Below are 115343 nucleotides of genomic sequence, written 5' to 3' on the forward strand. Positions count from 1 at the left end.
CAGTTTACCAGCGATTTATTGCAGGCAAATCGGGTGCTAGGCGAAATTACACCTTCTTCGAGGGCAATCAATGCCTGCACCAGCTTAAAAATAGAGCCGGGCGGGTTTTGGTCGGCCATGATAGGACGATTGAACATGGTTTTATCCTTGTCCTGCAACAAGGCCATGTAATTTTTGCCGTAGTCCTTGCCTGTAAATAAGTTCGGGTCGTAGAAAGGGGCTGAAACGTATGCTAAAATCTCGCCGGTAGATGGCTCTATGGCCACTATACTTCCCTTGGCTCCATTCATCAGTTTTTCACCGTAGGCCTGCAGGTCCAGGTCTATGGTGCTTACCAGGTTCTGGCCGGCAACAGATAAGGTGTCGTAGGCTCCATCTTTAAAGGGCCCTTTTTCCACGCCGCGCACATTTACCATTTTATACTTCACGCCGCGCTTGCCCATCAGGTAATTCTCATACTCCAGCTCTATGCCGCTCTTGCCAATATAGTCGCCGGGGCGATAGCCTTTGTAGGTGCTGTCTTCCAGTTGTTTTGGGCTGATTTCGGCAATATAGCCAAGTGCGTGCGCTAAACTCTGGTGCGGATAACCCCGTGCTGTACGCGCATTAATATAGAAGCCCGGGAAATCAATTAGGTTATCCTGGATATGGGCAAGATCCTGGGTAGTTAGTTTTTGGTAAAATATAGACGGCTGCACATAAGAGAAACCGCGTGCTTTCTTAAGGCGTTCGCGAACATCCTCTAAAGGCAGCTCCAGAAGGCTGCTTAAGCGTAATGTATCCAGTTGCTTCACCTCCTTAGGCACCACCATTAAGTCGTAAACAGGCGTGTTTTGCACCAGCAACTGGCCGTTACGGTCGTAAATAAGGCCCCGGAAAGGATACTGGATAATAGTTTTGATGGCGTTGGTTTCGGCAGCCTGCTTGTAGCTGCTGTCTACTACCTGGATATAGAAAAGGCGAAGCGCATACACGATGCCCACCAATAAGAAAATGCCCTGAATTACGTATTTTCTGTTTTCTAAGTATTTCATTTAAACTCTACTCGTTCTCTTGGGTGAGAAGAACAGCAACTGCAGTATAAGTATAACTACGCCGGTAAACAAAGCGCTTACAACTATCTTTAAGAGCGTAAACAAGGCATCGTCAAAACTTATTCTTTCCAGAAAAAACACCGCTGCATGGTGCACCAGTATCAGCGTAGAAGTATAAGTCAGGAACCAGCCTTTGCCCATTACATGGATATTTACCGAGTCGCTGATGTCGTAACCATCGCGGGGCGTAAGAAGGTTCAAAAGGTGAGGGCGCAGAAACGCTAACAATACGCTGGCAGCCGCATGTATGCCCATGGTGTCGTAAAACACATCTACCGTAAAGCCTACCAAAAAACCTAGGAAAAGGAGCAGCACTCTGTTTATGTTAATAGGCAGAAAGAGCAGAAAAGCCACGTAAATATAGCAAAAGCCTGTACTGTAAAGCACCAGGTTATCCATCAGCAAAATCTGAAGTGCCACAAACAGTATAAACTGCACTATGTTGTTTATGCCAATGCTACTCTTCATTTGGAAGTATGCCTGCGTTTTGTTCCAATTCTTCTCGCTCTTCTTGCTGCGTATTCTCTACCACGTACACATAAGAAAGCTGCGCAAAATCAACGGATAGTTTAACTCTGATAGTATAAAAGCTCTTGTCGGCTTCTTTGGCAACTGAACTGATGGTACCGATCATGATGCCTTCCGGAAAAACAGTATTGTATCCGCTTGTTACAATAGTATCGCCCTGGGCTGGTTTTACGTGCAGCGGTATGTAATCCAGTAACGCTGTGCGGTAGTCGCCGCCGGTCCACTTAATGGTGCCAAAGGTGTTGTTCTTTTGTATTTTAGCCGATATCAGCATTTGGGAGTGCAGCAGCGACGTAGCCGTTGCATACTTTCTGGATACAGTTTTGATACGGCCCACAACGCCATTACTCGCGATAACACCCATTCCAGGCTGAACGCCATCATCTGTGCCGATAGCAAGTGTAAGCGTATTGTTTGTGCGCCGTACAGAGTTGTTTATTACGCGGCCGGCATGCAAAATATAAGGGTGCTGCTGTAGTGTATCTGTAACAGCAACAAAGGTGGTATCTAATGTTCTGGTGCTGTCTATCAAAGCTGCTCTGCGGTATTGCAGTACTTGCTGGCGCAGCAAAGCATTCTCCCGGGCCAACGTACTGTTCACGTTCGTTAGCCTGAAATAATCGGTTATGCCGCTCTGGAATTCAAGTACCTCCCCAACATACTTGTTTGCTGAGTTAAAAAATGCCGCGCCCTGATACGTGTTATAGCGCACGATCATGAAAATGCACAGCACCTCCAGCAATACAAATATCAGGAATGCACGGAACCGGTATATAAAAGCAAAAAGATTCCGCATTTAGCCCTCTTAGGTTAGCAGGACGTTCTTGAAACCCTCGATGTTCTTGATGGCTGCACCTGTGCCGCGTACAACAGCTCTAAGCGGATCTTCGGCAATGTGTATCGGAAGCTTAGTTTTGGCAGCCAGGCGCTTGTCAAAGCCACGCAGCATGGCTCCGCCACCTGTCAGGTGAATACCGTTGTCATAAATATCGGCAGAAAGCTCTGGTGGCGCTATCTCTAGTGCTTTCAGAACGGCCTCTTCTATTTTAGATACAGACTTATCAAGCGCAATGGCGATTTCCTGGTAAGTAACTTTAATTACTTTCGGGATACCGGTCATCAGGTCGCGGCCACGGATCTCGTAGTCAGCAGGAGGGTTCTCGATTTCTGTAAGCGCTGCACCTACCTCAATTTTGATCTTCTCGGCAGAGCGCTCACCGATCAGCAGGTTGTGCTGGCGGCGCATGTAGTCCAGTATGTCTTTTGTGAAAACGTCGCCGGCAATGCGGATAGACTGATCGCAAACGATACCAGAAAGCGCGATAACGGCAATCTCTGTAGTACCACCCCCGATGTCCACGATCATAGAACCGATTGGCTGCTCTACGTCAATACCGATACCGATGGCAGCTGCCATTGGCTCCTGTATCATCCATACTTCCTTTGCGCCGGCATGCTGCGCGGAGTCGCGTACGGCACGTTTCTCAACCTCAGTAATGCCAGAAGGAATACAGATTACCATGCGGTGCGAAGGCTGAAATAAACGTCGGCCCGTATCGATCATTTTGATCATACCACGAATCATCTCTTCAGCAGCATGGAAGTCGGCAATTACACCGTCTTTCAGCGGGCGAATGGTTTTGATATTTTCATGGGTCTTTTCGTGCATTTGCATGGCGTTGCGGCCGATGGCAAGCACTCTGCCCGTGGTACGGTCTACTGCAATAATCGAGGGTTCGTCTACTACAATTTTATCGTTATGGATGATCAGAGTATTGGCTGTACCCAAATCGATCGCTATATCACTTGTTAAAAAATTGAAAAGTCCCATTCTATATATGTGCGGGCGTGCGGTAGCCCTTGTTATATTTCAAATATACTATAATTGTTGGGTATAATCCCGCCGCAAAATTAGTGAATTTCAACAGAATTAATAATGTACTGCTATGGTAGATACGGCTTTTTATCATTTTGACTTTATAAAAAGCTTCTGTTACTGTTATTCAGGCTTATAACGGCAGCTTTTACTTAAAATTGAGTCCTAAAAAAGAATTCTGGAAAGCAAATTAAAATCTGTTTTATACTTTAAAAGCAGGTGCTCTTGCCGTTTTGGCGGTGTCTTGATAAAATTAAAGGGGATATTGGCGGATGCCAAGTATAAACTGTAGCCCTGTTGATGCCGGTCGGGAGGGCTGGAAGAGTTCAAATTTTTATACTTGCCAAGTATAAAAGCGGCGGCAGTACAAAAAAGGTCTGGCTATACTTTAGCCAGACCTTTTTTGCAATGGATAAGTATGAGCTGTTAATGCTTAAAGTGGCGCACCCCTGTCATCACCATAGCCATGCCATGTGCATCGCAGTAGTCAATAGAGTCCTGGTCTTTGATAGAGCCACCTGGCTGCACTACTGCTTTTATACCTGCTTTGTCGGCAATCTCCACACAATCCGGAAACGGGAAAAACGCATCAGAGGCCATCACAGTTTTGCTCAGGTCAAACCCGAAGCTGGTAGCTTTCTCGATGGCCTGGCGCAGGGCATCTACACGGGAAGTTTGCCCTACACCGCTGGAGAACATCATTTTATCTGTAGCCAGCACAATGGTATTGGACTTGGTGTGTTTGCAAACTTTGGCCGCGAATACAAGCGCTTTTTTCTCTTCGGCAGATGGCTCGCGCTTAGTGGCAGTCTTAAAGTCTGCTTCCGTTTCGGTGGCCAGGTCTTTATCCTGCTCAATTACACCGTTGAGTAAAATTTTAAACAGTTTGTTCGGTAGCTCTACCTGGTTCTGCTTCAGCAAAATGCGGTTTTTCTTTGTCTTAAGCAGCGCTAGTGCATCGGCATCAAAAGCGGGAGCGATCAATACTTCAAAGAAAAGCTTGTTCAACTCTTCTGCCGCAGCCATATCTATACTTCTGTTGGCGATGATCACACCGCCAAAGGCAGATACAGGGTCAGAGGACAAAGCATTGAGGTAAGCTTCCTTTATGCTTTCGCCGGTAGCGCAACCGCAGGCATTGGTATGCTTAAGTATGGCTACAACCGGTTCTTCAAACTCAGCGGCGAGGGCAACAGCAGCGTCCACGTCTACCAGGTTGTTATAAGATAGCTGCTTGCCATTTAGTTGCTCAAAAAGCTCGTCCAGCTTACCATAGAAGGTGCCTTTTTGGTGTGGGTTTTCGCCGTAGCGTAGTGGGGTAGCCTCACGTATACTTTGCTTAAAAGGTTGCTCCTCGTTACCGGCGTTCAGGTAGTTGAAAATGTGGGTATCGTAGTGTGATGACACATCAAATGCCTTGGCTGCAAAACGCTTACGGTCTTCCAGGTCAGTAGCGCCGTTCTTCTCCTGCAGCAACGCCACCACATCATCATACTGCTCACGCGACGACACGATCAAGACATCTTTAAAATTCTTGGCTGCCGCACGGATAAGTGAAATGCCACCGATGTCGATCTTCTCGATAATATCTGCTTCAGATGCACCCGATGCTACCGTTTCCTCGAAAGGGTATAGATCCACTATAACCAGGTCAATTGGCGGAATCTCAAATTTCTCACGCTCTGAAATATCGCTGTCGTTATCGCGGCGGTGCAGGATGCCGCCAAACACTTTCGGATGAAGCGTTTTCACGCGGCCTCCGAAGATAGACGGATAATCGGTTAGGTCTTCTACGGCTACTACTGCAGCACCTTGCTCTTCCAGGAATGCCTGCGTTCCGCCTGTAGAGTATATCGTTACGTTGTGCTTTTTCAGGAGCTCTACTAATGGCTCCAGGCGGTCTTTGTAGTAAACCGAAATAAGCGCTGATTTAATTTGGACTGGTTGCATAGTTTGCGGGTATGGGTTGTTGGTTGATTTCTATAGTTCGTCTTTGTCGAGTAGTAGCTGCTCTACAACTAACGGCAGGTGCTTGTGTTCCAGCTGGAGTACACGTGCCGCCAATTCCTCAGGGGTATCCTCAGGGTGCACCGGGCAATACTCCTGAAGTATAAACTCACCTTTGTCGTACTCTTCGTTAACATAGTGTATGCTTATGCCCGACTGTGCCTCACCGGCTTGCACCACGGCTGTATGCACGTTTAGGCCATGCATGCCTTTGCCGCCATATTTTGGCAGCAGGGCAGGGTGTATGTTGATGATCTTGTTCGGGAAGGCGTGCAGCAGGTTCTCCGGCACCAGCCACAGAAAGCCAGCCAGTACAATCAGGTCGGGGTTAAAGCGCTTTACCTGCTCCAGCACTTTATCAGAGTTGTAAAACGCATCTCTGGAAAACAAAAGAGCCGGGACGTGGTAGGTCTCGGCTCGTGTAAGGGCATAGGCTTTCGGGTTGTTTGAGAACAGGGCGGCCACACGTATTTGTGGGTGGTGCTCAAAGTGCTCGAGCAGGCGCTGCGCATTGCTCCCCGATCCCGAAGCGAAAATGACTATATTCTTCTTATCTGGTCGTTCCAAAAGTATAAGCTTGCTGTGAAGCTGCAAATATAGCCAGTTTGGTTTTAGTTGCCAGTAAGTGCAAGTATAAATGTGTGGGAGAGGAGTTGATAACGGTGTAGTGCTATAATATGGGCAAGGCGCAGCCGAAGCCTATATTATGCACCTTGTTATGCCACGTTTATTATATGGCTTATTCTTATTATTTCAATTAACTTTTTTAATACTTTTTTTGAAATTATTCTAAAATTTAATTCTATAATAACAAATCTTACAAATACGATTCCTAATAATGCAGGAAGAATAAGTCCAATAGGATTTTCTACTTCTCTTTGTGAAAGTGTCAATACAATGGAAAGGATTGGAAGCAACACCAAAATTGAGGACAGTATTTTGTATGTTATATGAATTCTTATTTTGATTGAACCCACTTTCTCTTGAAAATCACCACTTAGAACACAAAAAGCTCCATACTTTGCAGATGAGATTACCTTAAAACTATTCTCATTGACCATCCCAATAAAAGCCCTATCCGTCGACTCTAGAACAAGTAAGTCGGTATGCTTTGTATTTTGTTTAAGATGATTAAAGGCTATAGTATAACCGTCAGGTAATTCAACTTTGTAAACGCGTGAAGGAAATAAATTCATATGACTTAAAATGATGCATAACTAGTGTATAAACGGAACTCTATTCCGTTTATACACCCAAATCCGGCGGCTAAACGAAATAAGCTTTATGTTAAATATAGGGATTAGGATTAATACAAGTATAAACTACAGAAGAAAACTTTTTAAGCATTCTTCCCACTCTTCGCCTTCAACGACCAGGTAAACCGAAACTCTGCTACTTTGTCTCCTGCCTCATCCACACCTATACTTGTAGCCACTATTGTAACTCCCTCGCCGGTTGCTTTTGTGCGTTCTGCCGCCTCCTGAATCTGTTGGCCGTTGTGGCAGGTAAAGGTTATCAAACCAACTGCCTTTTTTGTGAAATTAGCTTCCATGTGTGTTACCAGCATGGATACAGCCGGAGTGGATTTATACACATGCATCATGCATAGTACGCCCGTAGAAAGCTCTGCGGCCATACTTAGGCAAGCAAAATAAATGGATCGGAAGGGGTTTTTATTCAGGTATTTGTAAGGTATGGTAACAGCAGCGCTATCCTCGGAAAGTGACTTAACCCGTAAGCCCGCTAAATAAGCCATAGGTAACTTAGCTAGCATAAACAGCCTGAACTTGGCAGATGAGTTCACAATTTGCTGAAACGCATTTACAGAAGTGGTTGTGTTTGCCATACGTTAGATGTAAGAATTAAACAGTTAATAACCTTGCCTGCAGGCTGCCATACTACATGTTTTGCTCAATATACTTATTTCCGGATGCGAAGGCCAGGAATAACTGGCAGTACCTTAAAAGATAGTAAGTGCAGTAAAGCCGAAGCAGGCGTAAAAGCGCTTTCATATTGCGTTTGTGCAGCCTGGGTTGCATCATAAAAATTCTTAGCGCTTGGTCTGCAATTCCTGTTTACATCTGCTTTACTAAGGCGCTCTTAAAGCACACGGTTATCGTGCAGCTATTGTTATTTTAAAAGTGCCTCCGCTTAAAATATAGGGGTAAATATGCCTGTATGCTTCTGTTACTGGCTTATGTATAAACACATCCTATTCAGCACAAACGCTTTGCGAATATTTTCATCGTTATATCACATCCATTTTTTATAAAATACAGTACTGTACGGTATATATAGCAAGTATTTAATACCCTTACTATAAACTTATTTAAAAACATTGTTAAAATTAGAATCATAACGAAATGAAAACACCTATACGCTTATGTATTGCTTTATTGCTGGCCCTGATGGCGCAAAGCTATAGCTTTGCCCAAACACCAACAGTCAGTACCACACTCAATACCATAACAAATGTCAGGTCGGGTATAACCGAAGAATTTACCGTGACTACCCAAGGGGGTAGTGGGCAAATGGTAGTGGGCCGTTTCGACTTTGACCCATACCAGCAAGATGATATTGTGCTGCAGTACAAAGGGCCGGGACAGGAAGAGTATACCACTTTAGCTATGAGCACAGAGGGGGTTGCCATATTTGGTCCGGAGCAGGGTTTTGCTTATGCTGCCGCTGCTACCACCCATAACTTCAGAATACTTTTTGCCAGGGGTATAACATATAACTATACTTTGAGCCTTGTAACGGTAGGGGCAACACCAGAAACTGTAGCCACAGCATCAGGAACTGTAGCAGTAACTACACCTACGCAGTTTCCTACAATAGATGGCACACTCGATAATGTATCGCAGCAAAAAGGCATTGTAGTAAGCCAGGCAGAAGAGTGGCAGATATTTGTTACAACAAATCAATTTGCCGGTGTAATGGGTAACATTCAAATTGTATTGGGTACTCCTGCGCAACGCAATAACATAACGCTGCAATACAATGCGAACAGAGCTGCTACGACAGCAGAAGAAGTGGACTTTCAGCCTTTAGCTTTCAATGAGCAGGGAATTGCTACAATTGGCCCTGCAACAGGAGAGAGATTAACAGAAGAAGGTATAGAGCAGCTTATGAGAGTTACGTTTGCGCAGCCTGGTGATTATACCTACACACTACGTTTTCTGAGAACAGATGGCAACACACTTGCTACCGTTACAGAGACCGTAACTGCTACTGGTGTAGCTGGTATAGGTGATATGATTGGCAATACCCGCATCAGCGTTTACCCTACACTTGCCAACGGTGCCGTAAGAGTAGATTTGGGCGAGGTTAGAAATGCAAGTATAGCAGTTACAGATATGCTGGGCCGTGTAGTAATGCAACTGGAAAAGGCCTCTGGTTCTGTAAACCTGAATACAAGCGGTATGGCCAAAGGCACTTACTTTGTAAAAGTAATTAAAGGCAAAGAAGTAGCCGGAAGCCGCTTTATAGTAAGATAGCTTCTTTTACACTTTATACTTACGCACCAAAAGAGCTCACAACTAATTGTGGGCTCTTTTGGTGTGTCTGCTTTACTATGATTTATACTTGTAATGTATGGCTTTAAGCCGGTAACTAAAGTAAGTGTTCCTTAAAAAAGGTTACCGTTATCTTTTTCGTAAAAGTGTTCCTGCTGCAAAATCATAAATAAGTTTTGCCCGTAATAAATAGTTTAACCACGCACTTTTTTATCACACAAATTATCTGTTAACCACCTAAATTTTTACTTGATGAAAACATATCTACGCCTGTTTACAATCACGCTTATAGCCTTTTTGGGCGCAATAGGCAATGCCCTGGCACAAGGGCCAACCATAAGCAGTACCCTGGGAGGTGCTGAAGATGTAAAATTAAATGAAGCAGTAGCATTTACTGTTACAACTACAAGAGGAAATGCCGCCGAAGGCACCATGGTGAAAGGCCGAATGGTTTTACTTGGTGACAATATTCCTTTCCAGAGCGAAAACATAAAGTTGGAGTACCTAGAAGCCGGCTCAGACCCTCAAGTGTGGCTACCGTTGCCTGTTTCGTCGGAGGGTGTGGCCGCGTTTGGGCCTGAAGATGGATTTCCGTTGGCAGATGCCATAAGCAGCTTCAGAATAACTTTCTCCGCTGTCGGTACATACAACTATACTTTAGAACTGCGCAATGCAAGCACGAACGCTATCGTTGCCTCTGCAACTGAAGCAGTAAGCGTTACCTTTAAAGAGCCTACCATCAACACTACACTAGACAACATCAGTCAGCAGGATGTAATTGCAACCGGGGCAGAGGTGTTATTCCGTGTTTTTTTGGAGGCAGAAGATAGAGAAGGCCAGGTAGCCACTACCAGGCTGGTATTAAATAACCCAGCAGACCGCACCAAATTTACGCTGCAGTATGCTACCAATGTAGAACTTGGCACCGACTTCGAGACCTTAACTGTTGGAGAGGATGGCATTCTTGTTTTCGGCCCTGAAGAGGGCTTCCCTCTAGCAGATACGGACAGGTTATTTAAAATCACTTTTTCGGAGGCAGGTACTTATGAGTATGCCGTACAAGTGCTGATAGGAGGTGATGTTGTTGGCTTCTCTAACGAAACAGTTACAGTAGTAGAGGGAGGAGCCTCTATTGCCAGTACGTTAAATGACGCTACACTTGAGTTAAACACAGCAGCGCAATTTACTGTGTCGGTAAACAGAGGAGCCTGGGGAGAGGATAACTTGTACAGAGTAAGAGTAACGCTGGACGATCCGGAGCAGGCAGAGACCTTTGCTTTGGCAACTGCAGACGGAACTCCTCTAGCTTTTGATGCAAACGGTGTAGCATATTACGGCGATGCCGCAGGCTTTACACTTGCAGAAAACGTTACAGAAAACTTTGTGGCTACAGCTACTGACTACGGCACCTATAACTACCGGCTTGAGTTGCTTCGTTTGGTGCCCGACCAGGACCCGCAGGTAATTGCCAGCTCTGAAGAGAGCGCCGTAGTTCCTTTTGAAAGTGCCACCGTTGCTACCACGCTTAATGGCAAGCAAGTAGAAAGAGACGTTGCCACCACGTTTACAGTAACTGTTACACCTAACGATCAGGATCCTACTACCATGGTGCAGGGTCGCTTAACTTTAGCCAATCCGGAGCAGGCAGCCAATGTGGCGTTGGAGTACCAGGATGAAGCCGGAGCGTACCAACCGATAAACTTTAGTAACGGTGTTGCCTTAATTGGTCCTGCTGCAGGTATGGCGTTAAGCGATGTAAACGGACTTAACTTTAGAGTATCCTTTAATGCTGCCGGTACCTATGCTTATACTTTAGACCTGGTTGAGGTAGATGGCGACGTAATTGCTACTGTAAATGAGAGTGTTGAAGCACTTACACCAACCAGCATCAAGAAGGGCTTCGAAAAAGGCGGCTTTGCCGTGTACCCAACGCTTACAACGGGTGCCGTAAAAGTTGACCTTGTAAACGCCAGAAATGCAAACATACAGGTTGTAGACCTTATAGGTCGTACTGTAGCTGCTCAAGACAATGCAAACGGTGTTGTTGAGCTTGATCTAAGCCGAGTAGCAAAAGGTACTTACATCATCAAGATTCAGGATGGCAGTAACATTAACACACAGCGTGTAGTGGTACGCTAATCATACTTGCACATTAAAAAGGGGGCCGGTGAATAATCACCAGCCCCCTTTTTGTTTTGGGATGCTTATACTTTATAGTACAAACAGCATAGATAGTATACCTGTCAGCATGATTAACTTATTTAAATTACTGAGGTAAGTAAAGTCTCTTTTGCGGTCTGCCCGGATGAGCTTTAGCAGCAGCCATATGCTTGGTGCCAGTACAAGTATAACCATGTATAAATCGTGCTGCAGCGAAGTTCTGGGGTGAAGTATAACAACCACCAGAAACGCCTGGAAAGCAGCGATAAGGGGATAAAGCACTAACTTCGTATTTCTCAACCCGGCTACTATAGGAAGTGTTCGGCAGTCAAAGGAGGCATCGCCTTTCACATCCTCCATGTCTTTGATTATCTCCCGGATAAGCGATATGAGTAAAGCAAAAAGAGAATAGCCAATCGTAATATTGTTAAGCGTATCCGCATAAACAGCCACTATCAACAACATGGAGGCAGACAGCAATGAGATAACCACGTTCCCGATCAGCAGCATCTTTTTTAAACGAGCAGAGTAACCCCACAGCAGCAATACAGCCCCAAGGTTGATTAAGCCTACAGGTATAGACAGGAGCAAGCCGCCCGCTACGCCGATAAAGGAAAGTATAAGGTGGGCAAACATGGCTCTTCTGCGTCTGATCTTCCGGCCAACCAGCATCCTGTCCGGCTTATTGATGGCATCTATCTTTACATCGTAGTAATCGTTGATTATGTAGCCGGCCGCAGCAATAAGAACAGTATATAAAGTAAGCAGCAGGAAACCGGGCTCTAAGGCTTTGCTCCAGTTCACTCCCTCGGCTAGCAAGCATGCCTGCACAAGCGCCTGACTTAAAACTATAAGTATAAGGTTAGGGAAGCGGACGAGGCGAAGTATAGTTTTCACAAATGGTAATCTCTTAGCTTCTGTAAAGATAACGCCCCTTCCGGTAAAGGCAAGTCATAAAAAAAAGCCCTTGCATCAAACAAGGGCTTCTTCTGTAACGGCAGAGTATATGTTTATCTATATTCTTTTCACGTTTACAGCGTTGATGCCTTTTTTGCCTTCTTGTGTGTCAAACTCCACGCGGTCGTGCTGCTGAATTTGAACACCGTTTAGGCCTGTTACATGCACAAAAAAATCTTCATTGGTCTCATCTTCCGTAATGAAACCGAAACCTTTTGATTCAATAAAGAACTTTACTTTTCCTGTTTTCATAAAAATGAATAAAATAATTGTAATTAATTCTAATCGAAATGTACTGAATAGTTTTAATATATGCAATACTATATTAAGAGAAAATTTATATTGAATTGTAGAAAAGACATAAAAAGTAGATTACCACGTGTCCTGGGCCTTCATTATTGTCTCAATTAGCTCTCTTACAGCGCCTCTGCCTCCTTTTTTGGTCGAAATAAACGTCGAAATTTCTCTTATATCATCAGCAGCATCGGCAGGGCAGGCCCTTAAACCACAGCGTTGCATTACTTCATAATCAGGCATATCATCGCCCATATAAGCAACTGTGGCAGGGTGAATGCCTTGCGTATACATATAATCCTCAAACACTTCTGTTTTCTCGTCGATGCCCAGAAAAATATGCTCTATGTTGAGCTGCTCTAGCCTTTTGCGCACGCCTGGCTCGTTTTTGCCGGAGATGATAGCGACATTATAGCCTTGACTAATAGCATGTTTTATAGCAAAACCATCTTTAATGTTAAAAGCCCGAACCTGCTCCCCATCAGCAAAGCAATAGAGTAAACCATCGGTTAGTACGCCGTCAACATCAAAAATAAAGGTATTGATGCGCGTAAGATCTGTTTGAGTGATTGACATAAGTATAGCTAAATAAAAAAAGGTTCTTCACGAGAAAGAACCTTTAAAAATATATATTTTAAACGATATATACGAAGTGCAGCGACTCAATTAGTCTTGGTTGTCGCGCCACTCATACACCCATGCAGCTTGTATCTGCTCCAGGTGTCCTTCGTTGGCTTCTTCACGAGTGCCTGCAAAGTTTGGCAGCGTTAGTATCCACTCCAGCAACTCTGTAAATCGTATACGGTATATTTTGGACTCAGAAAAGTCGTCACCAAATTTCTCATAAAGCGCCATGGCGATGTCTTCGTAATCGTTCCAATGGATTGGCGGTTCGTAATTCTTATTCATCAGTTAATTAGTTTAATGGTTATAAGGCAGTTGTGGTAAAGTAAGATTGCCTGCACAGGAATCCTCCATTACGCCAATTTGCCATTTTGCTTAATGGCCCAGGAAGTCCTGCTCAGGTATGGTTACTACAATGTCTTCGTTGCCTTGCACTACGCATTGGCATCCTAGCCTGGAGTTAATGCGTGGGTCTACGGCGCGGTCAATATAGTCTTCTTCTTTGTCAGAGATTTCCGGCAGGTCGTCCATACCGGCTTCTATGTACACATGGCAGGTACTGCAGCCACATACGCCACCGCAGTTGTGCTGTAGCCTTATGTCGTTGTTAAGCGCAACATCCAGAACCGACTCGCCCTCTACTGCAGGGTGCACCTCGTCTGGTGAGCCGTCTGAAAACTTAAAGGTTATATTTACTACTTTCATTTCTGCATTCTCAATTTAAAGTGCAAAGGTACAAAGCCCAACAGCCGAATCAAAGTATACAATACTTGCGGGCCATTCTGTTTAACCTGCGGGGCTGTAAAAAGTTATACTTTACCAGCTTGTATACTTTGAGTAAGTAGCTTGTAAAGCTCTTTAAACCTCGGGTGCTCTTGCAGCATGTGCAGGTGCGTTTGTATTACGTTATCGTCGTGGCGTATGGCTGGGCCGGTTTGCACCAGGTAAGGGTTTTGCTGGGTAGCTTTTGCCATTGTTTCCTGCACCAGCGGGTGTAGCAGCTCGGTTGGCAGATCAGCCTCTTGTAGTAACTGCTGGCTTATGCCTAACAGGTGGTTTGTAAAGTTACAGGCAAATACCGCTGCCAGGTGCAGTTGCAGCCGTGCCTCAGAAGTAACCTTGTATACTTTGCTGCTTATACTTTGGGCAAGGTTCTCCAGTTGCTGCATAACAGCTTCCTGCTCGGCCTCTAAAAGTATAGGTGCTTGGGCCAGGTCTACTGCTTTGGTTTTAGAAAAGGTCTGGAGCGGGTAAAAAACAGCTGGCTGTGCGCCATGTATGTTTTTAAGTATAGCTAAAGGCTGTGAGCCAGAAGTATGGGCTACAACAGTACCCGGTGCCACTTTCAACTCAGATGCTACCTGTGCCAATGCTGCGTCCGGTACGGCAACAAGTATAATATCTACGGCTAAGGCTGCAAAGTTAAGCGAAGAAGCTTGTTGGGCTTCCGGAAGTGTCTTTGCCAGCGCCTCTCTGGATGCTGCGCTACGGCTGTAAACAGCTACCACAACATGGCCTGCTGCAGTTAAAGCCTGCGCCAGGTGCCAGGCCACATTGCCGGCCCCAACAAAAGCGATCTTATATCTTTTTTCGGTGGTGCTCATACTTCTGTTCTAAGGCTGTTAAGTTAGTAGCTATGGTTTTTAAAACAAAAAGCCCTTACCTACATGGCAAGGGCTTTTTGCTTAACAGAGGCTGTACTAGGCAGCTTGTACTTCTTTATTTTTCTTTGGTTTTTTTGCTGCTTTAGGAGTGCCGCCTTCTTTATTGCGGCGCACAATAGCCATCACAAAACCAATAGACATCACAATGGTGCCAATCCAGAGTATGTTCACAAATGGCTTCTCCATCGCTTTAAGAATGATGTAGTCCTTTTGGGTAGTGTTTACACCAAACTTAAACTTACCTTGCTCAGGGTCTACATTCAATAAAGTCATTCTTAAGCCTAAGTCACCTACCACTTCAGGGTAGTAACCTGCCATGCCGTCTTTGTAAATTAAAACAGGGTGTGCATGATAGGTCTTTCTTTCTCCAAAGATTTTAACATCAGCCTGTACTGCTATATCACCTTCTTTTAAGGCAATGCCTGGCACAGTCTTGATAACTTCTGCTCCGTTAAACTGTGCTACGTAATCGTTCAGAATTATCGTGTCGCCGGCAGCTAACTCGTATTCTTTTAAGTCTCCCCAGTCTTTCTCCTCATTAGGGTCCGGAACAGAAGAAACGTGTGTGTACAGGTCTTTGTCTGCAAAGTGCTTGATATCCGGTGAGGCAAGCAAGCCCATGTTCGGGTTAACCTGCGCACGTGGGTAAAGCGTAAAAGTTTTGTCTCCTTCGCGCTCTTTGTACTGCACCTCGTAATACGTATTTTCCGGCGACTCCAGGTTTAATGTATCACCTATCTCAAAGTATACTTTATCGCCTGCCTGTATGCGGCCACGTGCAATGGCTTTATACTCATCTGCAGTCGGGAAAAGCAACTCACGGTTTACATAGCCTGGCACACCTTCAACCTCCTGGAACTGACCATGGTAGCTAACAGTATACTTATCCATCTCTACAGGGGCGTTGCGCCATAGCAACACGTTGTCACGGTTAATTTCTTCAGGGAACTCACGAGAGTAAACCAGGCCAGATGTATTTTCCGACACGATATTAGAGTAGCCTGAAGAGAAAAGGATACCGATCAGCATCAGGGCTATACCAATGTGCGATACAGCGCCTCCCGATAGGGTTACTTTTTTGTGCAACAGGTTCAGGATAATGCTCAGGTTCGCAAACACGGCAAAAAGTGAAGCTACCAGAAGTATTATGTACACAGGGTTATCAATTGTCTCGTTGCCGATAACGCCTAGTTTAGACAGCACGATGATCAAGCTGGCAAACAACAGCGTGAGCATACCCGGCAGCATTATAGCCTCGGTAAAGCCGCCTTTATCGCTTTTGCGCCACCACAGCAACTGGCCAATACCGGTAAGTATGGCAACGCCTACACCTGCCCAAAGCTGGAACTTGGTGTAGTGTGCAATCTGGTCGGCTGGCAGGGCCGCGTTAGACTCTATGCCGAAGAAGCCCAGGAATGAGTTGTAAACCGGAATAGAAGTGGTAAACAACACCTGGAAAGCTGCAAGGCAAAGCACAATGGCTCCGATAAATACCCAGAACTCGCCGCTGTAAGTAGAAAGCTCTTTTTCAGAAGTAGGGATCTGCTTCCATTTGTACACCAACAGCACAATTGCCAGCACGGCAAAAGCACCCAGGTAAGCAAACAACTGACCAGATAAGCCAAGGTCAGTAAAAGAGTGAACGGAGGCGTTACCTAGTATACCGCTACGCGTTAAGAAAGTAGCGTAGAGTATAAGTATAAAGGATGTGATCACAAGTATAAAAGATGCCTTTAAACCGGACTTGCCACGGCGGTAAGCAATCATCGTATGGATGGCGCCGATCAGTACCAGCCACGGAATGTATACGGCATTTTCAACCGGGTCCCAGTTCCAGTAGCCACCAAAGTTAAGCGTTTCGTAAGCCCAGTAAGCACCCATCATGATACCGATACCTAGTGATACGGCAGCAAAATGTGCCCATGGCAATGCCGGACGAATCCACTCTGAGAATTTGTTTTTCCATAGGCCGGCCATTGCAAAAGCAAAAGGTACTAGTGTGGCGGCAAAGCCCAAAAACAGGGTAGGAGGGTGAATAACCATCCAATAGTTTTGCAACAGCGGGTTAAGGCCCGTGCCATCCTGCGGTACAAAGTTCGGGTCCATGGCAAACACCGGAGCATCTGTCATGAAATCGCGCATCAGGATAAAAGGAGAGGAGCCAATCTTTAAATCACCGATCACTACTCCCAAAATCATGGAGGTAAGGAACAGTTGCACAAAAGAGAATATACCCATTACAGGCGCTTCCCACTCTTTATTTTTCTTTCCGCCTCTAATCAGCACAAAGCCCAGCAGCACATGCCAGAAGATCCACAGCAGGAACGAGCCTTCCTGGCCTTCCCAGAAGCAGGAAATCATGTAGTGAACCGCCAGGTGGTTAGAGGAGTGGCTCCAGGCGTAGTAATATTCGTAACGGTGCTCGTAAATGATATTGAACAACGCAAAGATTACCATAAACACGGCAGCGCCATGCACGTAAAAAGCACCACGTGCCAGCTTACGCCAGCTTGTGTCTCCGGTAGCCTCTACTGCGGCACGAGATGCCATAAAATAAGCATAAGAGGACACGATGGCCGCAACAAAAGCCACAATCACACTCGCATGGCCTATATCCCCAATCAGCGTATTAATCATGTTTGATAGTTAAAAGTTTAAAGTTGAGAGTTATGAGTTGAAGAAGAAAAGAGCTATCACTTTTAACTCTTAACTATCAACTCTTAACTAAATTACAGGCTTGCCGTGTTTGCCTGCACTTCGTTTTCAGTATATTTAGAAGGGCACTTCAACAGAATCTTATCAGCCACGAACACGTTGTTTTGCATGTTGCCCGTGATTACCACCTGTTCTGAGCGTTCAAAGTCCTGTGGTTTTGGGTTAAAGTACACTACCTTCTGTTCGTAGCGGTTTGTATCCACCAGCATAAACGTAAAGTAGTTAGGGTCAACAAGTGGGTCGTAGTTCATGCCTACTATATGCCCCTGAGGGTCTTTCTTAAGGCGGCCTACCACGTGTACTTTCGTCATGTCTCCATCCTCGGAGCGCTCAATGGCCTCGCCAAAAGAAACATAGGTGCTGGCATCGCCAACCGACGACATGATAATAACGATCGCTACTGCGATAACTAAAATCCCGATGATATGCGTTTTTTTCATCCTTGTAAAAATGACTTTTCTGCTTTTCTTGTAGCCTAACACGCAACAGAAGAATAAAAATCCATTGCATGCGGCTTATTTTATACTTGCTTTTCAGGCATTTGATTCAGCGTTTTAAAGGCAGGGCATTACCAAATACCTAACTCAAATCCTTAATCCCGCATCTGCTTTTCCAACCTTGCCACTTTACGGTCCAGGGTAACCAGGTAAGCGATCAAACCAACTAAAACAGTAAGCAGTACAACCACAACCACATAAATTTTACCATCCTGGCGCAGCGTGTCGGCCATTTCAATTTCTGGTTGCGGAGCCGACGAGAATTCGACTTCTGTTTGTTCAGGTTGTGCCTGTGCCTGTTGCAGCCCAGTTGTGGCAAAAAGTATAAAGCACCACACGGCCAGTATTCTAAACAGTTTCATATAAGCGTTGTCTGAGTATTTCTAATCTTGATTTCACGTTTACGATCCAGATGCCCAGCAGCGTCCAGCCCAGTACGGCAGGGTAAAACACCAAGCGCAGGCGGCTGTCCAGATCATAGGTGTTAAAGCCGGGGTTACCGCCATTGCCAGGGTGCAGCGAGTCGGTAAGCCTTGGAAGTATAAACAGGAGCGGGATAAGCGCTGCAAAGGCAAAAATATTGTATACTGCGCTGATGCGGGCACGCTGCTGCTGCTCGTTAAAAGAGCTGCGCAGCACCACATAGGCAAAGTATATAAGCAGGCCTATAGCCGAGGCATTTTGTTTTGGATCGTTGCTCCAGTACTCGCCCCAGGTAAACTTTGCCCATTCCATGCCGGTAACAATGCCCAGCACACCGAAAAGAATACCGACCTTGGCAGCCTCGTAGGCAATCACGTCGTTTCTGGTTGTGGGGTTGCGCAGGTATTTGATGGAGTAAACAACAGAAATCAGCAGGATCAGGATCATGCCAAACCACATTGGCACGTGAAAGTATAGGTTTCTGATGGTCTCGTTAAGGATGGCTAACCTCGGAACATCAGATAACATACCGGCAACTACTGTAAAAACCAACAGTACAACAGCCAATATTTTCCACCAGTTTTTCTTCATTTTTACTTTAAAATTCTAAAGCTTTTCGTTTTTCTCCCAGGTTGATAACAACTTTTCTAAGTTTTTACTTCCGCCTGGGGTTCAAAAAAGGCCATTTATACTTACTAAACGGGCATTTACCTTACGAACGCCAAAGGTACGGGAATAAGATGTAAGAAACGGTGACAACGATCATGTTTATGGCAAGCAAAGTAAGTAGTTCGTCGAGGCTGGTGCTACGGTCTAAGCCATCCAAGGCATTTTTAGACATTTTTATGAGCATGAGCAACATGGGCACGATCACCGGAAAGCTGAGTACCGCCATTAAGGTTCCGCTGTTAGCCGCCTTAGAGGCTATGCCCGATATCATGGTTAGGGAAGTGGAGAAACCAATGGCGCCTAAAAGTATGGTTAGCAGAAACATGGGCACGTCCTGCACCGGATTTCCCAGTACAAAAGCATAAAACACAAAGCAAATGAGGGCCAGCACCAGCATGATCATCGCGTTGTAAACGATCTTGGCAAGTATAACCCCCTGCGGACTTACGATAGAGTAGAAGTATAGCAGCCTGCCCCGGTTTTCCTGCATAAAGCTTTTGGCAATAGCGTTGACAGACGTAAACAAAAGTATAATCCAGAGCACGGCGTTCCAGACGGGGACAGTAAGTACATTAGAGCGCAACCCGAAACTGAGGTAGCACACAAAAACGGTACTGCTCACATACAATATCATGCCGTTAAAGGCATACTTCTGTCGCCACTCCAGCACCAGGTCCTTCTGTATCAGGTATAAAACTTCTTTAAACAGCATAGTGCCTCTATTTTACCGCAAAGGTACGGCACAAAAAGGTTAATTGCTAAAGTGGCCAATAGCAGCCTGGTTAAGCGGCCCATCTGTTTAAATAATGCGGATGCAGGTGTAAGCTGCGAAAGCCAGACAAGCAAACGGGAAAGGTCAGGGAATATGGGTTGTCCTTTTATACTTACGCTACGAAGTATACTTCTCTGCTTGCTCAGAAATGCGGTTAAAGTCACCTTGTTCTTGGCTGCATTTATACTTTAATAAACCTGCGGCAAAACAAGGAGAGCATGAAACGCTATGATCCATGCTCTCCTGTTTATACTTTGTAAAGTTGAGGCAGCAACTATATAAGTAGCAACTAGTCCTTCTTCTTTTTCTTGTCCTGTTTGTGCTTTACCACTTTGGCTTCGCGGTAGAAGATAATTTCTTCGGCGATGTTGGTTACCTGGTCGCCTACGCGCTCCAGCTTTTTAATGATGGAGAGCAAAGCAAGAGCCTCTGAAATCTGATCCGGGTGCTGTTGCATAAACTCAGTTGCAATGCCATCGGATTTGCGGTAGATCTTGTTAAGCGCCTTATCCCGTTTAATGATGGACTTAGCCAATTGCGTATCGTTTGAGGTAAAAGCAACCCGGCATGCGGCAAACATAGCCAGGGCCTCTTCATACATCGGTACTACCTGCGTCTTTTCCAATAGCTCCGGGTGCATGGGCGCGTCCAGCTTCTTTACAAAGCGTGCTATTCCTTCCGCAGTATCGCCGAGGCGCTCCAGGTTGGCGTTAATTTTAAGTATGGCCAGCACCATGCGCAGGTCTACGGCAACAGGGGTAAATAGTGCAAAGAAGTTCTCGCACATGCGGTCTATCTTCACATCAAACTGGTTTACTTTTTTGTCGCGCTTAATTACCAGCTTTGCCAGCTCTGTGTTGGACGTCAGCATGGCTTCGCGACCACTTTGCAGCTGATACTCCACCAGGTCCCACATTTCCAGGAGTTTGACTTTGAGGCGCTCTAATTCTTTATCTATGTGCGGCATTTTTATTTTTTTAGGAGCTCAGAAAACACAAGAATCAAAAGTATAATGTGTGTATAGTAACCCGAGATCAACCGAAACGGCCTGTAATATAGTTTTGGGTGCGGTTATCTTTAGGGCTTGTGAACATGGTTTTTGTTTTGGCATATTCTACCAACTCTCCCATGTAAAAGAAGGCTGTCTGGTCGCTTACACGGCCGGCCTGCTGCATGTTGTGCGTTACAATTACTATGGTGTAGTGGTTCTTCAACTCATAGATCAGCTCCTCTATCTTAGCAGTAGAGATGGGGTCCAGGGCAGATGCCGGCTCGTCCATCAGTAGTACAGTAGGCGAGATAGCCAACGCGCGTGCAATGCACAACCTTTGCTGCTGCCCCCCCGACAGCGCCAGCGCAGATTTGTTCAGGTTATCTTTTACCTCGTCCCAAAGGGCAGCCTGGCGCAGCGACTTTTCTGCCGCTTCGGCTAATACCGCTTTGTTTTTGATGCCTTGTATTTTAAGGCCATACACTACGTTTTCGAAAATGCTTTTAGGGAAGGGGTTTGGCTTCTGGAACACCATGCCTACTTGCTTACGCAGTTCATCTACCTGCACATCTTTCTGGTAGATGTTGTTTCCGTCGAGCAGTATCTGGCCCTCTACCCTAAACCCATCTATGTAGTCGTTCATGCGGTTAAAAGTGCGCAGAAAAGTAGACTTGCCGCAGCCGGATGGGCCAATAAAAGCAGTAACGTTTTTTTCTTCCATGGCAATGTTGATGTTCTTCAGGGCATGGAAATCGCCGTAGTAGGCGTTTAAGGCTTGGGCTTCGAGCTTTATGTCTTTTTTACTCATGGTGTTTTACCACTTTATTTTTCGTTGCTGGCGGTTGCGCAAGTATACGGCTATTCCGTTCAGCATAAAGGTGATGATCAGAAGTACAATGATGGCTGCAGCTGCGTTGTTCAGGAATGCCTCCTGTGGCCTGGATGTCCAGTTAAAGATCTGAATTGGCAGTACGGTAAACTCATCCATTGGTGATGATGGCGTGAAAGGCACGTAAGCCAGGGCTCCGATTACAATAAGCGGGGCAGCCTCGCCCACCGCTCTCGAAAGCGCCAGTATAATGCCTGTAAGTATACCTCCAAAAGATGCCGGAAGAACCTGGAACCAAACCGTTTGCCACTTAGAGGCACCCAGGGCAAATGAACCGTCGCGGATACTGCGTGGTACTGATTTTATGGCCTCGCGTGTGGTTACTATAATGATCGGAAGTATAAGCAGCGACAATGTGAGTGCGCCAGCCAATAAGCTGCCGCCCAGGCGCATCTGCCTTACAAATATTTCCAGGCCAAGTAAACCGTAGATAATAGAAGGTACACCGGCCAGGTTGGCAATGTTAATCTCCAGAAAACTAGAGAGCCTGTTTTTTTTGCCGTACTCCTCTAAGTATACACCTGCTGCCACACCCAACGGGAAAGCAATCAGGGTGGTAAGCACCAGTATCCACAGCGTGCCTACCCAAGCGGTAAGTATACCTGCCCGGCTGGCCCTGCGCGATGGCAGGCTCGTCAGGAAATCCCAATCGATGCGCTTGACACCCTCAATTACAATATCGAACAGGAAAATAGCCAGTACTACCAAACCGATAAAAGTGCAGAAGATGCCGAAGACCTGGAAGGCTTTATCCTTGAGCCTGTTTTTTTCAGAATTAGTCATACTTTTCCTGATATTTCTTTTTGATCCAGAAGCTTAGGTTGTTCAGCGCAAACGTGAAGACGAAGAGGGTGATACCTGCCGCAAAAATGGTTTTATACTCCAGGGAGTCTCGTGGCACATCTCCCATACTTACCTGCACAATGTAGGTGGTAATGGTTTCGATGGGCACCAGCGGGTTTAAGGTAAGGCGTGGTTGCTGGCCTGCCGCAATAGCTACGATCATGGTTTCGCCCACAGCCCTGGAGATGGCAAGTATAACCGAGACCACAATACCAGAGGAGGCAGCCGGGACCATTACACCGAACGATGTCTGCAAGCGTGTGGAGCCCATGCCGTAGGCAGCCTCGCGCAAGGAGCGCGGTACCGCGCTGATGGCATCCTCGCTTAAAGAAGAGATCATCGGGATGATCATGATGCCCATCACAATACCCGCCGACAAAGCGTTGAAACCGGCCATGCCAGGTATAAATTGCTGCAGAAAAGGTGTAACTACGGTTAAGGCAAAAAAGCCATACACTACCGTTGGAATGGTGGCAAGCACCTCTAGCAGCGGCTTCACGATCTGCTTCATGCGGGCATGGGCGTATTCGTTTAAGTATATGGCTATGGTTAAGCCAATGGGCAAAGCTACTGCAATGGCAACGGCGGTGGTAAGCAAAGTGCCCGCTACTAAGGGCATTATACCAAACTTTTTATCGGCAAACAGCGGGGTCCATTCTTTCTCAGTCAGAAATTCGCTAAGCGACACCACCTGGAAAAAGCTGATAGACTCTGAGAGCAAAACCCAGATAATGCCTATCGTGATGAGTATTGTGATTACGGCTGATAACCACAACAAGCCCTCGATTATTTTTTCGGATACTCTCAAGGTGATGTGTTTTTTTTAAGCATCTGCTTTGGCTTGTGTGCTAAAACAAGTGCCTGTGTGTATTTCAGGTTATTTCTTTAAGCTGTCAGCAAATTGCTTAAACTTTTCTTTCTGCTCCTGATACTTGCTGTCTGGCAACGGGATGTAACCTACCTCCTGGCTAAGCTCAGGGGCGCTGTCAAGGTAAAAGTTTATAAACTCCACTACCTCTGGTCTAGCTGCCGCTTTTGAGTTAACATAAATGAACAAGGGGCGTGAAAGTGGGGCATAAGAGGCATCTTTTACTGTTTGGAGAGAGGGTAGTACAGCACCCTTGCCATTGTCTACGGGTACAACTTTTAGTTTATTCTGGTTTTCTTCGTAGTAAGCAAACCCAAAAAAGCCTAATGCATTTGGGTCAGACGATACACCTTGTACTAGTACATTATCGTCTTCGCTGGCAGTATAATCGCCGCGGCTCGAATGGCTTTTGCCTACAATAGCTTCCGTAAAATAATCGTAAGTGCCAGACTCAACGCCTGCACCATAAAGGTGAATTTCTCTGTCAGGCCACTCCGGGCGCACCTGGTTCCAGCGCATAATCTTACCTTGTGCGGCAGGCTCCCATATTTTCTTCAGGTCAGCTACTGTAATATCCTTTACCCAATCATTTTCAGGGTGCACTACTACTGTCAGTCCATCATAAGCTACCTCCAGCTCTACATACGTTATGTTGCTTGCCTTGGCTTGTTCAGCTTCTGCCTCACTTATCTGTCGCGATGCGTTTACCATGTCTATCTCGCCGCGGGTAAACTTCTTCATGCCGCCGCCTGTACCAGACACGCCTACGGTTACTCTCACATCCGGAGCCTCAGCACGAAACTCCTCTGCGACAGCCTCTGTGATAGGGTATACGGTAGATGATCCGTCGATCTGCACGGTGCCTGCCAGGTTCCCAGCTGCTTCGTTAGAGCTGTTGCCACCGCAGGAGCTAAGCAGCAGCGATGCGCTTAGTAATAAAGCAGCGGCAAATGTTGTGTTGTTACGCTTAAAGTTTAGCATAAGCCAATTTGGTTATAGTGTTGTGTTAAATACCTGCTTATTAGATTTTAATTTGGTACTGCAATACAAGTATAGTAGTATCAACTATGCTACATGGGGCTAAAGTGCCAGCTCGAACTGAACCCTGAACTGATACTGTTCAGGGCGGTTTTCTTCATCCTGCAGGGTAATATCGCTCTGCACTTTAAGCGAGTGCCCAACAATATACTTTGACAAACCAAGGGTATACTGCTTTTGGTCGCGAAGGCCCGTAGCGGCTGTAGGGTCGTAGCTGGTATAGCGTCCGGCTACTTCCCAATTAGTGGCGAATATGTATCCAGCTTGAATGTTGAAAGCGTTTCCCGTCACAAAGGTCTCTTCTACGCCTCCTGTATCATCAGTCAAAACAACAGGCCCGTCCGGAGCTTTTCGATTGGCATATTCAGCCATGGATGAGAAGCCTCTGTACTTGAACATGGCATCTAAAAAAAGTGTGCGCAGGTCTCGCTCGGCACTAAGGAAATCGCCAAGCTGGCCCTGTGACCTGGAAGCGTTATCGTTGTAATCGAATGAGGCGGCCAAGGCTAATTTAGGTGTTTGTTCTCGCTCAATATCACCCCCTACATAATCGCCATCGCCTTTAAATTCGCCGAAAGGTAGCACCTCAAAGCGAGCTGTGTAGCCGTAGCCGCCCGCATTGTTTACTGTAATATCGCGGCCTTCGCCCATACTTATGGCGCCTGCTTCGCGAAGCACCACATTGCCTATTTTATGTTGATGGTGTAGCTGCAAGCCAGCGTCGCGATCTAAATTAAACTGTGCGTTTAGCAGACTGCGATCCACGAACTGCATTTTTTGGGAGGAAACAATACGCTCTCGGTTGCCTGGTAATTTTGTCTGGCCAACCCAAAGAGACAGGTTTGGTGCAAAGTTCCATTTGGCTACTGCATCAAGTATAATGTTGTCGGCGTTGTTTGTCTGGTCTGGCGTGTCGCTGCCAATGTCGCTGTTACTCAGGCCTAACTCTATTTTATACTCCAGCTTAGGCGAGTAGGCAAAGCCGTCAAACTTTAAGCGTGCCCTGCGGATAAGTATGCGGTCATCCCAATTGTTCGTTTCCGCATTTTGCACTCCCTGGTACAGCACCTGGAAGCGTGTACCCAGCTTTATGCTGAACGAAGAATCTGCAGCTACAAATTGCAGCCCTTTACCAAATTTGGAGTTATTTATACTTTGCCCAAAGGAAGTATAAGTGGTTAGTATACAGATTATGAGTAATAAATAAGCTCTTTTGCAGCGTAAATCCACGGTTAAAAGGATTAGGTGAGTTTTCCTTTGATGTTACCTGGCATGATATGGTTAATCAGGCCATATGGTTGTTGCTTAAAGCAGTTAGTCAGGCTGCTTTTATAGCTTCATGCCAATTTACGGTGCAAAGTAACTTGCGTTATATTACTCGATAATTACCTCAATGTTATCTTATTGTTAAGGCTTTTGCGGATGGGGTAAATTAATTGTTTTGTGCCTTTTTATACTTGCCAGCAAACATACATAGCAAGTATAAAAGTATGGCGAGCAAACGCTAAGCTAGTATGAAGAAGGTAGAGTGGATCAGGTGGGGAAGGTGCTTCAAACAGGTGGCTATCGTGTTGCTGGTATAAAAAGGCCCCTTCTGCACCGTGCAAAAGGGGCCTGCAATAAAGTTTATAAAATGGCTTTAGAAATTAAACTGTGCCTGCAGTCTTAAACGGTTGCCGTGTTGCTGATTCATCGGGTTGGCGGCGTTTCTCACAGTTCTATCTCCGATAGCGTATAAAGCTGTAAGCTCCAGGTTTTTGATCACAAGCCACTCCGCCCCGATCTCTGTCTCATACACCAGATAGCCGGCGGCGTCTCTCTCGTGTTTTTTACCGCCGTCGTAATACTGCATTTTTAAGAATGGCATGATGGTTTGGTTGCCTGCCCTGAACAAATACATGGCTTGTGCATACCCTCCCTGTAAGGTTTGCTCTGTGATAGAATTTGTTTCAGGGTTGTACTCGGGGCCTTTGCCTATATTATACTCTGCCTGAAAACCTAGCGGCTGCGGATAAACTACTAATGTGGCGGCCACGCGCTGATCGGTATAGCTTTCGTTTGCCTGCACTCCGGTACTTACCTGATCTGGGGCAACAGTATACTTACCTGTATAAGCCTGCACACCAGGCTCGATAAACTGGCCGTTTTTTAGTTTAAACGGATAAGATACTCTTGCTACAACATGCAGGTTGTCGTTAGCCTCTGGTTTATTAGCTGTTTGCCCGTTAAAAAAGCCTAGCCCTAACACACCGTAGTCTCCGCTGCCTTTCAGGCCCTTGTTTGTAAGCTCTTCAAAACGGCTGCGTATTGCCGCTGGTGCGTAATAAAAAAACATTCCTAAATCACGTTCGTTGGCGATGGCGCTGTTAAGAGCATCGTTACGGTCCAGGGTCAGGCGGTTGCTGCTCGACTGTAGGTTCTCAAACCCATAGGGGATTTTACTCTGCCCGATTCGCACCCGATACGCTTTACCGGCATCCAGGGCAACATCAAAATAAGCATCGCGCAGCTGCAAAAAGTTAAGCGAAGTAGAACTGGCAGATGAGGCTAAGTCGGGCTGAATGTATATAAATACCCGGTCATGCACATTACCGCTAATAACTAAACGGGCACGCCTGATAAAAAGACCTCCGTTCTCACCGAGTGATCTGTCGCATTGGTCGCATTTTAAATCCGGGTTTGTCTCGAGCAGGCGGTTATACCTGATCTGGGCATAGCCTCTTATAGAGAGTATCTCATACCAGGCCTTCTTTTTTTCATGATCGCCTTGCTTCACCGCCGTGGTGGTAGGTGTTGCTATTGTTGCTGTGGTCCCGGTTGTGTCTGTTTGTGCGAAGGCATTCGATAAGGCAATTAAACTCAAGGCAGCACCTGCCAGCGCAGCTTTGCCGTTCCAATTCATTACTATCATTATGGGTGAGAAATCAGGTAATAGTGTGTATATGTTTAAAGTGTTTGTGAACCAAAGGGTTAGTCAGACCCTAGAGGTTATCTATGCAAAGTACAATAGTAAGTATTATGGCAACATTACCTCTATGTTAAATGAATGTTAACAAATTAGCCATACTTATGGTAGCCCCAATTAAGTCAGGAATACTGTGCTGAATCTGTAGTAAGGGGTATTATGGGTGTAAAGATAACATTTCGTTAATGCTGGCTTAACCCTTTGTTTAAGTATGGCTGGCAATCTTAACGAAAGGGTAATTTACCTATAATTATGAGGTAACATGCTCCCTCTACTTTTGCATCGAGACTAATCAAAAGTAGATGACATGAAATCCTTACTCACAATTCTCACCATTATTGCCACCGCAGTTGCTGCGTTTGCCCAACAAGGCACGCTAAAAGGCAAAGTAACCGATAAAACAACCGGCGAAGGTATAATTGGAGCCGTGGTGTTTATAAAAGGCACCTCTAAGGGCACCACAACCGATTTTGAAGGAAACTATACTTTACCGCTAGAGGCAGGCACCCACACGTTGTCAGCCACTTTTCTTGCCTACAAGCCTTTTGAAAATGCAGGTGTACAAGTAAACCCAGGGCAAACAACAACCCTTAATATACAGCTAGAGGAAAATGCTACCCAACTGCAGGCAGTAGAGGTTGTGGGCACGCGCCAAACAAATACTGAGATGGCGCTCATGCAAGACCTGAAATCGAGTGAGATAGTGGTAAGCGGAGTTTCAGGGGAGCAAATTGCCAAGTCCCTGGACCGGGATGCGGCAGCTGTAGTTCGAAGAATACCTGGCGTAACTGTAATGAACGACCGCTACATCATGATCCGTGGCCTTAGCGAACGCTACAATACTGTAATGCTGAATGATGCCCTTACACCAAGCACGGAAACTGACTCACGCGCTTTCTCTTTTGATATACTGCCTACAAGCGTACTTGATCGCATACTAGTTTACAAATCCGGATCGCCGGAGCTACCCGGGGAGTTTGGCGGCGGTGTTATAAAAGTATACACTAAAAACTTTGCTACTGATAATACTACCACATTAAATATAACGGGAGGACACCGTGCCGGAACCACATTTAGCGATTTTAGAAGCTACAAAGGAGGCAAAACTGACTTTTTAGGTTATGATGATGGTACGCGTACATTGCCTGGTGCTTTTCCTGCGGACTTAAATACTGTAAGAGGTGATGCTTTAGTAAATGCTGCACGATCATTAAATAACAGATGGGGGGCAGAAACCTCGACAGCGCTCCCTGATCTGAGAATGTCTCTTGGCTTAACCCGTCGCTTCTTTATAGGTGATACCGAGACAAGCAACATTTCTTCTGTTTCTTACAGCAATACCAACCAGTTTGTTGATGTGACAAGATATCGTTACACCAAATACTTTGAGGGGGTACCGGCCTCAGACAGAATTCAGTACCGTTTTGAGGATAAAGAGTATAGCCAGAATGTAAGACTTGGGATAGTTAGCAACTGGGCTTTCAGGTTAAATAGCGGCAACAAAATTGAATTCCGGAACCTGTTTAACCAAATGGGGCAAAGCCAGGTGATAGAGCGCACAGGTTTTGAGGTACAGGGCAAAAACGTTGATGTGAACAACTATGCACAGCGATACGAAAGTCGCGCTATTTACTCTGGGCAGCTGCAGGGCACACACGACAGGAACGATGATAGAACACGTTTTACCTGGCTTGCCGGTTACAACTACACCAACAGGAACGAGCCGGATTACAAGCGAATACGTTCGCAGCGCGACTACAACACGGATAATCCCTTTATGTGGGTAATACCGTATAGTGCGTCTACGTTTGATGCTGGGCGCTTTTACGCTGAGCTGAATGAGAACACCTTTACGGCAAGCGCCCAGGTGGAGCACCAATTGAATGGCGGCGACACGCTTAGTCAAAACCAGCCAAAAATAAGAGCAGGCTTTTACACCGAAAGAAAAGATAGAAGCTTTGATGCCCGCTGGATGGCCTACACCGTAGCAGATCCATCTAACTTTAACCAAAGCTTACTTACGCTGCCGCTGTCGCAGCTATTTACCTCAGAAAGTATAAACGCTATATCAGGCTTTAGTTTAGCGGAAGGCACCAACCCAACAGACAGGTATGATGCTGCTAACACGCTGCTGGCAGGTTATGTAGGAGGATCACTTCCTTTATCATCAGCCTTAAATATAGCAGGCGGGGTGCGAGTAGAGTATAACCGCCAGCAACTAGAGACAACAAGATATGGTGGTGTACCGGTTAATGTAGATAACCCGATCACAAGTATACTTCCATCAGTTAATGCCACTTATAATTTCAGTCCTCGGTCTTTGCTACGCGGCGGTTACAGCGTTAGCGTTAACAGGCCAGCGTTTCGGGAACTCGCGCCTTTCGCTTACTACGACTTTCAGTTAAATGCTGAGATACAAGGAAATGAAGAGCTTACAACTGCCACCATCCACAATGCCGACTTACGCTATGAGTTTTACCCTAACCCAACGGAGGTAATCTCAATCGGTGGCTTTTACAAATACTTCAGGAACCCTATAGAAACTTATATACTGCCTTCTGCAGGCAACCCTATTTTTGAAACCAACAATGCAGAGAGTGCTCAAAGCTATGGCATAGAAACCGAGATCAGGAAGTCTTTCCTGGATTTATCTAACAGCAGCATTATACAGAATACAAGCTTTGTTTTAAATGCCTCGCTCATAGAGAGCAACATTAGCTTAGGCGATAAGGCGCAGAACCAGGCAAAAGAAAGAGCTATGTACGGCCAGTCTCCATTTATAGTAAATGCTGGCCTATACTATCTGGATGAAGCAAAAGACCTGCAAATAAACCTGCTGTACAACGTGATCGGCAAACGAATTTTTGCTGTAGGAGACAACGATGAGCCAACTGTCTACGAGATGCCTCGCAACATGATAGACCTCGCAGTAACCAAAGGGTTTGGCAAGCATATCGAAGTTAAAGCTGGCATTCAGGACATCCTGAACCAAAAAGTAAGGTTAGTACAAGACTCAAATAATGATGCCAAAATCAGAGGGGTAGATGATGATTACACCACTTTTAAACGTGGTAGCTACTCTACTCTGGGCATTACCTACAAGTTTTAACACACAATCCAGAACAAACAAATCAACTTTTTAACCCAAAATTGACAACAATGAAAAAAGTAAGCACATTACTCCTGCTCGCATTATTAGGTGTGGCATCTGTATCATGTAAAGACGATAAAAATGATGAGCCAACTCCGGTTGAGCAAAATACGGAAGTAGTTGAGCTAAGCGGCAGCATCACTTCTGACATGATTTTGAAAGCTGATAAAAAGTACTTACTAAAGGGCTTTGTTTATGTTCAGGCTCCTGCAAAACTTACAGTTGAGCCAGGTACTATCATAAAAGGAGACAAGCTTACAAAAGGCTCTCTTATTGTGGAGCGTGGTGCCCAGCTTATTGCCCGTGGTACGGCAGAGAAGCCAATCGTTTTCACATCTAACGAGGCAAAAGGCACGCGTAAAGCCGGAGATTGGGGCGGCCTGATTATACTTGGTAACGCTCCTGTAAACTCTGGTAGCTCTACTGCCATTGAGGGCGGCGTAGACAGGTTATACGGAGGTTCGAATGTTGCCGACAATTCAGGTGTGCTGAAGTATGTGCGCGTTGAGTTTGCCGGGATAGCCTATCAGACAGACAACGAGATCAACGGTATTACATTTGGCGGTGTTGGTAATGGCACAGAGGTAGACTTCGTGCAGGTTTCTTTTGGCGGCGATGATGCTTTCGAATGGTTTGGTGGTACAGTAAACGCAAAACACCTGGTTGCCTATAAAACTGTTGATGATATGTTTGATACAGACAACGGTTATTCAGGAACGATACAATATGCGGTGGGCATTTCTGACCCTAATGTGGCCGACGTATCTAAATCAAATGGCTTTGAGACCGACAATGATAAAAATGGCTCTCAGAACACGCCTTTCACAATGGCAAAATTCTCTAACGTAAGTTTGTTTGGCCCTTTGGCTATAGCTAATACAACGGCTAACTCCAACTATGGCAGCGGTATACATTTCAAGAAAAACACTAAAATCTCGGTTTACAACTCTGTAATAGCAGGCTGGCCAAATGGCATATTGTTAGATGGCGCTGCTGTAGAAGGCAACACAGCAAATGAACTGAAGTTTAAGAACAACGTGATCGTTGGCGCTAAATCACCTTTAAACCTGGCAGCTAACAGCACATTTAATATCCAGAACTGGTTTGACAGCAACAACAATGTAATTAAAGCTGCTAATACTGATCTTAAGGTAGACGGTGCATTCAAACAAGCTGGTGTACCTGCCTTTCTTCCGGGTGCTGGCTCTGAGCTACTTTCGGGAGCTAGTTTTGATGGGGTAAGTGGCTTTGAAGCTGTTAGCTTCAGGGGAGCATTCGGTACTACAGACTGGACTGCAGGTTGGACTAACTTTGATCCGCAGAACACAGATTACTAATTCAGGATTTATAATACTGGTTGCACATGTATGGGTGAGAAACATCGTGGCAATCACTAGCAGCGAGGCTTAGTCTCCCGCGCTGTGCGAAGCCCGCCAATTTGGTGGGCTTCCTTTTTTTGCTCCACTTAGAAAGTAGATGTAGGGGCATCGCCGCCGCAGGAACGCAGCACGAACACGATGATAACTATAATCAACACCAGCCCTAAGCAGCCTGCACCCAGGCCACAACCGCCCTTGCCGCCTGCCGTGCCGCCACCGCCAAAAAGTTTCCTGAATAAGTATAGCTTTAGAAGGCCTTTCCACATAGGAGGTAGTTTAAGTATAAAACAATAACTTCCGGCACACGCAAAAATGTGCCGGGAGTTATTGTTACGTCTGCTTGAGATGTTGAGTTCAGTAGCCGCTGCCACTACAGCCTGTATTTAGCTGATAGGTACTTTGCGAAGTATGGCTTCTATAAAATCTTTGGAGGTGATGCCGTCGGCCTCTGCCTCGTAGTTAAGTATAATGCGGTGGTTCATCACATCATATGCCACTTCTTTTATGTCTTCTGGTAGTACATAATCACGTTCATCAAAATATGCCACAGCCTTGGCCGCTCTGTTAAGGGCTATACTTGCTCTCGGCGATACGCCAAACTGTATATAAGGTGCAAACTCGTTTAAGTCGTACTCGGCAGGGCGGCGCGTGGCAAACACTAGTTCTATGATGTAGCGTTCCAGCGTTTCCGATATCTGCACCTGGTTGATATCGTTCCGGATGTTAAAGATATCTTCTTTGGAAAGCACTTTTGCCACCGAATCCTGGAAAGACATGTTGGCCATGCGGCGCATAATCTCCAGTTCGTCGGCCTTCTTTGGATAATCAATGTACACTTTCATCATAAAGCGGTCTACCTGGGCCTCTGGCAGCGGGTATGTGCCTTCGTGCTCTACAGGGTTTTGAGTGGCTAGCACCAGGAAAGGCAGATCCAGCTTAAAAGTAGTTTCGCCAATGGTTACCTGCTTTTCCTGCATCGACTCAAGCAGCGCTGACTGTACCTTGGCCGGAGAGCGGTTTACCTCATCGGCAAGTATAAGGTTAGCGAAGATAGGACCTTTTTTTACCTCAAATGCCGAGGCATTCTGGTTATAGATCATCGTTCCGATAAGGTCGGAGGGCAGCAGGTCGGGGGTAAACTGAATACGCTGGAAATCAAGGCGCAATGCTTTTGCCAACGAGTTAATTGTTAGTGTTTTGGCAAGGCCCGGTACACCCTCCAATAAAATATGGCCGCCCGTGAAAAGGCCTATCAGCAAGCGATTTACCATATATTGTTGGCCTATTACCGCTTTGCCTACCTCCTCAAATACCTGCTTTATCTTTCTTTGGTGCTCTTTCACCTTGTCTTCATAGATCAGATCTTCTGCTGCCATACTGCTTCAGGTTTTTTTAACCCTTAAATATAGTAATTATTGTGCACGTGAGGGTAAGATATGGGTTAACTGCTCCTGTTCAAACAAAAAAAGCACCTGTAAAGGTGCTTTTCAATAACTGTAAATCCAGGGTTTATACTTAAGATTGGTGCTGTAGTTGAGCCTGTCTTGTATGTTTTGCTGTTCTAACCATTTCTATCAGGTTGGCAACGCGTTCTTCTTCAACTTCCAAGGGCAATACCATTGTTCCGTTCTGCGATTTAACGTGCACGCGGTTGTGGCGCGTCATCAAGTATAGCATCAGGAAAAACCCGCTTAGCAAGGTAAAAGAGTCATCAAAGTAAACCAACAGGGCCATGCAAAGGCTAAGGCCAAAGTATAATGTTTTACCTGTTGCCTTTACTTCCCAACCTTTAATATCCTCCAGGTTAACTGCCGTTTGGCCAAATAGTGTCCAGGGCAGCCTTCTTAAAATAAGGCGATGAGTAGTGAGCGCTAACTTTTTGTCAACGGTCTGTATTAAGTACTGTTCTCCTTTTAAAAGCTTTGTCTGCGTCATTTTAAACGGAGAGTTAAGTTTGTTCAGTCTTGGGTAGCGTAGTAATGTAAGTATCACGGTTGGTTTTTTATAAGTTGTCTAGTAATTAGATACCTAAAACCATATAATGGTTGCATGATTGCGTCACAAAAGTAATTAATTTTTAGCTGTAAGCAACATTTAATTGTATTTAAAATGTTGTTATATAGAATTGGGCTTATATACATCTTATTTTTGAATGTAAATATGTGCCTGCTGCTTTCCTCTAAATAGAAAAAGCTTCTCCAGTTGCTGGAGAAGCTTTTTCTATTTAGAGCAGAAGTAAATTTAACTTAAATAAAAGTCGCCTTCGTGGCCATGTGCGCGCTGGTTCTTAAAACGTGCAATGTCTGCCTGCATGTTATCGTAAATTTCCTGTATTTCCTCCGAGTCAGTTGTAAGAGGCTTGATGTGCTCGCTAAGTAATTTGGCCGCAAGCGGATAAAATTTTGAGTCATCAGTATTCTTAGCATTTACTTTAAACGAGCTAACAGCATTCTCCAGCTTTTTAAGTTCAGGGTACTTTAACTTAAACTCTTGAATGGTATCACGAAGCTTCTCCCGTATCATCAGATACACGTCTTCTTCGAATGTCATGCCGAAGTCATCATCCTCCTCCTCGTCGAAATCGCTTGAAAAGTCGTCTTCGTAGTCAAAATCGTCTCTCATGGCTGTTAGTTTCTGTTAATTATTTGTAGTACGGGTTATGTTTCTGTTTGTGTCGGTCCTTTTCGCTTTTCCTCTGAAAATACAAGCTGCTTCAGTATATCTGCAAAGAGCCCCAAAGTAAAGTAAAATGCATAATTAGCATTTAGGATAATTATTTGCAATAGGTTACCGCCTCTCTTTCAGAAGTGTTTTTATGAATTTAGTGCACGTTAGCGTATCAAGGGGTAATGTTGCTTGATTATGAGGCTAAAGCAGAAAGCCCCGGCTATTTTTTAGCCGGGGCTTTCTGCTTTAATTTATTCTTATTTAAGCGTATTTTCTTTCGATCAGGCGGAGGAGCTTGTTTACGTGCTCCTGTTTTTTGGACCAGTCATGTTTGGTGGCCACTTCCTGCATAAAGTATTGCTTCGCAGCTTCCGCATCGCCGTACTCGTCCAGTTGCTTAATGGTGTTATAGTAAGTCATATTGTCACCTTCAAAAAGCTCGTTTATAAAACTAAAGCGCTGGTTGATGGAGATGGAGTTCTTCAGCGAATCGATTTTGCGGTTGCTGTGTGCATCAGCAAGCGAAGTGGAGGCAGCCTTCCGGAAATTATCGTTTAATGTTGGGCGTTTGTTTGCGTGGCTTTCTTCTTCCTCGCCGTCTTCATCAGTAGTATAAACCGGCTTTGGCGCGGGCGCTGATGCCTCACGCTGCGCATTATGTATAGGTGCCACTATTTCTTTTTCCTCGATGGGGGCCGCTGGTGTTGGTACCGGCGCTGGTGCGCTTACAGGTGCAGCAACTGGTGCTGGTCTGCCCAGTATGTCTTCCTCGTTTATGGCAAGCAGGCTGTTAAACTGTGCTGCCACATCAGAAAGAGCAGTACGGCTGCTCTGGTTTGCTTTTACATATAGCCTAAAGCGACTCAGAATATACTCTCTGTCCCGGTTGCCTGGCGAGAGTGTTTCTATGAAGCCAGCAAAAAGCTGTTTGTCTATATCGATATACTTTAAGTTTTCCTGAAGTTTCGGTAACGTGATTTCTTCCTGTATGCGCAGAAACTTCTCCTCAAATGTATCTGCCGGTGCAAGTATAACTCTAAACGTATCGTAGATGGCTTTCTGCAACAGGGGCTCAAAAGCGTTGCGTTTCATCAAAATCTTGCGCGACAGCACGTTCATGAAATGAAGCAAAGCCTCTTTTACCTCCTCGTTTTCATAATCGAAGTATGGGCTGCGCAGGTTTGCCATTTCCTGGTGCCATTTAAGCAAAAGCTCTTTTATCACAAAAAGGTTAACCTGCTTTATAGGCGTAAAACTAATAAGCTGAGGACCATTAAGGGAGTCGTGAGTGGCAAAATGTCTGTCGCAAAGCATATTTGCCAACTGATTGCTGTACTGCTCTAGGTGTAATTGATTATATTTGTCTTCCATTGGGAGTCTCTTTCTTCTGTAAAGTTATAAAATTATGCCAATCTTGACGGTGCAAAACCTCTCTAACTTAAAAGTAAAGGTTGAAGAGGGGCAGACGCTGCTGAAAGCCCTACAGGCTGCAGGCATGGATTGGATGCATGCCTGCGGTGGCAAGGGCCGGTGCACCACCTGCCGCATTATCGTGGCGCAGGGGCTGGAGCATTTTGGGCCTTTAACTGAAAGCGAAATGCGCTACCGCAGCAACAGCCGCCTGAAAGATAACGAACGATTAACCTGCCAATGTACATTAGCAACAGGCAATGCCACCGGTAAAGTGCCCGAACAAACCAAGCTGCCGCACATGAGCTACAGCAGCTGAGAAGATTTATAAGTTAAAGATCTAAGGACTTTTAAAGTTTGGTTGAGCGTTACAGCAAAAAACAATCAGCATTAAACTACGCAACAATTAGCCATATATAATTACCACATTACTAAACAATGTTTATTGAACCACGCGTAAGCAACGGAAAGCACACTACCAAGAGAGGATGGATTGAGGTGATCTGCGGATCTATGTTTTCTGGTAAAACGGAGGAGTTGATCAGGAGGCTGAACAGGGCTAAAATAGCAAAGCAGAAGGTAGAGATTTTTAAGCCTGCGCTGGATAAACGTTACCACGACGAAGATGTGGTATCGCATAATGCCAACTCTATTCGCTCTACACCAATAGATTTTGCACAGGACATGCTGCTGCTGGGCGGCAGCTGCGATGTGGTAGGCATAGATGAGGCGCAGTTTTTTGATGAAGGCCTGGCCGAAGTATGTGCCAAGCTGGCTAATAGCGGCGTGCGCGTAATTGCCGCTGGCCTGGACATGGACTACCTGGGTAAGCCTTTTGGGCCTATGCCTGCATTGATGGCTGTATCAGAGTATGTAACCAAGGTGCACGCGGTTTGTGTGCAATGCGGTGATATTGCCCATTACTCGTTTCGGAATGCTGCCTCAGAGCAACAGGTTTTATTAGGCGAGACAGACTCTTATGAAGCGCGTTGCAGGCATTGCTTCGTAGAAGGCATCAAAGCCAAAAAGTAGCTTAAGCTAGTTAGACTTCAATAACTTAAAGTATGAACCACCGCAGGCTATTAACAGGTACACTAATGTTTGTGCTTAGTTTTATACTTTGCCTTGGCTTTACCAAAAGCTACGGGCAAAGCAGCTTAGCGCTTGGTGGCTGGCGCTTGCATGTGCCTTACCACCAGAGCAAGGCAGTTGCCGATGCCGGTGATAAAGTATACGTTGCAGCAGAACAGGGGCTTTATTATTACGATAAGGAGTTTAGCACAACAGAAACCATCTCTAAAGTTGATGGGCTGAGCGAGCAGCAAATAAGCACGATCTCCTTTGACAACGAAACACAAACGTTGGTTATCGCTTACAAAAATACGAACATAGATCTGCTACAGAATGGCAGCATCATCAACATCAATGATATTCTCCGTAAATCGATCTCAGGAGAAAAACTTATAAACGATGTAGCCATACATAACAAGCTGGCCTTTGTTACAAGCACGTTTGGCATTGTAGTGCTGGACCTGGTAAAGCACGAGGTGAAGGACAGTTACCGTAACCTGGGGCCAAACGGCGAAACCGTAAATGTAAAAGCCGCAGCTGTTTTACGCGACAGCATCTACCTGACAACAAACCTGGGAGTGCTGGCATCGAAGTATACTAACACAAACCTGCAGGATTACAAAAACTGGGGCTACATAAATACGGGCATACCGGCAAGCCACAATGCAGATAAACTGGCCGTATTCGATAACAAGCTATACTTAAGCGCTGCAAACGGAGGCATTTATACTTTAAACGCAAACCATACCTGGGCTCCGGCTACAGTTGCTATTAATGGTGTTGTGTCTTCTTTTACTTCTACAGCTACACATTTAAGCATTGCCTCCGTGGCGGGTGTTACTGTTTTGTCCAAAAACGGTACAGTTATCAATTACACGCATCGCCTGCTTAAAGACCCCCGCAAAGCTGAGGTGGACAAAGATGGCACGATATGGGTTGCCGATATGCAAACGGGCTTGGTTAAAATAAGCGCAGCTGGAAACGATGCAGCAGCTTATACACCTAATGGCCCGTACAGCTCCAGCAGTTTTCGGATTTATACTTATGGCGGTAAAGTATATGTGCTAAGCGGTGGTTTTAGCGCTGCCTACCTGCAAAACGGAAGCTGGAACGGCTTTTATGTATACGATAAAGGCAACTGGGAAAGCTATAACGTGTACCTTTACCCTGAGCCAGGCTTTGTGAAAGGCTATGATTTGGTAGATGCTGTTTACAACCCGATTACCGAAAAGCTATACTTGGCCAGCTATGGCAATGGGCTAATCGAATGGGGCGGGCTAACAAATTCCTTGTTGTACAATGGCAACAACAGCCCCTTGCTAAGCGCGCAATCTTCTTATCCTGATAAAACAGATTATGTACGCATTACTGATCTGGCTGTGGACGATGCAGGCAACGTTTGGGCTGTAAACCGAAATAACTTTGTAAACACGCCAGGCTTGCACATGCTTAGGCCCGATGGTACCTGGAAATCTTTTGTGCTGCCGGGAGTGGCAGATGGCAGTAACCTGGACCAGATACTGATAGATGATTACGGGCAGAAATGGCTCTCTATCTCGCGAAGGGGCAACCAGCGAAGCGGCCTTGTCGTGTTTGATGATGAAAAGAACAGAGTACGCTACCTTTCGCTGGGCAGCGGCTTTGGTGGCTTGCCAAACGGAGATGTATACGCTGTTGTAAAAGACTTGAATGGTGATGTGTGGGTGGGAACAGCCAATGGTGTAGGTGTATACTATAACCCGGCTTTTGTTTTTGAGGAGCAAAACTACGATGCGCGCATTCCCATTGTGGACAGGCGGCCATTACTGGATGGGCAGGTAGTACGTACTATAGCTGTAGATGGCGCTAACCGCAAATGGATGGGGACTGATAATGGCCTTTGGCTTTTTAACCCGGAAGGAGACAAACTGATACGCCATTTTAATACAACTAACAGCCCGTTGCCATCCAATAGAGTTTTATCGGTGGCAGTAGAGCATGCAACAGGCGAGGTGTTTGTAGCGACAGATGCCGGTGTTGCCTCATATCGTGCAGAGGCTACTGTTACAGAGGGTAAGCCTGCGTGTGCTACGGTTTACCCAAATCCGGTGCGCAAGAACTACACAGGCTTGATAGGAGTATCGGGTTTACCGAATAATGCCAATGTACGCATTACAGATGTAGCTGGCATGTTGGTTTATAAAACAAAAGCAACTGGCGGAACCTTAGCCTGGGATGCCCGAGACTACAACGGGAAACGGGTTAAAGCAGGAGTATACCTGGTAATGAGCTCCAGCGACGATGGCAGCCAAACCTGTATAAGCAAAATAGCCGTACTGGATTAAATGCTAGTAAAAACAAGGGGCATCGTACTTAACCACATCAAGTACCGCGAGTCTTCCATTATTGCCAGGGTCTATACCGAGCAGCTTGGCGTACAGTCCTATATCGTGAATGGCGTGCGCAAAAAGGGGAGTGGTTCTCGTATTGCCCTATTCCAGCCGTTTACTTTGCTTGATATGGTGGTTTATACTTCGCAGAAAGGTGGCCTTACGCGCATTTCAGAGTATAAAAGTGCCCATGCTTTCAGCAGCATTCCATTTGATATCCGGAAAAGCAGCATCTTGCTTTTTTTATCGGAGATAGTATCTAAAACGATAAAGGAAGAAGAGGAAAACCAGCCGCTGTTTAACTACTTATACCAGGCCATTGTGTTCTTTGACGAGCAGCAGGAGCACTTCGAAAACTTCCATCTGGTGTTTTTACTGCAGCTTAGCCACCATTTAGGCTTTGGCCCCAGCTCCGGAGCCGAGATTGTGGAGCAGGTGGCCTTCTCTAGTAATGCCCAAAGCGCCACTTCAGCGCCAACGGTTTTAGCCATACAAGTGCACGAAGAGTTATTTAACCAACTCTTAAATCAGTCTGAGAGTGTGCGTGTTCCAAATGGGCGGGTAAGGCGCGAATTGCTTTCCATACTTATCCGGTATTACCAACTGCATGTGGACAGGCTCGGGGAAATAAAATCGTTGGCTATACTTTCAGAAGTGCTTTCGGAATAAAGTTTATACTTGTAAAAACAGAAAGGGCGCTATACTTAGCGCCCTTTCTGTTTTATGTGAAGTGTAATTACTTCGTTCTTAGTACTTCTATATCAAAAATGAGAACAGAACTACCCGGTATAGAGCCTTGGTTATAAGGGCCGTATCCTAAATGAGAAGGAATAAACAAACGTGCTTCTTCACCTACTTTCATTAGTTGTAGGCCTTCGTCCCAACCGGTAATTACCTGTCTGGCTCCTACTGTTAGGGTAAAGGCTTTGCCTCTTTCGTAAGAAGAATCAAAAACAGAATTGTTAGCCAGCTTACCCACATACATTACCTCTACTAAGTTGCCGGTTTTTATCTCTGCTCCGGTACCTGGCTTTAGCTCCAGGTAGTACAAACCTGATTCAGTTCTAACAACCTTTGTAGTGTCCACGTTATTGTCGCGGAAATACTTTCGGATAACCTGCTCGTCAATCTTTTTCTGCCCTTCTACATCAAATGGTGCATAGTAGTTATCATCGCCACCGCAAGCCGAGAAAGATGCAGCCACCAGCACAAAGAGGAATACCTTTAGCAAATTGTTGCCTTTAGTTGCCCATTGGGTAAGGGTTTGCATTTTCATAAGTATAAAAAATTACTGTTTGTTAACTTTTACCAGCTCTACATCAAAACGAAGTATAGAGTTAGCCGGCATATCCGGGCCACGGTCCTGGTCGCCGTATGCCAACGGAGAAGGTACAATAAGTGTAGCCTTGCTGCCTTCGTTTAGTTTCTGGATGGCCTCATCCCAACCGCGTATTACCTGGCCCTGGCCAAGTGTAAAGGTAAATGGCTCGCCACCTGACATTGGGTTGTTACGCGACGACTCGATTTCTTTACCGTCTAAAGAAGAAAGCTTGTAGTGTACAGAAACCTGGTCGCCGGCTGCTGCCTGAGGGCCTTTACCCGGAGTAGTTACATTGTAGTATACGCCAGATTCAGTTTTCTGCATGTTGGCCATGTTCTGAGTTTTAATATACTCCTGGATCTTCTGGTCGTCTACTTTAATCTGCTTCTCAGCACGAACGGCAGCTTCTTTCATCTGCTCTTCAAACATTTTCTGCTGGTCTGCAATCGCATCTTCTCTCGACTGTACTTTCTCTGCCTTGATGAAGAATGTTAACTGAGAACCTGCTTTAATGAAAGGAGGAAGCGGCTGGTTAAACGTTTTAGCGAAAAGAGAATCGGCGTTTATTTTAAACACACCGCTGTCGCCAGCAGATAGCATCATCAGCGCGTGCTCTAAGCTACCTTTAAACGTAGGCTCCATCACCGGAATCATAATTGGCTGGTTTTGCGTGCGCGAGTCGAATAACACAGAGTCTGCTGCGTTAGTGTACGACATCTGCATCGTTACCACCTGCCCAACTTTAGCGCCTAAAGAGTCGCCGGGCGATACCTCGCCTTTGTTCTCATACTCGCCTTTGTCGTTTTGCTCATAAATTTTATAGGTCAGGCCATCAGCCGTAGTATAAAACTCGTCTTTTTTGTTGCAAGACTGCATTAGAAGTGCGCCGGCTATTACTGGCAGCAAAAATTTAGTTTTAGATAGCATTGATTATAAGTTGAGATAAATTTTTAATTATTGTCTGTGGCCTGCTGCAGCAGCTCTTTATACTGTGGCAACAGGCTTTCAAATTTTGCAACGGTAGCCTCTAAAGTATCCAAAGACATGCCGCCAGCCGCATTTTTATGGCCACCTCCGTTAAAGTGCGCACGGGCAAATTCGTTAGCCGAGAAATCGCCAACCGATCTGAATGACATTTTCACGGCCTCTTTGCGGTCGATGATAAGGGCTGCAAAAACGATGCCCTCAATAGAAAGCGCATAGTTTACAAGGCCCTCCGTATCACCTGTTTTAGAGTCATATGTTTTCAGTTCGTCAGCGGTAATAGAAATATAAGCAGTTTTGTACTCATTCAACACCACTAGTTTGTCTTTTAGCGCATAGCCTAAAAAGCGCAGGCGCAATTCCGAAGAGCTGTCGTAGATCAAGCGGTGCACATCCGATGTGCGCACGCCAATCTGCAGCAGGTCTGCAATAATCAGGTGCACGTTTTTAGAGGTGCTCGGGTGCCTGAAAGAACCGGTGTCGGTCATGATGCCGGCATAAAGCGCTTCGCCAATTCCTGCGTCAATCAAATCGCCGTCGCCCATTGCTTTTATCATGTCGTACACAATTTCGGCAGTAGCAGCGGCAGAGGTGTTGGCGTAGTCCAGGTCGGCAAAATCTTCGGGCTGCAGGTGGTGGTCTACTAATACCTTGGTGCCTTTGGCATGGCGGATGTACTCACCCATCTCGTTTATGCGCGACAGGTTGTTAAAATCAAGGCAGAAAATAACCTGCGACTCAGCGATAATGCGCTGCACCAGGGCATCGTTCTTTTGGGAATAAACGATCACATCATCGTTGCCCTGCATCCAGTTAAGGAACGACGGGTAATCAGAAGGCGTGATAACAGTTACGCGGTGGCCTTTTTTCTTAAGGTACCCTGCCAGGCCAAGCGAAGAACCAAGCGCATCAGCGTCCGGTTTGTGATGTGTGGTGATCATCACTTCTTTAGGCTCTTGCAGAAGCTCTTTCAGAGCGTTGATATTGTGCATACTATAGATTTAAATCCTCTGATTAATAAGGATATAAGGCGCGAATTTCTGAATAAAATAGTTCTAAAGCAATTAAATGGGGCATGAAGGCATACTTTGGCGAAAGTTAAGAACTATAGCGGCATGTAAAGAGTACACCAAAGTATATCTGAAAGTATGCCAAATATTGCCTGAAATCCCCTACTTTTGCAAACCAAAATCGAAAAATAAAAACTAAACCATTATAATAGATATGGCCGGAAATATCACATTCACTATGATTAAGCCAGATGCTGTGGCAGACAACAACATCGGCGGCATTACTAAAATGATCGAGGAAGGCGGCTTCCGTATTGTGGCAATGAAAAAAACAAGATTGTCAGAGGAGCGTGCCGGTAAATTTTACGAAGTACACAAAGAGCGTCCTTTCTACAACGACCTTGTTAAGTATATGTCTAAAGGCCCTATTGTGGCGATGATCCTGGAGAAGGACAACGCTGTAGAAGATTTCCGTACGCTTATTGGTGCCACTAACCCTGAGCAGGCTGCAGAAGGCACTATCCGTAAGAAGTATGCCAAGTCTATCGAGTCTAACGCCGTGCACGGTTCTGACTCTGACGAAAACGCACAGATTGAAGGCGACTTCTTCTTTGCTGCTGACGAGCGCTTCTAGTAATTAGAAGTATACTTATTGATTTGGAAGGCCTGCTGAACCTCGTGTTTGGCAGGCTTTTTAATTTTATGCGTTGGCAATGGTAGCTTTGCTGTTGTACTACAAAAAAGCCGACCTCTCCTGTTGTTGTGCAGGAGAGGCCGGCTTTTTTCTTAACCTTTTTAGTTTGTTAGTCCCTCGGAATTACAAAGCGTTGCCCTGGGCGTATCAGGTCTGGGTTATCGCCTATCTTATCTTTATTGGCATTGTATATTTTTGTCCAGGCGTTGGCGTTGCCGTAGTGCTTTTTTGCGATTTTAGAAAGCGAGTCTCCTGATTGCACCGTGTACACATCCTGGTTTACACCTGGATCTGTTATTTTGTTCATGTCGCTTTTATTGAAGAAATCGTGTGCCTGGCCTTGCTGACCAGGAGTTGAAGAAGGCTTGGCAGGTTGCTTAGCCGGCTCTTCTGTTCCTTTTTTGAAAAAATCTCTTAATCCCATATCTATAATATTTTATAACCGTTTTTCTGAAGGCATAACTGGCATACAGCTACTGCCATCTACTAAAATACGCCAGTTTAAATACTTAGTTGTGGTGCAAATACCGCAACGGCAATCAGTTTGAGGCCGTAAGTTATCACATCAGCCCCTGATGATGATGGAGCTTTATAAACGAACCAAAAATTTAAAACTATGAATCTGAGAAATTTAAACTTCCGCTCTGCCTGGGCTAAACTAATTACTATGATGCTGGTAGTGGTGCTATGGAGTTGCGGTGGTAATGAGGAAGTAGGTACAGAAAGCATGCTGTCTGGTGCAAGCAGTAAAACCTGGAAAGCAAATAAGGAGCTTAACGCTGCCGGCGATAAGGATAAACTGACAAAGGAAGAGAAGCAGGAGACCATGCAGTTTTATGCTGACGGGCGTTTTGCCTTAGGCGGAGGCGGCTCGTTGCAAACCGGCACCTGGACTTATGACCAAACAGCTAAGCGCCTGAGCCTGCAGTTTGAAGGCCAGGACATGACAGAGAACTTTGAGGTAACGAAGCTCACAGATAGTAAAATGGAGCTAAGGGCAACTGATGGCTCTGTGATGCAGATGGAAGCAGAGTAGCAACCAAATCTGCCATCTGAAGTATAAATAAAAGTTTCGATTTTGAGCGGCAGCCTGTGTAAAAAGCAGGCTGCCGTTTTTTAGGCACGCACCAGTCGCCGCAAAGCAAGTAAGCCTAATAATGGGCCTATAGCCAGCCAAACCAGCATTTGTTGCGGAGGCAGTTGCTGCTGCAGCCAGCCGGTAGCCTGTATACTTATAATAGTAATAGCAAACCCTATGCTGGTAACCACTGTAAGGGCGGTGCCTACAAGTTGCGGAGGAGCCGTTCTGGCAGATAAAGCCGAGAACTGAGGTGAATCGCCGGCTACCACCACTCCCCAAAATACCATAAAGGGCACGATAAAGCTTGAGCCTGATAGTATAAATGCGGAGGCCACGCAGCATAAACCTGATAATAGCAGCTGCACAAAAGCTACTTTGGCACTACCCCAGCGCTGCGATAAGTAGCCACCTCCAATACACCCTATGGCGCCTGCCGCAATTACGGCAAAGCTGTACAGCGAAACTTGGCTGGCTGGCAGGTGCGGTAAAGTATAAGCAAGTATAAAAGGTGTAAAAGCCCAAAATGTATAAAGCTCCCACATATGCCCGAAGTAACCGAAAGCCGCTGCCCTAAAGTCCGGTGCCCCAAACACCTGGAGTAAATTGCGCGGCGAAAACCTGGCACCCTTGCTTAAGTATGGCCCGTCCGGCACAAGCAGGTACATCAGCAACCCGCCAACAGCAGCAAGTATACTTACAGCTATAAGCATAGTTTGCCATGGCAGATCTGCCCCCAGGCCACGCAACAAATATGGGAAAGCTGTGCCTAAAACCAATGCGCCTACCAGGTACCCAATGGCTTTGCCTAGTTTGCCGCTGTACCAGCTGGCTGCTATTTTCATGCCTACCGGATAGATGCCAGCCAGCAAAAAGCCTGTGGCTGCTCTAAATATAAGCACGTCAGTTATACTTGTAGCGGAAAAAAGAACCATTGCATTTGCAAGTGCACCCAGCAGCGCACATATAAGGAACAGCAGCCTGGGCGATACGCTGTCTGCTAAAGAAAGTATGGCAAAGCAAAGCGTGCCAAGTATAAAGCCAAACTGTACTGCCGATGTAAGTAAACCTAAGGCGCCCTCCTGTAAGTGCATCGACGCTTGCAACTCTGGGAGTACTGCATTGCCTGCAAACCAAAGCGAAGTGCCTGCAAACTGGGAGAAGACTATGGCTGGAAGTATACGCTTAGGTACAGCTGGGTTTATCTCGCTCATCAATCAAATTTGGTCAGTATACTTCTTTTATTTAGTTGCAGGGCTTGCTTGTGATACTAAAGTATTCTGCTGGGGCCGTACTATAAATTAACCATAAATAGTTTCGGCAAATTTCTGGATGGCCAGGCGGGTTTCGTAGGTGCGCTCAAACATACCCATGTGCCCTGTTTTTGCCAAAAAGTTTACCATGCTGTTGTTAGGCAGGTGGCATTGCTCTAGGGCTTTGTCCAAGGGTACGGCTCCGTCGTCTTTGCCAAAGATAAACAGCACCGGGCATTTTACTTTTTGCAGTACATTGGTTCTGTCAGGTCTGTCGCGCATGGCGGCCAGGCCTCCGGTTATACTTTGTTCAGGAGTGTTTTTGCCAATCTCAATCATCAAATCAATTTCGCTGCGCAGCTTTTTTCGGTTATCTGCAAAGAACAGCGGCTCCACAAACGAATGCATGAATTTAGCTACACCGTGCTTCTCCACAAACTCGATGGTTTTGTTGCGATTCTCTTTCTTTTCGTCGGTATCGGGTAGGGCAGAGGAGTGGAACAGGCACAGCCCTTTAAGCATCTGTTCATACTTCTCGGCAAAAGCCATACTTACATAGCCGCCCATCGAGTGCCCAATCAGGATGCATTTTTTTATGCCCTTTGCATCCAGCTGCTGCTTTACGTACTCGGCCATACTTTCCATGCTATAGTCGTGCATACTCTGTGTGTTTTCGCCAAAGCCGGGCAGGTCTAACGCGATGATGTTGAATTTTTGCTGCAGCGGCTTTGTGAATTCTTCCCAAACTTTGGTGCTCTCGCAGAAGCCGTGCAGGAAAACAAGTGTGTCGTTTGCGTAGGTATGTGTTTTTGTCATAGTCTTAGCAGTTGCTTTTCAAATATAAGAATGATCTGCGAAGTTGGCGATAAAGCTTTTCTGTACACTTGGTTCAACCACCCCTGCCCCTCCTTAGCCAAGGCGGGGAACTCTGCTATTACTTTAGCAAAGTATAAGCTCTGTAACTGCTGCTTAACCTCCCATCTACCAAGATATTTACAAGATGACAAAGCGTAACGGCTTTAACTATTGTCGTAGCAATTGAAGCTGTGAATAATAATTCCCCGCCTTGGACTGGTGGAAACGCGAGTTCGAAACTAGCGAGCGCAGCTCTGAGGGGTTAGGGGTGGTTAGATTACAGAAAAGGAAGAATAATTTTGACTATCCTATAATCCTGATTCAAATAAAAAGCCCTCACAACTTGCCAAAGCTATGAGGGCTCTTATATGAAAAAGTCTTTCGACCTTCGTTAAATAATCCTTTGCTTAAGAAACCGCCACTCCGATCATTTCACGTACCGTACGCTCAATGTCTTCCGGGGCAAAGCCTGCTTCGCGGTGCAGTTCCAGTTGTGAGCCATGTTCGAATATCTTATCCGGAATGCCCAGGCGTTTTACCTGCGATGTATAGCCGTTATCTACCATAAACTCCAGCACAGCACTTCCAAAACCGCCTTGCAGGCAACCATCTTCTACGGTTATCACCTTGCTATACTTGCTAAAGATGTGGTGCAGGAGCTCTGCATCCAGCGGCTTGCAGTAGCGCATGTCGTAATGGCCTGGATTGATGCCATCATAAGTTAGTTTTTTGCAAACATCCACCGCATAGTTACCGATGTGGCCAAAGGTAAGTATAGCTACTTCTTCGCCTTCTTGTATGGTGCGGCCTTTGCCTACCTGCTGCAGCTCCAACGGAGTCCTCCAGTTTGGCATAACACCTTCGCCGCGCGGGTAACGGATCGTGAACGGACCCATGTCTTCCTGCGAGGCAGTATACATCATATTGCGCAGTTCCTGCTCGTTCATAGGGGCAGCTACTACCATGTTCGGGATGCAACGCATGTAAGCAATATCATAAGCCCCGTGGTGTGTTGGGCCGTCGGCACCTGCAAAACCAGCTCTATCCAGGCAGAAAACCACGTTCAGGTTCTGAAGAGCCACATCGTGCAGTACCTGGTCGTAGCCCCGCTGCATAAAGGTGCTGTAGATGTTGCAGAATGGTACTAAGCCCTGCGTTGCTAAACCAGCAGAGAATGTAACCGCATGCTGTTCGGCAATGCCCACGTCAAACGCGCGGTCCGGCATGGCCTTCATCATAATGTTAAGTGAGCAGCCGGATGGCATGGCAGGCGTTACACCCATAATTTTGGGGTTCTGCTCTGCAAGTTCTACCATGGTATGGCCAAAAACATCCTGGTACTTTGGAGGCTGTGGTTTCTCGTAGTGCGTTTTATAGATCTCGCCAGTTATTTTATCAAATAAGCCCGGTGCATGCCACTTGGTCTGGTCTTTCTCTGCGAGCGCATAGCCTTTGCCTTTAGTAGTTAGCACATGCAGGATTTTCGGACCCGGAATATGCTTCAGGTCTTCCATTACCGATGCCAGGTGGTTCACGTCGTGGCCGTCAATCGGGCCAAAGTAACGGAACTTAAGGCCTTCGAACAGGTTGCTCTGCTTTAGTAAAGTAGCTTTAATGCCGCTCTCTACCTTAGAGGCGATCTGCTGCGCATTCGGGCCAAACTTGCTTATCTTGCCCAGTACATTCCAGATCTCGTCGCGTACTTTGTTATAGGTGCGGGAGGTGGTAATGTCTGTTAAATATTCTTTTAAAGCGCCTACGTTCGGGTCGATGCTCATGCAGTTGTCGTTGAGCACCACCAACAGGTTGGCATTGGCTACGCCGGCATGGTTCAAGGCTTCAAAAGCCATGCCGCCTGTCATGGCACCATCGCCGATAACGGCAATGTGCTGGCGGTTTTCTTCGCCTTTATACTTTGATGCCACAGCCATACCCAAGGCCGCCGAAATAGACGTGCTGGAGTGGCCTACACCAAAAGTATCGTACTCGCTTTCTTTTCTTTTCGGGAAGCCGGAGATGCCGCCATACTTTCGGTTTGTATGGAAAATTTCGCGGCGGCCGGTTAATATTTTATGCCCGTAAGCCTGGTGCCCAACGTCCCATACCAGTTGGTCGTGAGGTGTATTAAAAACGTAGTGCAGGGCTGTTGTAAGCTCTACTACGCCTAAGCTGGCGCCAAAGTGGCCGCCATGTATCGACACAACATCAATGATATACTGCCTAAGTTCCTGGCTCACCTGCAGCAGTTGCTCTGGCTTTAGCTTTCGCAGGTCGGCAGGTGTGTTGATAGAGGCAAGCAGCTCTCCGGGTTTAATGATCATAGAATTGTCCTTTAATAGACTTCTAACAAAATATTTTAGCTAAAGTTTACCAAGCACAAATTGTACCCTTTTAGCCAAATCGTAAAGTTAATAAAATTACAAACACGGACACCCAACTATATGCGTTTAGCTAAAGCAAAAAGTGCAAATGCAAGTATAGCTTAAATACTATATAACTTAGACTGTGCTGATTTGGTTACAAAGCCTTTATAACCTTGGCCCAAAAGTACCCGCCTCATCATCAGGTATACCGTTAACATCTTCATCTTGTTATGAACTATGCCCGCTTTGGTTAAGGTTGTGGGGGTATAGAGTGGCGGTAATACGCCGGAATTGTTTATTTTTGTAACCGGCGCAGCAGCAAGCGCTTACTTAAAGGCAGAATACGTGAGTTTCGAAATCAGATTACCCCTGTTTGAAGGTCCCTTCGACCTGTTGCTTTTCTTTATCGAGCGCGATGAGCTGGACATACATGATATTCCGATTTTCCAGATTGCGAATGAGTTTGTGGGCTTTATACGGCAGATGGAGCAGCTAAACCTGGAAGTGGCCAGTGATTTTATACTTACGGCTGCCACCTTAATGCGCATAAAGGCCAAAATGCTGCTGCCCCGCACCGAGAAAGACGAAGAAGGAAACGAGATTGACCCGCGCCAGGAACTGGTGCAGCACCTGCTGGAGTATAAGAAGTATAAAACCGCTACGCCTATACTATCAGAGATGGAGGATATGCGCCTGGCCCAGGAAAACCGCGGCAATATACACGACGAACTGCAGCAGATAGCCAACGCCAACCATTTTGAGTACGAGCTGCAGGACCTGAGCCTGTACAAGCTGATGCGGGTGTTTGAGAAAGTGATGGTGCGCTTTGAGGAGGAGGAAAACAGGCCGAAGCATACCGTTATCCAGTATCCTTATACAATAGAGGAGCAGCGCGACGTGATCATGAACATGGTGAGGCAGCGCAAAAATATTTCTTTCTCCCAGATCATCGCTGAGTTCCCGGATAAGATCGGTATGATCTTCAACTTCCTGGCTATACTTGACATGCTGCAGCTTAACCTGATAGATATAGAAGTAGGCGAGGGCTTTAACGACTTTATCATCATCGAAACAGCAGACAAGGCCAACCAGGTTACGCAACTGTTGGTAGAGTAATCCAGTTAGACGTTAAAATTATTAACTTGCCATAAGTTTAGCGGTATAGCTTATACTTAAGAAGCATTGCCTGGTGCCTGTTAATGCACAGGCGCAGCCACTACCAGCCATACATGGACCAAAACAAGAAGACCATACTTAAAAGCTTTAGCCCTGTAAAGATACTGATCCCGGTTTTGCTGGGCCTGGCAGGAACGGCGTGGCTTTTTATTAAAGATGATAAGGTAGGAGAGCTAAAGGGCATCGTGGAGGCGAATATCTGGTGGCTGGCAGCGGCGCTTGTTGTGCTGGTAATCCGCGACCTGGGCTATATGTACCGCATCCGGTCGCTTACCGATAAGTTTCTGACCTGGCGCAACAGCCTGGATGTGATCATGCTGTGGGAGTTTGCCTCTGCCGTTACACCCTCTGTAGTTGGCGGAACCACCGTGGCCACCATCATACTTAACAAAGAAGGCATACCGCTGGGCAAATCGCTGGCCTACGTTATGCTGACCGCCGTGCTCGATAACATGTTCTTTATTGTGGCGGCGCCCATTGCCCTGCTGCTTACGCAAGGCGAAGTCTTCCCCACTTTTAACCTCGACCCCTCCGACATAAGTAAACTGAAATCTGCTTTCTACATCAGTTACGGGCTTATTGCAGTTTATACTTTCCTGATGATTTACGCGCTGTTTATTAAGCCGCGGGCGTTTAAGTGGTTGTTGCTAAAGGTTACCTCGATTGGTTTTCTGCGCAAATGGCGTGTAAACGCTTTCCAACATGGCAACGAGATTATGTGGGCATCGGAGCAGCTAAAAGGCAAAAACTTTAACTATTGGGCGAGAGCCATTATTTCTACCATTTTTGTGTGGAGCGCGCGTTACTTCCTGCTCAACTGCCTGATTGCTGCCTTCACGGACGTTACTTTGGGTGAGCACGCCCTGATCATTTCGCGTAACCTGATCTTCTGGATTGTGATGCTGATTGCCATTACGCCGGGCGGGGCAGGTATTGTAGAGATGGCGTTCCCGAGTTTCTTTGGCTTGTTCCTGGGCCGTTTCAGTAATATTGTGGTGGTGCTTTACCGCCTGATAACTTATTACCCATACTTAATAGTAGGTTCGCTTTTCCTGCCACGCTGGATCGCCAAAGTTTTCGGGAGGCAGGCAAAGGAGCAGGAGGAAATAGCCTCAGAGTTGAGACGCTAAATAAACCTTAACCCTGGCGCGTTTTACAAGAGAGTGCACCCTATGGAAAGGGAAATCCCAAAGCCATACTTATACTTGAGTTTATACTTCATGAAACGATACCTGCTGCCGCTACTGGCTATTTTATACTTTACAAGCTGCTCTGATAACAATACATCTTTAGAGCAGAAACTGCGAGAGGCTGTAACCGAAGGCGAAGCCGGACCTAAAGGCTATAAAACCATAAACCTTACCGAGCTTACCGATTTTGAGTGGGAAAGAATGTACTACTTTCAGCCGAACGAGGATAAAAGGTCTATTAGTGATGCGATTGGCTTTAGGTGGGAAGGTGTTGAGGTAAAAGCAGGATTCAGGCGGCTATTGTTTGTAAAGGGCGAGGAAGTGGTGTCTTATGTGGATTATAACTACGATGAGTTTCCTTTGGCGCTTTATGGCTGCCACAGCGACAAATGGATATACCCAAGCAGCCGCAGCCAGTTTGCCACTTTTAAATATTGCAGCGGCGACAGCGAGGTTTATACTTTTATACCTGTGCCGTGTGTTGAGGATATCCGGGAGCTAATGGAGTATAATTGCCCTGAAAAAGCGGCGGCAGAATAAAACTAACTGCTTATACTTGCCTGTATGTTCGGGTTCAGCATTTTCCAGCGAATCAGTTTTTCGTCGGTGCTCACCTGCTCCATTCCTAGTTTCTCCAATACCCTGGCAGATGGCTTGTTATCCAGTAAGCATCTTGCTGTGATGGCTTTCACACCTGGCTGCTGAAAAGCCCAGCTCACCAGCCCTTGGGCTACTTCAGAACCATAGCCGTTCTTTTGTGCCTGCGCTATAATAGCATAGCCTATATCTATTTCACCATCAGCATTAGGTAAACCCTTAAAGCCCCCATCACCAATTACAGTCATGCTGTTTCGGTGCACCACTATATACGACTCAAAGCCTGATGGCTCCTGCACCAACTCCAGGTTTGTAATGATCTTCGGGAAAGTATCTATTGCTTCTTGGTCGGGCCAGAAAGGTGTTTGGTTTAAGTTAAGCTTAGCAAGTATACGTGTATCGCCAGCCAGCAGCAGTTTAGTAATAGCTAACGTGAAGGGTATAAGTATGAGCCTGTTGGTATGAATGTGCATGTTAGCAAAAATTAACATACCGCAAGTTTAGCGCAGCGTAACTTGTGGTAAACGTGAGGCAAGTTTGCAACTTGCTTGCTGCGAAAGCAGGAATTTGTAAAGTAGCAGTTTTATGCTTCATCAGCCAATGTATAAAGTATGGGCGGGGCCTTTGCAGCCCTTGCTTTTCCAAAGCAAAGCAGTTATAAACTGCTGCCATACTTAGCCACAAGTTACGCTGCGCTAAACTTGCGGCAGGGGCGCTAAAAATCCACATCAATGTTTGATAACACCTCTCCCAATACTTCGCCTGTACCTTTGAACATACTACCAACTCCTGTAAACAAGCCTTCAATTAAAACATGGCCAACCATTTCAGTTAACAATTCAGTAGTAAAAATGTAAAAGTTAGATGATGCTATTTCTTCACTTTTCTTTTGTGCTTCACTTCTTGCAGACTCGAATTTAGAAGTAGCTTCCTTCTCTAAATTCTCACCATTCTGAAGTATAAAATGATTATATAATGTATCATATTGTTTTCTTTTCAGAACATCGGAGAGAATGTGAAAAGCTTCATTAAGTTCTACAAAATCATGATGGGCCGTCGGAGCATCATTTTTGTCTGGATGAAGTCGAATTGCTGCATCTCTATACGCCTTTTTTATATCGGAGCCTGAAGCATCTCTTTCTACTTTTAAGATCAGGTAGTAATTTTTTATCATAAACTGGTAAGTGTAGTATGATTAGGACAAATTACTGTAGCTGGAAAAGAACGATATGTGTCCTTACTAACATCGCTTTGAGAAAATTTAGCCGAAGTTTCAAAGTAACAATATAAGAGAATTTCCCGCTCTTCCATACTCCCAGCCCAAAAACCACCTGATGCGGATATCCATATCCGCATACACCAGCACCAATTAAAAACGGGGACTCAAAGTCCCCGTTTTTTAACTTCCGGACTTGGAGTTCCGGAAGAGCATTAATTATGCTTTAATCAGTCTTTTGTCAAAAAAACCTATACCAATTTATGCTTCACCAGATACTCTGCAATCTGTACCGCATTCGTAGCAGCGCCTTTGCGCAGGTTATCCGCCACAATCCACATATTTACCGTACGCGGCTGCGTTTCATCTAAACGAACACGGCCAACCAGTACTTCATCTTTGCCGTGTGCATCTTTTGGCATTGGGTATTGCAGGTTCTTTACGTCGTCTATCACTTTCACACCTTCGGTTTCGCCAAGTATGCGGTATACTTCATCCAGCGTGAAATCCTTCTCAAACTCCACGTTCACCGATTCGGAGTGGCCGCCCATTACGGGTATGCGCACCGCTGTAGCTGTTACACGGATAGAGTCGTCGCCCATGATCTTCTTTGTTTCGAGGATCATCTTCATCTCCTCCTTAGTATAGCCGTTATCGGTAAACACGTCGATATGCGGCAGCACGTTCAGGTCTATCTGGTACGGGTACGCTTTCTCGCCTTCTTTGCCTTCGCGCTCGTTCATCAACTGGTCCACAGCCTTCACCCCAGTTCCCGTCACAGATTGGTAAGTACTTACCACAACGCGCTTCATTTGCAATTCTTCGTGCAGCTTGTTCAGGGCCACCACCATTTGTATGGTAGAGCAGTTTGGGTTAGCGATAATCTTGTCTTCTTTCGTAAGTTCTTTGGCGTTAATCTCGGGCACTACCAGCTTTTTAGTAGGGTCCATGCGCCACGTCGATGAATTGTCTACTACAACAGTACCAACTTCGGCAAACTTTGGGGCCCACTCCGTAGAAGTGCTGCCACCAGCCGAGAAAATAGCAATATGCGGGGCAGCTGCAATCGCGTCCTGCATCCCGATAACCTTTATCTGTTTACCCTTAAACTCCATCTGTTTACCAACAGATCTCTCAGAAGCAACCAACAATAATTCCGTTACCGGGAAGTTACGCTCCGCCAGCACTTTCAAAATCTCGCTGCCCACCAGTCCGGTGGCGCCTACTACTGCTACTTTCATTTAAGGTATATATTTAATTGTTTGATAGCTGAAAAACTAAAAGGCTTTAGCCGGCGCAAGTTTGTAACTCGTGCTTTGGCCTGCTTCTACACGCATTCCGTTACTCAGAATTAACTAGTTAACTAACGCCCCTTGCTCCCGTAATAGTTCTAAAACTATAACAGCGCCTGTTATTGTTTGGGCGTGCCGGCTGGGCCGTCGGGCTTTCGCCTGTACTCCTCGCTTCGCTGCGGGGTGCCGGCTCTATCCCTCACGCGGCTGCAAATAACGTAAGTTTTTACCACAATTTCTGCCCATGAAACAAACTTTACTCGCTATACTTCTGCTACTTCCGGTACTAACACTTGCGCAACTACAGGAAAGCTTTTCTGACGGTGACTTTACCCAAAACCCCACCTGGACAGGCGATGTAAGCAGCTTTATAGTTAACCTGCAGGGGCAACTGCAAAGCCATGGGCCTGCTGTTACGGGTACTGTTCTTAGCCTTGCCACACCCTCACAAGCCGTAGTTGGGGCTACCTGGGAGTTCTGGGCAAACCTGCGCCTGGCAACCTCATCAACCAACTACGCCGACATTTACCTCATTGCTGACAAAGAAGACCTGGAGGCGGCAGACGTAAACGGGTACTTTGTGCGCATCGGCAACACCGCTGACGAAGTAAGCCTTTACCGGAAAGACGCTGGCAAAGCAGCCGTAATGCTAATCAACGGGCAGGATAAAACTGTTGCTACCAGCAACAACGTTGTGCGCGTGCGGGTAACCCGAAGTATAAACCACGAATGGGAGCTAAGTATAGATGTAACAGGAACAGGCCAGGAATATGTCAGCCAGGGCACAGCTTCTGATGCCACACATAAAAGCTCCGCATACTTTGGGGTGCTGCTGCGCTATACCTCAGCCAACAGCCAACGCTTTTACTTTGATGATTTTGCTATCACAGATACACAGCCACCTATGCTGGAAGAACTGCAGACTACAAACACCCAAGAGCTTATACTTCGGTTTAACGAATCCCTGCAGCCAGCGCAGGCACAAAACACAGCTAACTATACCTTAAATGGCAGTATAAAACCAACTATAGCGGAACTGACTGCTGCTGGCACTATTCGTTTAGTGTTCGGCCAGAGTTTTGGAATAGGAGACAATGCTTTACGTATAGCCAACCTGCAGGATGTGTATGGCAATGCCCTAAGCACCCCAATAGAGCGTAGTTTTAACTTTATACCTCCGGCGGTGCTGCCTAGCTACAACGAACTTATCATTACCGAGATCATGGCCGACGAAACACCAGCTGTTGGCTTACCAGCACAGGAATATATTGAACTATACAACACCACTACAGACAAAGTGCTGCAACTACAGGGCATCCGCTACTCCGATGCTACCTCTACCACCATCTTGCCTAATGTACAGCTGTTGCCCGGTGAGTATATAGTAGTAGTGCCCAATACGCAGGCGGCAAATTTTAGCCCTTATGGCAAAGCTATCGGTATAAGCAACTTTCCGAGCCTGAACAATGGCGGCGAACTGCTGCAACTGCGCCAGCCCAATGGCAGGCTTATCTTTGCTGTAAATTATTCAGATACGTGGTACAAAAACAGCAGCAAACGCGAAGGCGGCTGGAGCCTGGAAATGATTGATGTGAGCAACCCATGCGCCGGAATAGAGAACTGGACGGCCTCTGTAAATCCGGGAGGTGGCACACCGGCCCAACCTAACTCCGTTGCTGCCGCCAACCCTGATAACACACCACCTATACTTGTAGATGCTACGGCTATTGCTACCGATAGAGTACTGCTCCGTTTTAACGAGAAACTGGATAGTGCACAGGCTGCAACCATAGCTAACTACAGCATTAGCCCAAGTATAAGTATAATCAATGCGCAGGTGCAGGGGCCATTATTTACTGAGGCTATACTTACACTAGCTACTCCGCTGCAGGAGCGGCAGCTGTATACGCTAACAGCCAAAAGCATCAGCGATTGCTCGGGTAACCGGGGCAGCCAACCGTTAACAGCTATGTTTGCCTTGCCCTCAGCGCCTGCACCCGGCGATGTGGTTATCAACGAGATTCTGTTTAACCCAAGGCCAAACGGCGTAGATTTTGTAGAACTGGTAAACCGCAGCGATAAATACATCAACCTGAAAGACTGGAAATTGGCAAACACTAGCGGCGATACGATCAGCAATATCAGAAATATAACAACCGCAAATTATGTGCTGGCGCCTGGGCAATATGTGGTACTCACTTCCAACCTAGATAACATCAAAAGCAATTACCCTACTGCCAGGGAGCAAATTTTTTTGCGTATGGCCAGCTTGCCTAGCTACCCTGATGCCGCGGGTACGGTAGTAGTGTTGCAGCCAGATAACCGCACCGCCGATAGGTTTAGCTATTCCCAGCGTATGCACTTTGCTTTAATTGATGATGTAAACGGTGTGTCGTTGGAGCGGATAAGGGTGGAGGGCCCAAGTATAGCTACTAACTTCCACTCGGCGGCTACTACTGTGTTTGCCACACCAGGTTACCTTAACTCGCAGTCGCAGCCAGGTATGCAGGCCCAACGGATGTTTAAAATAGAGCCGCAGGTTTTCTCTCCGGATGGCGATGGCTTTGATGATTTTACCACTATCAACTATACCTCTAACCAAGCAGGTTTAGTGGCCAATATTACAGTTTTTGATGCCTTGGGCCGGGAAGTACGCAAGCTGGCGCGCAACGAACTACTGGCAACTGATGGCTTTTTCAGGTGGGATGGCCTGCGGCAAGACGGCGCTAAAGCGAATCTTGGCACTTACATATTTTACATCGAACTATTTGGCCTGAACGGGGAGAAAAGTGAGTTTAAAGAGCGTGTGGTACTAGGAGGGAGGCTATAAATTACTGATCCAACGAAGTAGCCATGCTATCAGAGTGAACTTAAAACGACTTAATCCAGGGCACCAGCGATTGTAGCATCGGGCCAAAAGAACTGCTGTGCGTGCCACCCGCTATACTTATAAACTCGGTTTGAGCTGCTCCGTTTGCTTTGAAACGCTCATAAGTAAGTTTTGAGTTTTCGAATGGCACAATATTGTCGGCGGTGCCGTGGTAGAGGCGTGTGGGGCTTTGCGGTACCCAATTGTTAAAGCTGTTAGCCTGCAAAGCCTGCTTTAATGCCCGTTCCTGGTTTGGGTCTTTCAGGGCATTGTAGAAAGCTGGGGCGAAAAGCTTTTGCGGGTCTGTGGTAAGTTCGCGGTTAATGGCGCTGCCTCCGTTGTTGCCGTTAAACAGCCGTGGCAACTTTTCTGCATAAGGTTCTTGAAACAACTCGTTTAAAGGCCTGTTCCAGCTGTTGGTTTGGTTATAGGCTTGCAAAATATAAGCAAGATAAGCCGGGTAAGTATAAGGCTTGCCAGCTGTAACGCCGGCCAGCATGTGCGTTAGGTCGTAGCCACCGGCACCTGCCGCCGATGCCGTGATTTTAAGCTTATGTTGCGGGTTCGTTTCAATTTCTTTCTGTGCAGCCAATGTTACGTAACCACCCTCGGAGTAACCAACTAAAAAGAGTTGCTCGTTTACGGTAACATCTTTCTCGCTGCAGAATTCAGGAGCGGCCTTTATCATGTCTACCACCGCCATGGCTGAATGCTTTTGGTCATAGTATGGGTGGAAAATCTGCTTAGACTCACCAAAACCAATATAATCAGGAATAAGCATAACATAACCCGCTGCCGCAAAAAGCTCGAACCCTGAGAGGCCGGTAAAGCTGGTTGGGGCATCGGCTTGAGTAAAAATAGTACCGTGCTGCGCACTAATAACAGGGGCAGCTGTTGGCATGCCCTGCGGTACGCAAACTAAACCCGATGCTTTTATCTCTTTACCCCGGTACGTAGTGATGTATGTTAACTTATAAACTGACACGCCATATTTTATCTCATTGGCATAAGCCCCATGCCCTTCTGCAGCGGCCAAAGATCGAAGCAAGTCTCTTGGAACAGATGTGATCAGCTCTGATGACACATAAAGCTCTTTCTCTGGAATGGGGGAAGCTATGGCTTCTTTGTCGCAGGAGGTTTGGGTAAAAACAGAGCTGATTAACAGGGTGTATACAAGCAATAATCTAAGCACAGGTCAGGGCGTTTAAGTATGGTTTAATGAGCTGTTTTGCAACATTATATTTACAAGAAGAGTGCCATTTGTGCCCCCGTTGGCTGGCATGGTAATATTTATGGCTGCACCTGCTGCAGATGATCCTGCATTCGATTATCTTGCGCCACTTTTTGACTTTATACTTTGTAATAGCAGCAGAGCACAGATAACTGGTTTGGTTACAGAGGCTTTGCTTTTGCTGGTTCTGAAATTATCCTGTGGAGATAGAAGTTATACTTTACCTGTGCTTTTTTGCTTTTCTGGCTGGGTTCATTGATTCGATAGTAGGTGGGGGAGGGCTGATACAGTTGCCGGCCCTGCTGGTGTTTTTACCCGGTGTGCCGCTGCCTGTTGCGTTTGGTACGGGCAAGTTTGCCGGCATTGCAGGCACTACGGCAGCCATGATAAAGTATGTGCGAAAGGTTAAGATAAATTACCTGGCTATACTTCCGGCGGCCGGGGCAGCTTTTGTGTTTTCGTTTCTGGGAGCGAGGGCGCTTGCCCACATAGATGCCAGCCTGATGAAACCGTTTATACTTGTGATGCTGGTGCTGGTGGCGGTGTATACTTTGATTAAAAAGGATTTTGGCTCGTTGCATGCGCCTAAGCTAACAGAGCAGAAAGAGCGGCTGTATGGTTTGCTGGTAGGGGCATCTATTGGTTTCTACGATGGTTTTTTCGGCCCGGGCACCGGCAGCTTCCTGATCTTCATTTTTATAGGCCTGTTTGGGTTCAACTTCCTGGCTGCCTCTGCGGCATCCAAAGTAGTGAATGTAGCTACAAACTTATCTGCGCTTTTATACTTTGCCTACAAAGGATTCGTGCTTTACGAGGTGGCTATACCCATGGCAGTTTGCAGTATAATAGGCTCCCAACTAGGCACCCGTACTGCTTTAAACCGTGGCGTTGGCTTTGTGCGCGTGCTGTTCCTGGTGGTGGTGTCTGGCATCATCCTGAAATTTGCTTATGATACCTACGGCACCGGCGGCAGCGATTTTGCCCATGTTGCTACCACGGTGCAGAGCTGGTTTGGCCGTAAAGGTTAAATGCTGGGTTGTTCTAAGTATACTTATTGCATGCGCTTGCATTCCTCCGGACGTTACGATGTCGTTGAGCAAGTATAGCAGATGATTTTAGGCTTCTATAACTCAAATTAGCGATCACTCTTCCATACTTCCTGCAGACCAATACAGGTAAGTTTTCGATTTGGCATACTTTGTTCGCAACTCATACAGCTTCACCTGCGACTCCAGCAGCTTTACCTCCCGTGAGTTGATCAAGAATAATGAGCTTTCGCCGTTCTCGAACCGGGTAACTTCTCCGTTGCGAAGTATAAGGGCGTTGGCAACCGCCTGCTCCTGCAGCCTGATCTGCTGTTCCAGCGCCAGCCACTCGTTGTAAGCAGCCACTACAGAGGCTTCAATTTCGCGGGATGTTTGTGTTAGTTCCAGCGCATTTACCTGTTGTTTTGCTTTGGTTAGCTGCAGTTTGCCACGCTCCTGGCGCAGGAACAGGGGCAGGCTTAAGCTTACTCCTAGTTTATAGTTATTGCCCATGTATTGTTGGTCCAACGCCTCAGAATCAAGGTAAAAATCACTTTGCAGCACGTTGTAGTCTACATTTAGCTTGGGCTTTAACTTGTCTGCCGCAAACCGTTGCTCAATGGCTAACTGAGAGCCTTTCAGATCCAGCTTGAGCAGGTCGGGGTGGTTGCGGCGGGCAAACTGCAGCAACTGGTCCAGCGAATCGCGATGCATGGTAGCCAGTTCACTTCCTGCCAGCGTAGGAATCGTGTTTTCCTGCAGCTCCAGCGGCACCTCGTTTTCTGCCCACAGGTGTACAGCCACACGCAGGCGGGTATTGTTGTAGTTAAGTTTTGCCTGCTCCAGCAGTACCTGCCTGTCCTGCACAGCCATGCGGGCCTCCACCGTATCAATGGCAGCCAGATCGCCTTCCTGTGCCCTGATGTTTACAGCTCTCAACCTGAAATCGGCTAACTCAAGCGCCTCCTGGTACAGCTGCATGGTGCGGTACTGCAACAGCCAGTCCCAATAGTCTTTGGTTGCCTCCAGCAGCAGTTTGTTTATCAGTTTTACACGCTCGGCCTCGGCAATGTCCTGCATCAGCTGTGCCTGCCGTAGCGTGGACCTGCGTTCATCAATAAACAAGCCCTGCCCTAATGGTACCGAGATGCCAGCATAGCTCAGCCCATCAGCAGGCGTGCCTTTCTCTGGGTTCAGGTACTGCCCTCCGTTCTTTTCAAAACCAGCCTTAAGCACGGGGCCAAACCAAAGCGGCACATACAGGGTGTTATCCCAGGTGTTGTAGTACTCTTTGCCGTTAAACTCTTTGCGGTAGAGCTTGCTTACCAGTTCAGGATCGAAAACGCCGCGTGCGATGCGCAGTTCCTGCCGTGCCTGTTCTGTAAGCAGCCGTGCCTGCGAGGCTACAGGGTGATTGGCAAGTATAACTCGCTGGTATTCCTGTAGCGTAAGCACCTGTGCCTGGGTATAAGGTTGCCACACCAGCAGGCTCGCCAACAGGCAAAGTATAAATATCCTGCTTCGCATTACTTTTCTTCCTCCTCCGCTTTTCCGGTGGCTTTGGGTTTTGCGGCGGCTCCAGTTTTAGGCGCTGTATAATCTGCCGGGAAGCTGTTTAGCTGTCGCCATATCTCATACCAGATAGGTACGGTGTTCAGCATGGCCCATCCGTTCACTCCTGAGCCTACGCGCAAGGCATCCGGCCACGGTTCTGAGCCAGGGTCCGGGACTACCAGCATACGGTACCTGCCATTGGTGCCGCTGTTATCAATTACGGCTACTCTACCACCAAATGTGCCGAAGCTGGCGCCCGGCCAGCCAGAGAATACAATGGTAGGCCAACCCTCGAACTGCAGTCGCACCTCATCGCCCCGTTTAATAAGCGGCAGGTCTAAGGCGCTAATGTATAGCTCTGCAGCCAGTTCAGGGTTTTGTGGCATAATGGTAACCAAAGGCTCTCCTTCTTTTATGGTTTCGCCGATGCCAGCTTTCAGGGTTTGCACCACATAGCCATCCTGCGGCGCCACGATCTGATAATATTTGCTACGGACTTGTGTGCTGCTGTACTCGCTCTGTATTTTGGCTACCTCTGCCTGCGTGCCGAAAATGTAGGAGCGGGTGGAGCTTAGTTCTGCTTCTGCCTTGGCAATTTTATCGCCGTACTCCGCCTGCAACGAGTTTAACTCCGTGCGAGTGTTTTGCAGTTCGGCTCTGGTGGCGTCATACTTGTTTATTACTGATAGCAGCTTTGCCTGCGCCTCCTGCAATTTCAAGCGGCGTTGTTCCAGCTCCGTCAGCGACTTTAACCCCTGTTTGTACAGGCTTTCCTGGCGTTGAAACTGCGCTTGGGCAACAGCCAACTCGGTGCGCTGCGCTACTACGTCCATACTATCGCTTTGCAGTTTCAGGCGTGTTTGCTCTATTTTGTTGCGGGCTTTCTGCAGGCTAAATGTAAGGCCTTCGCGCAAGGCACTTATCTGCTCCTGCATAGCATCCGCCTTGTTCTCGTTAGCCTCCACCGACTGCTTTTTTGCATCTACCTGCTCACCCAGGCGTGTCAGCAGGTTCGGGTCCATGTACTTTTCCTTTATCTCGGAGATGCTGGCAATGGTGTCGCCTTTTTTCACAAAAGCACCTTCCATTACATGCCAGTACTCAATGCGCCCTGCTATGGTAGCCTCTATGGTTTGCGGCCTGTCCTGCGGAGTGAGTGCCGTTAAGGTACCCGCAGAGCGTATGTTCTGGGTCCAGGGCAGGAACATGCAAAGTATAACGATCAGGAAAATGCCACCAATCCAATACGTTAGTGTGCGGCCCATGTGTGGCGTCTGCACCTCGGCCATTACATCCAGTTGCTGATGCTCGGTATTATCGAAGTTTTTTAGTTCGGTAGCCATATGTTAAGCGGTTACTTCTGTTAACTCCTGTAAAACCTCCAGTTGCTTCAGCTGCTCATACGCGTTAAAAGCAACCATACGCCCATTCTGAAGCAATAAAGTGCGATCGCACAACTGCATCACGTCCTTGTCGTTCGAAACTATGATCATGGTCCAGTTAAAGTGCGGGTTAGTGAGCAGGTGCAGCATGTCCAGTTTTTCTTTTCTGGCCATACCCGCCATGTTATCCAGGATAAGGAGTTTTGGTTTTTGCACCAGGCTACGCGCCATAATTATTTTTCGGGCAACGCTGCCGGGCAGGCGCATGCTTCCGCCGGTAAGGTAGGCGTGCAGGCCATCTGGCAACGTGTGCACAAAGTCATTCAGTCCGGTAAGTTCTATTGCCCATAAAATATCCTTCATCGGGAGCTCACGGCCAAGGGTTATGTTTTCTATAAGGGTGCCATCAAACACCTGTTCTTTAGAAATGTTATCCCCGATGTAACTGCGCAGGTTACCCTTGTGCAGGTCGTGCAGCGATACGCTGTTAAAAGCCAAACTACCTTCATAAGATGGCAACAGCCCGAGCAGTATACTAATAAGTGTGCTTTTGCCGGAACTGTTAAACCCTGCCAGGCAAATCCGCTCAGAAGACCTTATTGTAAAGTTGATATCATGTAAAGCCACCTTCTTGGTATCCTGAAACTTGTAGCTAAGGTTGCATGTCTGGATGCTTAAGCCGCCTGGAATGTCTAGCTCATCTATCGTGATGCCTTTTACCTCCTCAGTCGGGAGGTCTGTTACTTCGCCAATTTTATCCAGGCTGGTCATCACATCATACACCGTATCCAGCTTAATAATGATTTTTTCCACAGCCGTCATAATCAGGATGATGATGATCTCGGAGGCTACGAACTGCCCGATATTTATTTCCTGCTGCACCACCAGGATACAGCCTAATACCAGCAAGCCACCAGTAATAAAGGTCTTAAAACCTACAAAGCTGTAGTATTGCGTCATGAGGACGCTAAAGTGCTGGCGGCGCACTTCCAGGTAGCTTTTTACATAGGTATTGGTGCGGTCCATGGGCAGGTTGGTTTGGCCTACCAGCTTAAAGGTGCTCAGGGAGCGGGCCATTTCCTCAAGCCACGCCACCAGCTTATACTTATACTTTGACTCACGTATGCTTGTGTCAATGCCCTTGCCGCCTGTTGCCCAGATAATAGCCACTAGCACAATGATCAGGATCAAGCCGAGAAAGATGAAGTATGGGTGGTAGAATGAAAGCAATATCAAGCCGAAGACAATCTGGATAACAGCAGTTGAAAAGTCTACCAGGATTTTAGCGATGCCTTTTTGCAGGGTTACTACGTCAAAGAAGCGGTTCATAAGCTCCGGCGGGTAATACTTCAACAGCGCTTCTGTTTGCAACCGTGGCACCCTATAGGCAAAATCTGAGGCTGTGCGGGCAAATAACCGTTGCTGAATAAACTCCACCAGCCAAAGCTGCATAACCTGCAGGCCGCCTACAATCAACAACGCAAGCACAATTAAACTAATTAGCACCACCACCGATACTGTTACCTGCCCACTCGATACAAATCCGATAATACTCTGAATACCAAGCGGGATCATTAATGTTATGAGGCCTGCGGCAATGGCATACACATACATATACATAATCTCCCGCCGCTCAATGGAGAGCAACTTTAGGAAACGCTGCATTGGCGTTAATTTCTTGTCTGCTTTAGGGTAAGCCATTATTTGGTTGTTATACTTTAGCTATTGTCTACTGCTGCTCAAGCCATCTGTTACAATAATTACTGTAGGCTGTTTTTTGTTTAGCACTTTTTATAAAGCCACTTGTGCAGCAGGGCACATATTTTGGGCAAATTTATGTAATGTCTTTTACGTAATAGTAATACTATTAAAAAAGTTTATAAAGCTATCTTTTTTTATTTAGATGATATTGGAGTTGGCTTTAGAATAGGACAACCAGATGTATAGCATTGTTTTACAGAGCGAAGCTGCAGGGGCAACCCGATAATCAACAATAAGTGTACCTTTGCATACTGGCTGTGCCGTAAGTATAAGCAGTAACCAGGTTTAAATACCAGCATCATGAGATTTGAAGATTACCGTATTTCCGACGAAATAAAGAAAAGCCTTGACAAGCTAGGCTTCAAGAAGCCAACCGATATCCAGTTTAAAGCCATTCCGCCTATCATGAAAGGCGAAGATGTACTGGCAATTGCCCAGACAGGTACAGGTAAAACTGCCGCTTTTGCTATTCCGGTGCTCGATAGGCTGCAGTATAGCAAGAACCGAAAGCGTGAAGATGGTATAAAGTGCGTGGTAATGGTGCCAACCCGAGAACTGGCGCAGCAAATAACTGAGGTTTTTAACGAGATTGGCCGTGGCACGCGTGTAAATACGTTTTGTGTGTTTGGCGGCGTAGAGCAGGGCCCACAGATCGCAAAGCTGGAAGCAGGTATTGATGTGCTTGTTGCCACACCTGGCCGCCTGTTTGACCTGGTAAGCCAGGGGCACATCCAACTGCATCGCGTTGAGGTGCTGGTACTGGATGAGGCTGACCACATGCTGGACCTGGGCTTTATACATGACATCCGGCAGCTGATCTCTAAACTGCCGCGCCAACGCCAGACATTGTTTTTTTCGGCTACTATAAACGAGAAAATAAAAGAGCTTGCCTACTCGCTGGTAACGAAGCCTGTTCGTATCCAGATTTCTCCAAAAGACCCCGTAGCTAAAAACGTGGATCACTCGGTGATGTATGTAGATATGGATGACAAACGCTTTTTTCTGGAGCGTGTGGTGAAGGAGAACCCGGAGAAGAAAGTGCTGGCCTTTGTACGCACCAAAGTGCGCGCAGAACGCGTGGTGGCGGCAATGGAGCGTGTAGGTGTGCAAGCCATAAGTATACATGGCGGCAAAGAGCAGAAAGACCGCCTGGATGTGATGAAGAAGTTTAAGAAAGGCGATGTAAAGCTCCTTATTGCTACAGACGTGAGTGCCAGGGGTATAGACATACCAAGCGTGGACTATGTTGTTAATTACGATTTGCCGGAGCAGCCGGAGAACTACGTGCACAGGGTTGGCCGTACAGGGCGCGGTACCGAAAAAGGTATTGCTGTAAGTTTTTGTGCTCCTGAAGAGAAACCCATACTCGACGAGATACAAACCTACCTTACAAAAGATATTAAAGTACTGGCAGTAGATAAAGATGATTACGAAGCCACTATAGACTTTAGTGCAGCGGCCAAGTACGACTGGAAAGCGCTTATAAATGAAGCGGAGGCAGCAGAGGCAATAGCCAAAGCCTCAAAATCTAAGAAAGCGAAGAGTAAGGCGAAAAAGAAGAAATAGTAGCTTTCGTAAGTATACTTCGGCGAAGGCCTGCGCAACGTTCATGTTGCGCAGGCCTTTTTGTTTTGATAACTTGAATTTATAGAGAATACCAAAAGCACTATATTTCTTGTATAATCATTAATTGGCTGGCAGCTAGGCTCCTATATGCTTTAGGAAGTTCCCGGGTTAGTTTTCATAGGTGCAATTTTCTTAAGGGCGGGCATCATGCCATTTCCCCTCCGGACTTGCTGTTTTATGAGGAAACCGGGCAAAGGCTTATTGTTGATGCTGTTCCTGATCTTGCCCCGCCACAAGTCCCGCATTTGTCTCCGGATGCAATGATGCGCAGCAGTTCAGGCTCCAGAAACCCTATACTATCAGGGTAACTAAAAGCTACAACATACATATGCCCTACAGTTGGAAAAGTTAATCCTGTAGCTAGTGCCTCAGCTTTAGCGGCCCTCTGAGTGTTTGCCAAATTTCCGGGCATCTTTATAAAACAGCTTTGTTACCCAAAAGCAGAAGTCGCGGTTGCTGGCCACAAACCGATAGCCTGCCTCAAACAGAACATCAGCAAGTACTATGTTGTAATAAAGTTTATTCCAGAAGTCGTTGCCTCCTAAAGCTAATACCTCAAAAACAGCAGCAGCTCCGCGTAAACGTCTATAATGGGTTATCAGGTAAACAGATTTTTTGAACTCCTGGCGCTTAACACCATAATACACTTCGGGTAAATGCTGATAAGGAGTGAATTTAACTTCGTGGGGTGTAAGCTTTTGCCATCGGCTAACCCAGAATTTACAGAAACTGCAGTCGCCATCATAAACCAGAATTGGCTTAAGTATGGCAGAGCCTAAGATTTGGCCGTCATTTTGATTATTGCTTACACCTGGTTCCACATCACAACTTTCTAATTTGGTTTGCTCCTTGCTGATCGGTGCAACCATTATATCCAACGGCTGCATTAAGTGGGCACCAGCGCAATGCAGCCGTTATAATGGGTATGATACCTAAAACTGCTAAAGGCTTTACATTGTAATATGCTCCAATACCAATGAGCCCCATACCGGCTATGGCTCTGGCTTTTTGTTCACCTAAACCTACATTACATTTCATCACTATCGCCAAATAATTTTATGTACTTATTTTTATATACTTTTGTATTTGTGTAAGGTTTGGCTTAAATGCGTTATACTTTGTAGAAAACATAAAATACTGATGAAGTATAGATTCTGCAGCATTAAAAAGAAATAACCATACGGAGTGTAAACCTGCGACTTAAACTACAGCTCACTTAAATATATGGAGGTAATGTAAGTATGGTAAATTTTAAGTATACTTGTTTAGTATAAAAACATGCCGATTAAATTAAATACTGGTGACTTCAAAAGCAGGCAATAGCATTGTACAGTTAAAATACCTGGCTGAGGTGGGGCTGTGGTGCGCTGGTATTGTTTTGCTGGCGCTAATGAACCCAGACGGCGAACATCTTTTCAGCTTTTGCCCTTATAGCTGGGTGCTGGAGAACGGGTGCATCGGGTGTGGCTTAGGGCATGGAGTCGCGTACCTGCTGCGAGGCAACTGGCAGGCATCCTGGCAGGCACATCCCTTGGCAGCTCCTGCATTGCTGCTATTGCTGTGGCGCTGCTGGCAACTACTGCGATGGCATAAAAAACACTTCAATCTACTAACCTTACATAAACAAAATGGCTAGAATTTTACACCTGATGCCGGACCTGGAACCGGACGAGATGAGCTATGTGCAAGCACTTGTGCAGCATATGTCTGATGATGAAGCGAGGCAGTTTGCCGACATTTATCGCTCAAGGCGCCGTGAGCCTATGCTTATGCTGGCAACAACTGTTATCGGTTTCTTTGGCGTAGCAGGTGTGCAGCGTTTTGTGATCGGGCAGATCGGGCTTGGTTTGCTTTACTTTTTTACTGGCGGCCTTTGCGTGGTCGGTACTATCATTGACCTTATAAACTACCGCCGCCTGGCTTATGAGTATAATGTAAAGGAGGCACAAAGAGTACTGGCCATGATGCAATACTGAGGCCAGGCATTCAGTTCAAACCCTGGTTGGAAGCCTTTATCTGAAGTACACCTTGCGTTAACGGAACAATGCTTTGGGCTAATCCTAGTTTTTTACTTTTACAAACCGAGCGCTATACTTCTGCGATCCGTTGGTGAGTAGGAGCTGGTACATGCCTGCAGGCAGGTCTGATACGGGTACGGTGGTTTCCTCAGAAGTTAAAAAGTATGAACTTCTTACCAGCCTCCCAGTCATGTCGTATACTTTGGCAACTGTAGGCTCAAAGCTTAAGTTTGCCACTTTTATACTTGGGCCGTGCACAGGATTGGGGTAGAGCACAGGAGGTCCAAAGTCTGGTACTGCAAGCAACCTGTTTCTTTGCAAGGAGGCATCTTTAAGTATCCAGTTGTTGGGGTCAGGTTGAATGCGGGTTACTTCGCCTTTCACCTGAAGCAGGTAGTTTTCTATGGCTTTGCCTTGCGTTACACGTATGGTGGTATCGCCGGTAGTTGTTGTTATCCGGTATTCCATGTCAGTTCTGAAAAATGGTGTGGTACTGCTTACGGTAGCCTCTGACACGATTAACAGCCGATTTTGCTCCTGGTTCCAGGCGATACGAAAGGTTGGGTAGCCGGTGCCCGCATACCATTGATCAAAAAAGTAGCCTAGTTGTTTGCCAGTAAGCTGCTCAAACACCTTTTGCAGATCTGCGGTAGATGCTGTGCCGCCTCCATACTGTTGTTGGTAATTCTGTAGCGCTTTAAAGAAAAGGTTATCGTTGTTTATCTCAAAGCGAAGCATGTGCACAACGCTTGCTCCCTTTTTATATGATAGCCTGTAATTAAAGATACGAACTACTGATTGCGTGTCTTGCGCTGGTACTTGCACCGAGGCACCTGGAACGTTTAATTTGGCAAGATCCTGGGCGTCTAATAACCAGTTTTCTGCGGCCTCTGGCGTTGCAAACTTTTGTAACGCCAAATATTCAGCATAAGAAGCAAAGCCCTCGTTCAGCCATATGTCTTGCCAGCTGGCGCAGGTTACATTGTCTCCAAACCATTGGTGAGCCAGTTCGTGGGCAGTAAGTGTAAAGGTAAAGGTGCTCTGCGTGGTCATTGTCTGGTGCTCCATGCCTCCCCCTAAAGGCGCCATACTATGCCCGTACTTCTCTCCGTGGAAAGGGTATAGGCCAAACAGCTCAGAAAAGTGTTCTATAAAGCCGGGAGTCCTATCCATTTCATCTTTATAGGCTGCCATTGCACCACCGCCATACACATAATTAAGTATAGGGATTGGGGTGCCGTTTGGGTACGCGTACTGCAGGTATTCTTCGTAATTAGAAACAGCTACAGAAACCAGGTAGTAATCAATCGGGTAATTAGATTTCCATTCGTAACGCCTCTTGTTTTCGGGTAGGTCTACAACTCTTGTCAGTATCCCGTTAGATCCAACTTTATTTTCAGCACTAGTGGTAACGAACACATGTACAGAATCTGCCTTATCGGTTAATACTTGTTTGGTAGGCCACCATTCGTAAGCAGCATAAGGCTCGCTAAGGCTCCAGGTAACATGGTTGCCCCATTCTGGCTCGCGTGCCGTATTAAACCCGTTGCCAATAGCCGCTGATGCTCCGCTAGGGGCTGTACCAGTATAGTGTATTGTGGCTGCCACCTCTGCCGACGCGGTTAGGGGAGTGCTTAGCTGTACAGTTACTTCGCCACCGTTTCGCGTTATACTTTGCTCGCGCCTGTTGTTGATAAGTACAGCATCTATCTGGAAGTTTTGGTGAAGTTCGAAGGCAAACACGCTGAGGCCGCCAGACTTAACCTTTGCTTTGATTGTGGCGTTGCCGGTAATGTAAGTGCTGTTTCGCTCCAGGTGCAGGTCCAGTTTATAAAACGTTACGTCATACAGGTTCATTTGCCGCTGGTGCTCCGGGCTTGCTATAGCCTTCTTTTGTATAGCTTGTGCACGGCTTTCTGCGCAGTAGCTTATACTTTGTGCTTTGGTAGCAACTGTACTAAGTAGGAGCAAGCAGATAAATGAAAGGAGTAATGTTTTTGTCATAGCTCTGGAATATGGCAGTTAATATGCTTTGTCATACTTGGTTACGGAATAACGCAACGCTTGTATTACCCGGCCTCTGCTAAAGTATGAATAGGCAAAAACTTTATGCAACAACAAAAACGAAGGCCTTATGCTGCTATCGGCCTTATAGTGTAACCCTTTTTGCGGAGCAATTCCAATACCCCCTCAGAGCCGCTCAAATGGCCTGCCCCAACAGCAAAGAAAGTAGGTTTAGCTCTTGCCTCACGCTCAATTACTGGTATCCAACGTATGTTGCGTGCTGTCAGAAAGTTTTTCTCGTAAAGTTTATACTCGTCCTCAGCCATGTCTTCTTTCATGATCTCTGTTAACCCTTGCAGGTCCTGGGCCAAGTATAGTTTTACCATTTGCCGGTACGATGCCTTGGCTGCCGGCATATCTTTCACGGTTTTAACCAGCATGTCGGTTTGTATTTGCTGTGGCAGGTTGTCCATGGCGGCTAACTGCTCTTTTATGGTTTCCACGCCAATTACCTCTTTGCCCTGCGCATGCGCCATTTCCACCAGCCGTTGCTCATACGATACAGCTTTGCAGTCAGTTAGCTGAGACAAAAGCAGCGACTGCAGCATAAAAGGCTTCATGTTGTCAAATAGTTTAAGGTCCAGCTGCATAGTGTTTGCCAGGTGTGTTGCCAGTAGCTTATAATCATCTGCCTTAAGTATAGTGCTTAGCGTTTTACCAGCGGGCAAAGTCGCGCTTTGCATCAGCTCAGCCATAAAGTTAGGGGCATCCATATCTACCTCCAGCGACAGCTGCTCTGTTTGGGCTAGTTTGTTTTGTACCAGCTCAGGCACCTTAAATTCTTCCGGGCATAACGCATGAATTGTTCCGAAAACATATGACGGTGATTTAAGCCCGTTGCCGCTGATTTCCCATAGTAGCGTGTGCGGATTGCTGCTGCCCCCTGCTATGCTGAAAGCTGGCACTAATATAAATGCTATAACACAGGCTGTGAGTATCCTTAAGAGGTTGTGAGTCAATTGCATGCGAATATGTTGATCATGAAGGTGTAATGCAATTTAAAATAAAGCAGCAACTAAAGCTAGTGGGGTAGGGCAGATATGTTGTGCCAGCAAAGCAATGTTCCTTTATAAAGCCCTAACCAAATTTATTTCCCTGTTATTATTTACTGCCAGCTGTTAAACATAGCCTTTTAATAAGCTAATCCTCAGTTTATACCTGATGGGCCCGCATACTTTCAGGTATATAGTGGTTAAACATTAAGTTTGGCACTATGCATGATTCGCATAAAGGTTTCAGTATCTTCTATTATTCATGTAAATAGCTATAGTTATAGATAAAGTTATTGGTAATATTATATTTTAGAGGTGTAAACATTGAAATGTGTTTTATGTGTATAATTGTACTTTTTTAATTTATTTAATTTTTTTCCAACTTAATAATGGAGTGTAAAAACGCTAAACTGATTCAGTTTGACAATATTTTTAATTCTGAAAGAACGTCTGTCTTTCTCTGATTTATGAAATTTTCTTTAGTTAATTTCTTTAGAGTAGCTTTTTTAACCTTTAACTTTTGGGGCTTCGAATAAATAGTTATATTTGGCGGAGTATCTAAACACAATAACTATTCTTAAACCTTAATTAACACATTATGAAGAAGAGTGTACTACTGAGTCTCTTGTTTATGTTTGCGTTTGTTCTGCAAGCGTGGGCGCAGCAAGGGAAAACAGTAACAGGAACGGTTACATCCTCCTCGGATGGGACCCCACTTCCCGGCGTAACTGTAGTCGTTAAAGGAACGACTGTAGGTGCTACAACCAATGCAGAGGGTAACTTTAGCGTAAATGTGCCAGCTAATGGTAACACGCTTGTGTTCTCTTATATTGGTTTCGCTACGAAAGAAGTTGCTATTGGTGCTTCCAATACAATTAATGTTGCTCTAGGGCAAGACAATAAGCAGCTTTCTGAAGTTGTTATTACTGGTTATGGATCAACTGTAGAAAAAGAACTTACAGGTTCAGTTGCTTCTGTTACTGCAGAAACCCTACAGGACAGACCTGTAGCTTCTGTTGATCAATTATTGCAAGGTCAGGTTGCAGGTTTGCAATCAGTTGGTGCATCTGGGCAGCCTGGTGCAAGCCAAGAGATCAGAATTAGAGGTATTGGTTCAATCAATGCTGGTTCTGATCCATTATATGTAGTAGACGGAGTTATCATCAACACAGGTGATGTTTCAAGATTGACAACAACTTCAAACCAGTTAGCGGGTTTAAACCCTAATGACATTGAAAGTGTATCTATCTTGAAAGATGCGGCTTCAACATCCATTTATGGTTCTAGAGGTGCTAACGGTGTAATCTTAATCACTACCAAGAAAGGCCGTGCCGGTAAAACTAAGTTTAACTTCTCTACAGAGCATGGTTATACTGAAGTGGCAAAAGTGCCGGATGCAGGAGAGTTTCTTAATGCTGAGCAGTGGCTTGAGATTACAAGAGAAGGTTTGGTAAATGCAGGATACGGAGCTGCTACTGTAGATAACTTTATGGGTCAGCTAGGAGAAGGCTCAGGTGTTGATACAGACTGGAGAGATCTTGTAACAAGACGAGGTAAGCAAAGCTCTTACAACTTGTCTGCCTCAGGGGGTAACGAGAAAACAAGATTCTTTGTATCTGGTGGTTTATTTGATCAGGAAGCTTCAGTTATCGGTTCAGAACTTCGCAGAATTTCAGGTACATTGAACCTGAACCATACAGTAAGCGATAAGATTGACTTCTTCTCAACATTAAATGCTTCAAATATTAGCCAGAACACACCTTCTAACGGTGGTGCGTTCTCTAACCCGGTAGGTGCAATTGGTTTCCTTTTCCCTACTCAGTCTCCATACAATGCTGACGGTTCTTACAATATCAGCGAAGATGCTATACTTGACTTTGGCGGTAACTACAACCCGCTGTATTTAGTTGAGAATGACAAAAGAGACCTGACTAACACAAAGGTTCTAGGATCTATTGGTGCAGGCTGGAACATCGCAAAAGGACTTCGCTTTTCATCTCAGGTTGGTGTTGACTATATTAACCTGGAAGAGAGAATGTACTGGAACCCGTTCCATGGTGACGGTGTAAACTACGGTGGTTACGGATACGACTACTACACCCGTATCTTCAACTGGACTGCTACAAACTTATTGAATTACCGCTTTACTGTACCAGGTGTTGAGCTGCTTACAGCAGATGTAACAGTTGGTTACGAGGCACAGGAGTCTAATGAGTACAGAATTACTAGTAGCGCGAATAACTTTCCTCGAACTACTGCTTTAACTGGTACCGTTATTGCCGCAAGCCCGGTAGATGCAAGCGCAACAGGTAACGATTACTCTTTCTCTTCTATCCTTTCAAGAGCAAACGTTAGCTATGCTGATAAGTATGTACTTAGTGCCAGCTTCCGTCGTGACGGTTCATCAAGATTCGGTTCTGAAAACAGATACGGTAACTTCTGGTCTGTAGGTGGATCATGGAACATTGACGAAGAGGCATTCTTGCAAAACAATGACCTGATTTCAACTTTGAAGCTTAGATCATCTTATGGTGTGAACGGTAATGGTGCTATCGGTAACTATACCTGGAGACCATTATACGGTTACGGTATCAACTATAACCAACAGCCAGGTGGTGCCTTCACAAACATCGGTAATACTGCCTTAACATGGGAATTGAACAAGCCATTCAACGTTGGTGTTGATTTAGGTTTCTTGAACGATCGTTTCACGTTAACTGCAGATTACTATGTAAGAACTACTAGCGACCTGTTATTTAACCGTCCTATTTCAAGAACTACTGGTTTTACTACTATTCTTGAGAACATCGGCGAAATGAAGAACTCTGGTTTTGAGCTTTCTGTGGGCGGTTATCCGATTGATGGTGCTTTCAAGTGGAAGACTAACTTTAATATCGCTACAAATAAGAACGAAATTACAAAGCTTCCTGATGGAGAAGACATCATTGATGGTGCTTTTATCTTGAGAGAGGGTATGGATTACAGAACGTTTTATGTGCGTCAGTGGGCTGGAGTTGATCCTCAGACAGGTGACCCGTTATGGTGGAGAGATGCTGAGAAAACAGAAACTACAAACCTTTACAACCAGGCAGCACGCGTCCCTTACGAAAGTGCATCACCTAAATTCTTTGGTGGTTTCAACAACACCTTCTCATTCAAAGGTATTACACTTGATGCTCTTATCGTTTACAACTTCGGTAACTACGTGAGAGATTCTTGGGAGTACTATATGATGGATGGTAGCTATGCGCTTTCAAACAAATACAGCAAAGTGATGGATAGATGGCAGCAGCCAGGTGATATTACAAATGTACCTAGATACGAGTATAACCTGACAAACAACTCAAGCAGCTTATCAACCAGAATGCTGTACAAAGGCGACTTCATCCGTCTAAGAAACTTACAGCTAGGTTATGACCTGCCAAGCGCCCTAATCGAGAAAGTGAAGTTGAACAGAGCTAATGTTTATGTTCGTGGCACAAACTTGTTGACGAAGACATTTGATGATGATCTTCCTATTGACCCGGAAGCGGGCATTAACGGAGCGCAGAATGCAAACGTTCCGATTGGTAAGGCGGTTACTTTTGGCTTGAATGTTAGTTTCTAAGTATTAATGTTTAATTAATTACAGATATGAATAAGAAATTTTTATATATGTCTTTGCTCTCAGCAACTATGTTACTGGGATCATGTAAAGATGAGTTCTTAGAAAAAGAACCTCATTCCTCAGTTCCTATTGTTACAGCAATCACAACTGAGGATGAGTTAGGAACAGCCGTGACCGGTCTATATGCTTCTATGCGAACCTATGAAACATGGGGTAGAAACATACCAGTTTTAGGTGATTTGTTAGCAGATAATACATATATATCTGCAGATAATGCTGGGCGTTATCTTACGCAGAATGCTTTCCGTCTAACACCTGGTTCTGCTGAGCCTACTGAAATGTGGAATAATCTGTATGAAACAATTTTAAGAGCTAATGTTATAATCAATGCTGAACTTCCAAATGCTGATGAGGCTACTGTAGGGCAGTACAAAGGTGAAGCTTATGCAATAAGAGCCTTAGCTTTTCACGAGTTAGTAAAGTTCTTTGCTACACCTTATAGTGTTAATCCAAGTGCTCCTGGCGTGCCAGTTGTTACAGAGTTTAACGCTGAAAACCTTACTGATTACTATGTGTCTCAGCAGCCAAAGCGTAATACAGTAGCAGAAGTGTATGAGCAAATTATTGCTGATTATGACGAGGCATATAGATTAATGGGCAAGGGTGCTGCAAACTCTTCTTATATAAGCAAGTATGCGGCAAAGGCCTTACAGGCACGTGCCTACTTGTTTATGGGAGAGGGCTACTACGATGAAGCCAGAGATGCTGCACTTGATGTGTATAACAACGGTAGCTACAGCCTTATTCCAGCAACAGACTATGTAAGCTACTGGTCTAACCCAGTACCAGTACGCAACAGGGTAGAGACTATTTTTGAAATCTCAATAGACGCAATAGATAATAATGGATCTAATGCACTTGCGAACATGTATGACCAAGGCGGCTACGGTGACATTGTAGCAACTCCTGAGCTATATAATCTTTATGCAGAAGATGATGTTCGTAAAGACGTAATAGAAGAAGGAGAGAAGGCTAACGAGGATGCATACTTCGTAAATAAGTATACAAACAGAACTAATGCTTCGGATAAAGATGATATCAAAGTTATCCGTTACTCCGAGGTGTTATTAACTTTAGCCGAGGCCTACGCCCGTACAGGAGCAGGAGCAGAAGCTTTGGATATCCTAAACGAGCTAACAGTTGCCAGAAATGCAGCGGAGTATACTTCTTCAGGCGATCAGCTAATTCAGGATATCTTGACTGAAAGACGTAAAGAGCTCGCTTTTGAAGGTGATCGTTACTGGACATTTATGCGCCTTAACCTTCCTGTTCAGCGTACTGACAGACATCCGTCGGATGCGAGGTTGATCCCAGTAGGTGATGACAGACGTCTTCAGCCGATACCACAAGGCGAGATTGACGCTAACCCTAACATTCTTCCACAAAACCCAGGTTATGGTGGATAATTGTTGATGACAATTAATGCTGAAAGCTCCCGGACTAACAATAGTTCGGGAGCTTTTTTTATGTCCTAGATTCTGCTGTACACGCTTTGCTGCCTTAAATAAGCTTGTTCTTATTTAAATAGTGTGAAGTCTGTAGGTATGCCAGGAGATTAATATTGTGATTAAACAGAATATAGCTAAATTATAACTGCTAATTTGTAAAGCAACTATATCCCCTGATCATGAACAAAAGACAAATTTATACTTTAGCATTAGGAGCAGGATGCTTTATCTCCGGCGCCTTCGTTTCTAAAGTTGCCGATACTAAACTATCAGTAAGCATTGTGCGGGAGGCGCAAAAATTGATAGGGTTAAACTTTACTGATGCCCAGTTAGACTCCACATTAACTGACCTGGAGGAGTTTCAGCAAAGCTACGAGTTGCTTAGAAAGCAGCCTTTGCCGAATAGTGTGGCGCCAGCTTTAGCTTTTAACCCTATACCTGTAGGATATACTTTTGAAAAGCAGAAAGCTAAGTTTGAGGTAGCCAAGCCAAGCAACGTAAAGCTGCCAAAAAATCGCGACGAGCTGGCGTTTTATACTTTACCGCAACTGGCAGAGCTTATCCGGACAAAACAAATAAGCTCCGAAGACCTTACAAAGTTTTACCTGGAGCGCCTTAAAAAGTATGGTCCAACGCTGGAGTGCGTTACAACCCTAACAGAAGAGATGGCACTAGAGCAAGCCCGCAAAGCCGACAAAGAAATAAAAGCAGGCAAGTACAAAGGCATACTGCACGGTATACCTTTCGGAGTAAAAGATCTTTTATCAACCAAGAAGTATAAAACTACCTGGGGTGCTATGCCCTACAAAGACCAGGTGATCGATGAAGATGCTACCGTTGTGCAGCGGCTTCAGGATGCCGGGGGTGTGCTAGTGGCTAAAATGACACTAGGAGCTTTAGCGATGGGTGATGTATGGTACGGCGGCAAAACACGCTCGCCCTGGGATGTCAACAAAGGGTCAAGTGGTTCCTCTGCAGGTTCAGCGGCAGCGGTAGCGGCCGGCTTGGTGCCTTATGCCATCGGTACCGAAACGTTGGGTTCTATTGTATCCCCCTCAACAGCTTGCGGCACTACAGGGCTTAGGCCAACATTTGGCCGTATAAGCAGGCATGGTGCAATGGCATTAAGCTGGTCTATGGATAAGATTGGGCCGATTACCCGCTCTGCAGAAGATGCTGCGATTGTGTTTAATGCCATACATGGCCCGGATGGCAAAGATCAGTCAGTTTATGATGTGCCATTTAACTACAACCCAAGTATAAACCCGAAGAAGCTACGCGTAGGTTACCTAAAAGCTGATTTTGACCGCGACTATGGATTTAAAGAAAACGACGAGGCAACACTAGCGGCTTTACGGAAAGCGGGCATAGAGTTGGTGCCGATTGAGTTGCCAGATTTGCCGGCACGCGCGCTAACTTTAACAATATCAGTAGAGGGGGCAGCTGCCTTTGACGAGCTTACCCGTAGCGGCCGCGATAGCCTTTTAGTGGCGCAGCACAAAAATGCCTGGCCAACTATTTTCAGGGCAGGAAGATTTGTGCCGGCTGTAGAGTACCTGCAGGCACAGCGTGTAAGAACGCTTTTAGTGCAGCAAATGCAAGAAAAGTTAAAGGATGTAGATGTATACCTGAGTCCATCGTTCGCCAGCAGTAACCTGGTGGTTACAAACCTGACAGGCCACCCTTGTGTAGTGGTGCCAAACGGTTTCCAGAAAAACGGGATGCCTACAACCATTACTTTTATGGGTAAGTTGTTTGGAGAGGCAGAGGCCCTAACCCTGGCAAAGTTTTACCAAAGTATAACCAAGCACCACGAGCAGCACCCAAGTATGGATTTTGCCTCAAAGAGAAAATCTTAAAGTAAACCAGTCGCCGGCTACCATACAGCACTAGGGTAGCCGGCGATTTTGCTTCCTAAAGTATAATCTTTTATTTTGAAGTACATTACAGCTACCTAAACCACTATACTAAATCTACAATGCTATTTAAAAGAAAAGCGCTGGCCATACTAAGTTGGCTTATACTATGCGGAGGTGCAGTTCAGGCCCAGGATGGAAAACTTACCCTAAGCGTAGAAAAAATAATGCGCGACCCGAAATGGATTGGCACATCGCCAAGCAATGTTTTCTGGTCTGAGGACGGTAAGAAGGTATACTTCTATTGGAACCCTGAAGGAAGCCGCAGCGACTCGCTTTACAGCGCTAGTGCCGATGGAAAAAACATACAGAAGGTAAGTGCCAGGGAGCGCAGAAATTTACCTGCTCAAAACGGAGCCTATAACCTGGCGCAAACTAAAAAGGTGTACGAGAAAAACGGTGACATCTTTCTATATGACGTTAAGAATGGCAAAGTGCAGCAGGTAACCAATACGGTAGAAAGGGAGAGCAGCCCTGCATTCAGCAACAATGAGCAGAAGGTTACCTATATAAAAGACAGTAATTTATATGCCTGGAGTATTACAAATGGCCAGACAATACAATTAACAGACTTTAAAAAGGGGCGCAAGCCAGCAGGAGAGGGCAAAAATGAGCAGCGTGACTGGCTGAAAGAACAACAGTTGTCTTTACTTCAGATTGTAAAAGAGCGTGAAGAGGCCAAGGAACAACAGCAGAAGCAGCGCTTAGCCGATGCGCCTGCCAGACCGAAGGAAATCTACATCGAAGATAAATTCGTGAACAGCCTTACCCTAAGCCCAGACGAGCGTTTTATTACGTATCAGCTTATAACGCGCCCTAAAAACAGTAAGGTAGCGATTGTACCCGATTATGTTACATCGTCTGGTTATACAGAAGACATAAATACACGCACAAAGGTTGGAGATGCCCAAAACACGTACGAGTTTTTTGTGTACGATACCAAACGCGATACAGCCTTTGCTGTGTTGATGAAAGATGTGGAAGGTATTTATGACCGGCCTGCTTACTTAACAGAAAAAGAGGCCAAAGCAAGTGCAACCAAATCAGCTGATGCCAATTCTAAAAAAGCAGAATTGCGTGCTGCGGCTATTTATGGGCCCATCTGGTCTGAAGATGGCAAGCATGCTGTAGTAGTGGCAAGAGCCCAGGATAACAAAGACCGCTGGATATTAAAGTTAGATCCTGCAACAGGTAAACTTAGCTTACTGGACCGCCAGCACGATGAGGCATGGATAAGTGGACCTGGTATAGGCTACGGTACAGGCGATATAGGCTGGATGGCTGATAACGAAAACATCTGGTTTCATTCTGAAGAAAGCGGATACTCGCACCTGTATGCATTAGATGTGAATACAGGCAAAAAGAAAGCCCTTACAAGCGGTAAGTTTGAGGTGTCGGAAGTGCGCATGTCTGATGACAAAAAGAACTTTTACTTTACGGCAAATAAAGTGCACCCAGGTATAAAACATTTTTACCGTATGCCGGTAAAAGGCGGCGAAATGGTGCAGCTTACAAGTATGAAAGGTGCCCATGAAGTGCAGCTGTCTCCTGATGAGAAAACTTTAGCAGTACGTTACTCTGCTAGCAACAAGCCATGGGAATTGTATGTGATGGATAACAAAAAAGGAGCCAGGCCGAAGCAGGTAACAAGTTCTTTAACAGACGAGTTTAAATCCTATAACTGGCGCGAACCGGAGGTGATAACCTTTAAGGCACAGGATGGCATGGATGTATATGCCCGCCTTTACCAACCTGAGAACGCACAGAAGAACGGGCCTGCTGTGATCTTTGTACACGGCGCAGGTTACCTGCAAAACGCCCACCAATGGTGGAGTACATATTTTAGAGAGTACATGTTCCACAACTTTTTGGTAGATCAGGGTTATACGGTGCTGGACATAGATTATAGAGGCAGCGCCGGCTACGGCCGCGATGTACGCACAGGCATTTACCGCTTTATGGGTGGTAAAGACCTGAGTGATCACGTAGACGGGGCGAAGCACCTGGTAGAGAAGTATAACGTTGACCCTAAAAAGATAGGTATCTATGGCGGGTCTTATGGTGGCTTTATAACCTTGATGGCCATGTTTACAGAGCCGGATGTTTTCGCGGCAGGAGCGGCGCTTCGCTCTGTAACAGACTGGGCTCACTACAACCACGGCTATACTTCTAACATTCTTAACACACCATACACGGATAGCACGGCCTATGCTAAAAGCTCTCCTATATACTACGCGGAAGGCTTGAAAGGTGCTTTATTGATTTGCCATGGCATGGTAGATACAAATGTGCACTTTCAGGATGTTGTGCGTTTATCACAGCGCCTGATTGAGCTTGGAAAAGATAATTGGGAACTGGCAGTATACCCTGTTGAAGATCATGGATTTGTAGAACCAGCAAGTTGGACAGACGAGTATAAGCGCATTTTTAAATTATTTGAGAAGAATCTTAAAAAATAAACTTTAAAAAAGCCTTTAACGGTAATTAGCGCAGAAAGTTAACTTTTGCGCTAATTTTTTTTATTATACTTTTCAAATATGGAAGTTTGTGATAGCGTCTAAACATAGGATGTATGAATGCTCTAAACAGGTTTACTCATTTCATTTTAGCTATATGCGTTAACTCGTATTTTATTGTATTATATTTAATGCTTGCTTGCAATCTCCTTAAATTACAACTATTTAGTGTTTAGACTTTGTCTTTGAACCATAAAATAGGGAGAAACAAAGTATATTTTGGCTTTGCTATATAGCGGAAAATGATTGTTGTAAATTACCGTTACAGGTGTTTTAAAGCAGTTTTGAGAGGTTAATTTATTTTAAGATAAAAATTTTTGCATACCAGAATTCAAGATATATTTGGGGACAATTAAAATCTATCTAACCAATTATCTAATCTACTTTATGAGAAAATTTTTATTTATGGGCTTGGCTCTGTTACTAACGCTAACAAATTTAGCGTTCGGACAAAGTCGAGCTATCTCAGGGAAAGTTACTGACGCTGGGAATGGTCAGCCTTTACCAGGAGTAAACGTAGTTGTTAAAGGAACAACTACTGGAACATTTACCTCTGGTGACGGAAGTTATACTGTTAACGTGCCGTCTGACAATGCTGTGATTTTGTACTCATTCTTGGGTTACGTTCAGCAGGAAATCAGTACAGCCGGTAAGACAAGTATAAATGTGCAACTGAAGGAAGATACCAAGACGCTTTCTGAAGTTGTTATTACTAGCTACGGCGTGCAGGAAAAGAAAGAAGTTGCAGGGGCAACTGCTCAAATCAAAGGTGCTGTCATTGAAAACAATCCAGTACAAAGCTTTGATAAAGCTATTCAAGGTCGTCTTGCTGGCGTTCAGGTTTCATCTACTACGGGTGTGCCAGGTGGTTCTGTCCAAATCAGAATACGTGGTGTCGGCTCTATCAACGGTAGCAATGATCCTCTTTACATCATCGATGGTGTTCAGGTAAACTCAGGAGACAGATCTCGTATCATGTCTTCGTCTAACGCATTAAGTGCGCTTAACCCTAATGACATCGAGTCTATTGACGTTTTAAAAGATGCTGCTGCTGCTTCTATCTATGGCGCTCAGGCTGCTAATGGTGTAGTTATTATCACAACAAAACGTGGTAAGGGTGGTAAAACTAAATTCAATTTTGGTGCTTACACCGGTTTTAACCAGGTTATCAAAGAAATTGATGTATTAACAGGTCCTCAATATGAGCAGTTAAGCCGCGAAGCTGTAGGTAACCGCTACGGCTATAATTCAAAAACATACAAAGACTGGGTAGCTAGTCGAGTTAACCCTGAGAACGCTCCTACATATGACTGGCAGGATGCTGTGTTTCGTAATGGAGCAATTCGCAACTTTGACCTTTCTGCTTCTGGTGGTAGTGATAAAACTAATTTCTTTGTTTCTGGTGCTTACAACTTTACTGAAGGTCCTGTTATTTCTTCTGACTTTGAGCGCGGTTCAATGAGAATAAACTTAGATCATAAGGTTAATGATAAGTTATCATTCAACACAAGCTTGAATCTAAGTACTTTCACTCAAAATGGTGTTACATCTGGTGGTGCGTTCTCTAACCCGAACAGATCTGCGATGCTAATGGTGCCTACTAACCCAATTTACAACGAAGACGGTACTTATAATCAGAATTTAGAAGGCTCATACAATAACAACGTTTTAATGACTGCTAACTATGATCAAATAAAAGGTACAACAAATCAGGCGGTTGGTAACTTTGGTGCAGCTTATGAAATCATCCCAGGCTTACTTTTCAGATCATCCTTCAAAGTTGATTACTTTGACTTGATGGAGGATAGGTATTATGATCCACGTACTCGTGATGGTTCATCTACAAAAGGTAGTGCTTATGCTTATAGTACACGTGGAGTAAACTGGCAAACGTCTCAAACGTTAAATTTCAACAAAACAGTTAACTCAATTCACAGCATAAGTGCATTAGCAGGTGTTGAGTACAGAAATGATGTAAATACTACTATTTCGGCAGGCGGTCAGGGCTTTCCTAACGAACTGTTTAAAACGCTGCAGTCTGCTGCAACCCCAACTGAAGTTAGTGCAAACTATACTCAATTTAAGCTATTTGGTGTGTTCGGTCGCTTTAACTATGTGCTAAAAGACCGTTACATTGCTGGTGTAACACTTCGATATGATGGCTCTTCTCGTTTTGGAGATGATGTAAAGTATGGTCTGTTCCCTGCAGCTTCTCTTGCTTATCGTATCTCAGAAGAAGAGTTCATGAACCAGTTTGAGTTTGTTGATGAGTTGAAGTTACGTGCAAGCTACGGTGTAACAGGTAATACAAATGGTATAAGCAACTTTGCCAGCAGAGGCTTGTTTGGTACAGCTGGAGAGTATAATGGTTTAGCTGGTATCGGTCCATCTCAGTTAGCAAATACTGAACTGACTTGGGAAGAGAACCGCTCAATGAACTTTGGTATTGATTATACTTTGTTTAACGGCCGTATACGTGGTGCAGCTGATTACTTTATCAGTAACCGAGAAAAGCTCCTGCTGGATAGAACACTACCTGCCTCTAGCGGTTTCTACAATATTACTCAAAACGTTGGTGCAACTCAAAACAAAGGTATTGAGTTAGAAATTTCTACTGTAAATGTTGATGCTGGTGGCTTTAAATGGGTAACAGATTTTAACATCAGCTTTATCAAGAACGAAGTTACTAAGTTGTTAGATGGACAGAACAGTATCGGTACATCTACTGTAGTTGGCCGTCCTTTGGGATCAATTCTGACTTATCGTTATGCCGGTGTAAACCCAGCTGATGGTAGAGCTATGTGGTACGATGATAAAGGTGAAATTACTTACTCAGTAGCCACTAAAGACAGAGCATATATTGGTACAACGCAGCCAGACTATTTTGGTGGTTTCACAAGCACATTCTCTTATAAAGGACTGGAGCTTTCAGGCTTCTTCCAGTATCAAGTTGGTAACCTTGTGTTAAACCAAGATGGTATATTTATGTCTCGTTCTGGCAGTACAGTAGACCGGAACCAGTACGCAAGCATGATGGACAGATGGACTAAGCCTGGCGATATTACAAGTGTGCCAAAGCCTTGGTATGGTGGTAGCAACGTAGGCCCTGAGCCGGGTACAACAGTAGCTACTTCATCATTGTATGCCTTATCTGACAGATTCTACGAAGATGGTTCATACATTCGCTTAAAGCAGTTAATGTTGTCTTATAACCTGCCAGCATCTTTAACGCAACTTGCCAGACTAAACAATGTTAAGGTGTATGCTCAAGCAAATAACCTTTGGACTCTAACAGAATACACAGGTTATGATCCAGAGTTTGTTAACTCTAGCGGTGACTATGGTGTGTACCCTCAGAGCAAGAGCTACACAGTAGGTATTAATGTAGGTTTCTAATTTTACAGAACATTAACAATGAATAAGAATATTTTAACATATATTTTGCTTGGCACATTGACGTTTGGGGCATCTTCATGCGAGGATATCCTAGACACAGAGCCTAAGCAATCAGTATCTACAGAGGTTGCACTTAATACTTATACAGGTGCTAACTCTACATTGATAGGTGCTTACAACGGACTGCAGAATATAGGGTACTATGGCCGTGACTTTGTAGTAATTTCTGAGGTGCTTTCAGATAATATGAAAGTAACGCTTGCAAACTCTAACAGATTTGTAGGTCAGTATAATAACACACAGAATTCTCATTTTGCGTTATGGAGAGGTGCAGATTATAATGCTTATGGCACAATTAACATGCTGAACAATGTTATTGCTGCTGTTGATAATTTAAAAGATGCTTCTGAAGAACAGAAGAGCCGTTTAAAAGGAGAAGCTTTGTTTCTTAGAGGCCTTAGCTATTTTGATCTTGCAAGAGTATATGGTTATGAACCAGGAAAAGAAGTAGAAGGTTGGAATCAAAGTGTGCCGTTAATATTAGCTCCTACTGATAAGTTTGAAGCTGTAACATATCCAGCTAGAAATACTAATAGTGAAGTTTATGCCCAAGTGATCAAGGATCTGAATGATGCAGCAGGCTTACTTGGAGCAGCAGACTATCCTACTCGTGCTACTAGTGTGGCTGCACATGCTTTGTTATCAAGAGTTTATCTTTATATTGGTGAGTGGCAAAAGGCAGTTGATGCAGCTGATATTGTTATCAATGCAAGAGGAAGTTCACTAGTAACTGATCCAACTAAGTATGCTACAATATTCAAGAGTGCTACAAGCCCTGAGTCAATATTTGAATTGAACTTTGAGTCAAATGAAAATCAATTGTCTAATTCAATTCAGTCGATTTACATGCGCAACGGCAATGATCCAAATGGCGCAGGTTATGGTGATTTAGTGCCAACTGAAAACTTGCTAGCTGATTACGAGCAAAATGATGCACGTAAGAGCTTACTAGTTCCTGTTAAAAAAGGAAGCGAAAACGTTTTCTGGAACCAGAAGTATGCAGGAAGCAAAGGTGCCTATGGTCTTGATAATATCAAAATTATCAGAATTGCAGAAGTATATTTAAACAGAGCTGAGGCATTGGCAGAACTAAGCAGACTTGAGGATGCTCGTAAAGACCTTAACAAGATTCGCTCTAGAGCAGGTTTAGCTGTATCTACTACAGACTCAAAAGCAGAATTGATTGCAGAGGTTTTAAAGGAAAGACGTGTTGAACTTGCTTATGAAGGACACAGATGGTTTGATCTTAAGAGAAGAGCTTTAACAGCAACAAAAGCTCCAGAAGTTCCTTATACAGATTATCGTATACTAGCGAACATCCCAACTCTTGAGATTGATACTAATCCTAACATTAAGCCGAATCCTAAATATTAATAGTCGATAATAATGAAGAAGAATTATATATATATACTGCTGCTTTCTGTGGTGGTGAGTTTGTCCTCTTGCTTCGATGATAACGAAACAGCATATGAGGGTCCGCTTCAAGTTGAATTTCCATTAGCTACTAAAACGGTAATAGTAGGATCTGCAGCTAAAGTGGATAGTATAAAAGTTCAATTAATTGGACCTCAGCAAGCTGCTCCGCTTGAAGGAAAGTTTAAAGTAGTTGAAGGGACTACTGCTATTGAAGGGACAAGTTACACGTTTGCTACCGCTGGTAAATTTACTGTAGCAGCAAATAGTAGCTTTGGCTATATTGTTGTTAACTTGCCTAAATCTGGTAGTTCTTCAGTTTTAAAGCTTGAATTAGAAGATAGTGATAAGCTTAAAGCTGCATCTAACTACAAGAAGTTAACATATAATATCAAACCATAAGTATAAAAAAAGGCAGAGCATTAGCTCTGCCTTTTTTTATACTTATGGTTTGATATTCACTAGCTCTTCTAAAAAGTATAACTTAGCAAAGCCCCTCTATAATCTGGTGCTGTAATAGGCATTAAACTTAAGTTAGACTTGTTCGTTTTCTTGTGCAGTTGCGGTACAAGTATACCGGCAGCAGCTCCCATAGTATAACCAAGCAAATTATCGCTCAGGAAGTGTTTACCAGCTCTTAACCTCAAATAGCCTACAGTAGCAGGCACGGCAGCGGCAGCAGCCCATACATAAGGTCTTGCTCTTGAGTCCGGGTTAAAGTCATGAAATATTTTAGCTGCGAAAAACGAAGCGCTTGCAGCTGCTGCAGTATGGCCTGCATAAAATGAGTTGCGCGCATTAGCCCTTGTTTTTTCCTGAAGCTCCACGTCATTACTGTAGACCATGGGTCTTGTACGAGGAGCATTACCGTTAGTCATTGTAAAAAGCGCTCCAGTTACTGCCATTGTTTCTACATACAGCACGAGTACCTGGCCTGCTTTAGCTCCGATATTGTCGTTTAGCATCATCGCGAAAGGCAGCGCAAACGAGCCGTAAAAAGGTATATCACTCGTTTTCTTCGCTGATTCTGAATCCCATCCAGCTGAAAACCTGTCAAAGCCATTTACATCACTTTTCCGAAGTGCATTTACCTGTTCTTCCGAAAGGCCATTTTTGTCTTGCATTAAGGTTAAGCCATAATAGCTAAGGCCCATACCCGCAATGATAATAGGCCCATCAACTTTAAGACTTGTTCTATATGGAGAATCCCCATTCTGGGAGTAAGCTTGGCTTATAAAGAGTGTTAGGATTGAGAATAAAGTTATTATCCGTTTCATATAAAATTGTTTCCTGTTGAAATCTAAATTGTACTAGAAACGTGGCTGCTTAGTTAATGGTTTTGCAATACAGTTAGCTAAAACCACTTTTCTGCAGATATCTTAAGTATTATTATTGGCTACTATAGGCGATGCGGCTTTGAACGCAGGCGCCTAATAGCGTTTTACAAACCTATCTGGGAGTATAACATGTTTTAACTGTGGTATAATTGTCTTAGCTTTGTACCCGCTATCAAGTATGGTAGCCAGGTTTATACTTTGTACCTAAACCCTAATTAAAATGCCGTATTTATTTACTTCTGAATCAGTATCAGAAGGACATCCAGATAAAGTAGCGGACCAGATATCTGACGCACTACTTGATGAATTTTTAAAGCAGGACCCTCAGTCTAAGGTAGCTTGCGAAACACTTGTTACAACTGGTTTAGTTGTATTGAGTGGCGAGGTTAAAACCGAAGCTTACGTTGATGTACAGAAAGTGGCCCGTGATGTTATAAAGCGCATAGGCTACACAAAGTCAGAATATATGTTTGACGCAGATGCCTGTGGTGTTATTTCTGCAATTCATGAGCAGTCTGCGGATATTAACCAAGGCGTTGAGCGGGCAAACCCTGAAGACCAGGGAGCTGGTGACCAAGGTATGATGTTTGGCTATGCTACAAACGAAACGGACAACTATATGCCGTTAGCGCTTAGCATTTCTCATTTGTTGCTTGAAGAACTTTCTGCTATTCGTAAAGAGGGCAAAGAAATGACTTACCTGCGACCGGATGCGAAATCACAGGTAACTATCCGTTACAGCGACAACCATGTGCCAGAGAAGATTGATACAATCGTAATATCTACGCAGCACGATGAGTTTGTAACTGCTGATAGCAATAGCGCGGAGGCAAAGGATACTGCTGAAAAGGAAATGGTAGCCAAGATCAAGGAAGATGTTGATGCTATTTTAATGCCACGCGTACTAAAGTTGTTGCCAGAGCGTATACAGAAGCTATTTAATAATGACATTGTGTACCACATCAATCCAACAGGTAAATTTGTTATTGGTGGTCCACATGGCGATACTGGTTTAACTGGCCGCAAAATCATAGTTGATACTTATGGAGGTAAAGGTGCTCACGGTGGTGGTGCATTCTCTGGTAAAGACTCATCTAAAGTTGACCGTTCTGCTGCTTATGCGGCGCGTCATATTGCAAAAAACTTAGTAGCTGCTGGTGTAGCTGATCAGGCGTTGGTACAAGTAGCTTACGCGATCGGTGTTGCAAAGCCGGTTGGCCTTTATGTAACAACATATGGCTCTACAAAGGTGAAAGATGCTAACGGCAACATCATGAGCGATGGAGATATTGCAGAAAAAGTAAGCAAGTTGTTTGATATGCGCCCTTATGCCATTGTTCAGCGATTTGGTTTGCAGAACCCGATCTTCTCTGAAACTGCTGCTTATGGTCACATGGGTAGAACACCAGGTATCAAAAAGATAGAAGTTTCAGTTAACGGCCAGAAAGAAACGAAGGAATTCGAAACCTTTACCTGGGAAAAACTGGATTATGTAGATCAGATTAAAAAAGAGTTTAATCTGTAGTTTTAGAAAACCGTAAGGTTGCAAAAGCTTTATAAACCCATAAAAACAAAGGGCCTGCTATACTTAGCAGGCCCTTTGTTTTTATGGGTAGATGATTATAATTTATCAGCAGTAACTATAAATCAATGTTGGTAGTTTTTAGTGAGCCATCTGTTTTTCCTTATACTTCTTTAGCTGGCGTCGCATAGCTTCAACTGCGGCATCGGCGGCGGCCTCAAACGATGGCGCGTCCTCTTCTGAGTAAAGCGTAGAGCCTGGTACAAACAGCTTTATCTCCACAGTTTTAGTATCGATACCATCGTTGTTATTATGCTTGAGGAACACTTCCCCTTCCACAACGCGATCATAGAAAGTTTCAAGCTTGTCTACTTTCTGCTGGATGAAATCGGTAAGCTGCTGGTCAGCCTCGAAGTGGATGGAATGCATCTGTAGCTTCATAGTCGTATAATTAAATGGTTTAACTTATGCTTTTGGATGTGCTTTCTCGAATATCGATTTAAGCTGCTCTATTGAGTTATGCGTGTAAACCTGCGTTGCCGCCAGGCTGGAATGTCCGAGCAAATCTTTTATGGCGTTTAAATCAGCTCCCTTGTTAAGCAGGTGTGTAGCAAAAGAATGCCGCAACACGTGTGGGCTGTTATGATCGGAGGTGGTTATCAAGCTAATATACTTTTTTACAACACGATAAACGAACTTTGGATAAAGAGGACGAGCTTTATTAGTAACGAGCAGCTTTTCTGAATTGTTATCTTCTATTTCGCTTTTCTTGTGCTGCAGGTAAACTTCAATAGAGCTCACCAGCGAATCATTGATAGGTACAATCCGCTCTTTATTGCCTTTGCCTAGCACACGCACCGTTTTAGCGCGCATATCTAGATCATTTTCTTCAATGCCGATAAGCTCTGCCAAGCGAATACCTGTGCCATACAAAAACTCCAGTATAAGCCTGTCGCGTTGCCCTTCAAAAGTATCTTTAAAGTCAAAGCTATCTAACAGGTTGTTGAAAGGTTCTTCGGGTACGAAGGCGGGAAGCCTTTTAGGTGCTTTAGGTGCTTTGATGCGCACCATAGGGTTAACGGAAATACGCTGTTGCGAAAGCAGAAATCTATAATAGGAGCGCAGGCATGCAATCTTCCTATTAATAGACCTAGGTTTAATGTTGTTCTGAACAAGGGTTAATATCCAGGAACGGATAATTGTATGATCAGCTTCGGCTGGATCAGTAATCTGGTATACTTGATTTAAGTATTCGGTAAACTGACCTAAATCTGTATGATAGGAGGTAAGGGTGTGCGGGCTATACCGCTTTTCGTACTGTAAGTACTTAAAGAATAATTCCATAAATTAATGTAGCCGATGTGAAGGTCAGCTACACTAATTTATGGAATTATTAAATATATTGCTAGAAAGACTAGTAGTTTTGATCAGCAAAAAGCTTCTGCTTGTAAGCAGCTCTTTCTTTTTGCTTTCTCTTAGCTACAGATGGCTTTTCGAAAAAGGTTCTTGAGCGTAACTCTTTCAGAACGCCAGTTCTTTCAAATTTCTTTTTGAATCTCTTTAGTGCACGGTCTACTGACTCGTTATCTTTTACGTTTACAATAATCATGTTATCTCTCTTCTCTTAGAATTAGGATTGCAAATTTAACGAAGGTTATACTTAAAAATCAATAGATTGGGCAAATATTTATCCAAATCTGTGAAAAATAAATAGGCGACTACACTAAAAAGCGCAATTTACTGCCTGTAAGCCTATTATTTAAGTATAGCTCTTGATATAACAAGCTTTTGTATCTCGCTTGTTCCCTCACCAATGGTACAAAGTTTGGCGTCGCGGTAATATTTTTCGGCTGGATAGTCTTTCGTAAAGCCATAGCCGCCAAAAATCTGCACAGCTTCGTTAGCCACTCTAACTGATACTTCAGATGCGTACAGTTTTGCCATGGCAGACTCTTTATTTACGTTTAAGCCACGGTTTTTCATATCAGCAGCCTGGTAAGTAAGCAATGAGGCTGCCTCTACTTCTGTAGCCATATCCGCTAACTTAAAAGCAATGCCCTGAAAGCTTGAGATTGGCTTATTAAATTGGCTACGCTCTTGCGAGTAAGCCAATGCTGCCTCAAATGCGCCCTGAGCAATACCCAGCGATAGTGCTGCAATAGAGATACGTCCGCCATCCAAAACTTTCATAGCCTGAATAAAGCCATCGCCAACCTCACCTAAAATTTGGTCTTTATGTACGCGGCAATCCTGGAAAATAAGTTCTGTTGTTTCAGAGGCACGCATTCCCAACTTGTCTTCCTTGCGGCCAGCGCTAAAGCCAGGTGTGCCTTTTTCAATCACAAAAGCAGTCATGCCATGAGAGTCGCCTACTTCTCCTGTGCGCACAATAACTACGGCCACGTTACCTGACTTGCCATGCGTAATAAAGTTTTTGGCACCATTGATAACCCAATGGTCTCCATCCTGTACAGCAACAGTACGCATATTGCCGGCATCAGAACCCGTATTAGGCTCGGTTAAACCCCAGGCACCAATCCACTCGGCAGTTGCAAGTTTAGGCAGGTATTTCTGCTTTTGCTCTTCGTTGCCAAATTGTAGGATATGGCCAGTACAAAGCGAGTTGTGAGCCGCCATAGATAAGCCGATGGAACCGTCAATCTTAGATAGTTCTGCAATAGCTGTAACATACTCCAGGTAACCAAAGCCTGAACCACCATACTGTGTTGGCACTAAAACGCCCATCAGGCCCAGTTCACCCAGTTTCTTAAATACTTCAACCGGAAACTCCTGTGTGTCGTCCCATTCACGCATCTTTGGCTTAATATTCTTGGCACCAAAGTCACGGACCATGTCCGCGATCATGCGCTGATTTTCTGTAAGTTTAAATTCCATCAAAAGTGTTAGTGTAGCAGATTTAAAGTAGCGTATTTAACGGCTTTACCCTATCCGTTGTTTACAAAGCTATGCAATTGTACGTAAAAGCCAACGTAGAACATGTAATTTAACTTATATTGTATAGTAAAGTATGATGCTTGCAGCCAGCTACCAGTATTTTTTGATAGCGGCTATTATTTGCGTTATCTTTGAAGTTAGTATTATACTTACAAGCATTAACCGGTAGATTGGTTGTGCTAAGGAACAGCAAATGAAAAAGTTTCTACAAAGCCTATTTAGAAGAGAAAGCGTGGTTGAAGAGTCTTTCAGCGCACTTGGCGTTGATATGCACTCTCATATCCTGCCGGGCCTCGATGATGGATCTGATAGCCTGGAGAAGTCTTTGGAACTGGTGCTGGCCATGAAGGAACTTGGTTACAGGAAGCTGATCATGACACCCCATATCATGAGCGATTTCTATAAGAACACTCCGGAGGGCATTCGGGAGCGTTTGCAACTTTTACGCGAGGCCGTGCAGCAGGCAGGTATCGAAATGGAATTAGACTGTGCTGCGGAATATTACCTGGATGAAGGTTTCCTGGAGAAGTTGGAGAATGATGAAGAAGTCTTAACCTTCGGAGATAACTATCTTCTGTTCGAAACATCTTTTTTAAACGAGCCACTTAACCTGCGTGAGGCAATTTTTAAGATGCGCTCTAAAGGTTACAAGCCGGTGCTGGCACACCCTGAACGTTACAATTACTTTTACGGTAAGTTTGAGGAGCTCGTAGAACTATGGAGGCAAGGTGTTCTGTTTCAGCCTAACCTTAATTCTCTTTCAGGATATTACTCGCCAGGGGCCAAGGCAGTAGCCGAGAAATTGATTGATAATGGCATGGTAGATTTTTTAGGATCGGATGTGCATGGGCTGAAACACACCGGATCTCTAAACAAAGTATTAGCCAGCAAGTACCTGCCAAAGGCCTTAGCCTTAGCCGTACGCAACAATCAACTCTAGTTAACCCCACTTTAATTCTACAAGTCATGACGGTATTTGTAACAGGCGGCAGCGGCCTTATTGGCAGTTTTCTCATTCCTGCGTTACTAGGGCAAGGCTACTCTGTTAAGGCTAGTTACCGGGGGCAGGTGCCGCAGGTAGCAGGGCAAGTACAATGGCTTGAGGGCGATGTGTTGGATCCGGTTTTTCTGAGAGGCGCTCTAAAAGATGTTGCCTATGTTTTTCACTGTGCCGGTTTGGTGTCATATGCCCCGCAAGATAGAGAACTGCTTAAGCAGGTAAACATAGAGGGTGTTGCCAACATCGTTAATGCCTGTCTGGAACATGGCCATATAAAGCTGTGCCATGTAAGCTCTATCGCCGCCATTGGCAGGCCAAAGGGAGTTAAAGTGCTGTCAGAGAAAGATAAGTGGGATATAGCCGAAGAACACTCTGCCTATGCAAGCTCTAAATATTTTGGTGAACTGGAAGTATGGCGTGGTGTGGCAGAAGGATTGAAAGCTGTGGTTGTGAACCCATCGGTTATACTTGGCCCCGCAGACTGGCACCGCAGCAGTACACAGCTATTTAAATATGTATACAACGAAAACCCTTTTTATACCGAAGGTGGCGCTAATTTTGTAGATGTACGTGATGTGGTAGAGGCCATGCTGCAACTAACTTTCTCTGATATTTCGGGGGAAAAGTTTATATTAAACGCAGAGCAGCTGAGCTACAAGGAGTTTTTTGAAGCTGTTGCCCATAGCTTTGGTAAAAAAGCCCCAGGATTTAAAGTGCCTCCGGCATTGGCAGAAGTTGTGTGGCGCCTGGAACATGTGCGCACATGGTTTACAGGTGGCAGACCTCTGATTACAAAAGATACAGCGCGTATTACTGGCAAGCAGCATTTTTTTAGCAACGACAAAGTGCGCAAAGCCACAGGTATAAGTTTCAGACCTGTTTATGATAGTTTAGAATGGGTGTGCCGAGAGCTGAAGACTACGGCGCAAAGTAACTAATCATCTAAACTATTTAGAGTGTTAAAATGTAGTAAGACAAAGGCTGTTACCCTGCAGCTTGTTGGATTTTGAGATGAAAGATAACTTTGAAGAACACAGCGAAGAGCTGGAACTTATAAATCGTTTCGAGCAGATGCTTGGAAGTAATGAGACTGTTTTTTTTGATTTAACTGACTTTGAGTCTATTATAGATTATTATACCGCCAACTTTGAATACAAGAAAGCGCTTTTAGCTTGCGATGCCGCTCTGGTACAGTATCCTTTCTCATCAGGTTTGCTAATAGACAAGGCCCAGTTGCTGGCCATGGCCGGTGACTTTGAAGAGGCATTGACTGTAATTAACGAAGTAGCAGAAGTAGAGCCTGAAAGCGCAGATGTACAGCTAACCCGTGGTATTATTTACACACAACGGGGAGAGTTTCGAGATGCCATCGGTTATTTTAAGAAAGCCCTGGCATACTCCGATGACAGAGACGACATCTATTTCAATATTGGACTGGCATACCAAAGTTGGGGTAAATTTAACTCAGCAATAAAGTACTATAAAAAATGCATTGCGCTTAACATCGAGAATGAGGCGGCCATGCAAGAGATTATTTTCTGCATGGAGTTATCCGGTTCAATTCGCGAGCACCTGCCATTTTTCCAGGAGTTTGTAGACAACGACCCATACTCATATGTAGCCTGGTTTAACTTGGGTAACGTTTACAATAAGTTAGGCTCTTACGATAAAGCCATTGCCGCTTACGACTATGCTACCATTATAAAGGCAGACTTTGTTACCGCTTATAACAATATGGCAAACGCCTATGTGTTTTTAGGAGAGTACTCAAAGGCTATAGAAGGGTTTAATGCGATGCTGGAGCACGGCACGCCCTCGGCAGAAGTATACTGCAACATTGGGGAGTGTTACGAAAAAATGGGCCAATGGGACCTTTCGCGCCGCTACTACCAGAAGTCAGTAGACCTGGATCCGGATATGGACGAGGCCTGGTTTGGTATTGGCGTTATACTGGATGCCCAGGAAAAATGGTACGAGGCAGTACACTTCTTTAAAAAAGCAATTGAGCTTTACGATGATAGCGCTGACTATTGGGTGGCCCTGGCCGCAGCCGAGTATAATGTAGGGCATGTGGTATCTGCTTTGGAAAGCTATGAGCGTGCTGCCGAAATTCAGCCCGAAGACAAAAATATATACCTGAACTGGTCCATTATTTTATTTGAGCAAGGCAATTTTGAAGAGGCCACAGAAATAATTTTAAATGCCATTGAACTGCAACCAGACGAAGCAGAGCTTTATTATCGGGCATGTGCTTACATGCTTTCGGCAGGAAAATACCGCGAAGCTTATAATTATCTAGAAAATGCCTTAATTTTGAATTTCGATAAGCACAAACTGTTGTTCGAGTTCTTTCCGGAGCTTGAGTCGCAGCGTGCCCTATCGAGGTTAATTGATCAATATCGCAAATAAAACTAGATGAACTATACGCTGACAAGCATCCCGGAACGCGAGGCTAAACCTCGTGAGCGTGGCTTCACCATGGCAATGGACAAAGGCCTGAGTATTCGGGAGGTAGAAGACTTTCTGGAAGTAGCCGGAGAGTACGTGGACATTGTTAAACTAGGATGGGCCACCTCTTATGTAACGCCAAACCTGCAGCGCAAGCTGGATATTTACAGGGAAGCTGGCATTCCTACATACTTTGGGGGCACCTTATTTGAGGCATTCATCGTCCGTAACCAGTTTGATGATTATCGCCGCGTATTAGATAAGTATAAAATGACCTTTGCTGAGGTGTCGGATGGCTCGTTGGAGATGCCGCACGATGCGAAGTGTAATTACATACAGCAGCTGGCTGAGCAGGTAACTGTTTTGTCGGAGGTAGGTTCTAAAGATGCCGAGAAGATCATACCGCCATACATGTGGATACAGCTGATGCAGAAAGAGCTGGACGCTGGCGCCTGGAAAGTTATCGGCGAAGCCCGTGAAGGTGGAAACGTAGGTTTGTTCCGTTCTACCGGCGAGGTGCGTAGCGGCCTTGTAGAAGAAATTCTTACTAAAATTCCTTTTGAGAAAATTCTTTGGGAAGCTCCACAGAAAGCACAGCAGGTGTGGTTTATAAAACTGTTGGGTGCGAACGTAAACCTTGGCAACATTGCGCCAAGCGAGGTTATTCCATTAGAGACAATTCGTTTGGGCTTGCGTGGCGATACCTTTAACCACTTCCTTAACATGGAAAACTCGGCCCAGTAGGGCTAAAGTATAAAACCAAAAGTATAAATTGCCCGTCGGTATGTCCGAACGGGCAATTTTTGTAATATCCCATTTAAGCAAGTATAGCTTTTAACAATACATGAAAAGAAGATCACTTAAAGAGTACATTTTACTTTTTTCTAAAGGTGTGGCCATGGGCGCTGCCGATGTAGTGCCGGGCGTGTCAGGCGGCACTATCGCGTTTATAACCGGTATTTATGAAGAACTGCTGAACTCTATCCGCTCAGTTAACAAAGAGGCTGTAAAGCTGCTGCTTAAGTTTAAGTGGGCAGATCTTTGGAAGCACATCAACGGCAATTTCCTGGTGGTGCTGCTATCGGGCATACTTTTCTCGATTGCTTTGCTGGCACGCCTGGTGCTGTTCCTGCTTAACAACCACTCAGAGTTGCTTTGGTCTTTCTTCTTTGGGTTGATAGTAGCCTCTGCAGTTGTGGTAAGTAAAAAGATTACGCGCTGGAACTGGGGAGTTATACTTGCTGGTGTGATAGGTATAGCCATCGCCTACTACATTACAGTAGCTACGCCTACCCAAACCCCGGAAGCATACTGGTTTATCTTCCTGTCCGGAGCCATTGCCATCTGCGCCATGATACTGCCCGGTATATCGGGTAGCTTCCTGCTGGTGCTGCTTGCTAAGTATGAGTTTATACTTAATGCCGTCAAAGACCTTAAGTTAGATATCATTGCCGTTTTTGGCATAGGCTGTGTAACAGGTATACTTTCTTTTTCGCATGTGCTTAACTGGATGCTAAAGCATTACCATAACGTAACCGTTGCGCTGCTAACAGGCTTTATGGTAGGCTCGCTTAACAAAGTATGGCCATGGAAGCAAACCCTGGAAACATATACCGACCGCCACGGCGAAGTAAAGCCGCTGGTGCAGGAAAACGTGATGCCTGCCACTTACGAAGCAGTTGTGGGGCAGGAGTCATACCTGGTGTATGGCATTGTGCTGGCGCTGTTCGGTTTCCTGTTGGTTTACCTGATCGATAAGTTTACAAGTGACAATACAACTAAAGTATAACCTATGCGCAAGTTCGGGCTTATTGGTAAAAAGTTAGGGCATTCCTTCTCTAAAAAATACTTTACAGCAAAGTTTGAGCGTGAAGGCATTACAGATGCGCAGCATGACTTGTATGAACTGGAGCATATAGAAGACCTGCAAAAGCTCTTAAAGCAGGAACCTGAACTGGTAGGCCTTAACGTTACCATCCCTTACAAACAAGATGTTATTCCGCTACTCGATGCTTTAGATGATGCCGCTGCACGAATAGGGGCTGTAAATACTATTAAGATAGAAGGTAGCTACACCAAAGGCTATAACACAGATTACATTGGGTTTAAGAACACGTTAGAGATTTTCTACCCCGCAACAGAATACAAGAAAGCCTTGGTGCTGGGTACAGGTGGTGCAGCTAAGGCTGTTTGTACCGCACTCGCAGATCTTGGCATACCTTATACTTCAGTTTCCAGGTCGCCTGGGCAGGGGGAGCTTAGTTATCATGCTATCACAAAGGAACTGTTGCGGGAGTATAATCTTATCGTAAATACTACGCCTTTGGGCATGGCCCCCAACACAAATTCTGCTCCGGATATCTCTTACGAAGGCATTACGCCGGAACACTACGCGTACGATATTGTGTACAATCCTGAAAAAACTTTATTTTTAGAGCGTTGTGCCGCTTCCGGGGCAAAAACTATCAACGGAATAGGCATGCTGTATGGTCAGGCAGAGGCGGCGTGGCAAATCTGGAATTCGTAACACTAGTTGTATCTGGCAATAAATGTAGCATAGAGCGCTGATTTAGTGCAACTTTTAGGTAGTGGTTCTCCGTATAGACAGGAAAACCGCTACCCCATGATACAGCTACACACCCTTAAGCAGAAAACACACGCGTTAAATACCCAGATTTATGCGTTATACTTGTCTTACCGCGATAACCGTGTAAAGTGGTACGCACGCACTTTGTTGGCTTTTGCCATTGGTTATGCGCTCAGCCCCATCGACCTCATTCCTGATTTAAAGGCTGTTTTCGGTTTTTTAGATGATGTGCTGGTAGTAGCGCTAAGCTTTCACTTCTCGTATCATTTGCTTTCTAAAAACGTAGTGGGGCAAGCAAAGCTGCAGGCTTTTGAGGAGCTTAACAGTTCGTCGGCAAGTATGGTGGCGGCTGCTTACCGTATTATAGGCTATGCCTGGATGCTGGCTTTGGCCATTGTGCTGGTTCTGTTGTATAAATTTACAGCGCTCACCTTATTTTAAAAGATAAATAGCAACTTACCGATAGTCCGAAGCGCCTCCTTTACCATAGGAGGCGCTTCTCTTTTATACTTTGTAGCTGGCAGGAGTTCTATACTCTTTTCATGATTCCACATACAAAGCAGCGCCACAATTTTTAAGTACAGGCAAAGTATACGATAACTGTTTGTTTACTATAGTCTTGGCTACGCTCCATTTGTAACAAGTATAAGTACAGAAATAAATTTTATCGTCTTAAATTTATATATTTGTTCCTGATATTGTGGCGGGCAAAGGAATAGTTCTGAGGATGTATCTGCAGTCAATTAATTTTTATGAGAGCCTTGCAACCCTTTTGCCGCAGTCGGAATCTAAAGTATAAGTAGGGCATAAACTGGCAGCGCTTGAATCTTTTTAAAAAACCAAAGTCCGAAGAGGATATACTTATAGAGGGGTGCATCGCTGGTAAGCGCGAAATGCAGCGGCTCCTGTATGAGATGTACTCAAAGAAGATGATGGCGGTTTGCCTGCGTTATGCACCAACTACCTTTGAGGCCGAGGACATTATGCAGGATGCGTTTGTAAAAGTATTCTCTCACCTGCAAAACTTTAAAAAAGATTGCCCGCTAGAGTTCTGGATCAGGAAAATAATGGTGAACACAGCGCTTAAGCATTTGCGTAGCAAGCAACTGCTGACTGTATCGCATGAGGCAGATGAAGTTGCCAACCTGCCTTCAGATAATGTAAACCTGAGCGACTATTCTATGGACGAGCTCCTGGGTATGATTCAAAGCCTTGCCCCACGTTACCGTATGGTATTCAACCTTTATGCTATAGAAGGTTACAACCATAAGGAAATAGGGGAGATGCTAGGCATCTCGGAGGGAACATCAAAGTCACAGTATTCACGCGCAAGGGCTATACTGCAAAGTATGCTTACGCGCCACGAAAAAAACTACAATGAGCATGTCATCAGCAGCTAACGATAAGCGCGGACACCTGGAAAGCGAATTCCAGCGTCGGATGCACGACGCTGAGGCTTCGCCATCTCCTGATCTATGGGCACGCATAGACCATGACCTGACGATTCAGGAAAGCAAGCACTACAAAGGCAGGATGGTGTGGTACCGCCAGTTGGCGGCTGCATGTTTTGTTTTGTTCATACTAGCCGGTGCTTTGCTAACTTATACTTACAAAACAACTGGTAGCATTGATGCAGGCATAGCCGCAATGCAACTTAACACAGAAACAGGTGGCGCAGCAGCAGAGATGGCAACTACTGGAGCAGCCCCTGTTGCCCCTGGAATGGCAGAATCAGCAACGTCGGCTCTTGAGCAAAGTATGGCAGCTGCTGCAGAAGTAACCACAGCGCCCTTATCCGATGCAGTTGCGGTTGCAAAGGCAACTATAAACCGCACGGACACAAAACAGGCAGTTGAGCAAAGTATAAATACTAATGCATCTGGTGATTACCGCAGAGTACAAAGTGCAGGAACTGCACAGTATAACCTACACGCAACTACAGACAAACCATCTGCTGCTATAGCAGCTGGCCAGAGCAGTTATGGCGGCAATGCAACGGGAAGTGAAACCAACCATAGTAGCCATCCTGCCGCTAAATCTCTTTTTGATATTGGTCGACCATTTTTCCAGACTGCCCGGCAAGCTATAACAGCTGTGCCTCCGGCCTTTAGAAATACGGCAGATCAAAGTATGGCAACTGAGACAGGCAGAACCCGTTCTTTGGTAGAGTTAAGCCAGAAAGCTGTAACAGATTACTTGAGCAAAGAGGAAAAAACAGCAGAACAAACGCTTGCCTTAAACGGACCCGTTGCTGAAAGTACAGGCAAAGCGGATCAAGAAGCAAAAAAAGAAGGCCGCTGGTCGTTAGGTTTAGGGTATGCGCCTTCGTACTTCAACCAGAACATACAAATGCCGGGGCAAATGATGGGAACCGTTTCGCGCTACAGCTTACTGGCAGGCGGCCCTGATAAATCTGCTCAGACATCTGAAAATATGAATGAGGCGCGGGATGAATTTGAGGCAAACACAGACCCTGCTTTTTCTTATGCTGCTGAAGTGAAGGCTGGCCTGAGGTTAGGCAAAAAGATAAAATTACTGGCAGGCTTAGGTTTTACTCAGAATACTGCCCGCACTAAATCCAGTTACATTATCAAGCAGTTCCTGTTTAAGCCTGGTACCGATGAGCGCGTTGAAATGCCGGGAACTACGGTTTTCCTGCCATCACTAAACAACAACTTTACCACAGACTCGCTGAGCGTATCCAAAACAGATAAGTTTTACGTGAACTACCGCTACCGCCATATTACGGTGCCTGTTGGTTTGCAGTATGAGGGTAACATCAGCAATAACTGGTTCTGGTACACATCAGGCGGTGTTGCAGCAAACTTTCTGATAGAGACAACGGTAATGGCTTCTACTAGCGAAGTAAAAGACGTGCAATACGACCATAATGATAACTCGCCTTTCAGGAAAGTGCAGTTTTCAGGTAATGTGTCGGCTGGTTTTGGTAAGCGTATCTCCAATGCAGTATCAGTAACGGCTGGACCAGAGTTTAGAGGGTATTTAAACTCGCTTTTGGCAGAACCTGATAAAGCGCTGGCGCCACAAGGCAACCCGTATACTATTGGCGTTAACATGTCGGTTAACTATAACCTGGGGCAGAAATAATTTTATTTTATGCTGTAGTCTTGCAACCATGGCAGCAGCAGATGGGTCATAGTAGTATAGAAGGTGCCAATTAGTAACTACCTAAACCAAGATACTATGAAGATCATACCTAGTAAATACTCCCCTTTTGTGGCAGCCGCTAAATCAAACCTTTCCGGTTGGTACGTATTGTTGGCCCTTCTTATTTTATCTGTTTTACTTTCGGGTTAGCAGGTAGTATATAAAACTGCAGCAGTTTGTGACAGGCAATACTGGGCAGGTTAATAAAGTTAGCTTAAACGGCCGCCGCTACAGTAATGTAAGCTGATGCTGCAGCAGTCGTCGCCATCACATTAATAATTACGCCTCTTATCTGAGCTATGAAAAAAACTACCCATGTAGTTTATGTGGGCTTTATTGCCCTCGTTACGCTTACCGGTTGTTTTGAAGCGAATGATGTAGCGCCAACCCTTGATACTGAAAGTATAAAAGCATCGGTACAAGGCAGGTGGACCATCGAGAAAATCAGCAATAAACTGTGCCGCGATAATAGCTGCAATACCAGTATGGTGGGTGGTAGCCCCCAGGAGTATTTTGAGTTTAAGTCTGATAGTGCCTTCTTAATGCGCGTAAGCCCAACAGCAAGTGCCGCGTTGAAAGATGCCTATAAAGCCACTTATGAGCTGGGCGGTGTAATACTGCTGCAGAACAGTAACCGCACAGAACGCTTTGAAGTGGTAGAGCTTAAAGCCAAAAAAGTAGTGCTGCAAAGTGTATTTACGGGTCGCGACCCTGCAGCTATCTTTACAGATACGTATTATTTATACAGGTAATAGGTAAACCATTTAACACAGGCTGCATAAGCAGATAAATTAATTGCACCTGCAAACCATAACTGCTGCAGGCTAAAGAAGAACCATTAGTACAAACTAAACTATGAAGAGTGTTTGGTGCATTATACTGCTATACCTGGCTTTGGCGATGCTAGCCATTAGCTGCACCGAAACCAACCCGGAGCCGGCATGTACCAATGCTGAGGTTATAGGGCAGGACTGCGCCAACGGGTGGTACATATTAAAACTGGGTAATAACCCGGCAGCGGAGCGTGGCGCAGCAAAGTATACAGGGCAGTTGCAGGGTGGCTTTGTAACAACTGATAACCTGCCAACAAATTTGCAGCAGCCTGGCCTGAAAATAAAGGTGGCGCTGGAAATTAACGCAGCATATAGTCCACGATGTTTAGCCACAGCTGTGTTGTACACGGCAGTTAAAGTAAAAAACATCTGCGAAAGCAGTAATGCCAGGTAGCAGCGAGGGCTTTACCATACTTTAATAGATATTGTTTTTTGATTAGGGAGTGAACACCCTTAAAAGCCTGCTGTTTCAGTAGGCTTTTTTCTTTTATAAAAAATTCAAAATATTTAGCAGCCCTTGCAACCCTTTGCCGGTTAGTCGGGTCATCAAAGTATAAGCGGCAAAAAACCTCAACTGTTAACGATATAACAGAAGGTATGAAAACGTTATTACCTTTAGTTGCTTTTGGTGTTGGCTGCTCAGACAAAAAAGATGAAGTCGCACCATGCCTGCAAGCTAAAAAAGCGGAAGCAAAAACAGGCAAAATTTGCCTGGCAATTTATATGAAGTATGAGGCTGCAACCATCACAAGAGTTTGTAGCCAACCGATACTGCCCCGGTAGTGGCAGCAGAAAGAGATAAAGTTAGACATATAGTTTTCTGCACTATTACTACCATGAAGCCTGCTGTATTCAGCAGGCTTCTCTTCGTTTATAGCCACACAGCTGCAGATTTTCGTAACAAGCATTTACTATAACAGTTAGCATTTTGCGAGTATATTTAGCTGTTATAGATTATCTTTACTATCCGTAAAATAAAAGCATGGATTTTAAACTAACATCAGAGTTTCAGCCGACCGGAGACCAACCCAAGGCCATTGCACAACTTACTGAGTGTATAAATAAGGGAGAGCCGGTGCAAGTACTGCTTGGGGCAACAGGCACGGGTAAAACGTTTACAATGGCCAATGTTATCAAAAACACGGGTAAGCCTACGCTGGTGTTATGCCATAACAAAACGTTAGCTGCACAGCTGTATGGCGAGTTTAAGCAGTTCTTCCCGGAAAATGCAGTTGAGTATTTTATATCCTATTACGACTACTACCAGCCGGAAGCCTATATTGCCTCTTCGGATGTGTTCATCGAAAAGGACCTGCAAATTAACGAAGAGATTGAGAAACTGCGCCTGCATACTACGTCTGCGCTGCTCTCCGGTCGTCGCGATATTGTGGTGGTGGCATCGGTTTCCTGTATCTACGGTATTGGTAACCCAGAGGAGTTCGGCAAAAATGTAGTTTACCTGGCGCCGGGCCAGCGTTACAGCCGTAATAATTTGCTTTATACTTTTGTGCAGATACTTTACAGCCGCACCGAAGCCGAGTTTACACGTGGAACATTCAGAGTAAAAGGTGATACTGTAGACATTTATCCGGCTTACGCAGACTTTGCTTACCGTTTATACTTTTTTGGCGATGAGTTAGAGCAGATCCATCGCATCGATCCGCAGTCGGGTAAGAAGTTGTCGGATGAGAAGGCGGTGACGCTTTACCCGGCCAACTTGTTCGTAACCGGCAAAGACACCCTGCATCAGGCCATCAATGAGATTCAGTTCGACATGGTGGCGCAGCATGATTATTTCCTGAAAGAAGACAGACCTGTAGAGGCCAAGCGTATAAAAGAGAGAACAGAGTTTGACCTGGAGATGATCCGGGAACTAGGATACTGCTCCGGCATCGAGAACTATTCCCGCTACTTCGACCGCCGTTCGCCGGGTGCGCGACCGTTCTGTTTGCTTGATTATTTCCCGAATGATTTCCTGATGGTGATTGACGAGAGCCACGTAACCATACCGCAGGTACGCGCCATGTGGGGCGGCGACAGGTCTAGAAAGGTAGCGCTGGTAGAGTATGGCTTCCGTTTACCGGCAGCTATGGATAACCGTCCTCTTACTTTTAACGAGTTTGAAAGCCTGATGCACCAGGTGGTGTTTGTTAGTGCCACACCCGGGGATTACGAAATTCAGAAATCAGAAGGCGTTATTGTAGAGCAGATCATCCGCCCAACCGGCTTATTAGACCCCGAGATAGAGATTCGCCCGAGTACAAACCAGGTAGATGATTTACTGGATGAAGTGGACGAGCGCATTAGATCTGGCGCCAGGATTTTAGTAACTACGCTTACAAAACGTATGTCGGAGGAGTTGGCCAAGTATATGGAAAGGCTCAACATCAAAGTAAAATACCTACACTCAGAAGTTAAAACTCTTGATAGAGTAGAAATACTGCGTGAGCTGCGCTTAGGAGAAATTGATGTATTGATAGGCGTAAACCTGTTGCGTGAGGGACTCGATTTACCAGAGGTAAGTTTAGTAGCTATACTTGATGCAGATAAAGAAGGCTTTTTGCGTGACCAACGCTCTTTGATACAGACGATGGGCCGTGCTGCCCGTAACGAGAAAGGCAAAGTGATTATGTATGCTGACCGCATAACGGGCTCTATGCAGCGCGCCATAGATGAAACCAACCGTCGTCGGGCAACCCAAATGGCTTATAACATAGAGCATGGCATTACACCGCGTACAGTTCTTAAATCGAAAGACGAGATAATGGAGCAGACTTCTGTAGCTGATTCTAAGAAGAAGGAAGTGAAGATGTATGCAGGTCCGGAAGAAGTTTCGTTGGCAGCTGAGCCAATTATACAGACCATGAAGCGCGATGAACTGGAGAAGCTGATAAAGAAAACGGAGAAGCTGATGGAAGGTGCCGCCAAGGACCTGGATTTCTTGCAGGCTGCCAAGTACAGAGACGAACTGGCTGAGCTAAGAAAACTGCTGAAAACGAAGCGAGACTAAGTATAAGTAGAAAGTATAAAAGGGCACCTGTAGCTAAGCTAAGGGTGCCCTTTTTGATTTGTCACCAATTTGGAATTTCTAACTGTGACAGAACGTATTATTGGTTTTAATCTTCAGCGTAGTTCTGGTTGTACCCTGTTCCCGCTCCGGGTAGGAGCAGAAACAGGACCAGGCATTTCATAGTTTTATTAGATAGGTTTGGTAGTGGCAAAACAGTTTTATGCTGCTTTCTGGATATAAGATGCAGATTCTGGCAAAAGGGTTGCATGGGCCGCATAAAAAATTTTAGTTATTTGTAAGCCAAGGTTTAAGGTATGGTGGCAAATTATCCTTAACGCTACAATACAGTAACAATTATTTTCTGAGGGATACGGCAAATAGTGCAGCCGAAGTATGATCGGAGCAGCTAAGTTTATAACTGCAAATTGTGATCGTCTACAAATTTGCAATCTAAAGGAAGCGCTGCAAGTATGAAAAAGCAAAAGGCCGGAGCAAGTATGAGCTCCGGCCTTGAGACTACAGTAGCAGTAGCCCTTTGTCACGCAGTTCCAGCCAGGTGGGCGAAACCATGAATTCTTCAAATGTAAGGTGGGCTTCCCCCGGGAAACTCTCCTGTAGCTGCTTCAGGCTTAAAGTTTCATCGCTCTCCGGCACAATTCGCCGTATTGTATCGAACAGCCACTGGCCTATACTTGCCGTAGTTTTCACCTGAAAATCCTCACCTTTTTCGTAGAAGGTAAGCATACAACGCTCAATTGTTTGTCCTTTCTTGGCAACCATGGTAAAGTCTATCTCCGGCACATTTCCCAGCCAAAGTACACGCGCATTAGGGCGGGTGCTGTCGGGGCGGTGCGGCTGCTCTATGGCTGTGCTGATCAGGTTTGGCGTAACTGTAGTGCGAGGCGTTTTAAAATCGAACCAGAAAGAAAGCGGCTCATCAAGAGCCACGCCATGCATGTAATTATAGATCGCTTTTGCCAGGCCTTCACCAAATAAACCATGGTCGGTGCCGGTTGGGTCGTCGTGCCACAGGTCGTTATTTGCGAAGTCGCCTTCTACTGGGCCTACTTTTACTACTTTATACTTCTCTGGGTTCTTACCCACAGGGCTATGCGCCGTCATGCTAAAGCGGTGCCAGTACCCTGATTGTATGACGTTGTTACCAAAAAGCTGGCGCACTACTTCCAGCGAATCAATTGTTTCCTGGGTGGTTTGTGTCGGGAAACCGTACATGAGGTATGCGTGCACCATAATGCCGGCTTGTGTAAAGCTATCAGTAACGCGGGCCACCTGGCCTATACTTACGCCTTTTTCCATCAGGGCCAGTAGCCGGTCGGAGGCTACCTCTAAACCACCAGATACGGCAATGCAACCCGAGGCAGCCAGCAGACGGCACAAATCAGGCGTAAAAGTTTTCTCGAAACGGATGTTACCCCACCAGCTGATTTTTACACCACGGCGAATAAGCTCTATGGCCATGTCGCGGAGTGGGGCAGGAGGAGCGGCTTCATCAACAAAATGGAAGCCTGTTTGACCGGTTTGTGCTATGATCTGCTCGATGCGGTCTACGAGCAATGTAGCCGGGGCCACATCGTAGCGGTTTATATAATCTAGGGTAATGTCGCAGAAAGAGCAGCGTTTCCAGTAGCAGCCGTGCGCAATGGTAAGTTTGTTCCAGCGGCCATCGCTCCAGAGGCGGTGCATCGGGTTAACTACATCTATTACAGATAAATAATCTTTTATTGGCAGCCCGTCATAATCAGGAGTGCCTACATCTGTATGTGGAATATCCGGGTCGGAGCAGCCATTGATATACTTTACCTCACTATCCTGAAGTATAAAGGCCCGCTGCAGTTGTGCCACATCCCGTTTGCCCTGCATGTATTCAAGCAGTTTCAGCCACGGGCCTTCGCCATCATCCAGCGTTACAAAATCGATGTACTTAAACAAGCGTGGCTCGCGCAGGCTGCGCAGTTCGGTATTGGGGTAGCCGCCACCCATCGCAGTTTTTATACTTGGGTAGTTTTGTTTGATGTACTGGGCCAGCCTTAAGCCTCCGTACAAATTGCCTGGAAACGGAATAGAGAACCCAACAATATCTGGTTTGGCTTTCTGCAGCTTATCCTCCAGCACCTCCAGCAGCATTTTATCTACCAGGCTTGGCGCTTCCTGCAGCGCCTCCTCCATGGGTGTGAAAGATGTAGCAGAAAGCGCCAGTTTTTCGGCGTAGCGGCTAAATGCAAAGTATGGCGAAATGGTTTCTTTTATCAAATCGCCGAGGTCTTCTAAGTATAACGTGGCTAGGTAACGTGCCCTGTCGGTAATGCCCATACTTCCGAAGGCCCAATCAATGTCCTCTACCTGGTCAAAGCGGGAAGCCTCGGGTAAAAAGCGGCTGAAGCTGATCTGTTGTGCCAGCGTCAGGTCTTTGTTTTGCAGGAAGCGGACAACAGGCTCAATGGTGTGCAGGTATTCGCGCTTCAGGCGTAATATGCGCAGGCTGTTATCCGAAAGTTCAAAATTGCCTTCTTCAATTTCTCTAAAAATGCGGTTTAAACCATCCCTGGAGAACATCTTAAGTACTAATTCTATACCTAAATCAGCTTGTTGCACCGTGTAGCCACGGTTGTTCAAAAAGCCTTTTAAATAGGCGGTGGCCGGGTAAGGGGTATTAAGCTGTGTAAGCGGAGGGGTAATTAACAGGATGTTTGGCTGCTCCAAGATAGTATGGCTTTAATTGATCTGGCGGCAAAATTAGACATTCTGCCGGTACAATGTATCTTTTTATACTTTCTGCAACAGTTGCCGAGGGGTAGAGGTTCATAGCTGTTAGGTACTGGCATAAACAAAAAAACCTGCATCGTGAGCAGGCTTTTTTTATAGTACGTATTGAAGTTTATACTTTATAGATCAGCAGTTTTATTTACCGCATAATTAACAGCTGGCACAATAGCTAGTGTTGTAAATGATACCAATGTGAAGATAACGAAAAAAGACCGCGCACCGCGCACCAGGAAATCGGCAGCCGCCCCAAATGTATAAAGTTCCAGGGCCGAAGCCAATAGGAGGCTAAGTATAGCTAGCACAACAAGTTTACGCTGAAGCCGTGGCTTTATGTATTTTTTCATATTTAATCATTTGATAGCACAAATGTAAAAAAATATTTAATATATCCTACTTCAGGAGTGTCCTTTTTGTGCATCTTCTTCTTCGCGTGCCTGGTTTACCTCAGGTTTAGTTGGCTGTGGCGGCGGAGTGGCTTTGTTTTGCTTTAGGCGCTGCACATCAGACGAGTCATCTTTTGTGGTTTTATTTACGGGAGTGTTCTCTTTGTTCACTTTCATGGCTGGTAGGGTTAGGTTATACCTTTAGTACGAGTATAGTTTAAGGGAGGGCAGTTTTTTAACTCTATACTTAACCTAAACGTACATTTAAATGCCGTTGGGCTACAGGTGCCCAGGCAACATGTAAAATCAAAACGACATCATTATGAAAATGAAAGATATAAAAGCATTTACCCTGGCAGTAGCATTGGGCTTGTTTACCACGATGGGATTAAGCGCATGTAACACGGGCACAGACCCAGGAGAAACAAACACCGAGCGTAGCGGCATAAGAGAAGAAGGATCTATGGTTGAGGATAACAGCGACAATACCATGGAGCAGTACAGCGACACTACTGATATGGAAGACCACTATGACCACACAGAAAGTGGAAAGCAGGGCGGTGCTGTGCACGACGGAACTGGTAAAGAAGGGGGCGTAGAGCGTGATGATGTGAACAACTAGCACGTATCGAATACTATAACAGAAAAGGCCTGCAATATTTGTGTTGCAGGCCTTTTCTGTTGCTAATGTGGCAGGTTAATTAAATACGAACCCACTAGGACCTATACCTGCCTTAAACTCATGTACTTTTGTGCCATCTGGCTTGTATACCTGTACTGTTCCGTCGCCTGCAAAGCCATTGTGGTCGCCGCCATAAATGTAGCCAGTCTCCGGATCTACGCCTAAGCCGTAAAAAGACCTGTTGATAAGTTGCGTGTGAGATAAAGTGGAGGCGGAAGTGGCTTGCTGGTACACTTTGCCGTCGTAGATATAGTATAGAATATCTTTAGCACCATTCTGCAATAACTTGCTGGCATTAGCAGCTACTTCAGGGAAAGGGTAAGTGCTTGTAACCGTGTTGGTAGATACATTTACCTTAGTAAGAGCACCTGCTGTGTAGGTTGATGCGGCAGCTTGCCAGTCTTTAAAGCCTGTGCTAAGAACCCAAAGCGCATTATTTTTGTCAAGCACCAGGCTGTTAGGTCCAAAAGTTACGTCTATTTCTTTTTCGATGGCATCCGTGGCCGTGTTGATAACCGTTACTGTGTTGCCCCCAAGGTTGGTAACGTATAATTTGCCACCAGCAATTAGCAGTTGCTCCGGTTGTTTGCCTACCTCAATTGTTTTTAGTACAGTATAAGTATTCAGGTCGATAACAGATACGCGGCCAGTTCTGTAGCTCCAATCCGGGTTGGGGGCAAACCACTCAGTTACGTAGCCTTTGTTATCGTTAAGCGCAACAAAATAGCGTGGTGCATCAAGGCCCTCTACTACTGCTTCTGATTTAAAGGTATTAGCATTAACGACCTCTATTTTGTTGCTGTTGTTTACAACTATGAACGCGCGGTCGCCGAGGATCGTCATACTTTGCGCCACATCGCCAAGGGGGCGGTCCTGGTTTTCTTTTTCAAAAATATTGTGCTGTACCTGCTGGCTACTTTTGTTGTAGTAAGTAACAGAGCTGGTTGGCCGCCCAAAGTTACCTTCATTCACTACAAAAACGCCATCTTCGGCATAAACTCCTGAAGGTCCGTCATTTTTGTCGTCGCAGCTGCTAAAAGCAAGCACCGACACAAGCAAAGAGGCAGCAACAAGCATGCTGCGAAATTTGTGTAAAGCTTTCATTGTATGGTATAAGTATAAATTTAAGGTATGATAAAGCGTAAGCTAAAGGTGTAGCCGCGTGGTGGCATGGCATGATAGGCCATCGTCTGGTACTCAGCATTGGTCACATTATCGGATTTGAGCGTGAGTACAAGTGCATGTTTGTGTAGCTGCAGCCGCTTGCTCAGCGCCACGTCCAGGAGTATAAAGCTGTTTAAATAAGTAGACTCTGAATTACTAGTGTAGCGAAGACCGGTATAGTTTAAGTTGCCAAGCAAAGTCCAGCCTTTGCAGGAGGCATCAGCACCAAGTACAGCTTTGTGGCGGGGTACGTACATCAGTTGCTTACCTTTGTCGCCGCTGCCTTCGTAAACCTCTGCCTGCTCCGATGAAGTATAAGTATAGCCTAAAGTAGCGCCAATTTTTGTCTTGCCTACAGTTGCTGTTGCTTTTGTACTTGCCTCTATACCTTTAGCATTTACCTTCAGCAGGTTTACAGGTCTCCAGGGGCCGCTGCCATCGGGCATCCATTGTATCCAGTCATCCACAAGCATGTAATAGCCGGTTAGTTCTGTCTCCAGTAATAACGTGTTGCCTAGTATAAGCAAGTGGTGCAGGCCGCTTTCGTAGCTCCAGCCTTGTTCTGGTTTCAGGTCAGGGTTACCGGCTCCCAGCCAGAAGCGATCATTTAGCGTGGGTACCCGGTAGCTACCAGACATATTGCCCTTGATGGAAAGCTGGTTCTTGTTATCGTTGTAAAATTTCCAGTTAAAGCCAAGTGCCGGCGTAGGTTTAGGGTTGTAGCCTTCCACAAAAGCCTGGCGCAGGTTCAGACTCAGTTTTAAAGCAGAAGTCGGATCGTAGCGCAGCAGGGCGAAAACGGATGCGCGGTTATCTGATGCAGTACCGGCATAGCCATCATTAGCTGCAGAAAAGTGCTGTAGATTCACACCACCGCGCAGGCTCCAGCGGTTACTGTAAGTATAAGATTGTTCTGCCAGTACCTGGTACGTGTTTACATCTGCCTCAGAGACTGCCCCTGTTTTATTATAGTGTAGGTAATCGTTAAAGTATGCTGCTTTCACAGCTGTCTGGCCCCAGCGGCTGTTATGTTCCAGGGCGGCCATCAGGCGCAGGTTTTCATCTTTTTGCTGATCGTTGTTTGATGCTGAGCCCATGGCAGGCTGTACTTCCCGATCTGCAAAAGTATACCAACTGTGCAGCGCCAGCTTTGTGTTCTCGCTTACCTGCCAGTTAAAGTCTTGCGTAAGGCCATACTGCTCTACAGCTGCATTTTTCTGCCGCACCTCCGGCTTCCGAAACCCTGTCAGGTCTTTATACTTAAAGTTGTTGGCGGCCTGTTTGTAGTATAATCCAGTTACTGCTTGCAGTTTGCCTTTGCCATACTTTATACTTCCGCTGCCAGCGTAGCGGCCAAAGCTGCCTGCCTCAGCCTGTATCTCTGCTCCAAAGCCTCTGCGGTTATACTTAGGTGAGTTTAGTAATACAGCCCCGCCAATAGCACCACTACCATGTGTGGCGCCTGCCGGGCCGTACTGCACCGATACATCGCCAAAGCTGCTCAAAGGTAAAGTAGAGAAGTCTGTCAAGCCCAGGGTAGGAGAGGAGATGTTGAGCCCGTTCCAGAGAACGGCAGTTTGGGAGGCGTTGGTGCCCCTGAAGGCTACAGTAGAGATGCCGCTAACACCGTAGCTTTTAAAGTAGATAGGGGTGCGTGCCATCAAAGCCTCAGCCAGCGAGCCGGAGGCATAGGTGCTCAGGTAGCTGCTGTCTAGCTGCACTACTCTACTGCCGGCAGCATATACTTCGGCGGGTTTTCCAAATACCTCTACGGTGCGCAGTTGGTGCCGTGTTGTATCCGGTTGCTGTGCAAGCGCCATTTGTGCTAAGGCCACAGAGCAGCCTAAAAGCCATACTTTACTAAAAGAGAATCGTGCCAATGCATGTTTGCTTTAGTCCCGAAGCATGCCGGCAGGTAAAAGGGCAGAAACAGCAAACGCAGAAATTGCGGTGGCCGTGCAGCTTTTTACCCGAAAGCATACGACAAATCGTGTGTCGGACTGGCAGGTCTCCTGGCTCTCTTCCTTAGTCCGCCTTCCCATGTTGCGGGCAACACAGTGGCATTGGTGAAATAGACTAAGCCTTTAATTGAAGATGACAGTTGCGGGAACAGCGCAGGAATTACACCTGCTTCCCTTTTAAGGCCGCAAAACGATAGTTTTACGGCCACCAATCTGCCGCAAAGGTATACTTTTTACTGATGATTTACGAATGATGCATACTTATATTGTAGGATAGTAGCAGAGGAGATCTTAACTCATGAGCCTGAAACATACGTAAACGGCACATACCACTAACAGATAACAGACTTGAAGCTGCCAAAAGATTTTTATACCCGACCCAATGTTGTGGAGATAGCCCGTGAACTGATTGGGAAGCATTTGTATACTTGCATAGATGGCATTATTACAGGAGGTATGATCGTAGAGACAGAAGCGTATGCCGGAGAGAATGATAAAGCCTGCCATGCCCACCTCAACCGCCGCACCCAACGCACTGAGATCATGTACAGCGAAGGTGGTGTGGCCTATGTATACTTAGTGTATGGGATTTATAATCTCTTCAACATCATCACTAATGTGAAAGATAAAGCTGACGCAGTACTTATAAGAGCTATAGAACCAGAGGTGGGAGTTGAAGAAATGCTGCTTAGGCGTGGCTTCCAGGGTATAAAACCCAACCTTACCGCCGGCCCTGGCGTGGCAAGTATAGCGCTAGGCATAAACAGGAAACACTACGGCGAAGACTTAACTGGCAACACTATTTGGGTGGAAGACAAAAGTATAATACTGCCCGAGCAAAGTATAGCTACAGGCCCACGCATTGGCATTGATTACGCAGGAGAGGATGCCCAGCTGCCCTGGCGCTTCTGGCTGAAAGGAAACAAGTGGGTGAGCAGAAAAAAATAAGCCCTCCATGATTTGTAAATAAGTGAGCTATACCTTTCTATAGCTTGTCTGGGAGCGGTTAATGATTTACAGCTAAATCTTTGCAAAGCTATTTCCTTTTGTAATGCAGCTGCACCAGGCCGGTATCGTAGTTTGTGGCGTTTAGCAGTTGCAGCTGCTGCTCCGGCAACCCAGCTTTAAAAAGTCGGATGCCATCACCCAGAAGTATAGGTATGACAGAGATGATGAACTCATCTACAAGCCTGTCGTGCAGTAGCATACTTGCTACCTGTGCCCCGCCATCGCAGAAGATCGTGCCGCCTTCCTGTGCTTTCAGGTCTTTTATCAATACTTTTAAGTCGCCGGTATAAAACTTTAGCTTGCCAATGGGTGCCTGTGGCTTGCGGGTAATAATGTAGCATTCTTTGTTTGCGTGCGGGAAACCAATACCCATACTTAGTACTTTCTCATAAGTGCGTCTGCCAAGTATAACAGTATCTACTTTAGCGGTGAATTTGCTGTAACCGTAGTCTTCCCCTTCTTTTTCAACTGCTTCCAACCAGGAGATATCATCGTCTGGTCTGGCAATGTAACCGTCCAGGCTCATGGCGATGTAGAGTGTTAGTGTTCTCATATGCTGGCAACTAGGGAATGGATTGATTAAGTATAAAGTTGCAAGTGCCTGCCCGTTAATAAAAAGAGCCACAACATTGCTGCTGTGGCTCTTACTGCTTGTTTATATTTTATAAATTATGTTTCTGCTGCTCCCGGTCCTGTTCGTTGTCGGTGCGGGCCTGCGGCGTTTGCTTTTGGTTAAGCTTGGTGTCAGTTTTATCTCTTGACAGGCTATTGCTGGTGTCTTTGGGGTTGCTTTTGTTCGTGTCTGTTAATTCAGACTTTTTATCTTTATTTTGATCCTTCATGATGCGTCAATTAAGATGAGGGTGTGTTTTTGTTATTTGCTGAAGCTTGCTTGCCATCGTCTTTGCGGGTGCCACCGGCATTAGACCAGCCTTTGCCTTGCGAAGAAGTAGCCTGACGTCTGGCTGTGTTATCGCTGCTTGCTTCTGTGGCGGCGCGGCTTTTGTCCAGCGATGCCTGAACGGCTAAACGGTTTCCTTTTTTACCATCTTCAAACGACTTGGCAGGGTTACTGGCAAAGCCATGAAACTCCAGGTTGGTGTTCTTTTGTCCTTTCATTGTTGTTTTCATTTATTGGTGAAACATATTTCAGGCTACATGCCCAGCTTAAGTACTTCTGATATGCTTACGAATGGCGGTTACCTGTGCGCTTGTGGCTTTGGCTGCCGGCCTTGGCATGCCCCTTAGAGTCGCCGTGCCATCCGCGGCCAGGGCTACTTCCTAAATTAGATGGGCTGCTGCCGGATTTTGAACCTGGCATACTGTTTTGGGCGCCTTGTTTCTGCGGGCCTCCTAGGTTGGGCTGCATGGTTCGAGAAGTGTTGTTGATGTCCTGAGACATCCTGTTCTGGCTGCTTTTCTCGTGTTTCATAGCTGGCGGGTTAAATGTAACAAAGACCTGCCATAGAGCAGGTCCACCAACTAGTGTACGAGGCTAAAGATGTGTTGTTTAGGAAAATACTTATGAGTTATACTTTGCTGCAAACAAGCACCACCGGTTTCTGGTGCATATCGGTAGTAAAGAAAAGATAAATGTCGCCGCCTTCTTTTATACCTGTTTTGCGGCGAATCTCTGCTACCGGCTCCGGGAAATTACGAACCGTAACGTTAGCTTTTTTTGCCGGCAGGTAGCGCATCAGCTCTTTTTTATTGTAACGGCAAACTGCGGTGCATCTAAAGCTGCGCCCCGGGAAATCAGGCACAAGTACAGCAGATGTATAAAGGTGGCTGTTAGGGTGGAGCTTATTCAATTTATACTGTTGGCTTAAAAAGCGGAATGCCCCGGCTTTAAGTATGGCAGCGTTAGGTTCGTACACAAATTCCTGCGGGTCGGTGTAAACTGGGCTGGCGGCTTCTTCGGCTGTGCGGGTAAAGGATAGTGTTTGGGAGGCAGCCTGAGGAGATAAATTTACAGCATTGCGCTTTACTGCATCAGGTGCCGGAGCGTTGGCTTGCAACAAGTATAATACCTCTTTTACCTCGTTCTGCACCGCCACCACCCATAGCTGGTGTACATGCTTTAGCTGTTCCAGCGCCTGATCTATATCCAGCATAGGGGAGGTTTTAAGCAAAACAGCTTCAGCTTTCTCGAACAGCAGGGGTAACAGGTGCAGCACGTCTGGCTCACAATCCTGCAGCAGGTGCAGTTTCTCATCGCGGCCGCCTCGCCTGGCAGGGTCCAGGTAAATAACATCGGCCTTGCCTGTGTAATGCTGCAAAAAAGCTTCGGCGGTTGCATGCATGCTTTGAATGTTAGCCGCGCCCAGCAGATTAAAGTTATAGGCGGCTATTTCTTGCAACTCCTGGTTTTGCTCCAGGTGTATTACTTGCTTAAACTGTTTTGCAAAGTATAAACTATCCACCCCAAAGCCACCAGTAAGGTCTATAAGCAAATTGCCTGTAACTAAAGATGCCTTAAATGCCGCCGTAGGCTCAGAGGAGCTTTGCTCTACGGAAAGTGTAACCGGGAAAACTACATCAGGATTTTGAGCCCAGAGTGGAAGTTTGGCGGCAGCCTTTTGCCTGGCTTGTATTTGCTGCACCAGTTCCAGCACAGGCAACTGCGGGTACCGGCTGGCTTGTAACATAAGTGTAGCTGGTGCCTGGTGCAGGTGCTTTTGTATAAACTGCTTTTCTTCTGGTGTAAATAAGCGCATAGTGGGTATTTTAGCATTTTCAGCCTTCCTCAAAGGTAAGTATTTTATACTTTTATGGCACATGGCTCTTATTGCTGCACCAGTTCCAGTTATCGGAAGTATAAATTTAATATAGTGTTTTGTTTAATTATTTTAAATAAACTTTAAACAAAACTTATCGTTATAGGTTCTAGAAGAGTTACAAAATCAAATTCAATAAATACTTAATTAAAGAAATTTACTATGAAGAAGTACCTAAGATTTTTATTGCTGGCTGTTTTGCCAACCGTTTTTCTCGCTGCCTGCGACGATGACGATGATTTGAACCTGCTGGAGAATAATGCGCAAGTGTTGGTAGTGCATGCCTCCCCGGATGCTCCAGCTGTAGATTTGTATGTAGAT

Annotated in this window: 106 protein-coding genes and 1 riboswitch (2 of these 107 running past the window's edge); of the genes, 42 read left to right on the forward strand and 64 right to left on the reverse strand. The window is 45.4% G+C overall.

What is annotated here, in order from left to right; all coding sequences use genetic code 11:
- The 8 genes from mrdA to Q1A23_RS09650 all read right to left on the reverse strand — a co-directional run.
- Positions 1-1034: the 5' portion of a penicillin-binding protein 2 gene (gene mrdA / locus Q1A23_RS09615; protein WP_299822445.1), read on the reverse strand. It extends 796 nt beyond the left edge of the window; the window shows 1034 of its 1830 coding nt (coding positions 1-1034); its start codon is at positions 1032-1034; its stop codon lies off the left edge, out of view.
- Positions 1035-1562, reverse strand: a complete 528-nt coding sequence (locus tag Q1A23_RS09620) for a hypothetical protein (protein ID WP_299822447.1) — start codon at positions 1560-1562, stop codon at positions 1035-1037.
- Positions 1552-2418: a rod shape-determining protein MreC gene (gene mreC / locus Q1A23_RS09625; RefSeq protein WP_299822449.1), complete on the reverse strand. Its 867-nt coding sequence runs from the start codon at positions 2416-2418 to the stop codon at positions 1552-1554. Before mreC ends, Q1A23_RS09620 begins: the two co-directional genes overlap by 11 nt.
- Before the next feature lie 9 nt (positions 2419-2427).
- Entirely contained in the window at positions 2428-3453 is a 1026-nt protein-coding gene (locus Q1A23_RS09630; protein WP_299822451.1) for a rod shape-determining protein, read from the reverse strand.
- A gap of 471 nt (positions 3454-3924) precedes the next feature.
- Complete coding sequence (purH, locus tag Q1A23_RS09635) at positions 3925-5448, reverse strand: bifunctional phosphoribosylaminoimidazolecarboxamide formyltransferase/IMP cyclohydrolase (RefSeq protein WP_299822454.1); 1524 nt, start codon at positions 5446-5448, stop codon at positions 3925-3927.
- A 30-nt stretch (positions 5449-5478) separates the two neighbouring features.
- Positions 5479-6072 carry a phosphoribosylglycinamide formyltransferase gene (purN, locus tag Q1A23_RS09640; protein WP_299822456.1) on the reverse strand — a complete coding sequence of 198 codons (594 nt, stop codon included), beginning with the start codon at positions 6070-6072 and terminating at the stop codon, positions 5479-5481.
- A gap of 149 nt (positions 6073-6221) precedes the next feature.
- Positions 6222-6701: a hypothetical protein gene (locus tag Q1A23_RS09645; protein ID WP_299822459.1), complete on the reverse strand. Its 480-nt coding sequence runs from the start codon at positions 6699-6701 to the stop codon at positions 6222-6224.
- 143 nt (positions 6702-6844) lie between these two features.
- Positions 6845-7351: a DUF4442 domain-containing protein gene (locus tag Q1A23_RS09650; RefSeq protein ID WP_299822462.1), complete on the reverse strand. Its 507-nt coding sequence runs from the start codon at positions 7349-7351 to the stop codon at positions 6845-6847.
- A 517-nt stretch (positions 7352-7868) separates the two neighbouring features.
- On the opposite strand from Q1A23_RS09650, the gene Q1A23_RS09655 reads away from it, so the two are divergent.
- Together Q1A23_RS09655 and Q1A23_RS09660 are read left to right on the forward strand one after the other, a co-directional pair.
- Positions 7869-9002, forward strand: coding sequence for a T9SS type A sorting domain-containing protein (locus Q1A23_RS09655; RefSeq protein ID WP_299822465.1), 1134 nt, complete (start codon positions 7869-7871; stop codon positions 9000-9002).
- 270 nt (positions 9003-9272) lie between these two features.
- The gene (locus Q1A23_RS09660; RefSeq protein ID WP_299822468.1) at positions 9273-11159 is read left to right on the forward strand and encodes a T9SS type A sorting domain-containing protein; all 1887 of its coding nucleotides are present in this window, start codon (positions 9273-9275) and stop codon (positions 11157-11159) included.
- 72 nt (positions 11160-11231) lie between these two features.
- Here Q1A23_RS09660 and Q1A23_RS09665 read toward each other — a convergent pair whose 3' ends face one another.
- From Q1A23_RS09665 to Q1A23_RS09750, 18 genes are all read right to left on the reverse strand, one after another.
- Entirely contained in the window at positions 11232-12077 is an 846-nt protein-coding gene (locus Q1A23_RS09665) for a geranylgeranylglycerol-phosphate geranylgeranyltransferase (RefSeq protein WP_299822471.1), read from the reverse strand.
- Between the two features lie 117 nt (positions 12078-12194).
- Positions 12195-12389 carry a cold shock domain-containing protein gene (locus tag Q1A23_RS09670; RefSeq protein ID WP_187066824.1) on the reverse strand — a complete coding sequence of 65 codons (195 nt, stop codon included), beginning with the start codon at positions 12387-12389 and terminating at the stop codon, positions 12195-12197.
- A 120-nt stretch (positions 12390-12509) separates the two neighbouring features.
- Positions 12510-13007, reverse strand: coding sequence for an HAD-IIIA family hydrolase (locus Q1A23_RS09675; RefSeq protein WP_299822476.1), 498 nt, complete (start codon positions 13005-13007; stop codon positions 12510-12512).
- Positions 13008-13097: 90 nt separating this feature from the next.
- Complete coding sequence (gene iscX, locus Q1A23_RS09680) at positions 13098-13340, reverse strand: Fe-S cluster assembly protein IscX (protein ID WP_299822479.1); 243 nt, start codon at positions 13338-13340, stop codon at positions 13098-13100.
- Between the two features lie 90 nt (positions 13341-13430).
- Positions 13431-13760, reverse strand: coding sequence for a 2Fe-2S iron-sulfur cluster-binding protein (locus Q1A23_RS09685; protein WP_299822482.1), 330 nt, complete (start codon positions 13758-13760; stop codon positions 13431-13433).
- Positions 13761-13864: 104 nt separating this feature from the next.
- A complete protein-coding gene (locus Q1A23_RS09690; protein ID WP_299822484.1) occupies positions 13865-14659 on the reverse strand; it encodes a Rossmann-like and DUF2520 domain-containing protein in 795 nt (264 codons plus the stop codon).
- 96 nt (positions 14660-14755) lie between these two features.
- The gene (gene ccsA / locus Q1A23_RS09695; protein ID WP_299822486.1) at positions 14756-17356 is read right to left on the reverse strand and encodes a cytochrome c biogenesis protein CcsA; all 2601 of its coding nucleotides are present in this window, start codon (positions 17354-17356) and stop codon (positions 14756-14758) included.
- 92 nt (positions 17357-17448) lie between these two features.
- Entirely contained in the window at positions 17449-17874 is a 426-nt protein-coding gene (locus Q1A23_RS09700; protein WP_299822489.1) for a cytochrome c maturation protein CcmE, read from the reverse strand.
- A 152-nt stretch (positions 17875-18026) separates the two neighbouring features.
- A complete protein-coding gene (locus Q1A23_RS09705; protein WP_299822490.1) occupies positions 18027-18293 on the reverse strand; it encodes a CcmD family protein in 267 nt (88 codons plus the stop codon).
- Positions 18280-18945, reverse strand: a complete 666-nt coding sequence (gene ccsA / locus Q1A23_RS09710) for a cytochrome c biogenesis protein CcsA (protein ID WP_299822492.1) — start codon at positions 18943-18945, stop codon at positions 18280-18282. Before ccsA (Q1A23_RS09710) ends, Q1A23_RS09705 begins: the two co-directional genes overlap by 14 nt.
- Positions 18946-19066: 121 nt before the next feature.
- The gene (locus Q1A23_RS09715; protein WP_299822495.1) at positions 19067-19735 is read right to left on the reverse strand and encodes a heme exporter protein CcmB; all 669 of its coding nucleotides are present in this window, start codon (positions 19733-19735) and stop codon (positions 19067-19069) included.
- 349 nt (positions 19736-20084) lie between these two features.
- Positions 20085-20762: a phosphate signaling complex protein PhoU gene (gene phoU, locus Q1A23_RS09720; protein WP_299822498.1), complete on the reverse strand. Its 678-nt coding sequence runs from the start codon at positions 20760-20762 to the stop codon at positions 20085-20087.
- A gap of 67 nt (positions 20763-20829) precedes the next feature.
- The gene (gene pstB / locus Q1A23_RS09725; protein WP_299822950.1) at positions 20830-21579 is read right to left on the reverse strand and encodes a phosphate ABC transporter ATP-binding protein PstB; all 750 of its coding nucleotides are present in this window, start codon (positions 21577-21579) and stop codon (positions 20830-20832) included.
- A gap of 21 nt (positions 21580-21600) precedes the next feature.
- Positions 21601-22458, reverse strand: a complete 858-nt coding sequence (gene pstA / locus Q1A23_RS09730) for a phosphate ABC transporter permease PstA (RefSeq protein ID WP_299822500.1) — start codon at positions 22456-22458, stop codon at positions 21601-21603.
- A complete protein-coding gene (pstC, locus tag Q1A23_RS09735; protein WP_299822502.1) occupies positions 22451-23326 on the reverse strand; it encodes a phosphate ABC transporter permease subunit PstC in 876 nt (291 codons plus the stop codon). The genes pstA and pstC overlap by 8 nt, the downstream gene beginning before the upstream one ends.
- A 69-nt stretch (positions 23327-23395) precedes the next feature.
- On the reverse strand, positions 23396-24367 hold the full coding sequence (locus Q1A23_RS09740; protein WP_299822505.1) for a PstS family phosphate ABC transporter substrate-binding protein: 972 nt from the start codon (positions 24365-24367) through the stop codon (positions 23396-23398).
- A 99-nt stretch (positions 24368-24466) separates the two neighbouring features.
- Positions 24467-25654: a porin gene (locus Q1A23_RS09745; protein ID WP_299822508.1), complete on the reverse strand. Its 1188-nt coding sequence runs from the start codon at positions 25652-25654 to the stop codon at positions 24467-24469.
- Between the two features lie 409 nt (positions 25655-26063).
- On the reverse strand, positions 26064-27335 hold the full coding sequence (locus Q1A23_RS09750; protein WP_299822511.1) for a porin: 1272 nt from the start codon (positions 27333-27335) through the stop codon (positions 26064-26066).
- Between the two features lie 361 nt (positions 27336-27696).
- Between Q1A23_RS09750 and Q1A23_RS09755 the strand changes: the two genes are divergently transcribed.
- Positions 27697-30498, forward strand: a complete 2802-nt coding sequence (locus Q1A23_RS09755) for a TonB-dependent receptor (protein ID WP_299822514.1) — start codon at positions 27697-27699, stop codon at positions 30496-30498.
- Positions 30499-30548: 50 nt separating this feature from the next.
- Positions 30549-31877: a T9SS C-terminal target domain-containing protein gene (locus tag Q1A23_RS09760; RefSeq protein ID WP_299822517.1), complete on the forward strand. Its 1329-nt coding sequence runs from the start codon at positions 30549-30551 to the stop codon at positions 31875-31877.
- 128 nt (positions 31878-32005) lie between these two features.
- On the opposite strand, the gene Q1A23_RS09765 is transcribed toward Q1A23_RS09760, so the two are convergent.
- The 5 genes from Q1A23_RS09765 to Q1A23_RS09785 form a co-directional block, all read right to left on the reverse strand.
- Positions 32006-32185 carry a hypothetical protein gene (locus tag Q1A23_RS09765; protein WP_299822520.1) on the reverse strand — a complete coding sequence of 60 codons (180 nt, stop codon included), beginning with the start codon at positions 32183-32185 and terminating at the stop codon, positions 32006-32008.
- Positions 32186-32302: 117 nt separating this feature from the next.
- A complete protein-coding gene (locus tag Q1A23_RS09770) occupies positions 32303-33295 on the reverse strand; it encodes a MoxR family ATPase (RefSeq protein ID WP_299822523.1) in 993 nt (330 codons plus the stop codon).
- Positions 33296-33434: 139 nt separating this feature from the next.
- On the reverse strand, positions 33435-33911 hold the full coding sequence (locus Q1A23_RS09775) for a hypothetical protein (protein WP_299822525.1): 477 nt from the start codon (positions 33909-33911) through the stop codon (positions 33435-33437).
- A 249-nt stretch (positions 33912-34160) separates the two neighbouring features.
- On the reverse strand, positions 34161-34541 hold the full coding sequence (locus tag Q1A23_RS09780; protein WP_299822528.1) for a hypothetical protein: 381 nt from the start codon (positions 34539-34541) through the stop codon (positions 34161-34163).
- A 306-nt stretch (positions 34542-34847) separates the two neighbouring features.
- Positions 34848-35957, reverse strand: coding sequence for a hypothetical protein (locus tag Q1A23_RS09785; RefSeq protein WP_299822530.1), 1110 nt, complete (start codon positions 35955-35957; stop codon positions 34848-34850).
- A gap of 34 nt (positions 35958-35991) precedes the next feature.
- On the opposite strand from Q1A23_RS09785, the gene Q1A23_RS09790 reads away from it, so the two are divergent.
- From Q1A23_RS09790 to recO, 4 genes are all read left to right on the forward strand, one after another.
- Positions 35992-36315 (forward strand): 2Fe-2S iron-sulfur cluster-binding protein, encoded by a 324-nt coding sequence (locus tag Q1A23_RS09790; RefSeq protein ID WP_299822532.1) that lies wholly within the window; start codon positions 35992-35994, stop codon positions 36313-36315.
- A 119-nt stretch (positions 36316-36434) separates the two neighbouring features.
- Complete coding sequence (locus Q1A23_RS09795; protein WP_299822535.1) at positions 36435-37028, forward strand: thymidine kinase; 594 nt, start codon at positions 36435-36437, stop codon at positions 37026-37028.
- Positions 37029-37060: 32 nt separating this feature from the next.
- A complete protein-coding gene (locus tag Q1A23_RS09800; RefSeq protein ID WP_299822538.1) occupies positions 37061-39391 on the forward strand; it encodes a T9SS type A sorting domain-containing protein in 2331 nt (776 codons plus the stop codon).
- On the forward strand, positions 39392-40105 hold the full coding sequence (gene recO / locus Q1A23_RS09805) for a DNA repair protein RecO (RefSeq protein WP_299822541.1): 714 nt from the start codon (positions 39392-39394) through the stop codon (positions 40103-40105). It abuts the gene before it with no gap.
- Between the two features lie 67 nt (positions 40106-40172).
- Here recO and Q1A23_RS09810 read toward each other — a convergent pair whose 3' ends face one another.
- Genes Q1A23_RS09810 through Q1A23_RS09820 form a run of 3 tightly spaced genes read right to left on the reverse strand, consistent with a single transcriptional unit; the run spans position 40173 to position 42733 of the window.
- A complete protein-coding gene (locus Q1A23_RS09810; RefSeq protein ID WP_299822544.1) occupies positions 40173-40712 on the reverse strand; it encodes an FKBP-type peptidyl-prolyl cis-trans isomerase in 540 nt (179 codons plus the stop codon).
- Positions 40713-40724: 12 nt separating this feature from the next.
- On the reverse strand, positions 40725-41684 hold the full coding sequence (locus Q1A23_RS09815; RefSeq protein WP_299822547.1) for an FKBP-type peptidyl-prolyl cis-trans isomerase: 960 nt from the start codon (positions 41682-41684) through the stop codon (positions 40725-40727).
- Positions 41685-41707: 23 nt separating this feature from the next.
- A complete protein-coding gene (locus Q1A23_RS09820; RefSeq protein WP_299822550.1) occupies positions 41708-42733 on the reverse strand; it encodes a bifunctional oligoribonuclease/PAP phosphatase NrnA in 1026 nt (341 codons plus the stop codon).
- Between the two features lie 232 nt (positions 42734-42965).
- Here Q1A23_RS09820 and Q1A23_RS09825 point away from each other — a divergent pair, with 232 nt between their 5' ends.
- Positions 42966-43385 (forward strand): nucleoside-diphosphate kinase, encoded by a 420-nt coding sequence (locus Q1A23_RS09825; RefSeq protein WP_299822552.1) that lies wholly within the window; start codon positions 42966-42968, stop codon positions 43383-43385.
- Between the two features lie 169 nt (positions 43386-43554).
- Here Q1A23_RS09825 and Q1A23_RS09830 read toward each other — a convergent pair whose 3' ends face one another.
- Positions 43555-43869 carry a LysM peptidoglycan-binding domain-containing protein gene (locus Q1A23_RS09830; protein WP_299822555.1) on the reverse strand — a complete coding sequence of 105 codons (315 nt, stop codon included), beginning with the start codon at positions 43867-43869 and terminating at the stop codon, positions 43555-43557.
- Between the two features lie 192 nt (positions 43870-44061).
- Between Q1A23_RS09830 and Q1A23_RS09835 the strand changes: the two genes are divergently transcribed.
- Positions 44062-44481, forward strand: coding sequence for a lipocalin family protein (locus Q1A23_RS09835; protein WP_299822558.1), 420 nt, complete (start codon positions 44062-44064; stop codon positions 44479-44481).
- An 80-nt stretch (positions 44482-44561) separates the two neighbouring features.
- On the opposite strand, the gene Q1A23_RS09840 is transcribed toward Q1A23_RS09835, so the two are convergent.
- From Q1A23_RS09840 to dxs, 3 genes are all read right to left on the reverse strand, one after another.
- Positions 44562-45737, reverse strand: a complete 1176-nt coding sequence (locus Q1A23_RS09840) for an MFS transporter (protein ID WP_299822561.1) — start codon at positions 45735-45737, stop codon at positions 44562-44564.
- 87 nt (positions 45738-45824) lie between these two features.
- Positions 45825-46592, reverse strand: a complete 768-nt coding sequence (locus Q1A23_RS09845) for an alpha/beta hydrolase (RefSeq protein WP_299822564.1) — start codon at positions 46590-46592, stop codon at positions 45825-45827.
- Between the two features lie 446 nt (positions 46593-47038).
- The gene (gene dxs, locus Q1A23_RS09850) at positions 47039-48952 is read right to left on the reverse strand and encodes a 1-deoxy-D-xylulose-5-phosphate synthase (RefSeq protein WP_299822567.1); all 1914 of its coding nucleotides are present in this window, start codon (positions 48950-48952) and stop codon (positions 47039-47041) included.
- 387 nt (positions 48953-49339) lie between these two features.
- On the opposite strand from dxs, the gene Q1A23_RS09855 reads away from it, so the two are divergent.
- The 3 genes from Q1A23_RS09855 to Q1A23_RS09865 all read left to right on the forward strand — a co-directional run bounded on the left by Q1A23_RS09855 (position 49340) and on the right by Q1A23_RS09865 (position 51900).
- Positions 49340-50110, forward strand: a complete 771-nt coding sequence (locus Q1A23_RS09855; protein WP_299822570.1) for a segregation/condensation protein A — start codon at positions 49340-49342, stop codon at positions 50108-50110.
- A gap of 113 nt (positions 50111-50223) precedes the next feature.
- A complete protein-coding gene (locus tag Q1A23_RS09860) occupies positions 50224-51300 on the forward strand; it encodes a lysylphosphatidylglycerol synthase transmembrane domain-containing protein (RefSeq protein WP_299822573.1) in 1077 nt (358 codons plus the stop codon).
- A 42-nt stretch (positions 51301-51342) separates the two neighbouring features.
- The gene (locus Q1A23_RS09865; protein WP_299822576.1) at positions 51343-51900 is read left to right on the forward strand and encodes a hypothetical protein; all 558 of its coding nucleotides are present in this window, start codon (positions 51343-51345) and stop codon (positions 51898-51900) included.
- A gap of 2 nt (positions 51901-51902) precedes the next feature.
- Here Q1A23_RS09865 and Q1A23_RS09870 read toward each other — a convergent pair whose 3' ends face one another.
- From Q1A23_RS09870 to Q1A23_RS09880, 3 genes are all read right to left on the reverse strand, one after another.
- A complete protein-coding gene (locus tag Q1A23_RS09870) occupies positions 51903-52448 on the reverse strand; it encodes a GNAT family N-acetyltransferase (protein WP_299822579.1) in 546 nt (181 codons plus the stop codon).
- Positions 52449-52672: 224 nt separating this feature from the next.
- The gene (locus Q1A23_RS09875; protein ID WP_299822582.1) at positions 52673-53131 is read right to left on the reverse strand and encodes a J domain-containing protein; all 459 of its coding nucleotides are present in this window, start codon (positions 53129-53131) and stop codon (positions 52673-52675) included.
- 293 nt (positions 53132-53424) lie between these two features.
- The gene (locus tag Q1A23_RS09880) at positions 53425-54414 is read right to left on the reverse strand and encodes an aspartate-semialdehyde dehydrogenase (RefSeq protein ID WP_299822585.1); all 990 of its coding nucleotides are present in this window, start codon (positions 54412-54414) and stop codon (positions 53425-53427) included.
- Positions 54415-54709: 295 nt separating this feature from the next.
- Between Q1A23_RS09880 and Q1A23_RS09885 the strand changes: the two genes are divergently transcribed.
- Positions 54710-57295, forward strand: coding sequence for a lamin tail domain-containing protein (locus Q1A23_RS09885; RefSeq protein WP_299822588.1), 2586 nt, complete (start codon positions 54710-54712; stop codon positions 57293-57295).
- A 40-nt stretch (positions 57296-57335) separates the two neighbouring features.
- On the opposite strand, the gene Q1A23_RS09890 is transcribed toward Q1A23_RS09885, so the two are convergent.
- Positions 57336-58526, reverse strand: a complete 1191-nt coding sequence (locus Q1A23_RS09890) for a lipase family protein (RefSeq protein ID WP_299822591.1) — start codon at positions 58524-58526, stop codon at positions 57336-57338.
- 239 nt (positions 58527-58765) lie between these two features.
- Here Q1A23_RS09890 and Q1A23_RS09895 point away from each other — a divergent pair, with 239 nt between their 5' ends.
- Entirely contained in the window at positions 58766-59593 is an 828-nt protein-coding gene (locus Q1A23_RS09895; RefSeq protein WP_363322035.1) for a TSUP family transporter, read from the forward strand.
- 114 nt (positions 59594-59707) lie between these two features.
- Here Q1A23_RS09895 and Q1A23_RS09900 read toward each other — a convergent pair whose 3' ends face one another.
- Genes Q1A23_RS09900 through Q1A23_RS09910 form a run of 3 tightly spaced genes read right to left on the reverse strand, consistent with a single transcriptional unit; the run spans position 59708 to position 64227 of the window.
- Complete coding sequence (locus Q1A23_RS09900; RefSeq protein WP_299822594.1) at positions 59708-61117, reverse strand: TolC family protein; 1410 nt, start codon at positions 61115-61117, stop codon at positions 59708-59710.
- Positions 61117-62487 carry an HlyD family efflux transporter periplasmic adaptor subunit gene (locus Q1A23_RS09905; RefSeq protein WP_299822597.1) on the reverse strand — a complete coding sequence of 457 codons (1371 nt, stop codon included), beginning with the start codon at positions 62485-62487 and terminating at the stop codon, positions 61117-61119. The genes Q1A23_RS09900 and Q1A23_RS09905 overlap by 1 nt, the downstream gene beginning before the upstream one ends.
- A gap of 3 nt (positions 62488-62490) precedes the next feature.
- Positions 62491-64227 (reverse strand): ATP-binding cassette domain-containing protein, encoded by a 1737-nt coding sequence (locus Q1A23_RS09910; protein ID WP_299822599.1) that lies wholly within the window; start codon positions 64225-64227, stop codon positions 62491-62493.
- Positions 64228-64587: 360 nt separating this feature from the next.
- On the opposite strand from Q1A23_RS09910, the gene Q1A23_RS09915 reads away from it, so the two are divergent.
- Positions 64588-65853, forward strand: coding sequence for a DEAD/DEAH box helicase (locus Q1A23_RS09915; RefSeq protein WP_299822602.1), 1266 nt, complete (start codon positions 64588-64590; stop codon positions 65851-65853).
- Between the two features lie 434 nt (positions 65854-66287).
- Here the strand turns inward: Q1A23_RS09915 and Q1A23_RS09920 are convergent, their stop codons facing one another.
- Both Q1A23_RS09920 and Q1A23_RS09925 read right to left on the reverse strand, forming a co-directional pair.
- Entirely contained in the window at positions 66288-66782 is a 495-nt protein-coding gene (locus Q1A23_RS09920) for a DCC1-like thiol-disulfide oxidoreductase family protein (RefSeq protein WP_299822604.1), read from the reverse strand.
- A complete protein-coding gene (locus Q1A23_RS09925) occupies positions 66736-66951 on the reverse strand; it encodes a DUF2892 domain-containing protein (RefSeq protein WP_363322036.1) in 216 nt (71 codons plus the stop codon). The genes Q1A23_RS09920 and Q1A23_RS09925 overlap by 47 nt, the downstream gene beginning before the upstream one ends.
- A gap of 262 nt (positions 66952-67213) precedes the next feature.
- On the opposite strand from Q1A23_RS09925, the gene Q1A23_RS09930 reads away from it, so the two are divergent.
- The gene (locus tag Q1A23_RS09930) at positions 67214-67549 is read left to right on the forward strand and encodes a DUF2752 domain-containing protein (RefSeq protein WP_299822606.1); all 336 of its coding nucleotides are present in this window, start codon (positions 67214-67216) and stop codon (positions 67547-67549) included.
- Positions 67542-67889, forward strand: a complete 348-nt coding sequence (locus Q1A23_RS09935; RefSeq protein WP_299822608.1) for a TM2 domain-containing protein — start codon at positions 67542-67544, stop codon at positions 67887-67889. Before Q1A23_RS09930 ends, Q1A23_RS09935 begins: the two co-directional genes overlap by 8 nt.
- 84 nt (positions 67890-67973) lie before the next feature.
- On the opposite strand, the gene Q1A23_RS09940 is transcribed toward Q1A23_RS09935, so the two are convergent.
- Together Q1A23_RS09940 and Q1A23_RS09945 are read right to left on the reverse strand one after the other, a co-directional pair.
- Positions 67974-69935, reverse strand: a complete 1962-nt coding sequence (locus Q1A23_RS09940; RefSeq protein ID WP_299822610.1) for a M1 family aminopeptidase — start codon at positions 69933-69935, stop codon at positions 67974-67976.
- A 128-nt stretch (positions 69936-70063) separates the two neighbouring features.
- Positions 70064-70900 carry a TraB/GumN family protein gene (locus Q1A23_RS09945; RefSeq protein WP_299822613.1) on the reverse strand — a complete coding sequence of 279 codons (837 nt, stop codon included), beginning with the start codon at positions 70898-70900 and terminating at the stop codon, positions 70064-70066.
- Positions 70901-71585: 685 nt separating this feature from the next.
- Here Q1A23_RS09945 and Q1A23_RS09950 point away from each other — a divergent pair.
- From Q1A23_RS09950 to Q1A23_RS09980, 7 genes are all read left to right on the forward strand, one after another.
- Positions 71586-74594 carry a TonB-dependent receptor gene (locus tag Q1A23_RS09950; protein WP_299822616.1) on the forward strand — a complete coding sequence of 1003 codons (3009 nt, stop codon included), beginning with the start codon at positions 71586-71588 and terminating at the stop codon, positions 74592-74594.
- Positions 74595-74641: 47 nt separating this feature from the next.
- Complete coding sequence (locus Q1A23_RS09955; protein WP_299822619.1) at positions 74642-76060, forward strand: RagB/SusD family nutrient uptake outer membrane protein; 1419 nt, start codon at positions 74642-74644, stop codon at positions 76058-76060.
- A 221-nt stretch (positions 76061-76281) separates the two neighbouring features.
- Positions 76282-77961, forward strand: a complete 1680-nt coding sequence (locus Q1A23_RS09960) for an amidase (RefSeq protein ID WP_299822622.1) — start codon at positions 76282-76284, stop codon at positions 77959-77961.
- Positions 77962-78080: 119 nt separating this feature from the next.
- Positions 78081-80477 carry a prolyl oligopeptidase family serine peptidase gene (locus Q1A23_RS09965; RefSeq protein ID WP_299822625.1) on the forward strand — a complete coding sequence of 799 codons (2397 nt, stop codon included), beginning with the start codon at positions 78081-78083 and terminating at the stop codon, positions 80475-80477.
- A gap of 444 nt (positions 80478-80921) precedes the next feature.
- Positions 80922-83930: a TonB-dependent receptor gene (locus Q1A23_RS09970; RefSeq protein ID WP_299822627.1), complete on the forward strand. Its 3009-nt coding sequence runs from the start codon at positions 80922-80924 to the stop codon at positions 83928-83930.
- Between the two features lie 18 nt (positions 83931-83948).
- Positions 83949-85364, forward strand: a complete 1416-nt coding sequence (locus tag Q1A23_RS09975; protein WP_299822628.1) for a RagB/SusD family nutrient uptake outer membrane protein — start codon at positions 83949-83951, stop codon at positions 85362-85364.
- 12 nt (positions 85365-85376) lie between these two features.
- Positions 85377-85805: a hypothetical protein gene (locus Q1A23_RS09980; RefSeq protein ID WP_299822631.1), complete on the forward strand. Its 429-nt coding sequence runs from the start codon at positions 85377-85379 to the stop codon at positions 85803-85805.
- 68 nt (positions 85806-85873) lie between these two features.
- On the opposite strand, the gene Q1A23_RS09985 is transcribed toward Q1A23_RS09980, so the two are convergent.
- A complete protein-coding gene (locus Q1A23_RS09985) occupies positions 85874-86527 on the reverse strand; it encodes a phosphatase PAP2 family protein (RefSeq protein WP_299822634.1) in 654 nt (217 codons plus the stop codon).
- Between the two features lie 433 nt (positions 86528-86960).
- Here Q1A23_RS09985 and metK point away from each other — a divergent pair, with 433 nt between their 5' ends.
- Positions 86961-88265, forward strand: a complete 1305-nt coding sequence (metK, locus tag Q1A23_RS09990; RefSeq protein ID WP_299822637.1) for a methionine adenosyltransferase — start codon at positions 86961-86963, stop codon at positions 88263-88265.
- Between the two features lie 138 nt (positions 88266-88403).
- Here metK and raiA read toward each other — a convergent pair whose 3' ends face one another.
- The 4 genes from raiA to Q1A23_RS10010 form a co-directional block, all read right to left on the reverse strand.
- A complete protein-coding gene (gene raiA, locus Q1A23_RS09995; RefSeq protein WP_299822640.1) occupies positions 88404-88703 on the reverse strand; it encodes a ribosome-associated translation inhibitor RaiA in 300 nt (99 codons plus the stop codon).
- Between the two features lie 24 nt (positions 88704-88727).
- Complete coding sequence (locus Q1A23_RS10000; protein WP_299822643.1) at positions 88728-89606, reverse strand: tyrosine-type recombinase/integrase; 879 nt, start codon at positions 89604-89606, stop codon at positions 88728-88730.
- A gap of 70 nt (positions 89607-89676) precedes the next feature.
- Positions 89677-89871, reverse strand: coding sequence for a 30S ribosomal protein S21 (gene rpsU, locus Q1A23_RS10005; RefSeq protein WP_219875676.1), 195 nt, complete (start codon positions 89869-89871; stop codon positions 89677-89679).
- A gap of 146 nt (positions 89872-90017) precedes the next feature.
- Positions 90018-91157, reverse strand: coding sequence for an acyl-CoA dehydrogenase (locus Q1A23_RS10010; protein WP_299822651.1), 1140 nt, complete (start codon positions 91155-91157; stop codon positions 90018-90020).
- A 253-nt stretch (positions 91158-91410) separates the two neighbouring features.
- Between Q1A23_RS10010 and Q1A23_RS10015 the strand changes: the two genes are divergently transcribed.
- From Q1A23_RS10015 to uvrB, 13 genes are all read left to right on the forward strand, one after another.
- Positions 91411-92157: a CpsB/CapC family capsule biosynthesis tyrosine phosphatase gene (locus tag Q1A23_RS10015; RefSeq protein ID WP_299822653.1), complete on the forward strand. Its 747-nt coding sequence runs from the start codon at positions 91411-91413 to the stop codon at positions 92155-92157.
- A gap of 26 nt (positions 92158-92183) precedes the next feature.
- Positions 92184-93155 carry an NAD-dependent epimerase/dehydratase family protein gene (locus tag Q1A23_RS10020; protein ID WP_299822655.1) on the forward strand — a complete coding sequence of 324 codons (972 nt, stop codon included), beginning with the start codon at positions 92184-92186 and terminating at the stop codon, positions 93153-93155.
- A gap of 73 nt (positions 93156-93228) precedes the next feature.
- Positions 93229-94626 carry a tetratricopeptide repeat protein gene (locus Q1A23_RS10025; protein WP_299822658.1) on the forward strand — a complete coding sequence of 466 codons (1398 nt, stop codon included), beginning with the start codon at positions 93229-93231 and terminating at the stop codon, positions 94624-94626.
- Between the two features lie 6 nt (positions 94627-94632).
- The gene (locus Q1A23_RS10030; RefSeq protein ID WP_299822661.1) at positions 94633-95409 is read left to right on the forward strand and encodes a phosphosulfolactate synthase; all 777 of its coding nucleotides are present in this window, start codon (positions 94633-94635) and stop codon (positions 95407-95409) included.
- Positions 95410-95509: 100 nt separating this feature from the next.
- On the forward strand, positions 95510-96454 hold the full coding sequence (locus Q1A23_RS10035) for a DUF368 domain-containing protein (protein WP_299822664.1): 945 nt from the start codon (positions 95510-95512) through the stop codon (positions 96452-96454).
- Between the two features lie 3 nt (positions 96455-96457).
- Positions 96458-97192, forward strand: a complete 735-nt coding sequence (locus tag Q1A23_RS10040) for a shikimate dehydrogenase (RefSeq protein WP_299822665.1) — start codon at positions 96458-96460, stop codon at positions 97190-97192.
- Positions 97193-97288: 96 nt separating this feature from the next.
- A complete protein-coding gene (locus tag Q1A23_RS10045) occupies positions 97289-97693 on the forward strand; it encodes a YkvA family protein (protein ID WP_299822667.1) in 405 nt (134 codons plus the stop codon).
- A 380-nt stretch (positions 97694-98073) separates the two neighbouring features.
- Positions 98074-98652: an RNA polymerase sigma factor gene (locus Q1A23_RS10050; protein ID WP_299822670.1), complete on the forward strand. Its 579-nt coding sequence runs from the start codon at positions 98074-98076 to the stop codon at positions 98650-98652.
- The gene (locus Q1A23_RS10055; RefSeq protein WP_299822672.1) at positions 98630-100360 is read left to right on the forward strand and encodes an outer membrane beta-barrel protein; all 1731 of its coding nucleotides are present in this window, start codon (positions 98630-98632) and stop codon (positions 100358-100360) included. The genes Q1A23_RS10050 and Q1A23_RS10055 overlap by 23 nt, the downstream gene beginning before the upstream one ends.
- Before the next feature lie 359 nt (positions 100361-100719).
- Positions 100720-101172 (forward strand): hypothetical protein, encoded by a 453-nt coding sequence (locus Q1A23_RS10060; protein ID WP_299822674.1) that lies wholly within the window; start codon positions 100720-100722, stop codon positions 101170-101172.
- 103 nt (positions 101173-101275) lie between these two features.
- Complete coding sequence (locus Q1A23_RS10065) at positions 101276-101647, forward strand: hypothetical protein (protein WP_299822677.1); 372 nt, start codon at positions 101276-101278, stop codon at positions 101645-101647.
- A gap of 203 nt (positions 101648-101850) precedes the next feature.
- Positions 101851-102036 (forward strand): hypothetical protein, encoded by a 186-nt coding sequence (locus Q1A23_RS10070; protein ID WP_299822679.1) that lies wholly within the window; start codon positions 101851-101853, stop codon positions 102034-102036.
- A gap of 199 nt (positions 102037-102235) precedes the next feature.
- Positions 102236-104263, forward strand: a complete 2028-nt coding sequence (gene uvrB / locus Q1A23_RS10075) for an excinuclease ABC subunit UvrB (protein WP_299822682.1) — start codon at positions 102236-102238, stop codon at positions 104261-104263.
- A gap of 516 nt (positions 104264-104779) precedes the next feature.
- Here uvrB and Q1A23_RS10080 read toward each other — a convergent pair.
- The 3 genes from Q1A23_RS10080 to Q1A23_RS10090 all read right to left on the reverse strand — a co-directional run bounded on the left by Q1A23_RS10080 (position 104780) and on the right by Q1A23_RS10090 (position 107607).
- Positions 104780-106984 carry a radical SAM protein gene (locus tag Q1A23_RS10080; protein WP_299822685.1) on the reverse strand — a complete coding sequence of 735 codons (2205 nt, stop codon included), beginning with the start codon at positions 106982-106984 and terminating at the stop codon, positions 104780-104782.
- Between the two features lie 182 nt (positions 106985-107166).
- Positions 107167-107391, reverse strand: a complete 225-nt coding sequence (locus Q1A23_RS10085; RefSeq protein WP_299822688.1) for a DUF2798 domain-containing protein — start codon at positions 107389-107391, stop codon at positions 107167-107169.
- A gap of 51 nt (positions 107392-107442) precedes the next feature.
- Positions 107443-107607, reverse strand: a complete 165-nt coding sequence (locus tag Q1A23_RS10090) for a hypothetical protein (RefSeq protein WP_299822691.1) — start codon at positions 107605-107607, stop codon at positions 107443-107445.
- Positions 107608-107752: 145 nt separating this feature from the next.
- Between Q1A23_RS10090 and Q1A23_RS10095 the strand changes: the two genes are divergently transcribed.
- Entirely contained in the window at positions 107753-108052 is a 300-nt protein-coding gene (locus Q1A23_RS10095) for a hypothetical protein (protein WP_299822693.1), read from the forward strand.
- 75 nt (positions 108053-108127) lie between these two features.
- On the opposite strand, the gene Q1A23_RS10100 is transcribed toward Q1A23_RS10095, so the two are convergent.
- On the reverse strand, positions 108128-109216 hold the full coding sequence (locus Q1A23_RS10100) for a DUF5074 domain-containing protein (protein WP_299822696.1): 1089 nt from the start codon (positions 109214-109216) through the stop codon (positions 108128-108130).
- A gap of 20 nt (positions 109217-109236) precedes the next feature.
- Positions 109237-111156, reverse strand: a complete 1920-nt coding sequence (locus tag Q1A23_RS10105) for a TonB-dependent receptor (RefSeq protein WP_299822699.1) — start codon at positions 111154-111156, stop codon at positions 109237-109239.
- 104 nt (positions 111157-111260) lie between these two features.
- Positions 111261-111465, reverse strand: a riboswitch (cobalamin riboswitch).
- A 120-nt stretch (positions 111466-111585) separates the two neighbouring features.
- On the opposite strand from Q1A23_RS10105, the gene Q1A23_RS10110 reads away from it, so the two are divergent.
- Positions 111586-112185, forward strand: coding sequence for a DNA-3-methyladenine glycosylase (locus Q1A23_RS10110; protein ID WP_299822702.1), 600 nt, complete (start codon positions 111586-111588; stop codon positions 112183-112185).
- 88 nt (positions 112186-112273) lie between these two features.
- On the opposite strand, the gene Q1A23_RS10115 is transcribed toward Q1A23_RS10110, so the two are convergent.
- The 5 genes from Q1A23_RS10115 to Q1A23_RS10135 all read right to left on the reverse strand — a co-directional run bounded on the left by Q1A23_RS10115 (position 112274) and on the right by Q1A23_RS10135 (position 114962).
- On the reverse strand, positions 112274-112798 hold the full coding sequence (locus tag Q1A23_RS10115; protein WP_299822705.1) for a dihydrofolate reductase family protein: 525 nt from the start codon (positions 112796-112798) through the stop codon (positions 112274-112276).
- Positions 112799-112907: 109 nt separating this feature from the next.
- Positions 112908-113087, reverse strand: coding sequence for a hypothetical protein (locus Q1A23_RS10120; RefSeq protein ID WP_299822708.1), 180 nt, complete (start codon positions 113085-113087; stop codon positions 112908-112910).
- A gap of 10 nt (positions 113088-113097) precedes the next feature.
- Positions 113098-113376 (reverse strand): hypothetical protein, encoded by a 279-nt coding sequence (locus Q1A23_RS10125; RefSeq protein WP_299822711.1) that lies wholly within the window; start codon positions 113374-113376, stop codon positions 113098-113100.
- A gap of 55 nt (positions 113377-113431) precedes the next feature.
- Complete coding sequence (locus Q1A23_RS10130) at positions 113432-113677, reverse strand: hypothetical protein (RefSeq protein ID WP_299822714.1); 246 nt, start codon at positions 113675-113677, stop codon at positions 113432-113434.
- Between the two features lie 97 nt (positions 113678-113774).
- Positions 113775-114962, reverse strand: a complete 1188-nt coding sequence (locus Q1A23_RS10135) for a hypothetical protein (protein WP_299822717.1) — start codon at positions 114960-114962, stop codon at positions 113775-113777.
- Positions 114963-115184: 222 nt separating this feature from the next.
- On the opposite strand from Q1A23_RS10135, the gene Q1A23_RS10140 reads away from it, so the two are divergent.
- On the forward strand, positions 115185-115343 hold the start of the coding sequence (locus Q1A23_RS10140; RefSeq protein WP_299822720.1) for a DUF4397 domain-containing protein. The gene runs 534 nt beyond the window's last position; the window shows 159 of its 693 coding nt (coding positions 1-159); the start codon lies at positions 115185-115187; the stop codon falls past the right edge of the window.

The sequence above is a fragment of the uncultured Pontibacter sp. genome (assembly GCF_947492645.1).
GTDB lineage: Bacteria > Bacteroidota > Bacteroidia > Cytophagales > Hymenobacteraceae > Pontibacter.

Coding starts and splice junctions, on each gene's coding strand:
- Q1A23_RS09620 (WP_299822447.1), bottom strand. CDS start 1,562: ATGAAGAGTAGCATTGGCATAAACAACATAGTGCAGTTTATACTGTTT.
- mreC (WP_299822449.1), bottom strand. CDS start 2,418: ATGCGGAATCTTTTTGCTTTTATATACCGGTTCCGTGCATTCCTGATA.
- Q1A23_RS09630 (WP_299822451.1), bottom strand. CDS start 3,453: ATGGGACTTTTCAATTTTTTAACAAGTGATATAGCGATCGATTTGGGT.
- purH (WP_299822454.1), bottom strand. CDS start 5,448: ATGCAACCAGTCCAAATTAAATCAGCGCTTATTTCGGTTTACTACAAA.
- Q1A23_RS09645 (WP_299822459.1), bottom strand. CDS start 6,701: ATGAATTTATTTCCTTCACGCGTTTACAAAGTTGAATTACCTGACGGT.
- Q1A23_RS09650 (WP_299822462.1), bottom strand. CDS start 7,351: ATGGCAAACACAACCACTTCTGTAAATGCGTTTCAGCAAATTGTGAAC.
- Q1A23_RS09655 (WP_299822465.1), top strand. CDS start 7,869: ATGAAAACACCTATACGCTTATGTATTGCTTTATTGCTGGCCCTGATG.
- Q1A23_RS09660 (WP_299822468.1), top strand. CDS start 9,273: ATGAAAACATATCTACGCCTGTTTACAATCACGCTTATAGCCTTTTTG.
- Q1A23_RS09670 (WP_187066824.1), bottom strand. CDS start 12,389: ATGAAAACAGGAAAAGTAAAGTTCTTTATTGAATCAAAAGGTTTCGGT.
- Q1A23_RS09675 (WP_299822476.1), bottom strand. CDS start 13,007: ATGTCAATCACTCAAACAGATCTTACGCGCATCAATACCTTTATTTTT.
- iscX (WP_299822479.1), bottom strand. CDS start 13,340: ATGAATAAGAATTACGAACCGCCAATCCATTGGAACGATTACGAAGAC.
- Q1A23_RS09685 (WP_299822482.1), bottom strand. CDS start 13,760: ATGAAAGTAGTAAATATAACCTTTAAGTTTTCAGACGGCTCACCAGAC.
- Q1A23_RS09690 (WP_299822484.1), bottom strand. CDS start 14,659: ATGAGCACCACCGAAAAAAGATATAAGATCGCTTTTGTTGGGGCCGGC.
- ccsA (WP_299822486.1), bottom strand. CDS start 17,356: ATGATTAATACGCTGATTGGGGATATAGGCCATGCGAGTGTGATTGTG.
- Q1A23_RS09700 (WP_299822489.1), bottom strand. CDS start 17,874: ATGAAAAAAACGCATATCATCGGGATTTTAGTTATCGCAGTAGCGATC.
- Q1A23_RS09705 (WP_299822490.1), bottom strand. CDS start 18,293: ATGAAACTGTTTAGAATACTGGCCGTGTGGTGCTTTATACTTTTTGCC.
- ccsA (WP_299822492.1), bottom strand. CDS start 18,945: ATGAAGAAAAACTGGTGGAAAATATTGGCTGTTGTACTGTTGGTTTTT.
- Q1A23_RS09715 (WP_299822495.1), bottom strand. CDS start 19,735: ATGCTGTTTAAAGAAGTTTTATACCTGATACAGAAGGACCTGGTGCTG.
- phoU (WP_299822498.1), bottom strand. CDS start 20,762: ATGCCGCACATAGATAAAGAATTAGAGCGCCTCAAAGTCAAACTCCTG.
- pstA (WP_299822500.1), bottom strand. CDS start 22,458: ATGACTAATTCTGAAAAAAACAGGCTCAAGGATAAAGCCTTCCAGGTC.
- Q1A23_RS09740 (WP_299822505.1), bottom strand. CDS start 24,367: ATGCTAAACTTTAAGCGTAACAACACAACATTTGCCGCTGCTTTATTA.
- Q1A23_RS09750 (WP_299822511.1), bottom strand. CDS start 27,335: ATGATAGTAATGAATTGGAACGGCAAAGCTGCGCTGGCAGGTGCTGCC.
- Q1A23_RS09755 (WP_299822514.1), top strand. CDS start 27,697: ATGAAATCCTTACTCACAATTCTCACCATTATTGCCACCGCAGTTGCT.
- Q1A23_RS09760 (WP_299822517.1), top strand. CDS start 30,549: ATGAAAAAAGTAAGCACATTACTCCTGCTCGCATTATTAGGTGTGGCA.
- Q1A23_RS09765 (WP_299822520.1), bottom strand. CDS start 32,185: ATGTGGAAAGGCCTTCTAAAGCTATACTTATTCAGGAAACTTTTTGGC.
- Q1A23_RS09770 (WP_299822523.1), bottom strand. CDS start 33,295: ATGGCAGCAGAAGATCTGATCTATGAAGACAAGGTGAAAGAGCACCAA.
- Q1A23_RS09780 (WP_299822528.1), bottom strand. CDS start 34,541: ATGAGAGACGATTTTGACTACGAAGACGACTTTTCAAGCGATTTCGAC.
- Q1A23_RS09785 (WP_299822530.1), bottom strand. CDS start 35,957: ATGGAAGACAAATATAATCAATTACACCTAGAGCAGTACAGCAATCAG.
- Q1A23_RS09790 (WP_299822532.1), top strand. CDS start 35,992: ATGCCAATCTTGACGGTGCAAAACCTCTCTAACTTAAAAGTAAAGGTT.
- Q1A23_RS09795 (WP_299822535.1), top strand. CDS start 36,435: ATGTTTATTGAACCACGCGTAAGCAACGGAAAGCACACTACCAAGAGA.
- Q1A23_RS09800 (WP_299822538.1), top strand. CDS start 37,061: ATGAACCACCGCAGGCTATTAACAGGTACACTAATGTTTGTGCTTAGT.
- recO (WP_299822541.1), top strand. CDS start 39,392: ATGCTAGTAAAAACAAGGGGCATCGTACTTAACCACATCAAGTACCGC.
- Q1A23_RS09810 (WP_299822544.1), bottom strand. CDS start 40,712: ATGAAAATGCAAACCCTTACCCAATGGGCAACTAAAGGCAACAATTTG.
- Q1A23_RS09815 (WP_299822547.1), bottom strand. CDS start 41,684: ATGCTATCTAAAACTAAATTTTTGCTGCCAGTAATAGCCGGCGCACTT.
- Q1A23_RS09820 (WP_299822550.1), bottom strand. CDS start 42,733: ATGCACAATATCAACGCTCTGAAAGAGCTTCTGCAAGAGCCTAAAGAA.
- Q1A23_RS09825 (WP_299822552.1), top strand. CDS start 42,966: ATGGCCGGAAATATCACATTCACTATGATTAAGCCAGATGCTGTGGCA.
- Q1A23_RS09830 (WP_299822555.1), bottom strand. CDS start 43,869: ATGGGATTAAGAGATTTTTTCAAAAAAGGAACAGAAGAGCCGGCTAAG.
- Q1A23_RS09835 (WP_299822558.1), top strand. CDS start 44,062: ATGAATCTGAGAAATTTAAACTTCCGCTCTGCCTGGGCTAAACTAATT.
- Q1A23_RS09840 (WP_299822561.1), bottom strand. CDS start 45,737: ATGAGCGAGATAAACCCAGCTGTACCTAAGCGTATACTTCCAGCCATA.
- Q1A23_RS09845 (WP_299822564.1), bottom strand. CDS start 46,592: ATGACAAAAACACATACCTACGCAAACGACACACTTGTTTTCCTGCAC.
- dxs (WP_299822567.1), bottom strand. CDS start 48,952: ATGATCATTAAACCCGGAGAGCTGCTTGCCTCTATCAACACACCTGCC.
- Q1A23_RS09860 (WP_299822573.1), top strand. CDS start 50,224: ATGGACCAAAACAAGAAGACCATACTTAAAAGCTTTAGCCCTGTAAAG.
- Q1A23_RS09865 (WP_299822576.1), top strand. CDS start 51,343: ATGGAAAGGGAAATCCCAAAGCCATACTTATACTTGAGTTTATACTTC.
- Q1A23_RS09870 (WP_299822579.1), bottom strand. CDS start 52,448: ATGTTAATTTTTGCTAACATGCACATTCATACCAACAGGCTCATACTT.
- Q1A23_RS09875 (WP_299822582.1), bottom strand. CDS start 53,131: ATGATAAAAAATTACTACCTGATCTTAAAAGTAGAAAGAGATGCTTCA.
- Q1A23_RS09880 (WP_299822585.1), bottom strand. CDS start 54,414: ATGAAAGTAGCAGTAGTAGGCGCCACCGGACTGGTGGGCAGCGAGATT.
- Q1A23_RS09885 (WP_299822588.1), top strand. CDS start 54,710: ATGAAACAAACTTTACTCGCTATACTTCTGCTACTTCCGGTACTAACA.
- Q1A23_RS09900 (WP_299822594.1), bottom strand. CDS start 61,117: ATGCGAAGCAGGATATTTATACTTTGCCTGTTGGCGAGCCTGCTGGTG.
- Q1A23_RS09905 (WP_299822597.1), bottom strand. CDS start 62,487: ATGGCTACCGAACTAAAAAACTTCGATAATACCGAGCATCAGCAACTG.
- Q1A23_RS09910 (WP_299822599.1), bottom strand. CDS start 64,227: ATGGCTTACCCTAAAGCAGACAAGAAATTAACGCCAATGCAGCGTTTC.
- Q1A23_RS09915 (WP_299822602.1), top strand. CDS start 64,588: ATGAGATTTGAAGATTACCGTATTTCCGACGAAATAAAGAAAAGCCTT.
- Q1A23_RS09920 (WP_299822604.1), bottom strand. CDS start 66,782: ATGGTTGCACCGATCAGCAAGGAGCAAACCAAATTAGAAAGTTGTGAT.
- Q1A23_RS09925 (WP_363322036.1), bottom strand. CDS start 66,951: ATGAAATGTAATGTAGGTTTAGGTGAACAAAAAGCCAGAGCCATAGCC.
- Q1A23_RS09935 (WP_299822608.1), top strand. CDS start 67,542: ATGGCTAGAATTTTACACCTGATGCCGGACCTGGAACCGGACGAGATG.
- Q1A23_RS09940 (WP_299822610.1), bottom strand. CDS start 69,935: ATGACAAAAACATTACTCCTTTCATTTATCTGCTTGCTCCTACTTAGT.
- Q1A23_RS09950 (WP_299822616.1), top strand. CDS start 71,586: ATGAAGAAGAGTGTACTACTGAGTCTCTTGTTTATGTTTGCGTTTGTT.
- Q1A23_RS09955 (WP_299822619.1), top strand. CDS start 74,642: ATGTCTTTGCTCTCAGCAACTATGTTACTGGGATCATGTAAAGATGAG.
- Q1A23_RS09960 (WP_299822622.1), top strand. CDS start 76,282: ATGAACAAAAGACAAATTTATACTTTAGCATTAGGAGCAGGATGCTTT.
- Q1A23_RS09965 (WP_299822625.1), top strand. CDS start 78,081: ATGCTATTTAAAAGAAAAGCGCTGGCCATACTAAGTTGGCTTATACTA.
- Q1A23_RS09970 (WP_299822627.1), top strand. CDS start 80,922: ATGAGAAAATTTTTATTTATGGGCTTGGCTCTGTTACTAACGCTAACA.
- Q1A23_RS09975 (WP_299822628.1), top strand. CDS start 83,949: ATGAATAAGAATATTTTAACATATATTTTGCTTGGCACATTGACGTTT.
- Q1A23_RS09980 (WP_299822631.1), top strand. CDS start 85,377: ATGAAGAAGAATTATATATATATACTGCTGCTTTCTGTGGTGGTGAGT.
- Q1A23_RS09985 (WP_299822634.1), bottom strand. CDS start 86,527: ATGCAAGACAAAAATGGCCTTTCGGAAGAACAGGTAAATGCACTTCGG.
- metK (WP_299822637.1), top strand. CDS start 86,961: ATGCCGTATTTATTTACTTCTGAATCAGTATCAGAAGGACATCCAGAT.
- raiA (WP_299822640.1), bottom strand. CDS start 88,703: ATGAAGCTACAGATGCATTCCATCCACTTCGAGGCTGACCAGCAGCTT.
- Q1A23_RS10000 (WP_299822643.1), bottom strand. CDS start 89,606: ATGGAATTATTCTTTAAGTACTTACAGTACGAAAAGCGGTATAGCCCG.
- rpsU (WP_219875676.1), bottom strand. CDS start 89,871: ATGATTATTGTAAACGTAAAAGATAACGAGTCAGTAGACCGTGCACTA.
- Q1A23_RS10010 (WP_299822651.1), bottom strand. CDS start 91,157: ATGGAATTTAAACTTACAGAAAATCAGCGCATGATCGCGGACATGGTC.
- Q1A23_RS10015 (WP_299822653.1), top strand. CDS start 91,411: ATGAAAAAGTTTCTACAAAGCCTATTTAGAAGAGAAAGCGTGGTTGAA.
- Q1A23_RS10020 (WP_299822655.1), top strand. CDS start 92,184: ATGACGGTATTTGTAACAGGCGGCAGCGGCCTTATTGGCAGTTTTCTC.
- Q1A23_RS10025 (WP_299822658.1), top strand. CDS start 93,229: ATGAAAGATAACTTTGAAGAACACAGCGAAGAGCTGGAACTTATAAAT.
- Q1A23_RS10030 (WP_299822661.1), top strand. CDS start 94,633: ATGAACTATACGCTGACAAGCATCCCGGAACGCGAGGCTAAACCTCGT.
- Q1A23_RS10035 (WP_299822664.1), top strand. CDS start 95,510: ATGAAAAGAAGATCACTTAAAGAGTACATTTTACTTTTTTCTAAAGGT.
- Q1A23_RS10040 (WP_299822665.1), top strand. CDS start 96,458: ATGCGCAAGTTCGGGCTTATTGGTAAAAAGTTAGGGCATTCCTTCTCT.
- Q1A23_RS10045 (WP_299822667.1), top strand. CDS start 97,289: ATGATACAGCTACACACCCTTAAGCAGAAAACACACGCGTTAAATACC.
- Q1A23_RS10055 (WP_299822672.1), top strand. CDS start 98,630: ATGAGCATGTCATCAGCAGCTAACGATAAGCGCGGACACCTGGAAAGC.
- Q1A23_RS10060 (WP_299822674.1), top strand. CDS start 100,720: ATGAAAAAAACTACCCATGTAGTTTATGTGGGCTTTATTGCCCTCGTT.
- Q1A23_RS10065 (WP_299822677.1), top strand. CDS start 101,276: ATGAAGAGTGTTTGGTGCATTATACTGCTATACCTGGCTTTGGCGATG.
- Q1A23_RS10070 (WP_299822679.1), top strand. CDS start 101,851: ATGAAAACGTTATTACCTTTAGTTGCTTTTGGTGTTGGCTGCTCAGAC.
- uvrB (WP_299822682.1), top strand. CDS start 102,236: ATGGATTTTAAACTAACATCAGAGTTTCAGCCGACCGGAGACCAACCC.
- Q1A23_RS10085 (WP_299822688.1), bottom strand. CDS start 107,391: ATGAAAAAATACATAAAGCCACGGCTTCAGCGTAAACTTGTTGTGCTA.
- Q1A23_RS10090 (WP_299822691.1), bottom strand. CDS start 107,607: ATGAAAGTGAACAAAGAGAACACTCCCGTAAATAAAACCACAAAAGAT.
- Q1A23_RS10095 (WP_299822693.1), top strand. CDS start 107,753: ATGAAAATGAAAGATATAAAAGCATTTACCCTGGCAGTAGCATTGGGC.
- Q1A23_RS10100 (WP_299822696.1), bottom strand. CDS start 109,216: ATGAAAGCTTTACACAAATTTCGCAGCATGCTTGTTGCTGCCTCTTTG.
- Q1A23_RS10115 (WP_299822705.1), bottom strand. CDS start 112,798: ATGAGAACACTAACACTCTACATCGCCATGAGCCTGGACGGTTACATT.
- Q1A23_RS10120 (WP_299822708.1), bottom strand. CDS start 113,087: ATGAAGGATCAAAATAAAGATAAAAAGTCTGAATTAACAGACACGAAC.
- Q1A23_RS10125 (WP_299822711.1), bottom strand. CDS start 113,376: ATGAAAACAACAATGAAAGGACAAAAGAACACCAACCTGGAGTTTCAT.
- Q1A23_RS10130 (WP_299822714.1), bottom strand. CDS start 113,677: ATGAAACACGAGAAAAGCAGCCAGAACAGGATGTCTCAGGACATCAAC.
- Q1A23_RS10135 (WP_299822717.1), bottom strand. CDS start 114,962: ATGCGCTTATTTACACCAGAAGAAAAGCAGTTTATACAAAAGCACCTG.